Origin of the sequence: Cognatundibacterium rivi, from assembly GCF_018139565.1 — a bacterium.
GTDB lineage: Bacteria > Pseudomonadota > Gammaproteobacteria > Burkholderiales > Burkholderiaceae_D > Undibacterium > Undibacterium rivi.
This window is the reverse complement of the sequence record NZ_JAGSPK010000002.1, coordinates 688,382-803,096: the sequence shown is the minus strand read 5'-3', so window position 1 is coordinate 803,096 and position 114,715 is coordinate 688,382. Positions and strand designations below refer to the sequence as shown.

At 50.0% G+C, this 114,715-nt stretch carries 111 protein-coding genes, 5 tRNA genes and 1 pseudogene (2 of these 117 cut by a window edge); 73 read left to right on the top strand and 44 right to left on the bottom strand.

The window, feature by feature from the left end; genetic code table 11:
• Window positions 1-9, bottom strand: the 5' portion of a protein-coding gene (locus KDM87_RS08110; RefSeq protein WP_230407632.1) for a bifunctional diguanylate cyclase/phosphodiesterase. It extends 2,241 nt beyond the left edge of the window; the window shows 9 of its 2,250 coding nt (coding positions 1-9); the start codon lies at window positions 7-9; its stop codon lies beyond the left edge, outside the window.
• A 265-nt stretch (window positions 10-274) separates the two neighbouring features.
• Between KDM87_RS08110 and aroC the strand changes: the two genes are divergently transcribed.
• The 24 genes from aroC to KDM87_RS07990 all read left to right on the top strand — a co-directional run bounded on the left by aroC (window position 275) and on the right by KDM87_RS07990 (window position 22,081).
• A complete protein-coding gene (gene aroC / locus KDM87_RS08105; RefSeq protein ID WP_212678575.1) occupies window positions 275-1,369 on the top strand; it encodes a chorismate synthase in 1,095 nt (364 codons plus the stop codon).
• A 405-nt stretch (window positions 1,370-1,774) separates the two neighbouring features.
• Window positions 1,775-3,178: a 3-isopropylmalate dehydratase large subunit gene (leuC, locus tag KDM87_RS08100; RefSeq protein ID WP_212678574.1), complete on the top strand. Its 1,404-nt coding sequence runs from the start codon at window positions 1,775-1,777 to the stop codon at window positions 3,176-3,178.
• A gap of 21 nt (window positions 3,179-3,199) precedes the next feature.
• The gene (locus KDM87_RS08095) at window positions 3,200-3,331 is read left to right on the top strand and encodes an entericidin A/B family lipoprotein (protein WP_212678573.1); all 132 of its coding nucleotides are present in this window, start codon (window positions 3,200-3,202) and stop codon (window positions 3,329-3,331) included.
• A gap of 8 nt (window positions 3,332-3,339) precedes the next feature.
• Entirely contained in the window at window positions 3,340-3,987 is a 648-nt protein-coding gene (gene leuD, locus KDM87_RS08090; protein ID WP_212678572.1) for a 3-isopropylmalate dehydratase small subunit, read from the top strand.
• 15 nt (window positions 3,988-4,002) lie between these two features.
• Window positions 4,003-5,076 carry a 3-isopropylmalate dehydrogenase gene (leuB, locus tag KDM87_RS08085; RefSeq protein WP_212678571.1) on the top strand — a complete coding sequence of 358 codons (1,074 nt, stop codon included), beginning with the start codon at window positions 4,003-4,005 and terminating at the stop codon, window positions 5,074-5,076.
• Between the two features lie 152 nt (window positions 5,077-5,228).
• Complete coding sequence (gene asd, locus KDM87_RS08080; RefSeq protein ID WP_212678570.1) at window positions 5,229-6,356, top strand: aspartate-semialdehyde dehydrogenase; 1,128 nt, start codon at window positions 5,229-5,231, stop codon at window positions 6,354-6,356.
• Between the two features lie 313 nt (window positions 6,357-6,669).
• A complete protein-coding gene (locus tag KDM87_RS08075) occupies window positions 6,670-9,435 on the top strand; it encodes a motility hub landmark protein FimV (protein ID WP_329604910.1) in 2,766 nt (921 codons plus the stop codon).
• Window positions 9,436-9,505: 70 nt separating this feature from the next.
• Window positions 9,506-10,321: a tRNA pseudouridine(38-40) synthase TruA gene (gene truA / locus KDM87_RS08070; protein WP_212678568.1), complete on the top strand. Its 816-nt coding sequence runs from the start codon at window positions 9,506-9,508 to the stop codon at window positions 10,319-10,321.
• Window positions 10,322-10,487: 166 nt separating this feature from the next.
• Window positions 10,488-12,281 (top strand): translation elongation factor 4, encoded by a 1,794-nt coding sequence (lepA, locus tag KDM87_RS08065; protein ID WP_212678567.1) that lies wholly within the window; start codon window positions 10,488-10,490, stop codon window positions 12,279-12,281.
• On the top strand, window positions 12,278-13,189 hold the full coding sequence (gene lepB, locus KDM87_RS08060) for a signal peptidase I (RefSeq protein WP_212678566.1): 912 nt from the start codon (window positions 12,278-12,280) through the stop codon (window positions 13,187-13,189). Before lepA ends, lepB begins: the two co-directional genes overlap by 4 nt.
• A 29-nt stretch (window positions 13,190-13,218) precedes the next feature.
• Window positions 13,219-13,614, top strand: coding sequence for a DUF4845 domain-containing protein (locus tag KDM87_RS08055; protein ID WP_212678565.1), 396 nt, complete (start codon window positions 13,219-13,221; stop codon window positions 13,612-13,614).
• 11 nt (window positions 13,615-13,625) lie between these two features.
• Window positions 13,626-14,492 carry a ribonuclease III gene (gene rnc / locus KDM87_RS08050; RefSeq protein ID WP_212678564.1) on the top strand — a complete coding sequence of 289 codons (867 nt, stop codon included), beginning with the start codon at window positions 13,626-13,628 and terminating at the stop codon, window positions 14,490-14,492.
• A gap of 7 nt (window positions 14,493-14,499) precedes the next feature.
• Entirely contained in the window at window positions 14,500-15,402 is a 903-nt protein-coding gene (gene era / locus KDM87_RS08045; RefSeq protein ID WP_212678563.1) for a GTPase Era, read from the top strand.
• Between the two features lie 8 nt (window positions 15,403-15,410).
• Window positions 15,411-16,253 carry a DNA repair protein RecO gene (gene recO, locus KDM87_RS08040; protein ID WP_212678562.1) on the top strand — a complete coding sequence of 281 codons (843 nt, stop codon included), beginning with the start codon at window positions 15,411-15,413 and terminating at the stop codon, window positions 16,251-16,253.
• A complete protein-coding gene (locus KDM87_RS08035; protein ID WP_212678561.1) occupies window positions 16,250-17,011 on the top strand; it encodes a pyridoxine 5'-phosphate synthase in 762 nt (253 codons plus the stop codon). Before recO ends, KDM87_RS08035 begins: the two co-directional genes overlap by 4 nt.
• A 1-nt stretch (window position 17,012) precedes the next feature.
• Entirely contained in the window at window positions 17,013-17,420 is a 408-nt protein-coding gene (gene acpS, locus KDM87_RS08030; protein ID WP_212678560.1) for a holo-ACP synthase, read from the top strand.
• Window positions 17,420-19,294 (top strand): excinuclease ABC subunit UvrC, encoded by a 1,875-nt coding sequence (gene uvrC, locus KDM87_RS08025; protein WP_212678559.1) that lies wholly within the window; start codon window positions 17,420-17,422, stop codon window positions 19,292-19,294. The genes acpS and uvrC overlap by 1 nt, the downstream gene beginning before the upstream one ends.
• A gap of 38 nt (window positions 19,295-19,332) precedes the next feature.
• Entirely contained in the window at window positions 19,333-19,920 is a 588-nt protein-coding gene (pgsA, locus tag KDM87_RS08020) for a CDP-diacylglycerol--glycerol-3-phosphate 3-phosphatidyltransferase (protein WP_186883657.1), read from the top strand.
• Window positions 19,921-19,970: 50 nt separating this feature from the next.
• Window positions 19,971-20,046 (top strand) — tRNA-Gly (locus tag KDM87_RS08015).
• Between the two features lie 34 nt (window positions 20,047-20,080).
• Window positions 20,081-20,156: transfer RNA gene (locus tag KDM87_RS08010), tRNA-Gly, on the top strand.
• 37 nt (window positions 20,157-20,193) lie between these two features.
• Window positions 20,194-20,269, top strand: a tRNA-Gly gene (locus KDM87_RS08005).
• A gap of 83 nt (window positions 20,270-20,352) precedes the next feature.
• Window positions 20,353-20,426, top strand: a tRNA-Cys gene (locus KDM87_RS08000).
• 70 nt (window positions 20,427-20,496) lie between these two features.
• A tRNA-Leu gene (locus KDM87_RS07995) sits at window positions 20,497-20,589 on the top strand.
• A 223-nt stretch (window positions 20,590-20,812) separates the two neighbouring features.
• On the top strand, window positions 20,813-22,081 hold the full coding sequence (locus KDM87_RS07990; RefSeq protein WP_212678558.1) for a tyrosine-type recombinase/integrase: 1,269 nt from the start codon (window positions 20,813-20,815) through the stop codon (window positions 22,079-22,081).
• Window positions 22,082-22,110: 29 nt separating this feature from the next.
• Here the strand turns inward: KDM87_RS07990 and KDM87_RS07985 are convergent, their stop codons facing one another.
• The gene (locus tag KDM87_RS07985) at window positions 22,111-22,350 is read right to left on the bottom strand and encodes a hypothetical protein (protein ID WP_212678557.1); all 240 of its coding nucleotides are present in this window, start codon (window positions 22,348-22,350) and stop codon (window positions 22,111-22,113) included.
• Window positions 22,351-22,548: 198 nt separating this feature from the next.
• On the opposite strand from KDM87_RS07985, the gene KDM87_RS07980 reads away from it, so the two are divergent.
• The 10 genes from KDM87_RS07980 (at window position 22,549) to KDM87_RS07935 (ending at window position 30,668) form a co-directional block, all read left to right on the top strand.
• Complete coding sequence (locus tag KDM87_RS07980; protein ID WP_212678556.1) at window positions 22,549-22,806, top strand: type II toxin-antitoxin system Phd/YefM family antitoxin; 258 nt, start codon at window positions 22,549-22,551, stop codon at window positions 22,804-22,806.
• A complete protein-coding gene (locus KDM87_RS07975) occupies window positions 22,803-23,069 on the top strand; it encodes a Txe/YoeB family addiction module toxin (RefSeq protein WP_212678555.1) in 267 nt (88 codons plus the stop codon). Before KDM87_RS07980 ends, KDM87_RS07975 begins: the two co-directional genes overlap by 4 nt.
• Before the next feature lie 27 nt (window positions 23,070-23,096).
• A complete protein-coding gene (locus KDM87_RS07970; RefSeq protein WP_212678554.1) occupies window positions 23,097-23,861 on the top strand; it encodes a hypothetical protein in 765 nt (254 codons plus the stop codon).
• 133 nt (window positions 23,862-23,994) lie between these two features.
• Window positions 23,995-24,195 (top strand): helix-turn-helix transcriptional regulator, encoded by a 201-nt coding sequence (locus tag KDM87_RS07965; RefSeq protein WP_212678553.1) that lies wholly within the window; start codon window positions 23,995-23,997, stop codon window positions 24,193-24,195.
• Window positions 24,192-24,620, top strand: coding sequence for a hypothetical protein (locus KDM87_RS07960; RefSeq protein ID WP_212678552.1), 429 nt, complete (start codon window positions 24,192-24,194; stop codon window positions 24,618-24,620). The genes KDM87_RS07965 and KDM87_RS07960 overlap by 4 nt, the downstream gene beginning before the upstream one ends.
• Window positions 24,613-24,915 (top strand): hypothetical protein, encoded by a 303-nt coding sequence (locus KDM87_RS07955; protein WP_212678551.1) that lies wholly within the window; start codon window positions 24,613-24,615, stop codon window positions 24,913-24,915. Before KDM87_RS07960 ends, KDM87_RS07955 begins: the two co-directional genes overlap by 8 nt.
• Window positions 24,912-25,379, top strand: coding sequence for a hypothetical protein (locus tag KDM87_RS07950; protein ID WP_212678550.1), 468 nt, complete (start codon window positions 24,912-24,914; stop codon window positions 25,377-25,379). Before KDM87_RS07955 ends, KDM87_RS07950 begins: the two co-directional genes overlap by 4 nt.
• Window positions 25,372-25,740, top strand: a complete 369-nt coding sequence (locus tag KDM87_RS07945) for a hypothetical protein (protein ID WP_212678549.1) — start codon at window positions 25,372-25,374, stop codon at window positions 25,738-25,740. Before KDM87_RS07950 ends, KDM87_RS07945 begins: the two co-directional genes overlap by 8 nt.
• Before the next feature lie 142 nt (window positions 25,741-25,882).
• The gene (locus KDM87_RS07940; RefSeq protein ID WP_212678548.1) at window positions 25,883-28,849 is read left to right on the top strand and encodes a DUF927 domain-containing protein; all 2,967 of its coding nucleotides are present in this window, start codon (window positions 25,883-25,885) and stop codon (window positions 28,847-28,849) included.
• A 1,183-nt stretch (window positions 28,850-30,032) separates the two neighbouring features.
• Window positions 30,033-30,668 (top strand): ABC transporter ATP-binding protein, encoded by a 636-nt coding sequence (locus tag KDM87_RS07935; RefSeq protein ID WP_230407631.1) that lies wholly within the window; start codon window positions 30,033-30,035, stop codon window positions 30,666-30,668.
• 100 nt (window positions 30,669-30,768) lie between these two features.
• Here the strand turns inward: KDM87_RS07935 and KDM87_RS07930 are convergent, their stop codons facing one another.
• The 3 genes and pseudogenes from KDM87_RS07930 to KDM87_RS07920 form a co-directional block, all read right to left on the bottom strand.
• Window positions 30,769-32,331, bottom strand: coding sequence for a cryptochrome/photolyase family protein (locus KDM87_RS07930; protein ID WP_212678547.1), 1,563 nt, complete (start codon window positions 32,329-32,331; stop codon window positions 30,769-30,771).
• A gap of 24 nt (window positions 32,332-32,355) precedes the next feature.
• A pseudogene (locus KDM87_RS07925) lies at window positions 32,356-32,511 on the bottom strand (FAD-binding domain-containing protein); the annotation flags it as partial.
• A gap of 8 nt (window positions 32,512-32,519) precedes the next feature.
• Window positions 32,520-32,663, bottom strand: coding sequence for a DUF2256 domain-containing protein (locus KDM87_RS07920; RefSeq protein ID WP_408058708.1), 144 nt, complete (start codon window positions 32,661-32,663; stop codon window positions 32,520-32,522).
• 630 nt (window positions 32,664-33,293) lie between these two features.
• On the opposite strand from KDM87_RS07920, the gene katG reads away from it, so the two are divergent.
• Complete coding sequence (gene katG / locus KDM87_RS07915; protein ID WP_212678545.1) at window positions 33,294-35,525, top strand: catalase/peroxidase HPI; 2,232 nt, start codon at window positions 33,294-33,296, stop codon at window positions 35,523-35,525.
• A 146-nt stretch (window positions 35,526-35,671) separates the two neighbouring features.
• Here katG and KDM87_RS07910 read toward each other — a convergent pair whose 3' ends face one another.
• Both KDM87_RS07910 and KDM87_RS07905 read right to left on the bottom strand, forming a co-directional pair.
• Window positions 35,672-36,349 (bottom strand): type 1 glutamine amidotransferase domain-containing protein, encoded by a 678-nt coding sequence (locus tag KDM87_RS07910; RefSeq protein WP_212678544.1) that lies wholly within the window; start codon window positions 36,347-36,349, stop codon window positions 35,672-35,674.
• Between the two features lie 31 nt (window positions 36,350-36,380).
• A complete protein-coding gene (locus tag KDM87_RS07905) occupies window positions 36,381-37,805 on the bottom strand; it encodes a coniferyl aldehyde dehydrogenase (protein ID WP_212678543.1) in 1,425 nt (474 codons plus the stop codon).
• Between the two features lie 176 nt (window positions 37,806-37,981).
• Here KDM87_RS07905 and KDM87_RS07900 point away from each other — a divergent pair, with 176 nt between their 5' ends.
• Window positions 37,982-38,869, top strand: coding sequence for a LysR family transcriptional regulator (locus KDM87_RS07900; RefSeq protein WP_230407630.1), 888 nt, complete (start codon window positions 37,982-37,984; stop codon window positions 38,867-38,869).
• 36 nt (window positions 38,870-38,905) lie between these two features.
• On the opposite strand, the gene KDM87_RS07895 is transcribed toward KDM87_RS07900, so the two are convergent.
• Genes KDM87_RS07895 through KDM87_RS07875 form a run of 5 tightly spaced genes read right to left on the bottom strand, consistent with a single transcriptional unit; the run spans window position 38,906 to window position 43,936 of the window.
• The gene (locus tag KDM87_RS07895; protein WP_212678541.1) at window positions 38,906-40,351 is read right to left on the bottom strand and encodes an efflux transporter outer membrane subunit; all 1,446 of its coding nucleotides are present in this window, start codon (window positions 40,349-40,351) and stop codon (window positions 38,906-38,908) included.
• Window positions 40,352-40,364: 13 nt separating this feature from the next.
• Window positions 40,365-41,252 (bottom strand): efflux RND transporter periplasmic adaptor subunit, encoded by an 888-nt coding sequence (locus KDM87_RS07890; protein WP_212678540.1) that lies wholly within the window; start codon window positions 41,250-41,252, stop codon window positions 40,365-40,367.
• Window positions 41,253-41,255: 3 nt separating this feature from the next.
• On the bottom strand, window positions 41,256-41,465 hold the full coding sequence (locus tag KDM87_RS07885; protein ID WP_186898301.1) for a DUF1656 domain-containing protein: 210 nt from the start codon (window positions 41,463-41,465) through the stop codon (window positions 41,256-41,258).
• Window positions 41,462-43,495 (bottom strand): FUSC family protein, encoded by a 2,034-nt coding sequence (locus KDM87_RS07880; protein WP_212678539.1) that lies wholly within the window; start codon window positions 43,493-43,495, stop codon window positions 41,462-41,464. The genes KDM87_RS07885 and KDM87_RS07880 overlap by 4 nt, the downstream gene beginning before the upstream one ends.
• Window positions 43,496-43,510: 15 nt before the next feature.
• Window positions 43,511-43,936 carry a MarR family winged helix-turn-helix transcriptional regulator gene (locus KDM87_RS07875; protein ID WP_230407629.1) on the bottom strand — a complete coding sequence of 142 codons (426 nt, stop codon included), beginning with the start codon at window positions 43,934-43,936 and terminating at the stop codon, window positions 43,511-43,513.
• A 303-nt stretch (window positions 43,937-44,239) separates the two neighbouring features.
• Between KDM87_RS07875 and flhB the strand changes: the two genes are divergently transcribed.
• From flhB to motD, 7 genes are read left to right on the top strand one after another with little or no spacing between them, the layout of a single operon-like run.
• Window positions 44,240-45,391 carry a flagellar biosynthesis protein FlhB gene (gene flhB, locus KDM87_RS07870; RefSeq protein WP_212678537.1) on the top strand — a complete coding sequence of 384 codons (1,152 nt, stop codon included), beginning with the start codon at window positions 44,240-44,242 and terminating at the stop codon, window positions 45,389-45,391.
• A complete protein-coding gene (flhA, locus tag KDM87_RS07865; protein ID WP_212678536.1) occupies window positions 45,388-47,490 on the top strand; it encodes a flagellar biosynthesis protein FlhA in 2,103 nt (700 codons plus the stop codon). The genes flhB and flhA overlap by 4 nt, the downstream gene beginning before the upstream one ends.
• On the top strand, window positions 47,487-48,758 hold the full coding sequence (gene flhF, locus KDM87_RS07860; RefSeq protein ID WP_212678535.1) for a flagellar biosynthesis protein FlhF: 1,272 nt from the start codon (window positions 47,487-47,489) through the stop codon (window positions 48,756-48,758). Before flhA ends, flhF begins: the two co-directional genes overlap by 4 nt.
• Complete coding sequence (locus KDM87_RS07855) at window positions 48,751-49,596, top strand: MinD/ParA family ATP-binding protein (protein WP_230407628.1); 846 nt, start codon at window positions 48,751-48,753, stop codon at window positions 49,594-49,596. The genes flhF and KDM87_RS07855 overlap by 8 nt, the downstream gene beginning before the upstream one ends.
• A gap of 7 nt (window positions 49,597-49,603) precedes the next feature.
• A complete protein-coding gene (locus tag KDM87_RS07850; RefSeq protein WP_186883781.1) occupies window positions 49,604-50,335 on the top strand; it encodes an RNA polymerase sigma factor FliA in 732 nt (243 codons plus the stop codon).
• A complete protein-coding gene (locus KDM87_RS07845) occupies window positions 50,317-51,063 on the top strand; it encodes a flagellar motor protein (RefSeq protein WP_212678534.1) in 747 nt (248 codons plus the stop codon). Before KDM87_RS07850 ends, KDM87_RS07845 begins: the two co-directional genes overlap by 19 nt.
• A gap of 2 nt (window positions 51,064-51,065) precedes the next feature.
• Window positions 51,066-51,845: a flagellar motor protein MotD gene (gene motD / locus KDM87_RS07840; RefSeq protein ID WP_186883631.1), complete on the top strand. Its 780-nt coding sequence runs from the start codon at window positions 51,066-51,068 to the stop codon at window positions 51,843-51,845.
• Between the two features lie 61 nt (window positions 51,846-51,906).
• Here the strand turns inward: motD and KDM87_RS07835 are convergent, their stop codons facing one another.
• The 3 genes from KDM87_RS07835 to flgA all read right to left on the bottom strand — a co-directional run bounded on the left by KDM87_RS07835 (window position 51,907) and on the right by flgA (window position 53,425).
• On the bottom strand, window positions 51,907-52,386 hold the full coding sequence (locus tag KDM87_RS07835; protein WP_212678533.1) for a flagella synthesis protein FlgN: 480 nt from the start codon (window positions 52,384-52,386) through the stop codon (window positions 51,907-51,909).
• A 2-nt stretch (window positions 52,387-52,388) separates the two neighbouring features.
• Window positions 52,389-52,694, bottom strand: a complete 306-nt coding sequence (flgM, locus tag KDM87_RS07830; RefSeq protein ID WP_212678532.1) for a flagellar biosynthesis anti-sigma factor FlgM — start codon at window positions 52,692-52,694, stop codon at window positions 52,389-52,391.
• Between the two features lie 107 nt (window positions 52,695-52,801).
• Complete coding sequence (gene flgA, locus KDM87_RS07825; protein ID WP_268977580.1) at window positions 52,802-53,425, bottom strand: flagellar basal body P-ring formation chaperone FlgA; 624 nt, start codon at window positions 53,423-53,425, stop codon at window positions 52,802-52,804.
• Between the two features lie 279 nt (window positions 53,426-53,704).
• On the opposite strand from flgA, the gene flgB reads away from it, so the two are divergent.
• The 11 genes from flgB (at window position 53,705) to flgL (ending at window position 64,616) form a co-directional block, all read left to right on the top strand.
• Window positions 53,705-54,106: a flagellar basal body rod protein FlgB gene (flgB, locus tag KDM87_RS07820; RefSeq protein ID WP_186883627.1), complete on the top strand. Its 402-nt coding sequence runs from the start codon at window positions 53,705-53,707 to the stop codon at window positions 54,104-54,106.
• Window positions 54,107-54,111: 5 nt separating this feature from the next.
• A complete protein-coding gene (flgC, locus tag KDM87_RS07815; RefSeq protein WP_212678530.1) occupies window positions 54,112-54,516 on the top strand; it encodes a flagellar basal body rod protein FlgC in 405 nt (134 codons plus the stop codon).
• A gap of 21 nt (window positions 54,517-54,537) precedes the next feature.
• Entirely contained in the window at window positions 54,538-55,206 is a 669-nt protein-coding gene (locus KDM87_RS07810) for a flagellar hook assembly protein FlgD (protein WP_212678529.1), read from the top strand.
• A 51-nt stretch (window positions 55,207-55,257) separates the two neighbouring features.
• Window positions 55,258-56,610: a flagellar hook protein FlgE gene (flgE, locus tag KDM87_RS07805; RefSeq protein WP_212678528.1), complete on the top strand. Its 1,353-nt coding sequence runs from the start codon at window positions 55,258-55,260 to the stop codon at window positions 56,608-56,610.
• A gap of 54 nt (window positions 56,611-56,664) precedes the next feature.
• Window positions 56,665-57,405, top strand: a complete 741-nt coding sequence (flgF, locus tag KDM87_RS07800; RefSeq protein WP_212678527.1) for a flagellar basal-body rod protein FlgF — start codon at window positions 56,665-56,667, stop codon at window positions 57,403-57,405.
• A gap of 72 nt (window positions 57,406-57,477) precedes the next feature.
• Window positions 57,478-58,260 (top strand): flagellar basal-body rod protein FlgG, encoded by a 783-nt coding sequence (gene flgG / locus KDM87_RS07795; RefSeq protein ID WP_186883622.1) that lies wholly within the window; start codon window positions 57,478-57,480, stop codon window positions 58,258-58,260.
• 24 nt (window positions 58,261-58,284) lie between these two features.
• Entirely contained in the window at window positions 58,285-58,947 is a 663-nt protein-coding gene (locus KDM87_RS07790; RefSeq protein ID WP_212678526.1) for a flagellar basal body L-ring protein FlgH, read from the top strand.
• 84 nt (window positions 58,948-59,031) lie between these two features.
• A complete protein-coding gene (locus KDM87_RS07785; RefSeq protein WP_329604909.1) occupies window positions 59,032-60,096 on the top strand; it encodes a flagellar basal body P-ring protein FlgI in 1,065 nt (354 codons plus the stop codon).
• Between the two features lie 9 nt (window positions 60,097-60,105).
• Entirely contained in the window at window positions 60,106-61,029 is a 924-nt protein-coding gene (gene flgJ / locus KDM87_RS07780) for a flagellar assembly peptidoglycan hydrolase FlgJ (RefSeq protein ID WP_212678524.1), read from the top strand.
• Between the two features lie 118 nt (window positions 61,030-61,147).
• Window positions 61,148-63,394, top strand: coding sequence for a flagellar hook-associated protein FlgK (flgK, locus tag KDM87_RS07775; RefSeq protein ID WP_212678523.1), 2,247 nt, complete (start codon window positions 61,148-61,150; stop codon window positions 63,392-63,394).
• A 7-nt stretch (window positions 63,395-63,401) separates the two neighbouring features.
• Window positions 63,402-64,616 (top strand): flagellar hook-associated protein FlgL, encoded by a 1,215-nt coding sequence (gene flgL, locus KDM87_RS07770; protein WP_212678522.1) that lies wholly within the window; start codon window positions 63,402-63,404, stop codon window positions 64,614-64,616.
• A gap of 52 nt (window positions 64,617-64,668) precedes the next feature.
• Here flgL and KDM87_RS07765 read toward each other — a convergent pair whose 3' ends face one another.
• The 3 genes from KDM87_RS07765 to KDM87_RS07755 form a co-directional block, all read right to left on the bottom strand.
• Window positions 64,669-64,932: a hypothetical protein gene (locus KDM87_RS07765; RefSeq protein WP_212678521.1), complete on the bottom strand. Its 264-nt coding sequence runs from the start codon at window positions 64,930-64,932 to the stop codon at window positions 64,669-64,671.
• 160 nt (window positions 64,933-65,092) lie between these two features.
• Complete coding sequence (locus tag KDM87_RS07760; protein ID WP_212678520.1) at window positions 65,093-67,351, bottom strand: OPT family oligopeptide transporter; 2,259 nt, start codon at window positions 67,349-67,351, stop codon at window positions 65,093-65,095.
• A gap of 264 nt (window positions 67,352-67,615) precedes the next feature.
• Entirely contained in the window at window positions 67,616-68,908 is a 1,293-nt protein-coding gene (locus KDM87_RS07755) for an MFS transporter (protein WP_212678519.1), read from the bottom strand.
• A gap of 265 nt (window positions 68,909-69,173) precedes the next feature.
• Here KDM87_RS07755 and KDM87_RS07750 point away from each other — a divergent pair, with 265 nt between their 5' ends.
• The 5 genes from KDM87_RS07750 (at window position 69,174) to dcd (ending at window position 73,053) form a co-directional block, all read left to right on the top strand.
• The gene (locus tag KDM87_RS07750) at window positions 69,174-69,797 is read left to right on the top strand and encodes a 3'-5' exonuclease (RefSeq protein WP_212678518.1); all 624 of its coding nucleotides are present in this window, start codon (window positions 69,174-69,176) and stop codon (window positions 69,795-69,797) included.
• 82 nt (window positions 69,798-69,879) lie between these two features.
• The gene (locus KDM87_RS07745) at window positions 69,880-70,104 is read left to right on the top strand and encodes a DUF1653 domain-containing protein (protein ID WP_212678517.1); all 225 of its coding nucleotides are present in this window, start codon (window positions 69,880-69,882) and stop codon (window positions 70,102-70,104) included.
• Window positions 70,105-70,405: 301 nt separating this feature from the next.
• Window positions 70,406-71,209, top strand: a complete 804-nt coding sequence (locus KDM87_RS07740; RefSeq protein WP_212678516.1) for an ABC transporter substrate-binding protein — start codon at window positions 70,406-70,408, stop codon at window positions 71,207-71,209.
• 139 nt (window positions 71,210-71,348) lie between these two features.
• Entirely contained in the window at window positions 71,349-72,368 is a 1,020-nt protein-coding gene (locus KDM87_RS07735) for an XdhC family protein (RefSeq protein WP_212678515.1), read from the top strand.
• Between the two features lie 118 nt (window positions 72,369-72,486).
• Window positions 72,487-73,053 carry a dCTP deaminase gene (dcd, locus tag KDM87_RS07730; protein ID WP_212678514.1) on the top strand — a complete coding sequence of 189 codons (567 nt, stop codon included), beginning with the start codon at window positions 72,487-72,489 and terminating at the stop codon, window positions 73,051-73,053.
• Between the two features lie 91 nt (window positions 73,054-73,144).
• Here dcd and KDM87_RS07725 read toward each other — a convergent pair whose 3' ends face one another.
• From KDM87_RS07725 to KDM87_RS07640, 18 genes are all read right to left on the bottom strand, one after another.
• Window positions 73,145-74,068: a flagellar brake protein gene (locus KDM87_RS07725; protein WP_212678513.1), complete on the bottom strand. Its 924-nt coding sequence runs from the start codon at window positions 74,066-74,068 to the stop codon at window positions 73,145-73,147.
• A gap of 182 nt (window positions 74,069-74,250) precedes the next feature.
• Entirely contained in the window at window positions 74,251-76,521 is a 2,271-nt protein-coding gene (locus tag KDM87_RS07720) for an arginine/lysine/ornithine decarboxylase (protein WP_212678512.1), read from the bottom strand.
• 304 nt (window positions 76,522-76,825) lie between these two features.
• Window positions 76,826-77,614 (bottom strand): MipA/OmpV family protein, encoded by a 789-nt coding sequence (locus KDM87_RS07715; protein WP_212678511.1) that lies wholly within the window; start codon window positions 77,612-77,614, stop codon window positions 76,826-76,828.
• 15 nt (window positions 77,615-77,629) lie between these two features.
• On the bottom strand, window positions 77,630-78,199 hold the full coding sequence (locus KDM87_RS07710; RefSeq protein WP_186883607.1) for a DUF4337 domain-containing protein: 570 nt from the start codon (window positions 78,197-78,199) through the stop codon (window positions 77,630-77,632).
• An 11-nt stretch (window positions 78,200-78,210) separates the two neighbouring features.
• The gene (locus KDM87_RS07705; RefSeq protein WP_212678510.1) at window positions 78,211-78,693 is read right to left on the bottom strand and encodes a dihydrofolate reductase; all 483 of its coding nucleotides are present in this window, start codon (window positions 78,691-78,693) and stop codon (window positions 78,211-78,213) included.
• A 25-nt stretch (window positions 78,694-78,718) separates the two neighbouring features.
• On the bottom strand, window positions 78,719-79,513 hold the full coding sequence (locus tag KDM87_RS07700; protein WP_212678509.1) for a thymidylate synthase: 795 nt from the start codon (window positions 79,511-79,513) through the stop codon (window positions 78,719-78,721).
• A gap of 238 nt (window positions 79,514-79,751) precedes the next feature.
• A complete protein-coding gene (locus tag KDM87_RS07695; protein ID WP_212678508.1) occupies window positions 79,752-81,365 on the bottom strand; it encodes a sensor histidine kinase in 1,614 nt (537 codons plus the stop codon).
• A 238-nt stretch (window positions 81,366-81,603) separates the two neighbouring features.
• A complete protein-coding gene (iscX, locus tag KDM87_RS07690) occupies window positions 81,604-81,798 on the bottom strand; it encodes a Fe-S cluster assembly protein IscX (protein ID WP_212678507.1) in 195 nt (64 codons plus the stop codon).
• Window positions 81,799-81,827: 29 nt separating this feature from the next.
• Complete coding sequence (gene fdx / locus KDM87_RS07685) at window positions 81,828-82,166, bottom strand: ISC system 2Fe-2S type ferredoxin (RefSeq protein WP_186883602.1); 339 nt, start codon at window positions 82,164-82,166, stop codon at window positions 81,828-81,830.
• A 48-nt stretch (window positions 82,167-82,214) separates the two neighbouring features.
• Window positions 82,215-84,080 (bottom strand): Fe-S protein assembly chaperone HscA, encoded by a 1,866-nt coding sequence (gene hscA, locus KDM87_RS07680; RefSeq protein WP_212678506.1) that lies wholly within the window; start codon window positions 84,078-84,080, stop codon window positions 82,215-82,217.
• 62 nt (window positions 84,081-84,142) lie between these two features.
• Window positions 84,143-84,646, bottom strand: coding sequence for a Fe-S protein assembly co-chaperone HscB (gene hscB / locus KDM87_RS07675; protein ID WP_212678505.1), 504 nt, complete (start codon window positions 84,644-84,646; stop codon window positions 84,143-84,145).
• Between the two features lie 8 nt (window positions 84,647-84,654).
• Window positions 84,655-84,978 (bottom strand): iron-sulfur cluster assembly protein IscA, encoded by a 324-nt coding sequence (gene iscA, locus KDM87_RS07670; RefSeq protein ID WP_186883599.1) that lies wholly within the window; start codon window positions 84,976-84,978, stop codon window positions 84,655-84,657.
• Window positions 84,979-85,064: 86 nt separating this feature from the next.
• The gene (gene iscU, locus KDM87_RS07665) at window positions 85,065-85,451 is read right to left on the bottom strand and encodes a Fe-S cluster assembly scaffold IscU (protein WP_186883598.1); all 387 of its coding nucleotides are present in this window, start codon (window positions 85,449-85,451) and stop codon (window positions 85,065-85,067) included.
• 83 nt (window positions 85,452-85,534) lie between these two features.
• Entirely contained in the window at window positions 85,535-86,788 is a 1,254-nt protein-coding gene (locus tag KDM87_RS07660) for an IscS subfamily cysteine desulfurase (RefSeq protein ID WP_212678504.1), read from the bottom strand.
• Window positions 86,789-86,804: 16 nt separating this feature from the next.
• Window positions 86,805-87,287 carry a Fe-S cluster assembly transcriptional regulator IscR gene (iscR, locus tag KDM87_RS07655; protein WP_186883596.1) on the bottom strand — a complete coding sequence of 161 codons (483 nt, stop codon included), beginning with the start codon at window positions 87,285-87,287 and terminating at the stop codon, window positions 86,805-86,807.
• Window positions 87,288-87,452: 165 nt separating this feature from the next.
• On the bottom strand, window positions 87,453-87,653 hold the full coding sequence (locus KDM87_RS07650) for a VF530 family protein (protein ID WP_186883595.1): 201 nt from the start codon (window positions 87,651-87,653) through the stop codon (window positions 87,453-87,455).
• A 258-nt stretch (window positions 87,654-87,911) separates the two neighbouring features.
• Window positions 87,912-89,423, bottom strand: coding sequence for an L-piperidine-6-carboxylate dehydrogenase (gene amaB, locus KDM87_RS07645; RefSeq protein WP_212678705.1), 1,512 nt, complete (start codon window positions 89,421-89,423; stop codon window positions 87,912-87,914).
• A gap of 103 nt (window positions 89,424-89,526) precedes the next feature.
• Complete coding sequence (locus tag KDM87_RS07640) at window positions 89,527-90,618, bottom strand: saccharopine dehydrogenase family protein (RefSeq protein WP_200181485.1); 1,092 nt, start codon at window positions 90,616-90,618, stop codon at window positions 89,527-89,529.
• A 144-nt stretch (window positions 90,619-90,762) separates the two neighbouring features.
• On the opposite strand from KDM87_RS07640, the gene KDM87_RS07635 reads away from it, so the two are divergent.
• Window positions 90,763-91,209, top strand: coding sequence for an Lrp/AsnC family transcriptional regulator (locus KDM87_RS07635; protein WP_212678503.1), 447 nt, complete (start codon window positions 90,763-90,765; stop codon window positions 91,207-91,209).
• 118 nt (window positions 91,210-91,327) lie between these two features.
• Here KDM87_RS07635 and KDM87_RS07630 read toward each other — a convergent pair whose 3' ends face one another.
• Both KDM87_RS07630 and KDM87_RS07625 read right to left on the bottom strand, forming a co-directional pair.
• Window positions 91,328-91,654 (bottom strand): hypothetical protein, encoded by a 327-nt coding sequence (locus tag KDM87_RS07630; protein WP_212678502.1) that lies wholly within the window; start codon window positions 91,652-91,654, stop codon window positions 91,328-91,330.
• A 120-nt stretch (window positions 91,655-91,774) separates the two neighbouring features.
• Complete coding sequence (locus KDM87_RS07625) at window positions 91,775-92,089, bottom strand: hypothetical protein (RefSeq protein ID WP_212678501.1); 315 nt, start codon at window positions 92,087-92,089, stop codon at window positions 91,775-91,777.
• A 190-nt stretch (window positions 92,090-92,279) separates the two neighbouring features.
• Between KDM87_RS07625 and KDM87_RS07620 the strand changes: the two genes are divergently transcribed.
• Entirely contained in the window at window positions 92,280-94,448 is a 2,169-nt protein-coding gene (locus KDM87_RS07620) for a prolyl oligopeptidase family protein (RefSeq protein WP_212678500.1), read from the top strand.
• A 50-nt stretch (window positions 94,449-94,498) separates the two neighbouring features.
• Here the strand turns inward: KDM87_RS07620 and KDM87_RS07615 are convergent, their stop codons facing one another.
• The 3 genes from KDM87_RS07615 to kbl are packed head-to-tail and all read right to left on the bottom strand — an operon-like array spanning window position 94,499 to window position 98,095.
• Window positions 94,499-95,881 (bottom strand): L-serine ammonia-lyase, encoded by a 1,383-nt coding sequence (locus KDM87_RS07615; RefSeq protein WP_212678499.1) that lies wholly within the window; start codon window positions 95,879-95,881, stop codon window positions 94,499-94,501.
• Window positions 95,882-95,908: 27 nt separating this feature from the next.
• Window positions 95,909-96,880, bottom strand: coding sequence for an NAD-dependent epimerase/dehydratase family protein (locus KDM87_RS07610; RefSeq protein WP_212678498.1), 972 nt, complete (start codon window positions 96,878-96,880; stop codon window positions 95,909-95,911).
• A 9-nt stretch (window positions 96,881-96,889) separates the two neighbouring features.
• The gene (gene kbl, locus KDM87_RS07605; protein ID WP_212678497.1) at window positions 96,890-98,095 is read right to left on the bottom strand and encodes a glycine C-acetyltransferase; all 1,206 of its coding nucleotides are present in this window, start codon (window positions 98,093-98,095) and stop codon (window positions 96,890-96,892) included.
• A 160-nt stretch (window positions 98,096-98,255) separates the two neighbouring features.
• On the opposite strand from kbl, the gene KDM87_RS07600 reads away from it, so the two are divergent.
• The 6 genes from KDM87_RS07600 to thrC all read left to right on the top strand — a co-directional run bounded on the left by KDM87_RS07600 (window position 98,256) and on the right by thrC (window position 105,755).
• Window positions 98,256-98,828: a helix-turn-helix domain-containing protein gene (locus KDM87_RS07600; protein WP_212678496.1), complete on the top strand. Its 573-nt coding sequence runs from the start codon at window positions 98,256-98,258 to the stop codon at window positions 98,826-98,828.
• A 146-nt stretch (window positions 98,829-98,974) separates the two neighbouring features.
• Window positions 98,975-100,618 carry an OFA family MFS transporter gene (locus KDM87_RS07595; protein ID WP_212678495.1) on the top strand — a complete coding sequence of 548 codons (1,644 nt, stop codon included), beginning with the start codon at window positions 98,975-98,977 and terminating at the stop codon, window positions 100,616-100,618.
• A gap of 21 nt (window positions 100,619-100,639) precedes the next feature.
• Entirely contained in the window at window positions 100,640-102,946 is a 2,307-nt protein-coding gene (locus KDM87_RS07590; RefSeq protein WP_212678494.1) for an FdhF/YdeP family oxidoreductase, read from the top strand.
• The gene (locus KDM87_RS07585) at window positions 102,939-103,232 is read left to right on the top strand and encodes a hypothetical protein (RefSeq protein WP_212678493.1); all 294 of its coding nucleotides are present in this window, start codon (window positions 102,939-102,941) and stop codon (window positions 103,230-103,232) included. The genes KDM87_RS07590 and KDM87_RS07585 overlap by 8 nt, the downstream gene beginning before the upstream one ends.
• Window positions 103,214-104,101 carry a formate dehydrogenase accessory sulfurtransferase FdhD gene (fdhD, locus tag KDM87_RS07580; RefSeq protein ID WP_212678492.1) on the top strand — a complete coding sequence of 296 codons (888 nt, stop codon included), beginning with the start codon at window positions 103,214-103,216 and terminating at the stop codon, window positions 104,099-104,101. The genes KDM87_RS07585 and fdhD overlap by 19 nt, the downstream gene beginning before the upstream one ends.
• 193 nt (window positions 104,102-104,294) lie before the next feature.
• Complete coding sequence (gene thrC / locus KDM87_RS07575) at window positions 104,295-105,755, top strand: threonine synthase (RefSeq protein ID WP_212678491.1); 1,461 nt, start codon at window positions 104,295-104,297, stop codon at window positions 105,753-105,755.
• A gap of 113 nt (window positions 105,756-105,868) precedes the next feature.
• On the opposite strand, the gene KDM87_RS07570 is transcribed toward thrC, so the two are convergent.
• Together KDM87_RS07570 and KDM87_RS07565 are read right to left on the bottom strand one after the other, a co-directional pair.
• Window positions 105,869-106,750 (bottom strand): EamA family transporter, encoded by an 882-nt coding sequence (locus tag KDM87_RS07570; protein ID WP_230407627.1) that lies wholly within the window; start codon window positions 106,748-106,750, stop codon window positions 105,869-105,871.
• Window positions 106,751-106,850: 100 nt separating this feature from the next.
• Window positions 106,851-107,159: a DUF1272 domain-containing protein gene (locus KDM87_RS07565; RefSeq protein WP_212678489.1), complete on the bottom strand. Its 309-nt coding sequence runs from the start codon at window positions 107,157-107,159 to the stop codon at window positions 106,851-106,853.
• A gap of 374 nt (window positions 107,160-107,533) precedes the next feature.
• On the opposite strand from KDM87_RS07565, the gene KDM87_RS07560 reads away from it, so the two are divergent.
• The 5 genes from KDM87_RS07560 (at window position 107,534) to KDM87_RS07540 (ending at window position 112,071) form a co-directional block, all read left to right on the top strand.
• Window positions 107,534-108,412, top strand: a complete 879-nt coding sequence (locus tag KDM87_RS07560) for a PhzF family phenazine biosynthesis protein (protein WP_212678704.1) — start codon at window positions 107,534-107,536, stop codon at window positions 108,410-108,412.
• Between the two features lie 132 nt (window positions 108,413-108,544).
• Entirely contained in the window at window positions 108,545-109,666 is a 1,122-nt protein-coding gene (gene ribBA / locus KDM87_RS07555) for a bifunctional 3,4-dihydroxy-2-butanone-4-phosphate synthase/GTP cyclohydrolase II (protein WP_212678488.1), read from the top strand.
• A gap of 84 nt (window positions 109,667-109,750) precedes the next feature.
• Window positions 109,751-110,248, top strand: coding sequence for a 6,7-dimethyl-8-ribityllumazine synthase (ribH, locus tag KDM87_RS07550; RefSeq protein WP_212678487.1), 498 nt, complete (start codon window positions 109,751-109,753; stop codon window positions 110,246-110,248).
• Between the two features lie 100 nt (window positions 110,249-110,348).
• The gene (gene nusB, locus KDM87_RS07545; RefSeq protein ID WP_212678486.1) at window positions 110,349-110,810 is read left to right on the top strand and encodes a transcription antitermination factor NusB; all 462 of its coding nucleotides are present in this window, start codon (window positions 110,349-110,351) and stop codon (window positions 110,808-110,810) included.
• 82 nt (window positions 110,811-110,892) lie between these two features.
• Window positions 110,893-112,071, top strand: a complete 1,179-nt coding sequence (locus KDM87_RS07540; RefSeq protein ID WP_212678485.1) for a pyridoxal phosphate-dependent aminotransferase — start codon at window positions 110,893-110,895, stop codon at window positions 112,069-112,071.
• Between the two features lie 51 nt (window positions 112,072-112,122).
• Here KDM87_RS07540 and KDM87_RS07535 read toward each other — a convergent pair whose 3' ends face one another.
• Entirely contained in the window at window positions 112,123-113,061 is a 939-nt protein-coding gene (locus KDM87_RS07535; protein WP_212678484.1) for a transglycosylase SLT domain-containing protein, read from the bottom strand.
• A gap of 486 nt (window positions 113,062-113,547) precedes the next feature.
• On the opposite strand from KDM87_RS07535, the gene ubiD reads away from it, so the two are divergent.
• Window positions 113,548-114,715: the 5' portion of a 4-hydroxy-3-polyprenylbenzoate decarboxylase gene (gene ubiD / locus KDM87_RS07530; protein WP_212678703.1), read on the top strand. It continues 317 nt past the right edge of the window; 1,168 of the gene's 1,485 nt are visible here — the first part of the coding sequence; the start codon lies at window positions 113,548-113,550; its stop codon lies off the right edge, out of view.

Sequence of the window (114,715 nt, the reverse complement as noted above, 5' to 3'; positions counted from 1 at the left end):
TGAAATCATCGGAAATGCGGCTCCATGCGTTGCATATCTTTATACTCAGATTGCGTGATTTTGTCTTCTGCTCGAACTATGACATTAAAAATCACCTAAGCCAAGCCTCCGGCCTTTTCTTTATCAATAAAAAAGCATTATTGGTGTGGAAAACATCAAATGCCTGCTTTTCAGCGCAAAGCGAGTACGGATGTGGTGCGTACACGGGCGGCAAGCCCGCATTAAGCTGTTAGAATGATTTAAATTCTGTTTTTAACTTCTCTCGCAAAATATTATGTCTGGCAACACTTTTGGAACGCTGTTTACTGTTACTACGTTTGGTGAATCTCATGGTCCTGCGATCGGTTGTGTGATTGACGGATGCCCGCCCGGTATGGATTTGTCTGAGGCCGATATTCAGCCTGAACTGGATCGTCGTAAACCCGGAACATCCCGCCACGTTACTCAGCGCCAGGAGCCAGACACGGTAGAGATACTGTCCGGTGTCTATCAGGGTAAAACCACTGGAACGCCGATTGCATTGCTGATTCGCAATCAGGATCAACGCAGTAAAGATTACGGCAATATCACTGAAACCTTTCGCCCTGGTCACGCCGATTTTACCTACTGGAGCAAATATGGCATTCGTGATCCGCGCGGTGGTGGGCGTTCGTCGGCACGTCTGACCGCGCCGGTGGTTGGTGCGGCAGCGATTGCGAAAAAGTGGCTGAAGCAAAAATTCGGTACGGAATTTAAAGGTGGTATGAGCCAGCTGGGCGAGATTGCGATTCCGTTTCAGGCCTGGGAGTTCGCGGCGGAAAATCCTTTTTTCGCGCCGACTGCCGATGCCGCCTTGATTACGCAATTGGAAAATTACATGGATGACTTGCGGAAAGACGGCGACTCCATTGGGGCGAAAATCGACGTGGTGGCGACCAATGTGCCGGTGGGGCTGGGGGAGCCGATTTACGACAAACTCGATGCCGATATTGCCTTTGCCATGATGGGCATCAATGCGGTCAAAGGCGTGGAAATCGGCGCCGGTTTTCTATCGGTTGCGCAGCGTGGCTCTGTGCATGGCGATGAAATCACACCGCAAGGTTTTGTTGGCAATAATGCGGGTGGAATTCTGGGTGGTATTTCTACCGGGCAGGATATTACGGTGTCAATTGCGATTAAGCCGACCTCATCAATTCGTACCCCGCGCCAGTCGATTGATAAAGACGGCAAACCTGTGATGGTGGAAACTTTTGGCCGGCATGATCCTTGTGTCGGCATCCGTGCAACGCCGATTGCAGAAGCGATGCTGGCATTGGTCCTGATGGATCATGCACTGCGTCACCGGGCGCAATGTGGCGATGTCGTCAGTCCGGACTTTTTTGCACGCTAAAACAGGCAGGTACTTCCTCAGCCTGCCCTCAAAGTTACCGCTCATTTAGTATTTTTTTGGGAGTATCCGGTCTTTTTGCCTTTATCTCGGCATAAAGACTGGGTCTCTGAATATACTGGGGGGAGTATATTTTGACTTTCCACGAGTACTGTCTCTCCCATTTCCATTCCCTTACCGTTTTATTTGTGACGGAATAAATATTGGTTATTCTGTGAAAATTCCTTTTCATGCAGATGAAAATTCGGTAATTTTTTTAAATTTCAGACTTTTCTACTGATTTGGAATCCCATTTTTGGCTTTCAGCGTGGTTTTGCATAGCACAATTGTGGCATAATCAAATGCAAAAAACAGACCCAATGCGGTTTCGCGGTTCAAATTCATCACGACTTCTTCAGGCTTCAGATTATGCTCAAAACGCTTTACGACAAATTGTGGGAATCTCATGTAGTTCACTCCGAAGACGACGGCACAGCCATTCTGTATATCGACCGTCATTTGCTACACGAAGTCACGAGCCCGCAGGCGTTTGAAGGTTTAAAGATTGCCGGACGCCAGCCTTGGCGTAATGCAGCAAATCTGGTGGTCGCCGATCACAATGTGCCAACCACGAACCGTATCAATGGCATTGATGACCCTACGTCTCGTTTGCAGGTCGAAACGCTGGATAAGAACGCGAAACAATATGATCTGACGTATTTCAGCATGGCGGATAAGCGTCAGGGCATCGTCCACGTTATCGGCCCTGAACAAGGTGCAACCTTGCCAGGTATGACGGTTGTGTGTGGAGATTCACATACATCGACGCATGGCGCATTTGCCTGCTTGGCGCACGGTATCGGCACCTCTGAGGTGGAACATGTACTCGCAACGCAAACCCTGATTGCGAAAAAATCCAAAGCCATGTTGGTACAGGTAGACGGCGCATTATCTGCTGGTGTGACTGCAAAAGATGTCGTGCTGGCGATTATCGGCAAAATCGGCACCGCTGGCGGTACTGGCTACGCCATTGAATTTGCCGGCTCGACAATACGCAGCTTATCGATGGAAGGGCGGATGACCATCTGCAATATGGCGATTGAGGCTGGTGCCCGCGCCGGTATGGTGGCTGTCGATCAGACGACGATAGATTATGTGAAAGGTCGTCCATTCTCACCGGTTGGCCCGCACTGGGATCGTGCCGTTGAATACTGGAAAACCCTGCATTCAGATGCTGGTGCCAAGTTTGATCTGGTGGTGACCTTGAATGCGGCAGAAATCAAACCGCAGGTCACTTGGGGTACGTCACCGGAAATGGTGGTGGCGATTGATAGCCGCGTTCCTGATCCGGATCAGGAAAGAGATGCAGTCAAGCGTGACGCGATTGAAAAAGCGCTGGCCTACATGGAATTGAAACCAAATACGGCCATTGCTGACATTCGTATTGACAAGGTTTTTATCGGTTCGTGTACTAATTCACGGATCGAGGATTTGCGTGCTGCCGCCGCTGTTGTGCGTGGCAAATTCCGCGCCTCAAACGTAAAACTGGCGCTGGTGGTGCCGGGCTCTGGTCTGGTGAAAGAGCAGGCGGAGCGCGAGGGCTTGGATAAAATTTTCCGTGACGCCGGTTTTGAATGGCGTGAGCCGGGTTGCTCTATGTGTCTGGCCATGAACGCAGATCGTCTGGAGCCGGGGGAACGTTGCGCATCCACATCTAATCGTAATTTTGAAGGACGTCAGGGGCAGGGTGGGCGCACTCATCTTGTGTCTCCGGCGATGGCTGCTGCTGCAGGAATTGAAGGTCATTTTGTTGACGTACGTCGCTTGTCATAAATATTTTCAAAAGGAATTATCATGAAAAAAATCTTCGTCATTTTGTCTTGTGTGGCTTGTGTATTCACTTTGTCTGCTTGCAATACCGTGCAGGGCATCGGTAAGGATGTCAAAAAAGCCGGTGAGGTGGTTGAGGGCGCGGGGAAAAAATAAGTCGCTATATGGAAAAGTTTACTTTACTCGATGGCGTCGTAGCGCCGATGGACAGGGCGAATGTGGATACCGATGCCATCATCCCCAAGCAGTTTCTGAAATCGATACAACGTACTGGTTTCGGTCCGAACTTGTTTGACGAATGGCGTTATCTGGATCACGGCGAGCCGGGCATGGATAACAGCACCCGCCCGCTGAATCCGGATTTCGTGTTGAATCAGGCGCGTTATCAAGGCGCTTCAATCTTGCTGGCACGCAAAAATTTTGGTTGCGGCTCGTCGCGGGAACATGCGCCGTGGGCGTTGGAGCAATACGGTTTCCGCGCGATTATCGCGCCGAGTTTTGCCGACATTTTCTTCAATAACTGCTATAAAAATGGGCTGCTGCCTATCGTTCTGAGTGAGACGCAAGTCGATCATTTATTTAACGAGGTTAAAGCTTTTCCAGGTTTTCGTCTGGTGATAGATCTTGAAAAACAAATGGTCACGACATCGAACGGCAGTGTCAGTTATCCGTTTGAAATTGATGCGTTCCGTAAATATTGCCTGTTGAATGGCTTGGATGATATTGGTCTGACCTTACGTCAGGCAGACAAAATCCGTGCGTTTGAAGAGCGTCACATTGCCGCCCAACCGTGGCTGGCTAATACGATTTAATAAAGAACAGAGAAAATGAAGATAGCAATTTTGCCAGGTGATGGTATCGGTCCTGAAATCGTTGAACAGGCAGTACAAGTGCTGAATGCGCTGGGTGAGTCATTTGAAATGGAAACCGCACCAGTTGGCGGTGCTGGTTATGAAGCCTCGGGTCATCCGCTGCCGGATGCGACCCTGAAGCTGGCACAAGAAGCTGACGCAGTATTGTTTGGTTCTGTCGGTGATTGGAAATACGACACGCTGGAACGCGCTTTGCGTCCTGAGCAAGCGATTCTGGGCTTGCGTAAAAATCTGAAATTATTTGCTAATTTGCGCCCGGCGATTTTATATCCTGAGCTGGCGGGCGCATCGACGCTGAAGCCGGAAGTTGTGTCGGGTCTGGATATTCTGATTATCCGTGAATTGACTGGCGACATTTATTTCGGTCAGCCGCGCGGCGTGCGTGAATGTCCTGACGGTCCATTCAAAGGCGAGCGCGAGGGTTTCGATACCATGCGCTATGCTGAAACTGAAATCCGTCGTATTGCGCACGTTGCTTTCCAGACTGCGCAAAAGCGTGACAAGCGTCTGACTAGCGTTGACAAGGCGAACGTGCTTGAGACTTTTCAGTTCTGGAAAGACATCGTAACCGACGTGCATAAAGAATATCCGGATGTCGCGTTAGATCACATGTATGTCGATAACGCAGCGATGCAATTAGTACGTGCGCCTAAAAAGTTCGACGTGATCGTGACCGGCAATATGTTCGGCGATATTTTGTCCGATGCTGCGGCGATGCTGACCGGTTCTATCGGTATGCTGCCATCGGCTTCGCTGGATGCGAATAACAAGGGTTTGTATGAGCCTTCGCACGGTTCTGCGCCAGATATCGCTGGTAAAGGCGTGGCAAATCCGCTGGCAACTATTCTGTCTGCAGCAATGATGCTGCGCTACTCTCTGAATAAAGCAGAGCAGGCAGATCGTATCGAAAATGCGGTGAAGAAGGTACTGGCTCAAGGCTTGCGCACACCGGATATTTACGAAGCGGGTACAACCAAGGTCGGTACGGCGGAGATGGGGCGCGCGGTGGTGAATGCGTTGGCGAATTAAGGTTTTTATTTAGGACTTACGCAAAACCGCCCCAGCGGTGTTATGGCTCCTTGTCGTACTATTCGTACTGTCTTCGTCGCCATGCCTTGCGGGGACAATTTTGCGTAAGTCCTATTGTTGATGCAGGGATGTCCTGCAATTTTTAGGGAAAAATGATGAAACTGGTGGGTTTGGTAGGTTGGCGTGGGATGGTGGGATCGGTTCTGATGCAGCGTATGCAGGAAGAAGGCGATTTTGCTCATATAGAACCAGTATTCTTTTCAACATCGAATACGGGCGGCACAGCGCCTGCGATGGCAAAAAATGAGAAGACGCTGAAAGACGCAAATGATATTGATGCATTGAAAAAATGCGAAATTATTATTACCTGCCAGGGCGGTGATTACACGAACGAAGTTTTCCCGAAATTGCGTGCCGCCGGTTGGAACGGTCATTGGATTGACGCTGCGTCGAGCTTGCGTATGAACGATGATGCCGTGATCGTGCTGGATCCTGTCAATTTGCCAGTGATTAAAGATGCGCTAGCCAAAGGCCAGAAAAACTGGATCGGCGGCAACTGTACCGTCAGTTGTATGTTGATGGGTGTCGGTGCTTTGTATAAAGCGGGTCTGGTTGACTGGATGAGTACGCAGACGTATCAGGCCGCGTCTGGTGGCGGTGCTCAGCATATGCGTGAATTACTGACACAATACGGGACACTGAATGCCGAAGTAAGAGATTTGCTGGATGATCCTACGAGCGCGATTCTGGAAATTGATCGCAAGGTCATTGCAAAACAACGTTCGCTGTCTGCTGCTGAGACTGCCAATTTCGGTGTGCCATTGGGCGGTTCCCTGATTCCATGGATAGACAAAGATCTCGGTGATGGTATGTCTAAGGAAGAATGGAAGGGCATGGCTGAGACGAATAAAATTCTTGGTCAGGGTGAAGGTTTCGGCACTGCTGCAGTTCCGGTGGATGGCTTCTGCATCCGTATTGGTGCAATGCGCTGCCATAGTCAGGCGCTGACTTTTAAGCTGAAAAAAGATGTTCCGGTTGCGGACATTGAGGCCATGATCGCCGCCGATAACGAATGGGTGAAAGTGGTACCAAATACACGCGAAGCCAGTGTTCGTGACCTGACACCGATTGCTGTAACAGGCACAATGACAATTCCTGTCGGACGTATTCGTAAGCTGGCAATGGGGCCAGAATATGTGGGTGCATTTACGGTCGGCGACCAGCTGTTGTGGGGTGCTGCTGAGCCTCTGCGCCGCATGCTGCGTATTCTGATTGACTGATATTGGTCTGATGTTGCAAAAAGGGGAGGGTAAATGCCTTCCCCTTTTTTTCTTACAAATAATTACAAAATACCCCCCTAAGTTACTTGCATTGTTAAATGACAGCAACGATATTGACAAATCGTGCCCGCATTCTCTTCTTCTTGTATTTACCATGCTTGCAAATCGGGTTAAGCTTGCACCGCTAAGTTGGTAATGTTATCGTGAAATAATATGACGCTTAGCCCGGCAATTTATTAAGCCTATCCCAGCGGACTTTGTTCGCCAAATTCCCAATATGTCTGACAAAATGCATAAACAAAAAAGAACATCTGTGACTTCCCTGGGACGCAAAGTCTTGAGCATTGCGGTAACTTCGAGCTTGCTGTTAATGTCGCAGGCAAATGCGACAGGTATGGGGCGTCTGACAGTGTTGTCTTCTCTGGGGCAACCACTCCGCGCAGAAATTGAACTTACCTCGCCTAGTAAGGACGAAATTGGCTCGCTGGTGCCTAAATTGGCTTCCGCTGAAGCGTTTCGTCAGGCAAATATCGATTTTAATGCGGCACTTCTGTCGTTGCGTTTTGCCGTGGAGCAGCGTGGCTCGGGCTATGTGATCAAGGTGACGTCGTCGCAAGCGATGAATGAGCCGTTTGTTGATATGTTGCTGGAAATGAATTCCTCAAACGGGAAGTTGCTTCGTGAGTACACATTCCTGCTTGATCCTGCAGAATTGAGAAACAGTCAGTCCCCTCAGTTGGCAAATCCGACGGTTGTGGCAAATAAGCGACAGGTTGGAACGACTTCTGAAGTCGCAACCCGTGCTCCGGCGCAGATGACCGCTGCGGTGAATCCGAAATCATCTGTGCAGGCAAAAGAGGGTGGCGCTCCAGCTCAAGCGCAAACCAAGGCGGGTGATTATGCGGTAAAAAAAGGCGATACCCTGATGAAGGTCGCTGCAGCCTATCGCTCTGAAGGTGTGTCTCTGGATCAGATGTTGGTGAGTTTGTACAAGGCAAATCCGCAGGCGTTCGTTGGTCAGAATATGAATCGCCTGAAAGCTGGTCAGATTTTATCGATACCAGATAGTGATGCCATACAGGCGAGTGCCGGAAATGCCTCTGGCGCGCATTCTGTCGTATTGGCTCACGCTGCTGACTTCAATGCGTATCGCAATAAACTTGCGGATCATGTTGATCGTGCTCCTGCAGAAAAAGGACAGGTCGCAAAGCAAACGGCAAGCGGAACAATCACGGCAAAGGTTAAAGAGACTCCCACTGCTACCAGCGAGTCTGCTGATAAGTTAAAACTGTCAAAATCAGCAAATGCTGCGACCAAAACCAATGAAGGCAAAGGTTTGTCTGAAGAGGATAAGCTGGCAAAAAATAAGGCTGCGGCAGAGGCTGCTGGTCGCTTGAAAGAATTGGAAAAGAATGTCAGCGATCTGCAGCGATTGCTTGATGTAAAGAACAAAGATCTTGCTGCAAAAGAGCTTGAGTTAAATGCGAAGGCAAAAGCTGAGCAGAAATCCGTGCCCGCAAGTGCAACTGTTGCTGCGGCTGAGAAAACGGAAGTAGCATCAAATGCGGTGTCGTCACCTGGGCGCACTGATGTTGCCCCAGCTCCGGCGTCGGTAGTTGACGCTTCTTCCGCGAGCTCACCAGCTGCGGTGAACAAGCCAGCTAAACGTAAACCTGTTGCGCCTCCGCCACCTCCGCCAGAACCTAGCTTCTTTGAAAGTATTTCTGATTTCTTGCTTCCAGGTGGCGCTGTAGCTTTGGCACTTCTTGCTGGTGCTGGTTTGTGGTTTAACAATAAGAAGAAAAAAGCACAACAGTTTGAAGATAGTATTCTGACCGGCTCCAGCATGAAGGCAAACTCTATGTTTGGTTCGACTGGTGGTCAGAGCGTCGATACAAATAATAGTGTCTTTAATTCAAATTTTGCTCCATCCGCCAGCCAGTTGGATGCGAATGAGGTTGACCCTGTTGCCGAGGCTGATGTCTACATTGCTTACGGACGTGATTCTCAGGCAGAAGAAATCTTAAAAGAAGCACTGCGAACTCAGCCTGAACGTCATGCGGTCAGGGTTAAGCTACTGGAGATTTATTCTTCCAGAAAAGACACTAAGTTGTTTGAACGACTGGCGAGTGAGCTGTACGGCATGACTGGTGGCGAAGGTGAGGAATGGGCGCAGGCAGCGTCAATGGGTATTGCTTTGGAACCAAGTAATCCTTTGTATGCTGGCGGTAAAGCTATACCAGAAGCCAGTGTGCAAGGTGGTTTGGGGGCCACAACGCAACCTTTAGAGGATCTTGATCCAGATGCTTTGCTGGCAAATTCCTTATCCAGAGATATGCTGGACGCCATTAGTATTATAGACACGGCATCGCACGGGCAGGCTGCAGCGCCAGAGGCTGGGAAAGAGGTTGTCTCGGACATTGACGCTGATCATGCAGCTAGTCTTGATTTTGATCTGGGCTTGAGTGAGGCTGATGTGCCTCAGATTCCCGAGGCTCAACCAGTTGCGTCTGCAGCCGCTGCTGATGAGCAAGTGCCTGACGTGGACTTTGGTAGTATTGATTTTGATTTTGGCGACAATAAGCCTGTCGTGGAAGAAGTCGCTGCGGTAGCTGAGTCTGCAGCGGATCAAGAGATTACCAGTGATGCAGTTGCAGATCTTGACTTTGCTTCGCTGGACTTTGATGTGCCTGCGATTGAAGCTGCTCCGATTGAGCATAGCTTACTTGATGCGCCAGTCGCAGATGAGCATGTAGCACCAGTTGTGGAGGTTGTTGCTGAGTCTTCTGAGGCTAGTGAGCAGGACCTTGGGTCTGCATTTGAGTTTGATTTGTCGGGAATCGATCTTGATTTGCCGTCAGACGATGCGCATAAATCTGCTGAGGTTGAATCGGCGCCCGCTGTTGTTGAGGAGCAGATTGAGGAAAATGCTGAAATGTCTACCAAGCTTGATTTGGCGGTTGCCTATCATGAGATTGGAGATAAGGATGGTGCTAGAGAACTACTTGATGAGGTCTTGAAAGGTGGGACTGCATCTCAGAAAGAGCGTGCAAGCGCGATGTTGGCTCAAATGGCATAATCTTCTCTTGAGTTTTTTTGCGGGCGCAGCGATTGCTTGCGCCCGTTTTTATTTTGAATGGTGATTTGTTGTGAAACGTCTTGTGTTGGGAGTGCAGTACGACGGAAGTAGTTGGCATGGTTGGCAGACGCAACCGTCTGGTGAGACCATACAGGATGTCTTAGAAGGGGCGTTGTTTCAATTTTGCGGGGTAACGGTTGATACCGTCTGTGCCGGGCGAACTGACGCGGGAGTGCATGGCCTTGAGCAGATTGTGCACTTTGATACTAACCTTGAGCGCGCGCCTTATTCCTGGGTCAATGGCGTGAATGCTTTCTTGCCGGAAACCATAGCGATACAGTGGGCGAAAGAGTTGGTTTTGGATGAGGACTCTCAAGATAATTTTCACGCCAGATTCAGTGCCAGAGCCAGAACCTATCACTATGTATTAAGTAATAGTAAAATACGGTCTCCCATGTGGTTTGGTCGAGCCGGATGGGTGTTTCGCCCACTCGATGTTACGAGAATGCGCGAGGCGGTTGTGTATTTGCTTGGAGAACATGACTTTTCTGCTTTTCGTGCGTCTGGTTGTCAGGCGAAGACTCCGGTCAAGCAAATGTATGACATCAGGATCAGGCAGCAAGGTGAGTTGATTGTTTTTACTTTGAAAGCAAGTGCTTTTTTGCATCATATGGTGCGTAATATCGTTGGTTCTCTCATTTTTGTTGGAACTGGTAAGCGTGAACCGTCCTGGATTGCAGATGTCCTTGCAAGCAAAGATCGAAGCATCGCTGCACCTACGTTTATGCCGGATGGTTTATATCTGGCAAAAATTGATTATGAAGAGAGGTGGGGATTGCCTCAGCAGGAGAGTTCAGATCTTCCCGGTTTCTTATCTCTTTTATAGTATTTAGTCGTGCGCTTTATGTGAATTCTCAGTTACCCATCTTGAAATCCGGTAAAATGGCGGTTTGCAAAACCAGAACTGAAGGCGCTCGCCTGGGGACTGTTGCCCAGACTGGAGCGCTTTTTTTTAGCCCTTTGCCTCACCTCAGTAAATATTAGTAATTTCAATGAACAATATCCGGAATTTCTCTATTATCGCCCATATCGATCACGGTAAGTCCACGCTTGCGGATCGGATTATTCAAATTTGTGGTGGCTTGTCAGATCGCGAAATGGAAGCGCAAGTCCTTGATTCTATGGATATTGAGCGCGAGCGCGGAATTACAATTAAGGCGCAGACTGCAGCGTTGCACTATAAGTCCCGTGACGGCCAGATCTATAACCTGAACTTAATTGATACCCCTGGACACGTTGACTTTAGCTATGAAGTCAGTCGTTCATTGTCTGCTTGCGAAGGTGCGTTGCTGGTGGTGGACGCATCTCAAGGTGTTGAAGCGCAAACCGTTGCAAACTGTTATACCGCGATTGAGTTGGGTGTCGAAGTTGTTCCTGTGTTGAATAAAATTGACTTGCCATCTGCCGATCCAGACAATGCTTGTGCTGAAATCGAGGAAGTCATTGGTATTGACGCTTCTGATGCAGTTCATTGTTCAGCTAAGACAGGGCTGGGCGTTGTCGATGTGCTCGAGTCTCTGATCTCCAAAGTTCCGCCGCCAAAAGGTGATCCTGCTGCGCCATTGCAAGCGTTGATCGTCGATTCCTGGTTTGATAATTACGTTGGCGTTGTCATGCTGGTACGAATTGTGAATGGTACCTTGCGACCAAAAGACAAAATTCTGTTTATGGCGACGGAAGCGCAGCACTTGGTGGAAAGCGTTGGTGTCTTTACGCCGAAGTCATTGTCGCGGGACCAATTGTCGGCGGGGCAGGTGGGCTTTGTTATCGCAGGGATTAAAGAGCTGAAAGCAGCAAAGGTCGGCGATACAATTACGATTGCGAATAAACCGGCAACCGAGCCGTTGCCAGGCTTTAAGGAAGTTCAGCCGCAAGTTTTTGCCGGACTGTTTCCTGTTGAGGCAAATCAGTACGATGCTTTACGTGATTCACTGGAAAAATTAAAGCTCAATGATGCGGCCCTGATGTATGAGCCAGAAGTATCGCAGGCGCTCGGGTTTGGTTTCCGTTGTGGTTTCCTGGGCTTGCTGCATATGGAGATCGTTCAGGAGCGTCTCGAACGCGAATTTGACATGGATCTCATCACGACAGCGCCAACCGTCGTCTATGAAGTGGTGATGGCGGATGGCTCAATCCAAATGGTTGATAATCCATCCAAAATGCCAGACCCGTCTAAGATCGGGGAAATTCGGGAACCGATCGTCACTGTCAATTTGTATATGCCGCAGGAGTATGTCGGTGCGGTCATCACCTTGTGTACGCAAAAGCGTGGTGTTCAACTGGATATGAGCTATCACGGTCGTCAGGTTAAATTGACATACGAAATGCCGATGGCAGAAATCGTACTGGATTTTTTTGATCGTTTGAAATCGACGTCGCGGGGATACGCGTCCATGGATTATGAATTCAAAGAAAACCGTGCTGCTGATGTTGTTAAAGTGGATATGCTGATTAACAGCGAAAAAGTAGATGCTTTGGCGATTATCGTTCATCGATCAAACAGTCACTTCCGGGGTCGTGCTGTGGCCGCTAAAATGCGCGAACTGATTCCAAGGCAAATGTTTGATGTGGCGATTCAGGCTGCGATCGGTTCTAATATTATTTCCCGTGAGAATGTAAAAGCACTGCGCAAAAATGTGTTGGCGAAGTGCTACGGTGGAGATATCAGTCGTAAACGAAAATTGCTTGAAAAGCAAAAAGCGGGTAAAAAACGAATGAAACAGGTCGGTTCTGTAGAAATTCCTCAAGAAGCATTTTTGGCAATTTTACAAGTGGATGAAAAATGAGTTTTCAGTCAATTTTAGGGAATTTTGCCCTGATTCTGTTTGTGTTGACGGTGGGCACTGGAATAGTCTGGTTCCTTGATGTGTTTTTTTTATCCAAGCAAAGGCGTCTTGCCGCAGATAAAGCGCTGGCTGAGTTTGATGCGAGAACAGCAAAGCTGGAAGCAGATGGCATCCGCGTTGAGCAAGGGAAACGTGCTGAAATAGAGGCAAGCATATTACGCCAACCTGTATGGATCGAATACTCGGGAAGTTTCTTTCCTGTGATCGCACTGGTTTTTTTTCTCCGCTCTTTTCTTTACGAACCATTCAAAATTCCATCGAGTTCTATGCTGCCAACCTTATTTGTCGGCGACTTGATTTTGGTAAATAAGTTTGAATATGGTATTCGCTTACCTATCATTAATAAAAAAGTTGTTGAGGTAAGCAACCCACAGCGTGGCGATGTGATGGTCTTTAAATACCCCGTGGATCCGACGGTCGACTATATTAAACGTGTGGTTGGTGTACCGGGAGATAAAGTTACCTATAGAAATAAGCGGCTTTTGATTAATGGTAAAACTCTCTCTTATCAGGCGATGCCAGATTTCCTCGATGAAGAGCATTTGAATTATTCAAAACAATATACAGAAAATCTTACTGGCGTATCACACCGGATTTTGAACGATGAGCAAGCACCTGCGTTTGTCCGGGATCCTTTCAATTTTCCCAAAAGAGAAAATTGCACATATGATACTGAAGGGTTTTCCTGCGTGGTTCCCGAAGGGCATTATTTCATGATGGGCGACAATCGCGACAATAGTCTCGATAGCAGGTACTGGGGTTTCGTTCCTGATCAAAATATCGTTGGTAAGGCATTTTTCATCTGGATGAATTTGGGAAATATCAAGCGCATCGGTAGTTTTAATTAAAATAACTGAATAATAAAGAAAGAGAAATTATGCAAACAGCTCAACGTTTTTCTTTAAAGTCGCAGCATGGTATTTCTTTGATCGGGCTCATTTTATCTTTGGGCGTGATTGTATTGATTGCGATGCTGGCAATGAAAGTAGTGCCAACCGTGATTGAGTACACATCGATAAAGAAAGCGATCAGTGTTGCTAAAACAGGTGGAACGACTGTTAATGAGATCCAAAATGTTTTTGATAAACAAGCAGATGTTGGTTACATTACTTCAATCACAGGTAAGGATCTGGTAATTACCCGGGATAATGGGAATATAGAAGTGAGTTTCTCCTATCAGAAAAAAATCCCTTTGTTTGGTCCAGCAACATTGTTGCTGGAATATGAAGGTACAACGGCAAAAAATGGCGTCTCCGCTAAAAAGCCAGAATAAGCAGAACACGTATGAATCTTCAACTATTGCAAAAAAGGCTGGGACACCAGTTTTGTAATCCGGCTTTATTGCAGCAGGCTTTGACGCATCGCAGTCACAGCGTTTTACATAATGAGCGATTGGAATTTCTGGGCGACTCCATTTTGAATTGTGTTGTTGCATCGCTGTTGTTTGAAAGTTTCTCGGATATTGATGAGGGTGACTTATCTCGGGTTCGTGCCAACTTGGTCAAGCAGCAGTCGCTTTATGAAATCGCGCAAAGAATAGAGTTGTCCCAATTTTTAAGGTTGGGTGAGGGTGAACTAAAGTCTGGTGGTTTTCGCCGCCCATCCATTCTTGCGGATGCCTTGGAGGCTTTGTTCGGAGCAATCTTTCTTGATTCTGGTTTTGATGCCGCGAAAGAGGTGATTCGTGCCCTCTATGCGCCGGTTATGGTTGCGATTGATCCGACAACCTTAGGTAAGGATGCCAAGACTTTGCTGCAGGAATTTTTGCAGAGTAAAAAAATCGCTTTACCTCAGTACAATGTTGTTGCCACTCACGGCGCCGCGCACAATCAGGAGTTTGAGATTGCGTGTCTGGTTCCTAAACTGGATATTCAGGTTTTTGGTACTGGCGGTAGTCGCCGTGCTGGTGAGCAGGCTGCTGCTAAACTCGCCCTTGAGGCGGCAATATTGGCGTTAGCGAAAACACCCGGCGCGCGTAAATCTAAACCGAGAGCGGCGCAATTGAAATTGGCAGGAATAGCGACGGCGCAAATTGACAGTGCACCTCCGCTTACAGATTTGCCAGAGACTCAACGAGATATAGCTGACTCTGCTTCGACGAGCTCGCCTGATACAGGCGGAGATTCTAATCAACACCCAAAAACAGCATGAGCACTCTATGAATGAATTAATTGATAACCCTGATTTTCGCTGTGGGTATATTGCTATTGTCGGCCGTCCTAACGTAGGTAAATCGACCTTGATGAATGCATTGATCGGAGCAAAAGTCAGCATTACTTCTCGTAAGGCCCAGACTACCCGTCATCGTATTACCGGAATTCAAACTAAAGACAATACACAGTTTGTATACGTTGATACGCCGGGTTTTCAGACGCGTCATTCCAATGCTTTAAACCGCACACTGAACAGAACCGTGACGACAACGCTGACAGCGGCGGACGTCATTCTGTTTCTGGTCGAGGCTGGTACTTTTGGCCCTGCCGATCAGCAAGTAATCGATTTATTGCCAAAAAATGTGCCTTGCATTCTGGTGATTAATAAATCTGATCGCATTAAAGATAAAGCAGTAATGATGCCGTTTGCACAGAAGCTTGCTGCACTGTTTCCATTTGCCGCAATTGTTCCGGTTTCGGCGACTTTGCGTTTCCAGCTTGAAAATCTGGAAGGCGAAACGAGAAAATATTTACCACTTAATCCGCCTATGTTTGCGGAAGATGATATTACTGACCGCAGTGAAAAATTTCTCGCCACGGAAATTGTTCGCGAAAAATTATTCCGTTTTGTCGGCGATGAGCTGCCGTATACAAGTACCGTGCTGATTGAGAAATTTGAGCAGGAAGGAAATTTGCGCCGGATTTTTGTCGCTATACTGGTTGATCGTGACGGGCATAAATCGATGGTGATTGGTAATAAAGGTGCGCGTCTGAAAGATATCTCCACGCAATCTCGCGTGGATATGGAGAAGCTTTTCGGCGGTCCTGTTTATCTTGAAATCTGGGTCAAAGTAAAATCCGGATGGGCAGATAACGAAGCAGGTTTAAGAGCCTACGGTTACGAATAGTTCGCCGCATGACTGATGTTCATACAGTCGTTCTAACTCAGCATGGCGATGCTTTCAATAAGGTCGCCACTGCTAATGATCCGGTTCCTGCTCATTCAAAAAAAAAATCTCAGACGATTGCTGGCAGTGTTTTGCCACGCGATCGAAAAATACTTCACCAGCCTGGTTTTGTATTGCACTCTTGGCCGTATAAAGAAACCAGCCTGATCGTAGAGATATTCACGCGTGATTTTGGTCGCATTGCTCTTGTAGCCAAGGGGGCCAAGCGACCTCATTCTCAGTTGCGCAGCGTGTTACAAACCTTCCAGCCTTTGCAGTTAGGATGGACTGGAAAGTCCGAAATTAGAATACTCACCGGGGCTGACTGGGTCGGCGGCATGTTGCCGCTCGAACGATCAGCATTACTGTGCGGGTTTTATCTCAACGAGTTGTTGGTTAAGTTTCTGGTGCGTGATGAGCCCCATACAGCACTGTTTGAACACTATATAAACACACTGAATTTATTGGCTCATGATGAGCCCGCACCGACCGTTTTGCGTCAGTTTGAACTGGCGTTGTTGCGGGAATCAGGCTTATTGGGCGATCTGACGTTTTGCACGGTTTCCAGAAGCAAAGTGAATGCAGCGTTGAATTATGTTGTCGATCCTGAGGTCGGTACACGGATTGCAACGACATCAGATCATATTCCCATTGTCAGTGGTAAAACTTTATTGGATATGGCGCAAGCAGATTACGCTGATACGGTCACGCAATTTCAAAGTAAGATGTTGATGCGTTTTTTGCTCGGCCACCACTTGCATGGCACATCTCTCAATACCCGGCAGATTCTGATCGATTTGCAAAATTTATGAACGTTCATTCACATCAGCAATCCACCTTGTTTGAAGTCAGCCTTGATCCACTGCTCAGCTTTCTGGATGACCGCAAAGACAATGTTCTTGATCCTCTCGCATTTGCAATTGCTGCGGAGGAAGCTGGTGCAGATGGATTATCTATTTATTTGTCAGAGAAAAATGCAAATGTCCGGCAAGCATTGATGCAAACCATGTCGCAGCAATTTGTTGGACGTTTGAAAATCAACGCAGCGGCAAATGCGCGAACACTGGCTATCGTGTCTGAAATTCGTCCTGCGAATGTATGTCTGGTTGTGCCTGATGGCATGGCCGATGAGAGATTCGCACCAGTGGATGTTGTAGCGGACTTTTCGCTATTACAGTCGTTTGTCAGTCAGTTACATCGTTCCGGACATCGCTCATCTCTCTTTGTAAATCCAAAAGCAGAACAAGTTCAGGCATGTGCTGAATCGGGTGCGAATGCGATCGTGCTGAGTGCTGAGCGATATGTTCAGGCTGATAATGATGCGACGCGCAATCAGGCGCAGGGGGAGTTGGAGGCGATGGCTATTGAGAGTATTCGGCAAGGCTTATCAGTGCAAATCAGTGGCAACCTGAATTACCAAAATATTGCAGCTCTTGCCTCATTATCGGACGTGACGCAAATCAATATCGGCGATGCGATTTTTTCCCGGGCTCTGTTCGTGGGATGGAATGTCGCGCTGAAAGAGATGAAAGCGATTTTAGTCCGTTCAGGACTAATGCAGAGGGCTTGAGATGATTTATGGTATCGGCACTGATATCGTTCAACTTACCCGAATTGAACGCGCGCTAGCCAGAAGTGGCGAGCAGTTCGCCAGAAAAATTCTGGGTGAAGATGAGCTGCGTATTTTTTTTCAGCGACGAGAGCAAAATCTGCTACGTGGCACGCGCTATCTGGCGACCAGATTTGCCGCGAAGGAGGCGTTCTCAAAGGCGATTGGTACGGGCATTACAGCACCTATGACCTTACATAACATGCAAACGCTGAATGACGATCAAGGAAAGCCTGTTGTGACGCTGACCGGCACCTTGCATGAATGGATGGCATCGCGTTGCCTGACGACTCATATTTCCCTCAGCGACGAAACCGATCACGTTTTGGCATTTGTGATTGTTGAAAAAAAATCCGGTGCGGCTATCTGATGGATACAAATCAAACTCCGGCAAGTGATGCTCGTCAGTCTGTTTTAGATACGGTATCGAAACTTCCTCATTTACCCGGTGTGTATCGCTACTTTGATGAGCAGGGACAGGTCTTGTATGTGGGTAAGGCGCGTGATCTGAAGAAGCGTGTCAACAGCTATTTTCAAAAAACGCTGTCGAGTCCGCGCATTGCCATGATGGTGGCAAAAATCGTCAGGTTGGAAACGACAGTGACACGCAGTGAAGCCGAAGCCCTGATTCTGGAAAATAACCTGATCAAAGCTTTGCGGCCTCGCTACAATATTTTATTTCGGGATGATAAGTCTTATCCTTACCTGAAAATCACGTCAGAAAAGACGCCGCGAATGACCTACTATCGTGGTGCTATCGATAAAAAACACCAGTATTTTGGCCCCTTTCCATCCGGGTGGGCGGTCAAGGAATCGATGCAAATTCTGCAGAAAGTGTTCTTGTTGCGTAGCTGCGAGGATAGCGTATTTGCGAATCGCACCAGACCCTGTCTCTTACATCAGATCCAGCGTTGCAGCGCGCCTTGTGTCGATTTTATTGCGCCTGAAGATTACTTGTTAGACGTTAAAAATGCTGCCGATTTTTTACGTGGACGGCAATTAGAAGTCATGCAGACGTTGGAGAAAAAAATGCTGACTTTTTCCTCCGAGCTGAAATTCGAGCAGGCAGCATTCGTCCGCAATCAAATGTCTGCCTTGTCTAAGGTATTGCATCAGCAAAGCATGGAAACCACTGGCAATGCGGATGTCGATATCATCGCTGTGATAGTCGAGGGGGGGCGTGCTTGCGTCAATCTCGCGATGGTGCGGGGTGGACGGCATCTTGGCGACCGCGCGTATTTTCCTAGTCATGTTGATGATGTCAGATCGACTGCAGAAGAGTCGATTGAGCAGGAAATCGTCGCCGCTTTTCTCGCACAGCATTATGTTGATCAGTTCATTCCATCAACGATAGTGATGAATGTCGAGTTGGATGAGCCAGATTTGATGTTGGCACTTGCCGAACAGTGCGGACACAAAATCCATTTATCTTTTCAACCTCAGGAGCAGCGACGTATCTGGCTTGAAATGGCAGTGAAGGGCGCTGCTTTAGCCTTGACCAGATTACTATCGGAACAAGGCTCGCAGCAAGCGCGTACGCTGGCGCTGGCGGCGGTTCTTGATCTGGATGCTGACAATCCTGAACAGTTGCGAATCGAGTGTTTTGACATCAGTCATACGCAAGGTGAAGCGACTCAGGCTTCATGCGTGGTATTCCACCATCATGCAATGCAAAGTGGAGAATACCGACGCTACAACATCAAAGATATTACCCCAGGCGATGATTACGCGGCTATGCGGCAGGTGTTGTTCCGTCGTTATGAAAAAATTGTCAGTGATCAGGACGAAAACGTACGAACTTTGCCAGATGTTGTTTTGATTGATGGCGGCAAGGGGCAGGTGGAGATGGCGCGCCAGGTATTCGTCGAACTTGGCTTGGATACCAGCAGAATTGTGGGTGTCGCCAAAGGCGAGGGGCGTAAGGTTGGTCTCGAAACTTTGGTTTTTGTTGATGGGCGAGAACCAAAAGAATTGGGAAAAGAGTCCGCCGCATTAATGCTGATTGCGCAGATTCGCGATGAGGCGCATCGCTTTGCCATTACTGGAATGCGGGCAAAGCGCGATAAATCCAGACAGGCATCGCAATTAGAAGAGATTGAGGGAGTGGGGCCGAAGCGTAGGCAAAAATTACTGGTGCGCTTTGGTGGTTTGAAGGGAGTCAGTGATGCCAGTGTTGAAGAGCTGGCCAGCGTTGACGGCATATCCCGTCAGTTGGCAGAAGAAATTTACAAGCGATTGCGTTAGCCCAATATAATTACCGGAAATAATCTGAATAAAAACTTATGCCATTTAATTTTCCTATTTTGTTGACGTGGTTACGTGTCGCCCTGATTCCGTTGGTAGTCGGTGTATTTTATTTACCTGATACATGGTTGAGTCCTTTTGAAAAAGGGGTTGCCTCTAGCCTTGTCTTTATTATTGCAGCGGTGACAGATTGGTTTGATGGCTTTCTTGCGCGTCGCTGGAATCAGACTTCTTCGTTCGGTGCCTTCCTTGATCCGGTCGCAGATAAGTTAATGGTCGCCGGTGCATTGCTTGTGCTGGTGGAGTTTGACCGGGTCAACGCCGTTGTCGCATTCGTGATTATTGGTCGCGAAATTACCATCTCTGCCTTACGTGAATGGATGGCGCTGATTGGCGCCTCAAAGTCGGTTGCCGTCAGCTCGATAGGCAAAATTAAAACGGCGGCTCAAATGATGGCAATACCATTGCTTCTGAGTCCAAATTTTGTTTTATTTAATTATATTGACAGCGGTTTGACTGGTTCCTGGTTGTTGCTTATTGCCGCCGTGTTGACGGTATGGTCTATGTTTTATTATTTACGAAAAGCATGGCCTCTGATTAAAGAATCAACTGAAAAACTCAGTTAGCTCGCTTGACAGAATTTACGGATACTATATAATTCTGGTCTTTCGTTGATGCGGGAATAGCTCAGTTGGTAGAGCGCAACCTTGCCAAGGTTGAGGTCGAGAGTTCGAGACTCTTTTCCCGCTCCAAGTTCTTTTGAAACGAAAAAATAGCAGTAAAAATGCGGGAATAGCTCAGTTGGTAGAGCGCAACCTTGCCAAGGTTGAGGTCGAGAGTTCGAGACTCTTTTCCCGCTCCAGTTTTTAGTAGTGCCTGATTTATTTGTAGTGCAAAATGCGGGAATAGCTCAGTTGGTAGAGCGCAACCTTGCCAAGGTTGAGGTCGAGAGTTCGAGACTCTTTTCCCGCTCCAGATTCTGAAGGGAAGCAGCGCTTCCCTTTTTTCTTAAAGTTGTTTTGCCGCGTTTCAGTTTTCATGATTGAAACAGCACCCTTGGCGGGGTAGCAAAGTGGTTATGCAGCGGCCTGCAAAGCCGTAGACGCCGGTTCGATCCCGACCCCCGCCTCCAGTTTTAAGAAAGCGCTGTTAAGCGCTTTTTTTTCAGAGCATGCAGCTTCGGCTGCATGTTGTAGTGATGGGCCCGAGTGGTGAAATAGGTAGACACATCGGACTTAAAATCCGCCGCTTCGTTAATAGCGGGCGTGCCGGTTCGATTCCGGCCTCGGGCACCAAAACTACGTTTCAAGCAGTACCAAGAAATACAATAACCCGCCTTCTTCATAGAGAGAATGCGGGTTTTTTGTTCCCTGACGTTCCATGAAGTTCTTTGACAGCCCAGATTTTTGACGGTATATATGACGGTATTCAGCGAAAATCAGATACCGCCAAAAATCAAATACCGTCAAAACAGCGCTTCCCTGACGGTATTCGGTATCGCACCATAGGGGAACCGACATGCCAAAGAAAATTATTCCGCTTACCGATATCAAGGCAAAGAGTGCAGCGGCCAAAGATGCGCCCTATAAATTGGCAGACGGTGGTGGCCTCTATCTGATGGTGGGTAAGGATGGCTCAAAGCTATGGCGCATGGATTACCGATTTAATGAAAAACGCCTTACGCTGTCTTTCGGTAAATATCCTGATGTTTCGCTGGCAGTGGCGCGGGCAAAGCGTGCCGAAGCGAAAGAGCAAATTGCTTCTGGCATTGACCCCAGCGACCTGCGCAGATCAGAGCGGGTGCAAGTCAGTCAACAAAAGGTAGCGGCTAAACGCGATGCAGAGGGCTTGCCGGTGATTGACTCTTTTGAAGCAGTAGCATGGGAGTGGTTTGAGGCAAAAATTAAGCCGTTGTCAGATAGTCACCGTTCACGGACTACCGCTTATCTGAAAAACGACTTGATACCGTATCTCGGTAAGTTACCTATGGCCGAAATCAAGGCACCTGTTTTACTGGAATGCTTACGCCGTATCGCTGTCAGAAAAAACAATCAGGGCAAAACCATTACGGAAACTGCAAACCGTGTGCGCGAGCAAATGGGGCAGTTATGGCGCTTTGCCATTGCCACCGGTAGGGCAGAGCGTGACATAGCTGCTGACTTGCGCGGTGCGTTAGAGGCGCATGTACAGAAAAACTTTTCACATATCACCGACCCGAAATTGTTAGGTCAGCTTATGCGCGATGTTGAGGGCTACGGTGGCGCGCCGGTGACGGTAGCGGCGTTGCGCCTGCTGCCTTTGGTGTTTGTGCGACCTGGCGAATTCAGGGCGGCACGTTGGCAGGATATTGATTTAGAGGCGAAAGAGTGGCGCTACTTCAGCCCTAAAACAAAGATAGATCACATCGTACCGTTATCTGAGCAAGTGCTGACACAGTTACGCGCATTGCAGCCGTTGACCGGCATGGGGGAATATGTGTTCGGCGTCAGATCAGGCCAGCGGCCATTGTCAGAAGGCACGATTAACCAAGCCCTCAAGGCTTTGGGCTATTCCAGTGACATCATTCACCCGCACGGCTTCAGGCATACCGCCGCGACGATGCTGGCCGAAATGGGATGGGATGAAAACACCATAGACCGGCAATTGTCGCACGTGGTGCAAGGTGTAAAAGGCGTGTACCAGAAAGCCAAATACATAGAAGACCGGCGCAAAATGATGCAGGCATGGGCGAATTACGTTGACCAGTTAAAGCGAGGTGCAACGATTATCCCGCTACGCACGGCCTGATAAACAGTAAGCCTGATTGCTGGCGCAGCTTACCAGCATTTTTGCCTTGCAAACCCGCATGAAATATAGCCGCCTTGTGCGGCTTTTTTTATGCCCACCACCAAAGCCACAAAAAATAGAAGCCTTATCTCAGTAAAAACAGGTGTACCGGTGTACCAAACAGCGGAAACCAGCGCCAGCCTTAGCTTTCCATGGAACACAATATATATAAATAGGTGTACCAAAGGTGTACCAAATGTGTACCAGCTAAAAACGGCCTTCCATTTCATGCGGGTTTGCAAGGCAAAAGCGGTGAAAGGCTGCACCGGCTATGAGTTTTGATTGAAATGGTCTTGTTTTGAAACCAGCCTGCACCTTCTGGAATGCCGCGCAAGGGGAATTTTCTTGCGCAACACCCAGCGGCGAGCAATCAAACAAAATGTTTGCGCTATACTTGAACAGTTATTTGTACATATAGAGAGGCCGCCATGCGCGTTATCAGCTATTCAGAAGCCCGTAATTCCTTGAAATCCGTCATTGATAGCGTCATTGACGATGCTGACATCACTGTGATTAACAGGCGCGATGGTGGCGATGCAGTTGTTATGTCGCTAGATCATTACCAGCAAATGGCAGAGACCTTGTATCTGCTATCAGCGCCAGCGAATGCGCAACGACTGGCCGAATCTATTAAGCAATATCGTGCAGGCAAGACAGCAAAGCGCACATTGGTGACGTCGGAATGAGTCGGTTAATTTGCTTTACCCCGCATGGATGGGAAGATTATCTCTACTGGCAAGGGCAAGACAAAAAGACCTTGAAGCGTATTAATACCCTGATCGAAGCATCCAGCCGTGACCCGTTCACAGGCATAGGCAAGCCAGAGGCGCTATTAGGGGATATGTCCGGCTTCTGGTCTAGGCGTATTGATGAGCGTCACCGGTTAGTCTATGCGGTGGATGATGACGCATTTACGGTGCTGGCTTGCCGGTATCACTATGGGGATTAAATCAGAAAGAACTTAACAGGTGAATACATGGATTTAAAAAAATCTGCGATTGCCATGGATTATAGATTCGTTCTTAAAAAGCGACTTGAGGCACAGGATATGAATCTTGAACCTATTCCAGATTGGGGGCTTGAAAGTATTCGAGGTGGCCTTGTTGAGGATGTTCTCACTCAGGAACAAATTGCTGGATTAATTAGCAGCAGCGAGTCTATTTGGCCTGAGGGTGCAAGTGAAGATCAAAAGAGAGTTTTTTTAGATGAAATCGACGGTTTTCTTTTTGATCGAAATGAAACAAAAGAACACTTTCAGACAGGTTTAACGCCAGCCCAACAAAAAGAGCGGTTACTTGATGCTGTGAAATTAATCAAAGAAACAAAAAAGAACTTAGAGGGCATACGAGATATGCCTTTAATACACGCTGAAATGGCTTTTCTGTGGGCGCGGAATTCAGATAATGCAGCTTTTAAGTTACGTTTAAAAGATGACTATGGCGGTTTCGTCAGCTCAATGTTTGCCAGAACATGGCTGCATTTAGATGATGTGCAAAGCACGCTCCAATATGCGGCCAAACGAATCACTATCTCAAAGAAAAATAAACCATCGACGTATTTTAACGAAGGATTTTTGAAAAGATCAGCTAAAAGCTGGCATTTGATTTTCGGGAAATGGCCACCGCATTCAAAAGAGGGGTGTTTTTTTCGCTTCTTCCAAGCATTAGGGCTGGAAATGAATGAACAATTTACAGCTCACGAAGTTTCTAAAGCAGTTCGTGAAGCGAAAGAAGGTAAGTGACCTACTGTTTGATACCTCGGTTTTTGCTATCAAACAGTAGGTACAAATAGACACCATAAAAATAAACTTCGTCCTGAAGTGATCGGGTTCCCGCTAATTCCTAATGGGACTCATGAAACCAGAAAGGACGAACATGCAAACATCATCCCCCGCAAGATTATTGCGACTCCCCAGCGTCTTAGGGCGCGTTCCATTCAGTAAATCTGAGACGTATCGCCGCATTAAAGCCGGTACATTCCCTGCCCCCGTTCGGCTGGGTTCGCGCGCTGTCGCTTGGCTGGAATCGGACATTGAACAGTACATTCAAAAGCTGGCGCAGGAGTCCGCAAAATGAGCGCCACAATTGAAAAAATGAACAAGGTCATTGCGATAACAGCCTCTGACAAACTCGCCGCAAAGATCAATGCAGAGGATAAGCAGCGTCGCAATTTTATGGCGGAATATGACCGCTACAAGACCAACAAAAAGATTTATCCAGAATTGCAGATGACGCCTGATGCTTACCCGCTCATGCTGGAATTATTTGAAGCCTGTAAAAAGCATCTGCGTGGCTTGACTTTGGATGAAATACAGCGCCAGCAAGATAAGGTCAGTTTTCGTTACTTTGGCCGGTCATTGTTGATATGTCTGCGTGGCGGGGATTGCTGGTTACGAAATCAAGTGTACCTGGCAATTTGTTTCGATGAGCCTAACCCTTCGCCTATTGTAGTGATTGGGGGTTTTAGAATTCCTGAGCATTGGGGGCATAAACATGCCTAACTATTTTTCTTATTTCAAGGCGCTTGCAATTCGCATAGACAGGGCTTATTCTGTGCGTGTCCCTAAGAAAAAAGGGAACGAGTTTGGCGACTCGAATTTCACAAAGGCGCACAGGCCGCGCAATGCGGCTTTTTTACGTGCGTATGTCATTGCATCCTCTTTGCGGGCGGCAGTGGCGGGGATACCTTCGGGTATGCCGGGTTCCTTTGTGTCCGGTTCGCCAACCCCGTCATTTGCTGCCCACCCGTTTGGCGACGGGCGCAGTGCAACCACTACACAAAGGAGTCTGCCATGACTGAACCACGCACATCCAAACAAAGCCGCAAAGAAGAACTACTCCCATTATCTGAGGCAGAAAAAGAACTGCTAAAAGCCCTTCGCGGGATGAATAGTGATTCGCAAGCACATGTGCTGCGAATAGCTAAAACATTCGCTTTAAAATTTCCAGCAGCGCCAGCATCTGCATCATCGATAGCAGAAAAACCGGCATTCGTTTCTATTGATGTCGTTAAAAAAACTCAATCTTTAGGGTTCGAGATTGAGTGCACCTTATTTGATCTGGTGGTGTTTGTGGAGTCGATACTCGACAAGATAGATGCAATTGGAATAGACAGCTTAGATAGAGAGGGCGCGGCGGCAGTGAATGCAATTTGCTGTTTTGCCGGATACGCTGACAAGAAGGTGAAAGAAATTCAGCATACCAATAACCGGATATTAGATGTAGTCGGTCAGGCCATGAGAGGGGGTCAACATGTCTAACTCATCTTTTCAGTATGCTACGTTGCCAGACCCTGCTGGCGCTGGTTTGCCAGTAATGACTTTGCCAGTGGATGCCCGTTATCAGCAAGCCGTTGATTGCGGTGTACGGGCTGCACAGGCGTTTTTCTGTGAAGACGATGCAATCAGCCTTCACGCTCATTTGCCAGCCTGTCTGCATCACTATCTGCAAATGGTACGGCAAGCCTGTGCTTTGCTGGCACCAGCAGAAACGGTCTGGCAGCAACATGAACAGGCCAGCCGTGATGCTTTTTGCGCTGGTTATCTTGGCCGCATTCAGCAGGAATTACGCCTGATACGACCGTCTCCACCACGCCAGCGCCACGCTGCCGCGATGCACTAAGAGGCAGACATGACCCCGAAACAGTTAAAGAGTCGCATTGATTCGTCAATGCGCTGGGTGTGCATACGTCTGTACATTTTGCATCTCAATGTGTGTTCCCGCCTGTTGATGAAAACAAAGGCGCAAAGGATAAGGAATAGCAATGACCAGAAAACCTATTGAACGGCCTACGCCAGAGGCCATACAAGCCGCCCTGAGCTTTATTCCGTCCGATGACCGGCAGTTATGGTTAAAGATCGGCATGGGGATTAAACATGAATTTGATGAAGCCGGTTTTGACCTGTTTGACTCTTGGAGTCAGAGCGGCAGCAACTATGATGCGGCGGCTGTAAAAACAAGCTGGCGCAGTTTTAAAGCGGGCGGCAAGATCGGTATCGGCACGGTGTTGTATGAGGCAAAACAACGCGGCTTTCATATCAAAGACCATGCACCGGCAGCGCCTGTCAGTGCGGAACAGGCGGCCAGCATGGCGCAGGAAAGAGCCACCAAGTTAGCAGCAGAACAAGCAGAGATAGAACGCAAACAGGCAGCCGCTGCCAGCATGGCACAAAAGCAGTGGGACAGCGCCAGCGAACAAGGCCATTCAGACTATCTGCAAAGAAAAGGCATTACTGGGCATGGTGTGCGGTTTGCCCGTCATAGCAAAGGCGATACGTTGCTGATTCCTGTCATGGATACCAGCGGCCAGCTTTGCAACATTCAGCGGGTGTTTGCTAATGGCGATAAACGTTTTTATACCGGTGGCAAAGTGTCGGGCGGCTTTCATTTAATTGGCGGTGTTGATGCTGCTGGCGCTGCTGGCTGGCTACTGATTGCAGAGGGATACGCCACCGGCGCGGCCTTATATGAAGCGACCGGCTACCCTGTGGCGATTGCCTTCAGCGCCAGCAATCTGAAGCATATCGCCGCCCTGATGCGGCAGCGTTACCCAGATAAGCGCCTGTTGCTATGTGCTGACGATGACAGAGAGACGGAACAGAACACCGGCAAGAATACGGGCGTGATCGCTGCCAAAGAAGCCGCCGCCGCGATTGGCGGCCTGTGGTGCAAACCGCTGAATTTACCAGCGGGCGGTAATGATTTTAATGATCTTGCGGTGGCGCGTGGGCTGGCCGAAGTTAAAAGCCAGATCGAGGCCGCAATGAACGGAACAGCGCCAGCCAGTGCAGCAGTCAATGCAATGCCAATAAACGGGCAGGAAGTGAGCCAGATCACGGCACAGGCGCACGACGTTGACGCGGTAAAGACTGATAAGGGCAGCGTACAAAAAACGCCTCAAAAGCCAGCTAATGCGCCGCGCCAGAATCGAGGCAGCAAACCTGCTGGCGCTGGTCAATCGAGTAAGCCATTTTTTACTGTGAGTGGTGAGGGTGTGTTTTATCATGCCTTCCATGAAGGCGAAGCCTTACCCGCCCTTAAAATCTGTTCACCCTTGTATGTGATCGCCAGAACGCGAGACGCGGCCAGCAGTGAATGGGGTTATCTATTGGAATTAAACGACCCTGACGACAATATCAAACGCTGGCCGATGTCGTCCCGCATGTTGTCTGGCGATGGTACGCAATATCGTGCTGATTTACTTTCGCTGGGCTTGATGATTGAACCTGGCCTGAAGGTTAAAAACCTGCTGACGACCTACATACAAACGGCGGACGTGCCAGATCGTGTGCGGTGTGTTGAGCGCACAGGCTGGCATGATGACGTGTATGTGCTGCCAGATCGCAGCATAGGGCAAGGGGCAGAGACGGTGCTGTTTCAGGCGAATGGCAGTACCACTTCGCAATTTAAACAAAAGGGTACGCTGGCAGAGTGGCAAACCCATGTATCGGCCTATTGTCGGGGTAATTCGCGGCTATTGTTTTTTGTATCGGCTGGTTTTGCGTCAGTATTACTGCATCACGCGAAAGTGCAGAGTTTTGGCTTGCATCTGATGGGCAGTAGTTCCACCGGCAAAAGTACCGCCATGAAAGTGGCTGCCTCGGTGTTTGGTGGTGCTGATTATGCGCAAAGCTGGCACGTCACTGACAATTCGTTAGAAGCGACTGCGCAAAAGCATTCTGATGCCTTACTGGTATTAGATGAACTCGGGCAGGCTGACCCTAAGATGGTGGGCAATATCGCCTACATGCTCAGTAATGAAAAAGGCAAAGGCCGCGCCACACAGAACGCGACTGCCAAGAAGATCGCTACATGGCGGCTGATCTTTATCAGTGATGGCGAATTGTCTTTAGAGGCCAAAATGGCCGAAGCAGGCAAAGCCACCAAAGGTGGCCAAGATGTACGCATGGCACATATTCATGCGGACGCGGGCAAAGGCTTAGGCGTGTTTGATACCGTGCACAGCTTTACTGATGGCGCTGCACTGTCCCGTCACTTGGTCAGTATGGCGCAGCAATATCACGGCACTGCGGGTTTATCGTTCATTGAATGGCTGGTGGGCAATGTGGCGCTATTGCCAGAGATGTTGCGGCAAGCGATAGGCAGCACGGCTGGCAAACTTTGTCCGGCCAATGCGCACGGCCAAGTAAAGCGCGTGTCTGAGTTCTTTTCGTTGGTGGCGGCTGGCGGTGAATTAGCGACCGCTGCGGGTGTGACAGGATGGGCAGATGGTGAAGCCACCGAAGCGGCCACGACCTGCTTTAATGACTGGCTATCGAGTCGCGGCACGGCGGGGGATATTGAGCATGATCGTATGCTGGCGCTGCTGCCTGACTTCATTCAGGTCAATGGCAGTTCCCGCTTTGAATGGGCGCACAGAGCGATGGATGACCACGCACCTAAAACTATTAATCAGGCGGGCTTTAAACGCATGGTCAGCAAGGCAGGAAACCCCATTAGGAATAATACAGACTGGCACAAGGAATACGGCGACAAGGTGCATCCAGAAGAAGCCGAAGGTGCAAGCATTGAATACTTCCTGCTGCCAAAAGTGTTTAAAGAGGAAGTTTGTAAAGGCTATGATGCCAGACTGGTAGCAGCCAAGATGACAGAAATGGGGGTCTTTGAAAAAGACAAGGAAGGCAAGAGCAGCATCCTTGAACGATTCGCTGGAACCAAAGCCAGATACTACAAAATACCGAGCGATAAACTTGATTCACTGACTGCCTGACCAGCGTAGCGAACCGGCGGCGCGGCCTGTGGTGGTGGGGTGAGAATCCCCTTCGCGCTGCAAAAACGCTGCTGTTTTGCATTTCTATTCCAGAACAGTCCAATCAAACGGCACTGAAACCCCGCATTGCCTTAAATGCACATATTCATGCTGAAAAGCAATGATTCTGGTACACCGGTACACCTCAAAAGTGACGTGGTACACCTCAGATGTGTACCACGTAAACACAATGCCCATGCGGGTTTGCGGCCTGTTTGTATGCCGTGGTACACCGGTACACCGGTTTAAAGGTACATTCCTACTTCATTTCGATAATACCCCTGTTTTCTGGAATTTTAATGAGGCTGCACCAGATATAGGTTTCAAGGCAAAAACGGCTTGCAGGCTGCGCCAGTGCTACGTTTGACGTATAACTACTATCCATGAGGGTTATCAGAGAGAATGCCTTGTGAGGCTTCACCCACCTTAGTTCTTACACCCCCTATCAAGGTACTTCCTCACTTCAACAGATCAAGGGTAATTCAAACCCCGACCAGACTCTAGTCAATGACTTACGCTAAGGGGGTTGTGCTGTGTGACACAGGGGGGGATGAAATGTCTGTAAGACTAGGAGCCTAGACCGTCCGTTTCCTCTATCTTTCCGTGGGCAGTATTTTTCAATAGGGGGGGGAGTCAAAAATAGAGGCATTGACCTGCTGGGGATTGGTTTAGTCCAGATTGTTTGTTTGGCGGCGTATCGCTTGAAATAGACGGTGTGTTTCTTAATTTTGTGGGGGGGCAAAAGTCTAAAAAAGCACAGGCGGAAACCGTTAGCTTAACTGTGAATTTATGGAGAGAGAAAACTACCCCCTAGGGGTTTAAATTTAATTGTCATTAAGTTACAAAAACAGAGACGCAAATTTTTTTGACGGTATATTTGACGGTATTGCTTTAAGTTGAAAAATATAAGTATTTGATTTAAATGGAAATTTCAATAAAGTTAGATTCCGGCCTCGGCACCATATCGACATCTTAGCAAGTATAAAAAACCGCAAATTCTTTGGAGTTTGCGGTTTTTTTGTTGTCTGTTTCAAATGCCAGATATCATTACTTCCAGATTGTCGCGTGCTTAGTTTGCCAACTTAACGTTTGTCTGACTGGCCAGCCACGGGGCTTGCTTTTCTCTACTTAACAAGGATTATTGATGTCTGCTATATCTCCTGAAAACACGGCAATTTTACAGATTGATGGTTTGCATATTGCGCATCGGCGCCTCGTCTTGCGAGACTGGTCGACAGCGATTTATGCTGGCGTGACACTGGTGTGTGATGAGGAAGGGGAGTGCAAGACGGATTTTCTGCGTTTGCTGGCGGCTGAGTTGCCGTACGCTGCGGGCAGTCTGAGTTTACAAGGTGTGGCGCAGCATGCTGATATGTCTGCTTACAGGCAGCAGGTATTCTGGATCGAGCCATTAGCTGCAGAGTATGATGAATTCACCGTAGAAGGATTTTTTTCCTTGCAGGCAAGTCGCTATGCTGGTTTTGATCAGGCTGCGCTGTTGCACTTGATAGACGGGCTGGCGCTGGAGCCGCATTTGTTCAAGCAGATACTGATGTTATCGGCCGGTACCCGGCGCAAGGTGTGGATTGCCGCAGCGTTTGCGAGTGGTGCTGCGCTGACTTTGCTGGATGACCCGCTAGCGGCACTCGATAAAAGTTCTGCGACGTTTGTGTTATCTCAGATGGCAGCTTTGGCGCAGGCTGGGCAGCGTGCACTGGTGTTGGGGGACTATCAGGCACCAGCGAATGTACCGCTGGCGGCGAGGATAGACTTGGGGTAATGAGCGCCGTTTGACCTTTGTTACATGCTTGTCGGTTTAAACGCGGCCCCATTTTTAGGCTATTACAGCGAGGTTACTGTACTCAGTGCAACGTGGTTCGTCACAGCTTATCGATATTCTCTAACATAATTTTCGCCTGTTTCTGGAACTCTGCAATTGTGGCAGCATCCATTTTTTCTAATTGGCGATAGGCCATGCCGATACGTGGATTCTTGGCCAGGGCATCTGTGTTGCGCTGAAAAAAATCCCAGTACAGGGCATTGAATGGGCATGCGTTCTCGCCGACGCGTAATTTTTTATCGTAACGGCAGCCTTTACAATAATCACTCATGCGGTCAATGTAGGCGGCGCTCGAGACATAAGGTTTGGTTGCTAACAATCCGCCGTCGGCAAATTGACTCATACCTACCGTGTTCGGCAGTTCCGCCCACTCAAATGCATCGATGTAAATGCCGAGGTACCAGCGATGTACCTCCGCCGGGTTCAGACCCGCCAGCAGCGCAAAATTACCGATGACCATCAGGCGCTGGATATGGTGCGCATGTGCGTGCTCCAGCGATTGTGTAATGGCATGCGACAGACAATTCATTCTGGTTTCGCCATTCCAGAACCAGCCCGGTAACTGATGGTTGTGTCCGAAGAAATTTTTCTCTGCATACCCCGGCATGTTTGCCCAATACACCCCGCGTACGTATTCGCGCCAGCCTAATATTTGTCGAATGAAGCCCTCTGTTGCAGCGAGAGACGCATGTCCGGCGCGATATGCCGCCTCTGCTTTTGCGACCACTTCGCGCGGATTCAGCATTTTTACATTTAAGGCAAACGACAACAGCGAATGAAATAAGCGCCATGATTTAACACTCATCGCGTCTTGAAAATCACCAAACTGCGGCAGCGCATTATCGATGAAAGCGTCCAAGTGTCGTAATGCTTCCTGACGGTTAAGTGACCATGCCAATTGCCTGGCCTGAGGATTACCAAAACTTTTTACACCTGCATCGACAATGGTTTGCCACAAATCAGAGTGATCATGCAAAGTTCGCGTATCTCGTGGTTCAGGCGGATCGCCGCGCCACGGCTTGCGATTGTCGTGATCGTAGTTCCATTGTCCGCCCAGGGGCTTTTTCGTGTCTTCCATTAATACGTGATGAGTCACACGCATCTGGCGATAAAAAAATTCCATTAACCATTGTTTGCGTCCGGTAAAGAGGTCAGATACTTCATTGCGCGTTGTATAGAAATGTTCACTATCAACCATGATCCACGGAATATTTGCACGGCGACCATGCTGATATAACTGCTGATCCAAGCGCCACTCATCAGGCGCCTGATACTCAAATACCGTCGCCTGATATTGCCCGATCAGCGCGTCAATATTGGCTGTCAGAGATTGCAGATTATCGGGATCGTTAATCGCGATGTAATGCATGTGATGTCCCGCCTCGCGTAACTGCTGCGCCAGATCTCGCATCGCCGCAAAAATCGCCAGAATTTTTTGTGCGTGATGCAAAACATAATCGGTCTCTTGCCGGACTTCCATCAAGACATAAGTTGTTGCCTCATCGACTTCTCGGAACCAGCGATGCTGAGGGTTGAGCTGGTCACCCAGAATCAGTCTGAGCGTTCTGTGTGGCAGGGGCGTCTGGGTGATAGTGTGTTTCATCGTTTGTGTGCTTACCATCTATTTTTATTGAGTGTTCCAGAGTCGCTGATATGTACCATCGCGATCGTAATCATGGATTTGTTTTTGTATGTTGAATCTTCTGCCGTTGCGAGGATCGGTACCGCGCCCGGAGATGTATAGCCAATTGCCCTGATTGCTATAGACGTCATAATCGATTATCGGTCGCGTCATGTCTTTCGCTTGCTATCTTGGCGGCATCGGTCGGAGCAGTATTTCACTTCGCTCCACACTTTTTCCCATTTCTTGCGCCATGCAAATGGTCTGTCGCATTGAAGGCAGAGTTTGGTCGGCAACTCTGATTTTTTCCGCATACGCATTTCAGTCATCCTAATAAACTGCGTTAAAAAATCTGTTTGGTCTCAATAAGTAAAATGAGTCACTGAAGTCGGTACTGATGTGTTTACCTTGAGGTCGGCCTGAATGCATAACTCATCGATTTTTTTGTGTGTGGCAATTGATGCGTATTTTTGTAGCGGGGCTAAATAGTAGCGTGGAAAAAGTGACTTCGCATTTTGTCGTCAACATCGCGCACTAAGGATGTGCTCATTCAGGATTTGCGATGGCTTGATGGTTCAGGGCAACAAATTAAAAGTTGAAAACTGTAAAAGGTTTTGTGGCTGAGTTAAAGCGGAGTGACGCGCTGAGTTCTGGAATGCAGATATCTGATGTTATTTAAGTTAATTAAGAGGAATAATTTAAAGGTTTACGTGCAACGAATGCTATATAACTATCAATTTCATTAGTTAAATTAAATCGAATTCATAAATTTAATTAAGTTGATTAATCGATTTGTGGTCTCTAGAATGAGTTCCGTAGCAGATGTAAAACAAATGATGCAGTGATTGAATAACAGATCGCTGAATTGATGCACTAACTATTGATTCGTGCTGAATTTTTACCTAATCCTGCCTTACCCGCGTCTGAATTCTGAGGAGAAATCTATGTCAAATGAAGCGAAATGCCCTTTCAACCATGGCGCTGCCAAACACACTGTTGCTGCAGGCGCACCGAATAACGCCACGTGGTGGCCGAATCAACTGAAATTAAATATCTTGCATCAGCATTCCCCTAAGTCGAATCCTATGGGGGAAGATTTTGATTACGCCAAAGAATTCAAGTCGCTCGATCTGCATGCTGTTGTTGCTGACTTAAAAGCTTTGATGACCGATTCACAAGATTGGTGGCCTGCCGATTGGGGGCACTATGGCGGTTTGATGATACGCATGGCATGGCATGCGGCGGGCACTTATCGTGTATCGGATGGTCGCGGCGGCGCAGGCACAGGCAATCAACGCTTTGCGCCTTTGAATAGCTGGCCAGATAACGGTAATCTGGATAAAGCACGTCGTTTGCTATGGCCGATCAAACAAAAATATGGTCGCAAAATTTCTTGGGCCGATTTGTTCATCTTAGCGGGCAATGTCGCTTTGGAATCGATGGGCTTCAAGACCTTTGGCTTTGCTGGCGGTCGCGAAGACATCTATCAACCAGAGGAAGATATCTACTGGGGTTCAGAAACGGAATGGCTGGCGACTAGCGATAAAGCGAATAGCCGCTACGCAGGCTCCAGCGCGGGCAAACGCGATTTGGAAAATCCTTTGGCCGCTGTGCAAATGGGCTTGATCTATGTGAACCCAGAAGGCCCAGATGGTAACCCTGATCCGGTCGCCTCTGGCCGTGATGTACGCGAAACCTTTGCCCGCATGGCGATGAATGATGAGGAAACTGTAGCCTTGGTTGCGGGCGGTCATACTTTCGGTAAAGCGCACGGCGCGGGTGATCCAAGCTTGGTAGGACCAGAACCAGAAGCAGCGGGTATTGAAGAGCAAGGCTTGGGCTGGATCAACAAGTTCGGTTCTGGCAAAGGCGTGCATACGACGACCAGTGGTATCGAAGGTGCATGGAAACCAAATCCAACTACTTGGGATAACGGCTATTTCGACATGCTATTCGGTTACGAATGGGAATTGACTAAGAGCCCAGCGGGCGCGAAACAATGGGTAGCGAAAGATTGCAAACCTGAGCACCTCATTCCCGATGCGCATGATCCAGCGAAGAAACATCCACCGATGATGACCACTGCCGATTTGTCTCTGCGTTTTGATCCTGCTTACGAAAAAATTGCACGTCGCCTCCATCAAAATCCTGCAGAATTTGCCGATGCCTTTGCCCGTGCTTGGTTCAAATTAACCCATCGCGATATGGGACCGGTAGCGCGTTATTTAGGGCCCTTGGTGCCTAGCGAAACTTTGATTTGGCAGGATCCGATTCCCGCAGTAAATCACGCTTTAGTCGATGCACAAGACATCGCGGCATTGAAAGCCAAAGTGTTGGCATCTGGTTTGAGTATTGCGCAATTGGTCAACACCGCATGGTCATCCGCATCGACTTTCCGTGGCAGTGATAAGCGCGGTGGTGCAAATGGTGCACGCATCCGTTTGTCACCGCAGCGCGACTGGGAAGCGAATCAGCCTGCCGAATTGCATAAAGTATTGGCGACCTTAGAAACCATCCAACAAGAATTCAATGCGGCGCAAACTGGCGGCAAGAAAATTTCTTTGGCTGATCTCATCGTGTTAGCTGGCGCAGCGGCGATAGAAGCCGCTGCGAAAAAAGCCGGACAAGAGGTGCAAGTGCCTTTCGTACCGGGACGCATGGATGCGTCGCAAGCGCAAACCGATGTTGAGTCATTTGCGGTGTTGGAACCAGCAGCAGACGGCTTCCGCAATTATGTGCGTGCCGGTCTAGAAAAACACGCAGCTGAACTCCTGCTCGACAAAGCGCAATTGCTGAATTTAAGCGCACCAGAAATGACGGTCTTGGTCGGCGGCTTGCGGGCTTTGAACGCTTTGAACGCGAATACTGGCAAAACGCAGCACGGTGTTTTCACCAAACGTCCAGAAACTTTGAGCAACGACTTCTTCGTTAATCTGCTCGACATGCGCACTAAGTGGCAGCCGTCCAGTACAGCTGGCGTACTCGAAGGTCGTGATCGTCAGAGCGGTGAAGTGAAGTGGACGGGTACTACGGTTGATTTGGTATTTGGTTCGAATTCACAATTACGCGCTTTGGCGGAAGTGTATGCCAGCAGCGATGCGCAGCAAAAATTTGTGCATGATTTCATTACTGCCTGGAACAAAGTAATGAATGCAGATCGCTTTGATTTGGTGTGATCCAGATTGATTCTCTAACGCTAGTCCTTCAGTAGCAGAAGCGTACCCACTTTTCCCCTTTTAACTGGGCAAGAGTGGGTACGCTTTTATTTATCTGAACCACGATAAATACGGGCTTAGCAGGGGTCGTTTATTTTGCCCAGATATCAGCGCAACTGAGCCAACACCGTTTTTGCGACTTCTTCAGAGCTTGCCGGATTCTGACCAGTAATCAGATTACCATCGGCAATCACAAATACTTGCCAGTCGGGTCCTTTTTCATAGCGCGCACCAAGCGCTTTAAACTCGTCTTCGATCAAAAAGGGAACGACATCCGTCAGTTGAACAGCATCTTCTTCACCGTTGGTAAAACCGGTGACTCTGCGACCATGAATCAATGCTTGTCCGTCAGCGGCTTTAACGTGGCGCAATGCGCCGGGCGCGTGGCAAACAAAGCTGATCGGTTTTCCTGCGCGGTCAAATGCTTCGATCAATGCAATAGATGTCTGTGATTCGGCCAGATCCCACAATGGACCATGTCCACCCGGATAGAATACGGCATCAAAGTCTTTCTCATTGACGGACGAGAGCACGACTGTATTTGCCAACGCAAGCTGAGCCTTTGCATCGCTTTTGAAACGGTGGGTTAAGTCGGTCTGAAATTCCGGCAGATCACTTTTTGGATCTAATGGTGGTTGTCCGCCAGCAGGTGATGCCAGAACGATGTCTGCGCCCGCATCGGCAAACGTATAGTACGGTGCGGCAAATTCTTCCAGCCAGAAACCGGTTTTTTTGCCAGTGTCGCCGAGTTGATCGTGGGATGTCAGTACCATTAAGATTTTCATTTTATTTTCCAGTTCTGTAAAAAGAGGGGTGTTATTTGTTACCATTCAGTAGCGCAGCTGCAGCGCCGAGTTTTTCTTCATAAGGCGCTCTTAAACGCAGGTTGGATGCACCATCTTCACTCTGCCGCACCACTGCTTTGGCGTGTGTGAATTGTCGGAAGCCGTGTATGCCATGATATGCGCCGATACCTGATGCACCGACACCGCCGAACGGCAATGTCTCTACTGAGGCATGCGTCATTACATCATTGATCACCAATGCGCCGGACGTTGTTTTCTCTGCGAAGTGGTTTTGTTTTTCCGTGTCGTTGCCGAAGTAATAAGCGGCCAGCGGACGCGGACGTGCATTGATAAAGCGGATGGCATCAGTGACTGAGTCAACCGCAACCAGCGGCAGGAGTGGTCCGAAAATTTCTTCCTGCATAACCGCCATGCTGTCATTCGCGTTCAGAATCAGATGAGGCGCAATTTTCCCTGTGATAATGTCGTAATCTGGTTCACCTTCTGGCGCCAGACTCACGATGCGGGCGCCTTTGTCTTTGGCGTCCTGGATCAGACTGATAAGGCGCTGAAAATGTCGTTCGTTAATGATGGATGTATAGTCTTTATTCGCCTGTATTTCCGGATAGCTGTTTGCAATCAGGGATTTGGCCGCAGCAACAAATGCATCGGCTTTATCGTTTCTGATCAGGACATAGTCAGGCGCAAGGCAAATCTGCCCGGCATTGAAGGTTTTTACTGTCATTACCCGTTCTGCAGCTAAGCTGATATCGGCATTTTCCTCGATGACCACGGGGGATTTACCACCTAACTCGAGTGTGACGGGTACAAGATTTTCTGCGGCAGCTTTCATCACATGACGTCCGACGGTGGTGCTGCCGGTGAAGACCAGATGATCAAATGGCAGTGCACTGAATGCAGCACCGACAGATGCGTCTCCTAATACAACGCCGAGCTCCATCGGGTCGAAATACCGGGCGATGAGTTCCGCCAGGACTTCTGATGTTCGTGGTGTCAGTTCGGAAGGTTTAATCAGTGCGCTATTGCCTGCAGCAAATACGCCGGCAAGTGGGCCAAACGCCAGATTAACCGGAAAGTTCCAAGGACTGATGATACCAACCACTCCCAGAGCCTGATATTGAATCCAGCTTTGCATTCCCGGATAAGGGGATGCCACCGGTTCTGCTTGCATCCAGCCTTCCAGTTGTTCCGCGGAGTGGCGCAGCATATTTGTTGTCGTCAGTATGTCAGCGGCTAAGGACTGATAGTGGCTGCGGTTACCAAAATCGGTGCTTATGGCCTTAACTAACTGATCGTGATTGTCCGTGATTAATTTTGCGGCACGCAGCAGACGGTCTTTGCGTGTCGCTGCGTTCACATGCCCGTGCGCGAGATGTGCTTTTTTCATCGCGCCGAGTATCGTCATTAAGTCTTGGTTCGTCTGAGGATTAAGCATGATGTCAGATATTCTTTTAAAAAAATGATGTCAGGGGTGCTGCATTTGTCTCATGAAGGTGAGCGTCATTCGTGCTACGCACACCTCGTCGGCATGGGAAACATCTTACTGGGTGGTGACAGTGCTGGCTAATTAGACTATCTTAGTGGTGCCATAAATAAATTTATACCTCACTCATGTCTCTACAGCGTCTTCGGACTTTTATTGAAGTGTACAGACAGCGTTCTGTTACGAATGCGGCGCGTAGCCTGAATCTGACCCAGCCAGCGGTGTCTCAGCACATCGCCGGACTGGAAGTAGCGATCGGTCGTAAATTGTTTGAGCGGGAGGTGCGTGGTGTCGTGCCGACGGCAGCCGCGGACGAGCTGGCTGCCGATCTTGGCAATAAACTGGATGATGCAGAAGCGGCCTTATCCTCCGCCAGAGCCAGGTCGATTGAACTTACCGGTGCGCTGCGTATTATTGGGCACGGCGACTTTCTGGCCGAAGTGGTGACAGCACATTTGCAACCTTTGCTTGAAGCGGGCATGAAAGTCCGGCTGCATACGGGAGATAGTGACCTGATTACCCATATGCTGACGGAGGGGCATTGTGATCTGGGGATTTCCGCTTACCCGGCAAACGATAAGCGCCTGCATTGTGAGTTGATCCGAAATGAGCGGGTGCTTGCGGTCGCTTCGCCTCAGGTTGCCGATAGGATTATCCGCGCACCGGATTTTCGCCAGGCATTACTGGCTGAGCCTTTACTTGCGTACAACCTTGAATTGTCGATGATAGATCGTTGGCTGGGGAAAAATAAAATTGATCATGGACAGATCAATCCGGCGATGACGGGTCAGGATTTACGGTCACTTCGTAATCTCTTATGCAAGCATTTCGGTTGGACTGCGCTGCCCGAATATTTGTGTGTGCCGTATCTGGAGAATGGTCAATTAATAGAAATCCCGGCTCCCGTCGGCTCCACCTTTCTTGATTACTATCTGGTGTGGACACCGTCAGTGTTAAGGCAGCCGAGGGTGGCGCATGCACGTCAGTCCTTACTGTGGAATTTAAAGAAAACCTGATTGCTGTAGGCTCGCATAGTTGTGCCGACATTGCATTCACTGATGCGTGGTAACTGGCTGAGTATTGCCGCCGCCAAGTGCCAGAAATAAGCTGATCTGATCGTTCGTCAGTTGTGCATCTGATGCCGCTAATGCCGCTTCTGATGAAGTGGCGCTGCGATCTGCATCCAGTACAGACAGAAAATCTGTGCGGCCACTTTCAAACAAATGACGAATCTGCTGTGCCGCCCTGACGCTTTCGTCGCGGGCGGTCTGCAGTGCGGTATTTCTGTCTTTTTCTCTGGCGTAGATAATCAGCGCGCTTTCTGCTTCTTTCAGTGCATTCAGAACGACTGCGTCAAAGTGAGCCAGTGCGCCCTCTGCGCCGGCCTCTGCTGCTGAGACGCGACTACGGGCGCCAGCAGATGGGAAACTCCATGAGATCAGTGGGCCGAGATTCCAGTGAAAGGCATTTCCTGCGCCAAAGTGATCTAACAAGCCGCTGCTTCCGGCGGATATGCCAAACGAAACGTGAGGATAGAGATCAGCGATTGAAACGCCGATGCGGGCGGTTGCTGCCGCCAGATTACGTTCTGCCTGACGGATATCTGGGCGGCGGCGCAGAAGGGCGGCACCGTCGCCTACGGGCAGCGGTGACGTTAATCTGGGTACGTCGTGACACTGAAGCAGGTTCAGATTCATTTCTTGCGGAGTTTTTCCGGTTAATACTGCCAGCTTGTAATAAGCCACGCGCTGTTGCGACTGATATTGCGGCAGTGCCGATTGCAACAGTGCAAGTTGCGCAAGTGAACGCGTATGCTCGGTTTCGGTTCCCCGCCCGAGCTGAATGCGTTTTGCAATGAGATCGGTGGATTTTTTCTGTAAATCGATCGACTGCTGGTCGATGGTAATTTGCCGTATTGCCGAGCAGGCTTCGGTATAGGCCCGGGCTGTATCGGCGACAACGCTGATTCTGACCAGATCGTAACCTGCCTGCGCCGCCTGAGTATCTGCATTGGCAGCTTCAGTTGCGCGGGCAATTTTGCCGAACAAATCTGTCTGGTAAGAAACGCTGACAGTGCTATCGTAACTCCAGCTATCCGGCAGAGCATTTGGCAAACCTCTTGCCGCTGCGGAAGCTCGCCCGGCAGATGGTGCTGCGCTGAGACCGATAGTGGGCGATGTCGCATCCGCAGTTTCTTTTTCTACTGCACGGGTTCGTGCAAGGTTTGCGGCAGCAACTTTCAGATCTGCATTTGCGTTCAGCGCCTCTTGTATTAACGCGTTGAGTACCGGTTCATCATAAAGTTGCCACCAGTTGTCTGGCAATGGCGCGGAGCGATAGACAGTTTCGCCCGCGGCCAGAAAAGGTGCGGCAGCAGCAGGCCGTTGTGCCACGGACTGCGATGGTAGTGAATACTGCGGCCCGGAAGTCGTGCAGCCGGACAGCAGAAGAATGGCTGCGTAGCAGGTCGCCTGTGTGTAAGCAAGGACGGATTTCATTTTAAAAATCTACTCAGGTGCGGCTGTTGCGGACATCGACAGTCACGGTTTGCCCAGCGACCAGTGTGGTTCCCCGCGGCAGTTTGTCGAATGTAATACGGACTGGAATACGTTGTGCGAGCCGAACCCAGTTAAATGTCGGATTAATGCTGGTTAATAAATTGGGCGAGGTAAGACGATCGCGTTCGGCAATCCCGCTGGCAATACTATCGACGTGCCCGGGCAGCTTGGTTGTTCCGCCCATAGGAATAATCGTGACGGCATCACCAGCAGCAATGCGGGGCAGTTTCGTTTCTTCGAAATAGCCTTCGACATAGTAAGAATCGGTATCGATCAGTGCCAGAACCGCGTGACTGGCAGTAACGTAGGAGCCAGTTCGTAAATCAAGATTGGCAATGCGGCCATTCACGGGTGACAGTACATGAGTCCGTTTCAGATTCAGTTTTGCCAGATCCCGGTTAATCGTTGCCTGAGTCAGTGCTGCACGCAGTTGTTCGACATGGGCACTGCCTTGTTCCTTGTTTTCATCTGAAACCAGTTCGCGTAACGCGTTGTTGCGGCGTGCTTCTTTGATTGCCTGCTCAAGTGCGATCCGCTGAGATAACTCAGCTGCTTCGGCCTGCCGTAAAGCCAGCTCAAAGCGTGCCGTGTCAACGTCGAACAGCACATCACCGATGCTGACTTGCTGGTTGTCGTGAACCAGGACCTTGGTGACTTGGCCAGAAACATCCGGTGCAACCTGAATCACGTTTGCCTTGATGCGTCCGTCCCGTGTCCAGGGATCCATTTCATAGTGCGACCAAAGACGCCAGGCCAGAAAGCTCGCGATGACGACAAAAATGCAGGTCAATGCGACGCGAGAGTAAATTGCGAGAGTTTTTTTTAAATTATTCAGTTGCATAAATCAATAACCTGAGTTTGTCAGAACAAGTGAAAAACTGCCTAAGAAAATGAAAAACAAGGCCAGTTCAAATAGAGCCGGATGCCATAGAAAGCGGTAAAAGCCGGTGCGCATCAGGAAACGTCCGGTCAGCATCGTGCACAGAAAAGCGACGATGGCGAGTAGTAAAAGGACGGGAACGTACAGCCCGAAAATACTTATTTCTGCTGTCACGCTATCTTTTCCTTTGCAAACGGGTTGTATGTACGGGCATCGGGAAACAGATCACGACGCATGCTGGTTAACGCTGAAATTGCTGCCAGATGAGTGGGTTTGCTATCGCTAGCACAGATCATACGCAGCGTTTGATCGATCTGATTATTCAACGCGCTGGCGGTGGCGTTGTCCGGATTAGTAAAGTGATTGCCGATACTGGTGAATAGCGGCGACAACAAAATGCCGTTCATTTTTAATTCCGTATTCATCTCACGTAATTGCGTAATATGAATTCCTGCACGCAGTTCACGTAAATGATGAATGGTGTGATTGCGTTCATCGGGGTTGGGGTGACGTTTCGATAATCGCGGCATCAGCAAACCGATACGATCGACAGTGCGGATTGCGATGTCACGTAATGGTGGCGCTGATAAGTGGCTCATTTCTACAAATTCGCGATGGACGGTTTGCATCATCCGGGCAATCATCCAGTCATTGCTGACCGTGCGAATCAGGCTGGTGACAACACCTGCTGTTACAAATCCGAAAAGCTGTGCAAGCAAACCATTAAGAAAACTGGTGATTTCCAGCGTGCCTGTGTCTTGCAGTGACAACGCACCGGCAACTCCAATAACAAATGCGAGTGCTTTGCCCCCGGTTGCAGGATTGGGGATATAGCTGCCAGCGACGATAAATAAAGGGGCCATGCAAAGCAGCAGCATTTCAAAACTGTGAATCGCCGGAATAATGCTGATGATGTAAAACATCGCAACAGGCACCGACAGCAAGGTGTATTTGATAAACATCTTAATCGCCGGAACCGGATCATCCTGCGTTGCAAAAAATGAGCAGAACACGCCAGCCATCATGGGCGCGGCGGCACCGGCAGGCCATGCGGTGAGTATCCAGAATGCGCTGCAGACGGAGATGGCGACGACCGCAGCAAAAGCAGAACGGAATGCCATGCCATGATCGCGGTGCAAAACGGATGTATGGGCATGTTCCTGAGCGGTAGTGACGCCTCCTTCCATCGCGAGCGTAATCTGCCTTCTTAACTCCAACACTTCTGCATAGATGGCAATCAGTTTGCTGAGGCGCCTGATCAGATTCAAGCACAGAATATCGCTCCAACTTGAGGCTGCGCTGAACTTCGGCGTCAGGTGTTCAAGTTCCTCTTGGAGTGCGGTTAAGCGTTCAGGCGTCTCGTTATTTTCCTCTTGCAGCCAGGCCGCGACGTCATTTAGCAGCTTTTGCCAGCGCGGCGTTAAGCTCGCCGGACTCAGGTGTTGCAATGTGTTTAGCCGGTCTTCTACTGCCAGTAGCAGGGCAAGCATTTTGGTGATGTTGTCGGCTAATCTGTGAACCAGCCCCGAGGTCAGTCGCAAATTAGAAGTGTCAAATGGCAGGTGCGTTGACATAACACGCAGATCGGTAATTTCAGCGGCGAGGGAGAGTCGCGCAGTTCCGAATGCGGATGCGCTGTCGGGCGTCTGTTGCAGCACGTCGTACATCCAGCTCCGCACATCACGGATCGCCGCATCCAGTCTGTTTAAAATGCCGGGACCTATCGCTTGCGGAAATACAACGGAGTGGATGAAGCTGGCGGAAAGAATACCAATACAGATTTCCTCAACGCGGGACAGGCCAGTATCGAAGATTGATGTCGGATCTGAGACCGCGGGAAAACCGATCAGACCGGCGGTATAACCGGCCAGCATAAAAACATAGGAGCGGGGTGTGCGGTCTAGTAAGGAAATATACAGACATAGTCCCACCCACAAGGCGATCGCAGAGGATAGTAGTTCAGGCGCGTTCGCTAACTGCGGCACGATCAAAATGGTGAACAGCGAGCCCAGAATCGTACCAAAAACCCGGTAAACCGCTTTGGAACGAACGGCTCCGGCAAACGGATTGGCGACGATATACGCGGTCATCATCGCCCAGAATGGTCGGGGTAAACCGGAGGCCATTGCGATATATAACGCCAGCATGGCCGCAACAAAGCATTTTGCAGAAAACAGCAGGTGAGAAGGCAAGGGGAGTTTCACGATAATGCTGCAGTCTTATTCTGCCGGTATCTCGGTCAGTTGCCCATTGAGTTTGTTGAGCACACGCAGGCAGGCTTCGACGTCGGCCTGTGGAATGTCGCTGAACAGTTCCCTGCGAAATGGTAAAAGTGCCTCTTCTAAACGTTCCGCCACTTGTTTTCCTTCTGCCGTCAGAAAGAGTGCCTTTGCTCGCCGGTCTGTAGGGTCATCCTGTTTTAAGACAAGACCACTATCGATTAGCTGATCGATCAGTCGCACCATCGACGGAGGCTCTATGCCAACTGCCTGAGCGACTTTGCCCGGGCGCACACCATCACCCAGGCGGGAAATCATCAGTACAGGCCAGGCGCTTGCATGCGAAAGATGAAAGTCAGCTGTCATTTGGTCTGCGGCAGCTTTATAAGCGCGACCAACCTGTATCAGTGTGTGTGTCAACGACATCAGGGTTTTATCGTAAGGAGTCATTTTGCGATTAATTTACTTAGTATGCTAAATATTAGCATGATATTTAAAAATTTGCCGAAGCCTGAAACCGTTCTGCAACTACGCCAGAGACCTTTGCTAAAGGGGTATTCAATTGATCGCATCTGAAATGAGGCGTCTTCTCGTGTTCTTTAAAGTGAATAAAAGGGTATTTACTCCTTTATTCCTCGCATCCAAGTTGAGCAGCGCGTTCAATAATCTCATCTGTAAATTTACGTAATCGAAGCATTACTTGCTTTGTGGAAATGACAGGAGTCGGCAATGGCCGAAGATAGCGATCTCGAAAAAACAGAACCGGCCTCAGAGAAGCGCCTTGAACAGGCGCGTGAGGAAGGGGATGTTCCGCGTTCGCGTGAGCTGTCAACCTGCACTATTTTGTTGGCGGCAGGTGGTGCACTCTGGGCAATGGGTGGCACTCTGGTTCAGCAATTGAATAAAAATCTGATTACAGGTCTGACTCTGGAGCGTGAAGCTGCCTTTGATTTTAATTTGTTAATCGGAAAAATCGGCGTCAATTTATTGGATGTTCTGTTGGCATTTTCCCCTGTCGTATTGGTGCTGTTGCTGGTGGCATTGGGCTCGCCGTTGTTGATTGGTGGCTGGCTATTTAGTGCTAAGGCGCTGCAACCTAATTTCGGACGCATGAATCCGATTTCCGGTTTGGGAAACATGATTTCTGCTCGTGCTGGTGTTGAATTGTTGAAGGCGATTGTAAAAACCCTGCTTGTCGGTAGCGTTGCCTGGGTTGTCATCATGGGACAAAAAGAGGCGATCTTTGGTTTGCCTCTGGAAAATCTGCATGCGGGGATCGCACACGTTGGCCACATGATGGCCGTGTGTTTTATGTCTATCGTTGCTGCTTTGGTTGCGATTGCGGCGATAGATGCGCCTTATCAGATGTGGCATTACGCGAACAAATTGAAGATGACGCATCAGGAAGTGGTGCAGGAATCGAAAGAATCGAATGGTAATCCGCAAATTAAAGCGAAGATTCGCCAGCAACAACGTGAAATGGCGCGTCGCCGGATGATGACCGAAATTCCGACTGCCGACGTTATTGTGACTAATCCGACCCACTTCGCCGTAGCGCTGAAATACACCGAAGGTGGTGGAGGCGCACCGAAAGTGGTCGCCAAAGGCGCGGATGAAGTTGCTGCAAAAATCCGTGAGCTTGGTGCCGAACACAATGTTCCTTTGCTTGAAGCGCCACCGCTGGCACGTGCGCTGTATAAGCACACCGAGTTAGGTGACGAAATTCCGGAAGCCTTATATGCCGCCGTCGCTGAAGTTCTTGCGTATGTATTCCAGCTTCGCAGTTACCGCGAACGTGGTGGCATCAGACCGGAAGAACCACGCGAATTAGAAGTTCCCGCAGAGTTGGACCCGAATAATCAAGTAGGAGTAGCAGTATGAACAGCCTGAAATTGCCTTTGTGGATGAACGGGCTCAATGGCAGGGCGCTGGCAGCGCCTATCTTGATTATTCTGATGCTGGCTATGATGGTGTTGCCATTGCCAGCATTTATTCTCGACGTTTTTTTTAGTTTCAATATCGCGATTGCGATCATTGTTTTGCTGACGAGTTTGTACACAGTGAAGCCGCTGGACTTCATGGTGTTCCCAACGGTGCTGCTGGTCAGCACTATGCTGCGTTTATCGCTTAACGTCGCGTCTACCCGCGTGGTGTTGACTGAGGGGCATACAGGCCCGGACGCTGCAGGTAAGGTGATTGAGGCTTTCGGTCACTTTCTGATTGGCGGCAACTATACCGTCGGTATCGTGGTGTTTGTGATTCTGACGATCATTAACTTTACCGTAGTGACAAAAGGTGCGGGTCGTATCGCTGAAGTCGGCGCGCGTTTTGCGTTGGATGCGATGCCTGGTAAGCAAATGGCGATTGATGCCGATCTGAATGCCGGTCTGATTGCCGAGCAAGAGGCGCGTCGTCGCCGTACCGAAGTGGCGCAGGAAGCTGAATTCTACGGTGCGATGGACGGTGCATCTAAATACGTGCGCGGTGATGCGGTTGCCGGGATCATGGTGACGGTGATTAATATCGTCGGCGGTCTGATTGTGGGTATGGTGCAGCATGATCTGGATTTTGGTTCTGCGCTGAAGAATTACACCTTGCTGGCCATCGGTGATGGTCTGGTTGCGCAGATTCCGTCACTGATTATTTCTACTGCAGCTGGTGTGGTGGTCTCACGTGTCGCCAGTGAGCAAGATATCAGCGGTCAGTTGATAGGACAGTTGTTTGCCAAACCACAGGTCATGTTTATCACCGCTGGCATTATCGGTGGCATGGGCATTATTCCAGGTATGCCGCATATTGCTTTCGTCTTGTTAGCTGGATTGCTGGCCGGTGCCGGTTATCTGGCACGTCAGAAGGCGCAACAGGCAGCGGGTATTTCTCCTGCCGAAGCGGCGGCACAAGCGGAAGCACAGAATGCACCGGCACCTGAAGTTGAAGAAGCTACCTGGCAGGATATTCTGCCTGTCGATACGCTGGGGCTGGAGGTTGGCTATCGCCTGATTCCTCTGGTCGATAAAACGCAGGGCGGCGAGTTGCTGCGTCGTATTAAAGGAATACGTAAAAAATTCGCGCAAGAGGTGGGGTTTCTATCGCCGCCGGTGCACATTCGCGACAATCTTGAGCTGAAGCCATCTGCTTATCGCATCGCGTTGAAAGGCGTTGAGGTTGGCGCTGGTGAAGCGATGAACGGCCAATATCTGGCGATTAATCCCGGCATGGTGTCCGGGCCTTTGCCGGGTGTGGAAACGACTGATCCCGCGTTTGGCTTACCTGCGATTTGGATCGATGCCAGTGCACGCGAACAAGCACAGGCGATGGGTTACACCGTGGTTGATGCCGGTACAGTAATCGCCACCCACCTGAATCATCTGATCACGACCCATGCCGCTGAATTATTAGGTCGTCAGGAAGTGCAGCAGCTGTTGGATCATCTGGCAAAAGAAATGCCAAAAATGGTTGAAGATCTGGTACCTAAACTGATTCCTTTATCGGTACTGCAAAAAGTCTTGCAAAACCTGCTGCTGGAAGGCGTACACATCCGTGATATGCGCACCATTATCGAGACCTTGTCTGAGCAGGCGATGCATACTCAGGATGCCAATGAACTGACCGCGCAAGTACGTATCGCGCTTGGCCGTGCGATTGTTCAGCAAATTTTCCCGGCAACGAATGAGCTGACTGTCATGACTTTGGATAGTCGCCTTGAACGTTTGCTGATGCAGGCGATCCATGCCGGTGGTGGCGATGGCGCTGCGCTGGAGCCTGGTTTGGCTGAGGCACTGACAACACAAACTGAAACTGCGGCCAAACATCAGGAGGAAATGGGTATGACGCCAGTCTTGCTGGTGCCTGCGCCACTACGTGCTTTGCTGTCTAAATTCTTACGCCGTACATTGCCGCAACTCAAAGTGTTGTCGCATGCCGAATTACCTGAAACAAAAACCATTAGAGTTACCAGCCTTGTTGGAGGGCAATCATGAACGTCAGAAAATTTACTGCTAACACCTCGCGCGAGGCGCTTCGCTTATTAAGGGAAGCATTGGGTGCGGATGCGGTGATTTTGTCCAACCGGAATGTTGACGGTAAGGTCGAGATTATGGCGATGGCCGATGAAGCGATACAGTCGATCGCGCCGACCAGGGATGAACGCCAGATCGCATCCGATCACACCAGAGCGGCGCCATCGTTCCAACATGAAACACGGATATTTACACCGCGTGGCATAACCGTCGAGCCACAGGAATATGCTGCAGCACCGGCTTCTGTGACAGGTGAGTTAAGTGATGTGATGAACGAAATCCGTTCCATGCGCAATATGCTGGAGTCGCAACTGGCGGAGTTGTCATGGGCGAATACGCAAAAACGCGAGCCGCAGAAGGCACTGGTGTTGAAAGAGATGCTGGCAACAGGTCTGAGTGCGAGCTTGTCGCGATTCATGGTTGCAAAGTTACCGGAAAATGAAACAGGTGAGCAAGGTATTGAATGGATAAAGTCTATTCTGGCCCGCAATCTGACGACCATCGATAATGAAAATGAAATTTTAGAAAAGGGTGGTGTGTACGCTCTGGTCGGGCCGACCGGCGTTGGCAAAACGACGACAACTGCAAAACTGGCAGCGCGTTGTGTGATGCGTCATGGTCCGTCGAAACTGGCGTTGATTACCACCGATGGCTATCGTATCGGCGGCTATGAACAGTTACGAATCTATGGGAAAATTCTTGGAGTGATGGTTCATGCAGTCAAAGACGAAAGTGATTTGCGGATTGCTTTGTCCGAGCTCAAGAATAAACATACCGTTTTAATTGATACTGTCGGGGTCAGCCAGCGCGACAAAATGGTGACGGATCAGGTTGCGATGTTGTCTGGTTCTGGCACTGAAGTGAAGCGGTTGCTGTGCCTGAATGCGACATCGACTGGTGAAACGCTGAGTGAAGTGGTGCGTGCTTATCAGGGGACAGGCCTCGCTGGATGTATTCTGACTAAACTTGATGAGGCGGCGACGATAGGTGGTGCGCTGGATATCGTGATCCGCCAAAAATTAAGTCTGTATTACATTGCGAATGGGCAACGTGTACCGGAAGACTTGCATGTGGCAAACAAGCAGTATCTGATTGATCGCGCCTTTAAGTTAAAACGTGAAACGGCGCCGTTCCGTTACCTGGATGAAGAGCTACCTTTGCTGATGGCTGGTGTGGGAACTGCTGCGACTGGTGGACAAGCTGCTGCGCGGGAGGTGTCTCTTGGCTAATGTTGATCAGGCAGAGGGACTGCGTCGCATGCTGGCTGGACCAAAGCCGCGTGTATTTACTTTTCTATCAGCGTTGAAAGATAATGAAAAAAGCGAAATGCTGGTGAATCTGGGTGTTTCGGTGGCGCGGCAGGGGCAGCAAATCTTGATGATGGACGCGCGTTCGTCTTCTGATAGTGTAGGCGCGTGGCTCAATGCGAGTAGAGAGTGCACCTTGTTGGATGTCGCGCAACAACAGCGTACAATGCACGAGGCAGTAAAAATGGTGGCATCTGGCTTGTCAGTATCGATGTTATCGCGCCAAAGGACTTTGTCATCCAGCTTGTCTGCCGAGAATTCGAGACGATTGTCGAGAGTATTTGATCTGGCAGTACATCGTGCCGATATGGTCGTGGTTGATTGTGATATCGATGCGTGCGATGCGTTTCCACTGGCATCGCTGGATGATAGTGAAGTAGTGATTCAGGTTTCTTCAGAACCGTCAGCAATTAAATCTGCGTATGGGCTGATTAAGCGTATGAGTGCTCGTCTGGGACGACGCTCTTTTAGCATTTTGGTGTCCGGTGTATCTGAGAAAGAAGCAATGTTGATTTATACAAATATGGCTCAGGCGTCTCAACGATATCTTGCGGTACCCTTAAATTTCATTGGTTATGTGCCGGATGATGAATTCGTCAGAAGAGCTGCTCATCAGGGGCGGTCAGTGATTGATGCTTTTCCAAAAGCGCGCTCTTCCATGGCTTTTTTTCAACTGGCAGAGCGGCTTGCTGTCAGTGCGCGCTCTGCATTGTGTCTGGACAGTGTATCCGGACAACAGGGCATCGCTCTCGGAATCTAATTTGAATATGTACACGGCCAGCGGAAAATCAGATAAAAATTTTCTCCTCAGGGAGCATGCGCCTTTGGTTAAGCGACTGGCTTACCAATTAAAGGCGCGCTTGCCTCCCAGTGTTGAGGTGGATGATCTGGTGCAAGCTGGAATGATTGGTCTGCTTGATGCGATCAGTCGTTACGAAGACACGCATGGTGCACAATTCGAAACCTATGCTGTCCAGCGGATTCGTGGCGCGATGCTTGATGAGCTGCGCAACACGGACTGGTTGCCGCGCGGGGTTCGGCAGAATATGCGGAAAATCGAAAATGCGATGAACCAGATGCAGCAAAAACTGGGGCGGCCGCCGACAGAAACAGAAGTGGCCAAGTCGCTTAAGTTATCCCTTGGAGAGTATCAGGGACTTTTGGGGGATAGCGGCGGACATCAGTTGGTGTATTACGAAGACTTCCATGACGCAGAAACAAAAGAGCATTTCCTCGATCATTACTCTTCCGATAGTTCCGGTGATCCTTTACAGGATCTGCTGAATGACGATTTCCGCGATGCGGTTATTGGGGCGATCGACAGTTTGCCCGAACGCGAAAAATTGTTAATGGGGCTGTATTACGAACAGGAGTTAAATCTGAAAGAAATCGGCGCGGTCATGGGCGTTTCTGAGTCCCGCGTTTCGCAGTTGCATAGCCAGGCGGTTGCACGTATGCGTGCGCATTTAAGGGAGAAAGCGTGGACTGGGCTAGCTTAGTAGGATTTATTCTGGTCGTTGTCGGCATCAGTTCCGGTCAGTTGATGGAGGGAGGGCGTCTTTCTTCATTAGTGCAACCAGCGGCATTTGTGATTGTTGTGATCGGCACGCTGGGGGCAGTGCTCCTGCAGAGTCGTATGAGTACTTTTCGACGCGGTTTACGCATGTTGAAATGGATCATTTCTGAGCCGCAAGATAATAGCCGTAAAAATATTCAGGACGCATTGATCTGGAGTGCAGTTGCCCGGCGCGAGGGATTTTTAAGTCTAGAGCGTTATATGGATGCCTCTGACGATGCCTTTATCAGTAAGGGATTACGGTTGGTGATTGATGGTGTTGACCCCTCGCGACTGAAAGACATTCTGGATGTGGATATTTCGTTGTATGAAATTGAGCAACGTCAGGCCGCCAAAATCTGGGAGGCAGCGGGTGGTTACTCCCCGACCATCGGAATCTTAGGGGCGGTGCTTGGACTGATTCACGTTATGGAAAACCTGACCGACCCTGCGAAACTTGGTGGCGGTATTGCCGTGGCATTTGTGGCGACGATTTACGGCGTCGGTCTGGCTAATTTATTTTTTCTGCCTGTCAGCAATAAGTTGAAAGAAATTATTGGTAGAGAAATTACCCGACGCGAGATGTTGTCCGATATTTTTTATAGTATTGCTGTTGGAGATAGCCCTCGTATTGTGGAAGAGCGGGTTGATAACCACAGCAGTCAGGTTTAAATATGGCAAGAAAAAAATATCACGAAGAGCCAGAAAACCACGAGCGGTGGATGGTGTCTTATGCTGATTTTATTACCTTGCTGTTTGCTTTTTTTGTCGTTATGTATGCGATCTCTTCGCTGAATGAGGGAAAGTATCGCGTATTGTCCAGCTCCTTGACTGGCGCATTTAGTAACGACCCTACATCTCCTGTCGCTGCCGGAGTAACTCCGCAGGTGGTGAAGCTGGATCCTCTGCCAATAGTGAAGCGGAAATCAACTGAAAATATACGTAAAGAGCGGGAGGTAATGACAGGCTTAGCAAAAGATGTACTTGCCGCTCTGGAGCCTTTGGTCAAAGAGGGTAAAGTCAGAGTGACACAGACAGCCAGAGGTGTGACGATAGAAATCAATGCAAGTTTGTTGTTTCCACCTGGTGAAGCTAAGTTAAATGCAGACTCCGTACAGGCACTGACCGCGATTGCCTCTGTATTGAAATTAGATAATCATGCAATTCAGGTTGAAGGACACACGGATAATGTACCAATCAAAAATCCGGTTTTTCCTTCGAATTGGGAATTATCAGCGGTTCGGGCAAGTACGGTGGCGCGTCTTTTAACGGAAAACGGTGTTGATGATTTCAGGGTTACTGCCGTTGGGCAAGGAGCAAAATTACCGGTGGATTCAAATGATACGCCTGAAGGACGGTCGCGTAATCGCCGAGTGAGTGTCACTATCTTATCGGTATTGCCTGAGCCAGTAGTGGATATTCCTGTTGCGACTCAAGCGCCAATTACGCCCTGACAAAGAGCGTAAATAAAAAAGCCCCGAACAATCGGGGCTTTTTTCATGTGCTTGTGAGCGATCAGCGGACAATGAGTCCTTTGGCGGGAGTTGTTCTGATAGACGACTGCCCATTGGGGCCATATAAGGAGCCGGTTGTCGTTCCTTGCTGAAACGCACTGAGTGCAGCCTGATTTTGCGATAGTCTGCGCGTGATCATCAGACCATTGGTTTTATTGTCTTCTTTGGCTTGAGCCGATAATTCCAGCAAACCATCCCAAAGCGATTGCGCCTCAGGCGTCTGGCGTACAAATTTTAAAGTGCTTTCTGCATCGTCACCGAAACCCTGCTGTTTCAGATAAGAGTTCCGCAGCTTTTCTGCCTCAGACAGTTTGCGGACTAATTCACTTTTTTGCGTAGAAGTCTGAGCCAACAGGGACACGTCACCATCTACAAGCGCAGCTTGCTCTTCTTTGAGTAAGTCAGCCAGTGCTGCCATTGCTTCTTTTTCTTCTTTTAAGCAATGCAGAATAGAGTCACTATTTGCGCTTGTATTGGTCATCTTTAACGTTTTCTGGAGTTAAGTAAATCTTTCACGGTTTCCAGAAGTCCATCAGCAACTTTCTCAGAGTTCACTTGAAAGCGCCCCTCAGAAATGGCTAATTTGATTTCTTCAACCTTTTTTGCCTCAAATACGCCATTACTTGCTTGTGTACTTTGCAAAGCTTGCAATTGCGTAGACAGAGGGGAAATTTGTACGTTAATTGAAGGCGACGGAGTGGAGACTGCTCTCTCTGGCGCTTTTTCAGTCCGTACGGGCTGCTGGCTTGGTAAGCTTGCAGCTTTATTTAGTGTGTCATCAATTTTCACGGCGATACCCTCGAAAGTGGGAATGGTCTACTTCTACAATCCGGTTATCGGCCAGGTATTTTTAAACTTTAATTTTACGTACAAATATATTCCAACTGTTGTGCTTGTTAATATGTTATTTCGATGACGCCACCGGCTTTGGCAATGCCACTGACAGTTTGCCCTGAACTTGTTTTAGCCTTAGCTACCTGGCCTTCTGCCGCATTACTCAGCGCTTGCGCATCTGTCGCAACCTGAAATCCCGGACCATTGCTGACAACTCTGACAGATTGCCCTTGTTGCACTACTGCCGGGCTTCGGAGTAATTCCTGGCGTAAAGGTGTGCCAGATGAAATGGAGCTTTGCAAGGATTTGCCGATGACCTGTTCAGGGTTGGTAATAATGCCAGCAGGTAAATTTGATATATCGCCTTTAATTTTACTCATATCATCCACAGTGACGAGTTGCCTCTGACTCAAGGCGCGCGACGCGACGTAATATTCAGAAGTGATTTGTACGTTTGCCTGCAAATAAATAACCCAGTTGACAGGTGCTGTGCAACGTACGCCGACTGTGATCTTACCCCAGGCCTTACTTCCGTTTGGCAGAAATGCTGTGGGAGACTGGCACGCCGCCAGATTAAGCCGCTTATCTACTTGCCCCATTGTCACCGTACTCTCACCCGGTTGAGTTCTTGCCTGCTGATTTAAAAAGTCGGTCGCCAGTTTTCTGATGATTTCGTGATCTTGCATAGCAGCCGCGGTTTGAGTCTGCGCCTGAGCATAGGCCGACGTCAGCACTAACAAAAAAATAATTGACCTGAAAAGTTGTTTCATAGCTGGGTGGATACAGATAACTTTTAACGTGTTGCCATTGTAGATGTCAAGGTTGGTTTGTTAAGGCTTGAATAGAAGAGGTTTTTCGCCTTTACTCAATGAATTGAATTGTCTTTGATGGATATAAGATGCCAATAATGGAAAACCGTTATATGGCTGGCAGAAGGCTGGCTTTGGACTGGCGAGGGGCTTCGGATGACTAAATTAGATGATTTCATGCGTTTTCACGAAACAGCGTTATCTGTTCGTGGTCAGCGGCAGCAATTGCTTGCTTCTAACATCGCCAATGCGGATACGCCGAATTACAAAGCCAGAGATATTGATTTCACATCGGTTTTGAATAACGCGCTGCATCTCGATTCCAAGCAGGCGACGGCAAGTCTGAATAAAACGGATGCGCAGCATTTGGGTAGCGCATCAACCGTGGCGGGTGCTGAGCCCATGTATCGCACGGTTTCTCAAGGCAATATCGATGGCAATACTGTGGATATGGATGTTGAGCGCAATCAGTTTGCTGAAAACTCACTTCGATATGAAGCGAGTCTGACGATTATTAATATGCAAATTCGTAACATGCTTGCAGCAATTCAGGGGTAATTATCATGTCGCTTTTTAATGTTTTTAATGTGGCTGGTTCCGCCATGAGTGCTCAGGCTCAGCGTCTGAATGTGGTGTCCAGTAATCTGGCCAACGCAGACAGTGTGACCAGTTCTGATGGTAAGCCCTATAAGGCTAAGCAGGTTGTATTCAGTGCGGTGCCAGTTGCGGGTTCACCTTCTACCGGAGTGAAAGTAACGGAAGTGGTTGAGGATGCAACGCCAGCAAAAATGAAGTACGACCCTAAACATCCGCTCGCAGATGAAAAAGGTTATGTGGCAATGCCAAATGTCAACGTGGTGGAAGAGATGGTAAATATGATTTCGGCGTCTCGCTCTTATCAGACCAACGTTGAAACAATGAATGCGGCGAAAACAATGTTGCTGAAAACGCTGACTTTGGGTCAGTGACCTTCATAAAAAGGAAATGTAATGACAACGATACAAAGTAATACAGTTGATCAGAGCTTGCTCAATACCATGAATGGTACGACCAGCAGCACATCAGCCGCAAAAACTTCAGAGAGCACATTTTTGAATCTGTTGGTCACGCAAATGAAGAATCAGGATCCGTTGAATCCTATGGATAACGCTCAGGTGACAAGCCAGATGGCGCAATTGTCGACGGTATCCGGAATTGAGAAATTGAATGCATCGTTCGCGGCACTCAGCAGCAATATGCAGGCAAGCCAGAATTTGCAGGCGGCAAACATGATTGGTCATGGTGTGATGACCGCAGGGAATTCCCTGCCGCTCTCCAGCGCGAAGGGGATCTACGCTGTGGATTTGCCGCAGGGCGCAGATAAGGTCGAAGTGGTGATTAAAGACGCATCTGGTGCAACGGTGCGCAAGTTGAGTCTTGGTGCTTTGCCAGCGGGTGTGAACGATCTGACCTGGGATGGAAAAAATGACTCTGGAGCGGCGGTCGCAGATGGTACTTATACGTTTGATGTAGCAGCGAGCTCAGGCGAGAAAGCATTGGACGTGACCAAATTATGTTTTGGTATGGTGAATAGTGTGAGTTCGGGGTCGCAAGGCGTAAAGCTGACTGTCTCTGGTGTGGGTGAAATTTCAATGGCAGATGTGAAGCAAATTTTCTGAGATTGCTGATTACTCAGGTAATCGCAGTATTTAAAGTTAGGGAGAAAAATCATGGGTTTTCAGCAAGGTCTTAGTGGATTAAACGCGGCATCGAAATCACTGGATGTGATCGGTAACAATATTTCGAATGCAAATACAGTCGGCTTTAAGCAGGCGCAAGTACAGTTCGCGGATGTTTATGCGAACTCATTGAGTGGCGCGTCTGCGAATGCAGTTGGTATCGGTGTACGGGTATCGACGATTGCTCAGCAATTTACCCAAGGGAATATCAGCTCGACCAATAACCCACTCGATACGGCGATTAACGGTAACGGTTTTTTTCGCATGATTAAAAACGGCGCTGTCACTTATACTCGCAATGGTCAGTTTCAACTGGATAAAAACGGTGGTCTGGTCAATGCACAAGGTCAGCAACTGACCGGTTATATTGCGAATGCGGCGGGTGTGCTTTCAACCGGATCAGCGTCGCCAATCACGATTAATACTGCGGATATCGCACCGGCGCAAACAGCAAAGGTCAGCGGCGTGATGAATCTGGATTCACGCGAATACGTGCCAGGGACGCAAAAGCCAGTGACGATTCCACCTGTCATTACGCCGATTGCTTTTTCTCCGACTGATCCTACGTCCTACAATAAATCGACATCGGTAACTGTGTTCGATAGTCTGGGTAATTCTCACGTTTTACAAACTTACTATGTGCGCGTTGATCCGGTTACTACGCCTCCTGCAACAGCAGGCACCATAGAATGGAATGTCTTTGCAACCGTTGATGGCAATCCTTTCGATGCGACGGGTGCTTTGACACCGGCAGCGACGACACCAACACCGATTGGTAAGCTGGCATTTGACAATATGGGTAAGTTGACTGGTGCGATTCCCGCTTACGCTGCGACTGATCCGCGTGCATTGCAGATGATCGTGCCTGTTGCTTCAGGTGCTGTGACGCCGATTAATACGACAGCAAACATCAAATTTGATTACACGAATTCGACGCAGTTCGGCTCGGATTTCAGCGTCAGCAGCATGAAGCAGGATGGCTTTACCTCTGGCAAATTATCCAAGTTCAATACCGCGAAAGACGGCACGATTGTCGGCAGTTATACCAACGGCCAGACGAAGGTGTTAGGGCAAGTCGTACTTGCGTCATTTACCAATTCTAATGGTTTGCAATCGCTGGGTGATAACCAGTGGGCGGAGACTTCAGAATCTGGTCAGCCTCTGGTTGGTCCTCCAAATTCAGGTGGTCTCGGTGCGTTAACGGCGTCGGCAACCGAAGACTCGAATACTGATCTTACAGGTGAACTGGTCAACATGATTACGGCACAACGTGTGTATCAGGCAAATTCACAAACCATTAAAACGCAGGATCAGATTTTGCAAACAATCGTGAATCTGCGTTAATCAACTGAATAAAAATGGAAATTGAATTGAGTACGTGCTTTTCAGGAGGTGATCATGGATAGGTTGATTTATACAGCGATGACGGGCGCCAAGCACATCCTTGAGCAGCAGGCGACGAACGCGCATAACCTGGCCAATGCGACGACGACAGGGTTTCGTGCCCAATTAGATTCCTTCAGGGCAGTGCCGGTGCAGGGGGCGGAGCTGCCAACCCGTGCGTTTGTTGTTGACGCGACGGTAGGTACAGATTTCACTGCAGGTAGTTTGCAATTGACCGGGCGTGAACTCGACGTTGCGGTTCAGGGCAAGGGCTGGCTGGCGGTAGAAAAGCCGGATGGTTCTGAAGGCTACACCCGCAGTGGCAGCTTGAAATTAAGCGAAAACGGAGTTTTGCAAACGCAGAATGGCTTAAATCTGATTGGCGACGGCGGTCCGATTACGATTCCGCCGGACGTGTCGATTGCAATCGCCAAGGACGGTACTGTTTCAACTGTGCCGGTAGGCTCAAATCCAAATGCAGTGCAAGTGATCGGTCGCTTAAAGCTGGTAAATCCGCCAGAAGAAAATCTGGTACGCGGCGATGACGGTTTATTTAAAACGAAAGATGGCACTGTGGCTGATGCGGATGCTGCCGTTGGCGTTGCTGGCGGCATGCTGGAAAACAGTAATGTCAGTGTGGTGGAATCGATGGTGACCATGATTAACCTTGGTCGGCAATTTGAAATGCAAATGCGTCTTTTGCAGAATGCGGAGAATAACGCGACAAAAGCCAGTCAGATCCTCAGTTTGGGTTAGTCGTTTTAGGCGCAGAATAACCGGTAGCAAATTAAGCTGTTAATTACGCCGCAAGGCGTGCAGGAGAAATCAATGATACGTTCACTCTGGATCGCCAAGACTGGCCTGGATTCACAGCAAACACAAATGGATGTGATTACCAATAATCTGGCGAACGTCAGCACTACCGGATTTAAGCGTTCACGTGCCGTTTTCGAAGACTTGTTGTATCAGACAATACGTCAGCCAGGTGCGCAAAGTTCGCAGCAAACGCAACTGCCTTCAGGGCTGCAGTTAGGCACAGGTGTTCGTACAGTCGCAACCGAGAAAATTTTCACACAAGGCAATCTGCAACAAACTGGCAACGCGAAAGATGTGGCGATTCAAGGTCAGGGCTTTTTTCAGGTGTTGATGCCTGATGGCTCGACTGCTTACACCCGCGATGGTTCTTTTCAGATGGATAGTCAGGGGCAATTAGTCACGTCGAGCGGCTTTGTGATTCAGCCCGCAATCACGATTCCTGCTAACGCGCAGTCGATTACGGTGGGACGCGATGGCACAGTTTCTGTAACACAGCCAGGCTCCAGCGCGCCGGTGCAGGTTGGCTCCATTCAGCTCGCGACGTTTATTAACCCGACAGGTTTGTTGGCTCTGGGCGAAAATTTATACTCAGAGACGGCGGCGTCAGGCAATCCCGGAACGAATACACCAGGCACAAACGGCGCAGGGTTACTGATGCAAAATTTTGTCGAGACCTCGAACGTGAATGTTGCTGAAGAATTGGTCAACATGATACAGACGCAGCGTGCATATGAAATTAACAGTAAGGCGATTACGACCTCTGATCAGATGCTGCAAAAATTAACGCAACTCTGATTTTGGTAACTAGTTGAGGACATCATGAAGGCTTTAATCTTATCCGGTAGTGTCGCGTTGTTGCTGTCCGGTTGTGCGGTAACTCCACCTGCCATCGTGCATCAGCCAACATCGTTGCCGGCGCAGTCTGCCAAACCGCACAAAGAAATTAATGGTGCGATTTTTCAGTCGGCAAGTTATCGCCCTTTATATGAAGATGCGAAGCCCAGAATGGTGGGCGATGTATTGACAATCTCTATCAGTGAAAGAACGTCAGCCGCAAAAGGCAGCGCGAGTTCTTCCAGTAAATCTTCTGGTTTATCGCTGGCTGCTCCGACCGTATTTGGTTTGAAGTCTTCAACCACGGCACAGCTGGGACTGAGTACCAACGGTTCTTCAAAATTTGATGAAAAAGGTGCGGAAACGGCGAGCAACAGTTTTACCGGGACGATTGCTGTCACTGTCATTGATGTTTTGCCTAATGGTAATTTGCTGGTCAGTGGTGAAAAGCAACTTGCCTTTGATAAGGGTGCTGAATTCGTCCGGTTTTCCGGCGTGATCAATCCTCAGACCATCGCAGCGGGCAATGTCGTACCTTCCACGCAGGTGGCCGATGCCAGATTTGAATATCGCTCAACGACGAGAATCGATAAGGCCGAGGCGAATTCCATGCTGACGCGTTTCTTCCTCAGTTTTCTTCCTATGTAAGAAACTGAAAAGAGGTTAGATATGAAAAAAATTACACAGTTGAGGTCGTCACTTTGCACTCTGCTCATTACTCTGACAATGGGTATGACGCTGACTGCAGAATGTCATGCAGAAAGGTTGAAAGATCTTGCCGGTATTCAGGGCGTTCGTCAGAATCAGCTGCTGGGTTATGGTTTGGTTGTTGGCCTTGATGGCAGTGGTGATCAGACCACGCAGACGCCGTTTACGGTGCAAAGTATCGTCAGTATGTTGCAGCAGATGGGGGTTACTTTGCCGGTTGGTACGAGTTTGCAGTTGAAAAATGTCGCGGCAGTTATGGTCACTACTTCGCTTCCACCGTTCGCACAACCGGGGCAAGCTTTGGATGTGACCGTGTCTTCTATGGGGAATGCGAAGAGCCTTCGCGGCGGTACTTTGTTGATGACGCCGCTCAAAGGCGCGGATAACCAGATTTATGCGATGGCGCAAGGCAACGTATTGGTCGGTGGCGTCGGCGCTTCTGCGAATGGTAGTAAAGCGCAAGTCAACCACCTGAGCGTAGGACGTATTTCTTCAGGTGCGACGGTGGAACGGGCGGTTCCCAGTTCTGTCGGTCAGGGAAATACGATACAACTGGAATTGAATACATCAGATTTTTCTACCGCAAGCAGAGTCGTTGATGCGATTAACCGGCGTTTTGGCCCTGAAACCGCTGCCGCACTGGATGGCCGTGCGATTCAGGTGAAAGCACCAGTCAGTGCAGATCAGCGGGTCTCATTTTTAGGCGCTCTCGAGAGTCTGGACGTGACTCCGGCGCAAACGGTGGCAAAAGTGATTCTGAACGCACGCACAGGTTCTATTGTGATGAATCAGGCCGTGACGCTGGATTCCTGTGCTGTTGCACACGGCAATCTTTCCGTTGTCATTAATACGGATAACGCGATCACTCAGCCAAATGCTTTGGCGGGTGGGCAAACCGCAGCGACAGCAAACTCCGGTATCAGTATCACGAAAGATGCTGGGCAATTAATGATGCTGAAGGCGGGCACATCGTTAGCCGATGTTGTGAAAGCCTTGAATGCAATCGGTGCAACGCCACAGGATTTACTGGCGATTTTGCAGGCGATTAAAGCTTCTGGCGCTTTGCGTGCAGAGCTTGAAATTATTTAAGGATGCCTCATGATCGGTCGTGCTGATCTTTCGGATAATAAATTAGCTTTCGATAGCAAGAGCCTGGATGGGCTCAAGCAATCGGCGAAAGATAATTCCCCCGAATCTATCAAGGCAGCAGCCAAGCAGTTTGAGGCCTTGTTCATGAACATGATGCTGAAGTCCATGCGTCAGGCAGGTGGACAGGACGGCCCATTTGACAGCGAACAAACCCGAACCTATACGTCCATGCTTGACCAGCAGTTGTCGCAATCGATGGCAAACCGCGGTATTGGCCTTGCAGATGCATTAGTGAGACAACTGACCAATAACGCGGTGAGCCAGGCCTTGCAAACGGATGATGCTACTGCTGGCAATGGTGTTGGGATTAGCGGGAGCATCGCGGGTAATGCCAGAGGCATCAGTTCGTATCTGGATAATCTGAAATTTGAGCAGCAACCCGCCGCAGCAGCGAAGACGAGTTTTTCAGGGCCGGCGCATGTTCGTGAATTTCAGGAAAAGTTAAGTGCTGATGCTGAGGCGGCGAGTAAGGCGACGGGGATTCCGGCTAAATTCATGCTCGGACAAGCGGCGCTGGAAAGTGGTTGGGGACGCCGTGAAATCAAAACGATCGATGGCAGCACCAGTCACAATATTTTTGGTATGAAGGCGACCAGTAAATGGAAGGGTAAAACTGTTGATGCGGTGACAACGGAATATGTCAACGGCGTCGCCTATCGTAAAGTTGAAAAATTTAAAGCCTATGATTCCTATGCGGATGCATTCAAAGACTACGCGAAGCTTCTGACAAAAAATCCTCGCTATGAAAATGTCATTGCAAATGCCAAAGATGCGACCAGTTTTGCTGTTGGTCTGCAAAAGGCGGGGTATGCAACTGACCCGCAATACGCCAATAAACTGACTAAAATAATAAAACAAACATTGTCGACGTAATGTCGCGGTCGTTGCTAACTGCTAGTTATTATTTTTACTACATTAAAGTTTTTGTGTTTTTCTCCGAAAACCTTAAGGTGATAGCTCAACAAAGCTCAAATAATCAATAGGTTAAATTATGGGTACAAATATTCTGAACATCGGGCAAACCGCATTGGCCGCTGCCCAAGTGGGAATTAGTACCACTGGACATAATATTGCCAACGCTGGCACGGTAGGTTACAACCGTCAGGTCGTGTTGCAATCGGCAAATGCGCCGCAATTGCTGGGTGGTTCTTTTGTTGGGCAGGGTGTCTCCATCAGCCAGATACAGCGACAATACGATGCATTTATCAGCCAGCAAGTAAATGCGACGCAGACCACCAAGAACCAGGCCGACGCTTATTACTCGCAAATTCAACAAATCAATAATCTGGTGGCCGATCCGACCGCAGGGGTGACGCCGGCATTACAAGAGTTTTTCACATCAATACAAAACCTTTCTGCGAGTCCGAACGGGACTGCCGGAGCTGCTGCACGTCAAGCCGTTTTATCCAGTGCGCAGTCATTGGCTGGTCGTTTTAATAGTTTACAGACACGTCTGGACGAGATCAGACAGAACGTCAATGGCCAGATCGGCGGTGCCATCACCGCAATCAACACGTATGCGTCGCAAGTTGCCAATTTAAATGAGACGATTGCCAAGTCGGTCAGTACAACGGGTTCACCACCAAATGACTTACTTGATCAGCGCGACCAGTTAATTACGGAAATGTCGAAGTACACCAAAGTCACGGTGATACCTCAGGATAATAAATTCAATGTGTTTATCGGGAATGGGCAACCGCTTGTTCTGGGCGGGGTCGTTAATCAGCTTGAATTAAGTGTCTCTAAAACAGATTCGACAAGAGCGGAAGTTTCGTATTCGGCTAACGGTACGTCGGTGCAAATTGCCGAAAATGGTTTGCCAGGCGGTGTTTTGGGTGGACTCTTTGATTTTCGGGCCAATACCCTGGATCCTGCGCAGAATGCGATCGGGCGTGTGGCGATTGGTATTGCGACGGCATTCAATGAGCAACATGCATTGGGGCAGGATCTGAACGGTGCGACAGGTGCGAAGTTTTTTAATATTCCCCAACCAATTACAACGCCAAGCACATCAAATACAACGAATGCCGACGTAACAGCGAATATCTCCGATGTCAGCGCGCTGACTACCAGTGATTATCGTTTGCAGGTAACCAGCCCCGGAAATTACCGTGTCATCCGCGTTTCGGATGGTCAGACCCAGACCGCGACATCGCAGCCGATTAAAATTGATGGCATTACGATGGAATTTCCGCAGCCGCCTGCGGCTCAGCCTGCGACTGGTGATGAGTTTTTGATTCGTCCTACGCTGGCTGCGGCAGCAGGGTTTTCCGTTGATGTGATTGATCCTTCTAAAATTGCGGTTGCAGCGGCGATCAAAACGGCAGTACCGACAACGAACATCGGTAATGGAAAAATTTCAGCTGGCACAGTAGATTCTGCTGTCGCGAGTGCGTCAACTTCAGCAACTGCAACCATTAGTGCCGTTAAAACAGATAGTTCATTCGCCAGTTCTGCCGTCGCACCGCCAGTCACGCTGACTTATTCCGGTGGTTCATTCACAGGTTTTCCAGCCGGAGTTAATGTGTCTGTGACTGTGGGCGCAACCACGACAAATTATGCTCCGCCGGCAACCGTGCCTTATACGACAGGCGCAAAGATCAGTTTTTCCGGTATGAGTTTTACGGTCCAGAACAGTTCTGGCGCACCGGCAAATGGTGATACTTTTACTGTGTCGCCATCCGTTCCTGTGGCCGCATCCAAATTAACATTTAATTCCGCGGGAAATACTCTGACTGGTTTTCCTGCAAACGCGAATGTGACCGTGACTAAGGGGGCGACATCGACCACTTATCCTGCAGGCACTGCAGTCCCTTATTCTGACGGTGCTACGTACAGTTATTCGGGGACCAGTTTCACTCTTTCTGGTACGCCTTCGAACAGTGATGTGTTTAATATCTCAGCCAATGTGACTGGTTCCGGCGATAACCGGAATGCCTTATTGTTGGCAGGTATACAGACAAAAAACAGTATGGTTGGCAGTACGACGACGATACAAGGTGCATACGCACAATTTGTCAGTCAGGTAGGTAATAAAACACATGAATTGGGTATCACGACCGCATCTGAAGCGACCTTGTTAAAGAATGCGACGGATAATCAACAATCCATCTCTGGCGTGAATCTGGATGAAGAAGCCGCCAATTTACTTAAATACCAGCAGGCATATCAGGCTGCCGGCAAATTGATGCAGATTGCCAGTACGTTATTTGACACAATACTGGCCATCGGAAGGTAGGTAATTTATGCGTATCAGCACAAGTATGATCTATGAGGGCGGTGGTTCCCGCATCAGCGATCTGCAATCCACTCTGAACCGTACGCAACAACAGATTGCTTCCGGACGCAAGATACTCACGCCAGCGGATGATCCGATAGGCTCGGCGCGTGCTTTGGTGATCACACAGGCCGATGCGATTAATGAGCAGTATGCGGTGAATCGGGCGAATGCCAAAGATAATCTGAGTATGGCTGAAAGCACTCTCGGCAACGTCACAACGACGCTGCACAACCTTAAAACGCTTATCGTCAGCGCTGGCAACGGAACGCTGAATGATAAAGATCGCAGTTACATTGCGGTTGAAATGCAGAGTAATCTTGATCAGTTGTTAGGTCTGGCGAATGCGACGGACGGAACTGGCGCTTATTTATTTTCCGGTTTTTCGACAACGACGGCGCCATATACAAAGACGATCAACGGAGCAACATATAACGGTGATCAGGGGCAGCGATATCTGCAGGTTGAAACATCGCGCCAGTTGCCGTTGAGTACTCCCGGAACACAGATTTTCGAGAATATCCGTACGTCGCCAGGGCAGTTCAACGTTGTTCCTAACCCTTCAAACAATGGGCAGGTCGTTGCCGCAGTCAGTATCAACGCACCGACAGCGAATGCATTAACTGGTCAGAACTACGATATTGCATTTGACTCTACGGGCTTGAATTTTACCGTAACGAATAAAACGACCGGTGCTGTCGTTGTGCCAAGTACCGCTTACACCAGCCCGGCAACAGTCACGGTAGATGGAATGGATATTACGCTGACCAATACACCGGGCGCGCCAGGGCCTGGAGATCATTTCAGTGTGCAGCCAGGCAATCAGAATATTTTTGAGACGCTGACTGACATTATTAATGCGCTTAATACACCGGCGACAACCAGTAGCGCGAAGAAAGACCTTTCTGCTGCGTTAGCACAGGGAAATAACAATCTGGATGCGTCCCTCAGTAATGTATTAACCGCACGCGCGCAATTAGGTTCAAGTCTGAAGGAAATTGATGATCTTGATAGTTTTGGCTCTGCAAACGCGCTGAACTATAAATCTGCGTTGTCAGATATTCAGGATCTGGATTATGTGAAAGCACTGACGTCGTTATCACAACAGCAAACTACTTTGCAGGCAGCGCAGCAATCATTTGTAAAAACTGCCGGGCTGTCCCTGTTTAACTATATTAATTAAATATTTTTTTGCTGGACACCCTTCAAGGTGTGAGTCTGTCAGAGATGCAGATTCACACCTTTTCCATTTCTTCGGAATCCAAAGCGATGACATGCGTTTGCAGTATGCCGCGCTCATCGTGCCATTCACGCATGACGCACGGATAACCGTCTTCATCCAGATCGATCACTTTAAAAAATTGCCCTATCATCGATTCAATTAAGATACGTTCGTCTTCGGGAAAATTATTAATAAATTTTTTACTGAGAGTGATGATACGGACAATATCGCCAATAGCGACGGCTTGATTTTTGCAATCGAGGATGGGTGTGGTCATGAATTTAATTTTAAATTGGTGTGGCTGCCATTGTACTGGCAAATTTCCGGACGCAGAAGCGTGCTGACCTTGCCAATGAAAAAGGACTTAAATCAATACTGATTTAAGTCCTTTTGATTTTTTCGCCACTCCGTTCAGAGCTGGCTCAGGTCTGACTATATCAGCTGGCTTTTACATTCTTTTCACGGGCAACCATATACAGAGTCAAAATGATGACGGCATACGGAATCAGCGTTAATCCATTCGCGTAAGCACCTTCAAAGAATGGATTGTGCGCAGTAGCCCAGTCACCAATTGCTTTGTCGAAGCCCGTCAGGATACCGGCAGTAAATGCAATCACGATGCCAGCCAATGCACCGCCTGCGATGTAGCCGGAAGACAGCAAGACACCAGAACTGCGATCGCCAGCGGCCTGCATTTCTTCCTCATTCAGCGATTTATACTGATCGAGTTTGTTGTTACGGCGGTCCACCAGCCAGCGTATCATGCCACCGATAAACAAAGGTGCAGACGAAGATAATGGCAGATAGACACCGACCGCGAATGCCAGCGACGGGATGCCCGCCATTTCCAGCACCAGTGCGATCATGACGCCAAACAAGACCAGAGTCCAAGGCAGTTGCTGATCAAGTATGCCCTTGATGATGTAAGACATCAGTACCGCTTTCGGCGCATCATATTTCTTGACTTCCGTACCATCAGGGCGCTTGTTGTAAGCACCGTTGATACCCGGATCAACCAGATACACAGCTTTGCCTGCGGTATCGACCAGATATTTACCTGCCGGGCCGCCAACGGTATCGGTTTTATGCCAGACTTTGTAACTCGCTTTATCCTGCTCTGCCTGCGGACCTTGCAAACTGGCGGTTTCCGTCAGTTTACTGGCGTCCGTGCTCAATGCCGGTGCGACCTGTGCGGCTGGCACATACACCGTGCCAGCATCGTTCAGTTTCAACAGAATCGGGCCGAGTATCAGCGCAGATGACAGAGCACCGGCCAGAATCGCGTATTGTTGCAGGCGTGGTGTTGATCCCACCAGATAGCCGGTTTTTAAGTCTTGCGAAGTCGTGCCACCGTTGCTCGAAGCGATACAGACAATCGCGCCGACCGACAAAGCAGTAACGTAATACTGACCACCAGTCCAACCCATCAGCAAGAAAATCAGGCAAGTGAATAACAGCGTGGCCACTGTCATGCCAGAAATCGGATTGGATGAGGAGCCGATTTCACCGGTCAGACGCGATGAGACGGTGACAAACAGAAAACCGAATACCAGGATCAGCAAAGCACCAAGAAAATTCATGTGCAATGGTGTGGCAAAGGTGATGATGGCAATGATGGCGAGTGCGCCGATCACAACCCATTTCATCGGAATATCCTGATCCGTGCGCAATGTCGCAGCAGCATCATTTTTACCATTGCGCATACCAGCCAGACCAGCCGAAAGGCTGCGCCAGATGGTTGGCATCGCGCGTACCAGACTGATCAAGCCACCTGCAGCAACGGCACCGGCACCGATATACAAAATGTAGGCGCTGCGAATATCATGCGGGCTCATTTCGCTAATGAGTTTGGTCGCCGGTGCCAGTGGTGTTAGCAGTGCATCGCCAAAAAATTTGATCATCGGTATCAGCAACAGGTAAGACATGACGCCACCAGCAGCCATCACGGCGGCGATGCGCGGGCCGATGATGTAGCCAACGCCAAGCAATTCTGGCGACACTTCCGCGCCGAGAGAACCAGCTTTGAGCGGCGCGCCGAACGTGACTTCCGGCGTGTCTTTCCAGCCTTTAAACGCAACGTTCGCAATTTTGTACAGCAAGCCTATACCGAAACCCGCAAAGATAATTTTGGCGCGGCGATTGGCGTCATCCTGTGCGTGCGGATTGCTGCTTTCTCCTGCAGCTTCGCGTGAGGTATCGGTCGCTGCGGCTTTCAACACTTCTGCACATGCGGTGCCTTCCGGATATTTCAGTTCACCATGCTTTTCGACGATCATCGTCCGGCGCATAGGAATCATCATCAGGATGCCCAGTAAGCCGCCGAGACAGCCGACCAGCATTACTCGCGAAATTTCCAGATCAAAACCCAGAATCAGTATTGCTGGCATGGTGACACCGAGACCAAACGCCAGCGACTCACCAGCTGAACCAGCGGTCTGTGTAATGCTGTTTTCAAGAATGGTTGAATCTTTGCCACCGAACTTATTAAACAGGCGGAACAGCGTGATCGCGATGACAGCGACCGGAATCGACGCGCTGACCGTTAAGCCGACTTTGAGCACCAGATACAGCGACGAAGCACCAAAGATCATACCGAGAATGACGCCCATGATTAAAGCGCGTGCTGTCATTTCCGGTAGTTGTGCCGATGCCGGTATGTACGGCTTGAATGAAGAAGCTGACGTTTCTTTTGGCATTGAATACCCTTTTTTATTGTCAATGAAGAGCCCGTATTGCGTATTCCCCCGGGCCCGCCTGATATTGCTTATCGTATTACCTTGTAACGAAACGTTAAGCAATTAACACCGATCGCGCATTATCACGCTTTTTTTCTTTTCTGCGCAATCGTATGCGCACTGTGCTGCGAAATATTTACTGGTCGTCACCGGATCACTCGCCTGCACGGAATGAGCATGCGTAAAGGATTCAGCGCAATGATGCTGAATCCTTTGCGCAACTGGTCACAACGACTGCCTTTCTTCCTGCGGACTTAACGTTGGTAAAACGCTGATGCCACGAATAATAGGATTGCGCCACGCGAATACTGCCAGCAGCAGTGCTGTAACGCCTGCGAACGCCAGTGAATAATGCAGACCGGCGTGTTCGCCCATCCAGCCACCGATCAGCGCACCGGGTCCTGCGGGTAACAGGATCAGCCAGCGCATGGTGCTGGTCATGCGTCCCAACATAGGCTCGGGGGTGACCGCCTGACGTAAAGCGAGGAAATTGATGAAAATCAGCACCGCCCCGACAGAAAAACACATCAGCATTAAAGCGAATGCCGCAATGCCCCAGTGATTGACTGGCGCGATGGCCAGCAAACTCCAGCCTGCGCCGCAGATCGTGATGCCCAGCACCATACAAGGCCCTGGGCCGATCGCGCGGCTGATGCGATAACCATAAACGCTGGCAAGGATGGTACCCAGGCCCATGCCCATATAACTCAGGCCGACGGTTTGTTCTGATAAACCGAGGATGCGGGTCGCATACAAAATCTGCACCACTAAAGCGGCGTTATAGCAAAGTTGCCAGCCGCCGACGGTTGCTGCCAGTGCCAGTAACAGCGGTTTTTTCGCGACGAAATGGACACCGGCTTTCAGGTCGCGCCAAAACGCCGCATCCTTCGCAACCGGGCGATGTTCGGTCACTTTGATACCGCGCAGTATCATCGCCGAGCTGATCAGCAAAGCGGCGTCAGCGATCAAGGCAAGTGGTGCGCCAAGCAGTTTGATCAAGGCGCCTGCAGTCGCCGGTCCGGCAACTTCAGCGCCGGAGGTTGCCAGCGCATTTTTTGCATGCGCTTCGACCAGACGTTCACGCGGCACGATTTGCGTCAAAACGATTTGTGCTGCGGTTCCGGCCATGGTATTTACCATGCCAATGATAAAGCCGACGACATACAGCCAGCGCATGCTCACCAACTCCAGCCACCATGCCACCGGTACGCTGATGACGGCCAATCCTATGATGGTTTCGCCCGCGATATAGACCGGCAGTTTGCGCATGCGGTCAAGCCAGACGCCTGTAGGCAGCGACAGTAATACAAACGGCAGTGTTTCCATCATCGTCAGTATGCCCATCTGGCTGGCGCTGGCATTCAGCATCACCGCGGCGGTTAGTGGCAAGGCCAGCATGGTGATCTGCGCACCGAACGAACTGATCAGTATCGACGTCCAGAGACGACGGTAAATCAGGCCCCGTAACAGATCGTTGGCTTGCAGCGAAAATCGCCGTTGTAAAAAATTCTTGCGCATGAATGACGTCTGGTTTTGTTTTTTGTTCACACGATCGCTGCGGCGTTGTCGTGCTGAATGAGATCATGATTGTTCATTATTGTTTTATGTACGCAGAGCCGCGCTGCATCAGCGATTACAATGTCGGCTGCCGTACATGAATGGGATGCTTGTTAAGTTTTATTTCTTACGGCGCTGCTGCCCGGTGTGTGCGTATGCATCAGGTCGCACAATAATGAGATTGATAGATACTCTGACACAGTTTTAGTTCCGGTGAATAAAAAATATGTTTGCACAAGCGATAGTCGTGATCGACTTTGAAACCTCGGGCATGAGTCCGGAGCAGGGTGGGCGGGTGACTGAAGTCGCGGCCTTACGCGTGGTCGGTGGAGAAGTCGTGGACCGTTATGTGTCCCTGATTAATTGTGGTGTACGGATTCCGTATTTCATTACCGAACTGACGGGTATTACGCAGACCATGGTGGATCGTGCCCCGGCCGTCAGTGAGGTGATGCCGGCGCTGGTGGAATTTATCGGCAACGATACTCTGGTTGCTCATAACGCCAGTTTCGATGAAAAATTTCTGAAGGCCGAGAGTGACCGCCAGGGCTTGTGGCCTGAGCATGATGGACTGGTATGCTCGGTCAAACTTGCGCGGCGGATTTTCCCCGGTATGGCAAGTTATTCGCTGGGGCGGCTGGCGGCGGCACTTGGTATCCGTTTTCAGGGCGCGGCGCACAGAGCCGAGGCGGATGCTGAAGTCACTGCAGCGTTAATGCTGCATGTTGCAGAAGAATTGCAGCGGCGTTATGCCGTTGCGGCGATTGATCCGCAATTACTGATTGCAGTGAATCAGCTCAGTGCTGCCAAGGTGCCGGCATTTTTGAAAAAGCAGTTTGCTGCGGCGTGAATGTGCAACGGGTCGTCGGCAGAGTTGCGGCGGACGAGGCATAATCGCGGCCTGATATTGAATTGACGAAAGAATTCTGACGATGAACCAGCCACAAAAATACCGGCACTACAAAGGTGGTGTGTACGAATTGGTTTGCGAAGCAATACAAGAATCGGATCTCAGCCCGGTGATCGTTTATCGTTCACACAATGGCAGTATCTGGACGCGCCCGAAGGCGGTATTTTTTGAGATGGTCGAGGTCGATGGTGTTCGCGTGCCACGTTTTGCCGCGATTGACGACGATGAGGTGCGAACCACCTCGTAACAGAAGACGGTTGTCAGCTTGCCTGATCTTGTTTTGTCACTGCCTGATCGCGCCGGATCATGCAGAACTGTGCCGAATGATGCCAAATAGTGCCAAAATATACTCCCCCCAGTATATTAAAAGCCCCTTTATTGATAAGGACATAAAGGCAAAATAGGCAGATACTCCCCCTAAAATCGTTGTAACAGAAAATTTAACCGACGAAATCAGCCCATTGTTAATGTGTTTTTGCCCGATACCGCTCCCGCGAGGGAAACCGGGTTTCGTGAGAAAATACCCGCACTCATTTACAGGAGAAATCATGAAACGTCTTATCCTCGCTATATCACTGACTTTGCTGGGCGCACAGGCGCAGATCAGCGCGCAGGAAGTGTTGCGCTTGTCGACCACGACCAGTACCGAAAATTCCGGTTTGCTAAAAGCCATTTTGCCGGATTTTGAAGCGAAAACGCACATGAAAGTGCATGTGATTTCCGTCGGCACAGGCAAGGCACTGGAGCTGGCGAAAAACGGCGACGTCGATGTGACCTTAGTGCATGCGCGCGCAGCGGAAGATAAATTCGTTGCCGAAGGCCATGGCATTAATCGCCGCGACGTGATGTACAACGACTTCATTATTGTCGGCCCGGTAGCGGATCCTGCTGGTCTGAAAGGTAGCAAAGATGTGATCAACGCTTTGCGCAAACTGGTAGCCAGCAAAGCGAAATTTATTTCCCGCGGCGATAATTCCGGTACAGATCAGATGGAGCAGGCGTACTGGAAAGAAGCGGGCGTGAAACCGACTGGCAGTACCTACGTTTCTGCTGGTCTGGGGATGGGCGAAGTGCTGACAATGGCAGCGCAGATGCAGGCGTATACGCTGACTGACCGCGCAACTTACGGCGCGTATAAAGCGAAGACCGGATTGGATGTACAGGTCGAGGGCGACGCCAAAATGTTTAATCCTTACGGCATCATTGCAGTCAATCCTGCGAAGTACAAAGACATCAATATCCGCGGCGCGAATAGCCTAATCGAATGGATGACTTCGGCAGAAGGCCAGAAGAAAATTGCCGACTATAAAGTCGATGGCCAGCAATTGTTTTTCCCTTCGTATAAAAAATAAGCTGCGTAAGTCCTATTAGTTTCTTTAGTTTTAATCGCAACAGTGATTATCAGACTATCAGACGATGTTCACTGTTGCACACATCATTTTCTCTGCATGAAAGTGTAGGGCTGATGTCTTACCATCATGAATAATCAATATGGATAGTGTCGATCTCGAAGTGCTCAAATCCTGCGATGTCTGGGTCAAAAGCGGGCGTCGTTGCGAGTTGGTGACGGTCATCAAGACCTGGGGCTCCAGCCCGCGTCCCGAGGGCTCGATGCTGGGCATTTGCGAAGATGGGCGGGTTGTTGGCTCGGTTTCCGGTGGCTGCATAGAGGATGATCTGATTGCCCGTGTTCAGGAACATGGGATTACCCGTATTGCCCCGGAAATTGTCACATACGGTATTTCTGCTGATGAAGCGCATCGTTTTGGCTTACCTTGCGGCGGTACGATACAACTGGCGATAGAACCCTTGACTGACAGCAGCAGGATAGGCGAATTGCTCGACAGACTCGCTGACCATGAACTGACAACGCGTGAGTTAGATCTTGTCTCGGGTGCGGTAACCTTGCGTAAAGCCGATGCGCATGCGCAACTGGCGCTGACATCAGAATACCTGATCACAGTGCACGGCCCACGCTGGCGCTTGCTGATTATCGGCGCTGGTCAGCTGTCACGTTTTTTGGCGAGCATTGCGGTGGGGATGGATTATCAAGTGATCGTGTGCGATCCACGCGAAGAATATCGCGTCGGCTGGCAGGTGGACGGTGTGCAGGTCGTCCATGCGATGCCGGATGATCTTGTGCTTGAGATGCAACTCGACAGCCGCAGCGCCGTGGTGGCTTTGACGCATGATCCTAAACTCGATGATCTGGCACTGATGGAAGCGTTAAAGACCGAGGCGTTTTATGTCGGTGCGATCGGCTCCCGCCTGAATAATGCGAAGCGGCGCGAGCGTCTGACACAGTTTGATGTCAGTGAAGCGCAACTCGCAAAATTGCATGGTCCGGTCGGTTTGTATATCGGCAGCAAGACGCCGGCTGAGATTGCGATTTCCATTCTGGCGGAAATGACCGCTGTCAAAAATAAAGTGCAACTTCCCGTTGGTATGCGTGTTGAAGAAGCAAAAACGCTGGCGGCACAGGCTGCCTCTGACGCGGTTTGCGGCATCTGATCGTCGCGACCGGTGTTTTCTGCAGTGCCGCAGATGTAATAAGCTGCGTAATAAGCTTAATTCACGGGGCGATTTCGCGTAAAATTCCACCCAATATTAATCGGGCAGGAGATTTTGCATGAGTATCAAATCAGATAAATGGATACGCCGGATGGCGGAGTCGTCGAACATGATAGAGCCGTTTGAGGCTGGTCAGGTGCGTGAGCGTGATGGTCAACGCATCGTCAGCTACGGTACTTCATCGTATGGCTACGATATCCGTTGCGCCGACGAATTCAAGATCTTCACCAACATCAACAGCACGATCGTTGACCCGAAAAATTTCGATGAAAAATCGTTTGTCGATTTCAAAGGCGATGTCTGCATTATTCCGCCGAATTCATTTGCGCTGGCACGAACCATGGAATATTTCCGTATTCCGCGCAATGTGCTGACGATTTGCCTCGGTAAGTCAACCTACGCGCGTTGCGGCATTATTGTCAACGTGACGCCGTTTGAACCTGAATGGGAAGGCTACGTAACGCTGGAATTCTCGAATACCACGCCGCTGCCAGCCAAGATTTATGCAGGCGAAGGTTGTGCGCAGGTCTTGTTTTTCGAAAGCGACGAAGTATGTGAAACCTCATACAAAGATCGTGGCGGAAAATATCAGGGGCAGCATGGCGTGACTTTGCCAAAAACCTGATGCAGTCGCCATTGTCTGGCGTTTCGGTAAACAAAAACGGACGGTGATTCAACGCGTCCGTTTTTGTTTTATGGCTGTGAAGATGCGTAACTTAATCCATCTCTGCCAGGGTCTGATGCACAAACGCAGACAAAATTAATCTGGATTGCGGCGTCAGATTAATAAACTCGAAACCGAGGCGGAATTCTTCGCCGGTTTCGGTGACGGCCACCGAACGCAAAATTACGTCCAGCACCAGATACTCATCGTTGCCGGCGGCATTGACTTTGAATTTGATGACGCCAACATCGCCTTTTTTTCCTATCGATTTTTTTACTACTCCGGAAGTGCCACCCATGCTGAGGTCTCCCAGTGTGGCGGCAGCAGTTTGCTCCGGATTACCGATCGTGACAGAAGCGATGATTTTGACGGTTGCGCGCGCGCCCTGGCGGATGGTGGTGGAGCGCACCTGTCTCGGATAGCTGAGGTGCAGATACGAAAAGGGCATGTACACGTATTTGAGCAGATTCGCGGTAAACGCATAGGCTTTTTTACCGGGAAAAGCACGAATGATAAATGCCTGTCCTTCACGGATAGACGCAGATCGGCCATCGATTGTCGGCGCAGTGACGAGCAGCGATTTATTTTTCACATAGCCTATCAGTCTGACCGTGTAGCGAGTTGCTGCCTGATCATGCGTTTGCAGATGAAATACTTCGCCGACGGTCCAGCGCACACTGTCGAGCTCGACAATGGTTTCTTTATTCAGTTCTTCTGCTGGTTTTGATATCGTGTCGGGTACGGTTTTCGCGCCAAGTTGTTCCAGACTTGGCAGTTTTGAAGGGATGCTATCCCACAAATTATTCGCATCGCAGTAGCCGACTTCTAACAGATGATTCAGTTGCTGTTGATCTGCAATGTGAACGCCTGATTTAAATAATATCTGACCAGCCTGATTGTAAATGGGCCAGTTTATCGTCTGGCCGACGGCAACGTCGGCATGTTTCAGAGACATTAATCCTTGTACTTCACCCATCTGTCATTTCCATCAATTGTGCGCAGCGCATTGTTATTCTGTGATCGGCAGCAGACTGTACCTTTACTGCAGGCCGCCCAGTTATTCCGGTGTTACATGATTGCATGTAACAATAAAACAAGCACCTGAAAATTGAAAGATTTTCAGGTGCTTTTGATGTTTTATCAGGGCTTGCGTGAGGTTTATTTGCCGTTTTCTGCGCCGAGTTTCACACAGTCAACAAAGTAACCCAATTTGCCATTCAGCTCTGCTTTGACCAGTCCGTGACAGTCGGTTTCGAATCCGGGGAAACGATCATTGAAGTCGCGGACAAAACGCAGATAATCAACGATAGTGCGGTTAAAGCGTTCGCCTGGAATTAACAGCGGAATGCCCGGTGGATACGGAGTCAGCAGAATTGCGGTGACACGTCCTTCCAGATCATCAATCGAAACACGCTCAATCTCGCGGTGCGCCATCATTGCAAATGCGTCGGATGGTTTCATCGCCGGCTGCATATCAGACAGATACATTTCTGTGGTCAGACGGGCGACATCGTGACCTTTGTAGGCTTCATGAATGCCTTGGCAAAGGTCTTTCAGTCCGGCACCTTCATAACGTGGATTGGCAGCGGCAAACTCCGGCAAAATGCGCCAGATAGGCTGATTTTTGTCGTAATCATCTTTGAATTGCTGCAACGCTGTCAGCAATGTGTTCCAGCGGCCTTTGGTAATGCCGATGGTAAACATGATGAAGAAGGAATACAGACCGCACTTTTCAACGATCACGCCGTGTTCTGCCAGATACTTGGTCACGATGGACGCCGGAATACCTGTATCGCCAAATTTGCCTTCCAGTGATAAACCCGGGGTGACGATGGTCGCCTTGATCGGGTCCAGCATGTTGAAGCCAGAAGCGAGGTTGCCGAAACCGTGCCAGTTATCTTCAGCGCGTATCACCCAGTCTTCGCGTGAGCCTATGCCGTCATCTGAAAATTCTTCCGGTCCCCAAACCTGGAACCACCAGTCTTTACCCCATTCCTGATCGACTTTACGCATCGCACGGCGGAAATCCAGTGCTTCCAGAATCGACTCTTCCACCAGCGCGGTGCCGCCCGGCGCTTCCATCATCGCGGCAGCCACATCGCATGATGCGATGATGGAGTATTGCGGCGAGGTTGAGGTATGCATCAGGTAAGCTTCATTGAAGCTGTCGCGATCCAGTTTAACGGTCTGTGATTCACGCACCAGAATTTGCGATGCCTGAGAAATTCCTGCCAGCAATTTATGTGTCGATTGCGTCGAGAAAATCATCGATTGCTTGGCGCGCGGCCTATCCTTACCTATCGCATGCATGTCTTTGTAGAACTCATGGAAGGTCGCATGTGGTAACCACGCTTCGTCGAAATGCAGCGTGTCGATTTCGCCATCCAGCAAGTCTTTCAGCACTTCGACGTTGTACAGCACGCCATCGTAAGTCGATTGTGTGATGGTCAGAATGCGTGGTTTCTTATTTTTAGCTTCGCGTGCAAACGGATTTGCTTCAATCTTGCGGCGTATGCTTTCCATGCTGAATTCTTCCAGCGGAATCGGGCCGATAATGCCGAGATGATTACGGGTCGGCATCAGGAAAACCGGGATCGCGCCGCACATAATTATCGAATGCAAAATCGATTTGTGGCAGTTGCGGTCAACCACCACGATGTCGCCGGGCGCTACAGTGGAATGCCATACCATTTTGTTCGAGGTCGACGTGCCGTTGGTGACGAAGTAGCAGTGATCCGCATTGAAAATGCGTGCGGCATTGCGTTCTGAAGCAGCTACCGGGCCGGTATGATCGAGCAATTGGCCGAGTTCTTCAACGGCGTTACAGACGTCGGCACGCAGCATGTTTTCACCAAAAAATTGATGGAACATCTGACCTATCGGTGACTTCAGAAACGCCACGCCGCCGGAGTGACCCGGGCAGTGCCACGAATATGAACCATCATTCGCATAATGCACCAGCGCGCGGAAGAATGGTGGTGCCAGGCTGTCCAGATAAGACTTGGCTTCGCGGATGATATGGCGTGCGACGAATTCAGGCGTATCTTCAAACATGTGAATGAAGCCATGTAATTCGCGCAGGATATCATTTGGAATGTGGCGCGACGTGCGTGTTTCACCGTACAGATAAATCGGGATATCCGCATTTTTGTAACGGATTTCTTCTACGAAGGCGCGCAGCGATTTCAGCGCATAATCAGTTTCTTCGTCGGTGCCGCCGCCAAACTCTTCGTCATCAATCGAGAGAATGAAAGCAGAGGCGCGCGATTGCTGTTGCGCAAACTGGGACAAGTCGCCATAGCTGGTTACACCCAGCACTTCCATGCCCTCAGTTTCGATCGCGTCAGCGAGTGCGCGGATGCCAAGACCTGAGGTGTTTTCAGAACGGAAGTCTTCGTCAATGATGACGATGGGGAAGCGGAATTTCATTGAGGTCTCCAAAAAAGCCTGGTACGGGGGAGACGCCTGGGCAAGTTAAATCAACCGCTTGCGCGCCGAAAAATTCAAAGAAGCGAATTCTCTCAGATATGTGGTCTGTCATGTGAAAAAAAACAGTGATTTTAAGCAATCAGAGTGTAATTTCACGGGATTGTCATTTACTGCGGAATATCGCTATTTTTTGATGTTAAAAAAGCTAATTGAGGCGAGTTTTTCTGATTAAAAACGCTTCATAAAAAGAAAAAAAGTGAGTACCGCTGCCGATACTCACTTTCGCGGTCAGTATGCGTACAACTCAGAAGCGATAACTTGCCGCAGAGAAGACGGTGACCGGTGTTTTGTCAAAGACGAACGGGCTTTTCGCCGCATCACCAGACAAGCGGCTGATGGAGGCGCCGGTCGTCAGCGACCAGTTGGTATCGATGGTCCAGTGCCAGCTGGCGCCAACACGGATATCGGTGATGCCAGCGGAAGGCGTGAATGGTGCATAACCACTGGCAGCCGACTGACGTGCATTTACGCCGAAATAAGATTGTGCATAATGACTATTCGCCCAGTTCGCACCGATGCTGGCTGAGATACGGTGATCTTTGTTGAGCGCCGTTGTCGCGCGCGCACCGAGACTGACTTGCAAGCCATTATGATCGACGCCGGAACCATAGCGTAACGACGACATCAGAGAATAATTCGGATTGAACGAGTAATTCAGGAATGCGCCAGGCTCCAGCGCAGTGCTGACATCGCCGAGTCCACGCAATTTGCCGGAACGGGATTCGTCGCGCGCAGCTTCCAGCGACATGCGCAGGCCGTATTGTAAGCTGGCGTTTTTCGAGAAGTTATAGCCCAGGCCGTTGAAAGCGCTGAAAAACGCACCATTTTTCCATTGCGCGTCGAACAGGGGATAAGCGGCAACGCGGTGTTCATCGGAACCTTTGTATTTAGGGATGAACAGTACTGCGCCACCAAGCGAGAAGTTAACGTCTTTAGGTAAATACGCTTCCGGCACCAGATTGACGAATTCTGCTGTCTGCGCCTGCGCTGAACAGGCACTGACCAGTAAAATTAGGCTAATAAGTTTTTTCATTCTGATCTCTCAATATTAAATATGAAACCAGGCGAGCCCGGCAAGCGCTACACCAATCCCGGCCACACCATAAGATGCATATTGCAACCATTTCTTTTTAGTCAGTAATGTGATGGCGGCCAGCGAAATTGCAATCTGCACTGCCGTCATTGCCTGCGCCCAGCGATGGTGCTGATGCAAGGCATTTTCTGATTTTTCTTCCCACTCTTTCGATTCTGCTTCGAGTTTTTCAGCGTCTTTCTTGATCGCTTCTTTCTCGCTTTCGTAACGGGCTACTTTTGCTTTGTATTTTTCTGCATCGGCACCGGGTAATACCATGGCAAGTTCAGCCAGATTTTGCTTACTCGATTTTGACTGATAAAAATTCCATTGGTTCGCTGCTTCGGTTTTTTTGATCGCTGCTTCGTTTTTAAACATGGCTGCGTCATTCTGTGTCGCGCCACCTTCGTAGCCAAACAAGGCGCCGACGGTCGCCATAATCGCGGTCATGACCGCGATACGGCTGGCAAAATCATCATTGCCATGCGCCGCATGCTCTAATTCATGGTCATGTGGGCCGTGTACGTGAAAGCCGTGTCCTGACATCGTGTTTCCCTTTAAATTTTTTCGTATGTAACGAATGCGTAATGTAATTGTTTTTGTTCTGAAAAATGCTCTTCGCGTTGCGTTTCTCTCCATGCCTCTGGCGCTATCGCCGGAAAGAAGGCGTCGCACGCAAATGCCTGGGCGATTTCTGTGACGATTAATTTATCGGCGAGCGGCAATGCCTGCTGATAAATTTGCGCACCACCGATGATGAAGGCGTCTTGTCCATCCAATGCGGCTTGCGCTGCCGTTATTGACGGATACGTTTCCACACCTTCATGCTGCCAAGCCAAATTGCGGCTGATGACGATATTACGCCGGTTCGGCAGTGGTCGCCCGATGGACTCAAAAGTCTTGCGTCCCATAATAATCGGATGACCGCTGGTTGTCCGTTTGAAATGCGCCAGATCTTCCGGCAAATGCCAGGGCAGGGTGTTGTTGATGCCTATGCCTGATTGGCTATCCGTGGCAACGATAATGGTCATGGATGACATGCTGATGACTCTCTGTTCTTTTTCTTTACACCGCGACCGGAGCTTTAATATGTGGATGAAATTCGTAGTTGCGGAATTCGAAATCCTCAAATTTGTATTCGAAAATCGATGCGGGCTGGCGCTGAATTACCAGCTGCGGCAACGGTAACGGCGCACGCGACAGTTGCAAATCAACCTGTTCCATGTGATTCGAATACAAGTGGCAATCGCCGCCGGTCCAGATAAAGTCGCCAACACCAAGCCCCGTTTGCTGTGCAATCATGTGCGTCAGCAGGGCATACGAGGCGATATTAAACGGCACCCCGAGGAAAATATCGGCGCTGCGCTGATACAACTGGCAAGACAGTTTGCCGTCGGCCACATAAAACTGAAACAGCGCATGGCAGGGCGGCAGTTTCATCTGCGGAATATCGGCGACATTCCATGCTGAAACGATTAAACGACGTGAGTCAGGATTGTTTTTAATCTGTTCAATTAACTGTTGAATCTGATCGATATGCTGACCATCCGGCGTTGGCCAGTTGCGCCATTGTGAACCATAGACCGGCCCGAGATCACCATTCTCATCGGCCCAGTCGTCCCAGATGGAGACGCCATTATCCTTGAGATACTTGATATTGGTGGATCCGGCCAGGAACCAGATCAGCTCATGCACGATGGATTTCAGATGCAGTTTTTTGGTCGTGACCAGCGGAAAACCCTCATTCAGGTCAAAACGCATCTGATAGCCGAAAACGGACACCGTGCCGGTGCCGGTACGGTCAGTTTTTTTTGTTCCGTGATCGCGCACGTGACGCATGAATTCCAGATATTGACGCATAAAGATGAGGTGAAAGCGGAATGAAATGAGGCAGCAGTATACATCAGCCAGACACTTGCCTGCGCGTATCTGTTCTATGAACAACGCTATTTGTTGCGCCGCACACAATCAAGCGTCTGTTGTACTACGGGAAATGCTGGTATTTCAGATACTCCCCCGGTAAATCGCTAAAAACTACTGAATGTCGGTGTCAACATTGGGGCTTTTTATATACTGGGGGGAGTATATTTAGGGCGGATTAATGCTCTGTCAGCAATGGATCATTCGAATCGGGGTCGCCTGGTGCGACAAGTGGCAATCTGATTTCGAAGCGGGAACCCTGATCTGGTTTGCTGGTGACATGGATCGTGCCGCCAAGCACATTGGTAATAATGTTAAATGTGATACTCAGACCGAGACCACTGCCGCCCTGACCAAACTTGGTGGTGAAAAATGGTTCAAAAATACGGTTGATGATTTCTGGCGGTATCCCTTTGCCGTCATCGGTAAAGATGATGAGGACGAATTCCCCTTGTTTTACCGCGGTGCAGTGCATAACGCCGTGGTTGCGACCTTCCAGCCCGTGAATCACAGAGTTGTTAACGAGATTGGTGAACACTTGTCCCAGCAGGCCGGGATAGCTGTTGAGCTGAATGTCGTCGGGAATATCGAGTTCCAGCGTGAATGGTGTCTTGCGCAGACTGGAATGCAGCAGTGCTGATAATTCCTGCAGCGTGACCTTCAGGCCAAACGTGCGCCGTTGCGCACTCGACTGATCGACCGCCACTTGTTTGAAATCACCAACCAGATGTGCCGATTGCTGCAAGCCGCGTAATAACAGTTTGGACGAGTCCAGCGCGGTGGTCGCATAACGGGTCAGATCAGAACGTCTGATCTGGTTGTCTTCCACCATTTTCAACAGCTGGCGGGTTTCTTCTTCAAGTGTGCTGGCGACGAGCAAACAGTTGCCCAGCGGTGTATTCAGTTCATGCGCAACCCCGGCGACCATAGATCCCAGTGCCGCCATGCGTTCTACCCGCGCCAGCTCGGATTGCGCCGTGTTGACATTGTGCAGCGCGGCTTCAAGATTGCGGTTAACCGATTCCAGTTCTTGCGTTCTTTGCCGTACTTTGGATTCCAGCGTGCCAGAGTATTCCAGTAATTGCTGATTTTTTATTTCAAGTTCGCCAAATGAACGTTTGAGTGCCTGACGGGTGACTTCCAGACTGGTGGCGAGGTGACCGAGTTCATCTTCACGATTAAGCGTAATTGGTGCATTCAGTTCACCATTGGCGAGACGATCAGATTCATCCATCAGCAGACGCACCGGCTTCACCAGACGCCATTGCAATACCATCAGAATAAAGACGATTGCCAGAAATAATGAGAGCACAGCGGTGGTCACATAACGGCGGAAGTCGGAACGCAGGCTTTCGCGCAGTAAATCTTCAGCAAGTGTCAGTTTGACTTCGCCGATGACCTGGCCGCCGTGCTTGATTTCACGAACCATGCTGGTGAATGGCCCGACCTGGTTTTGCATGTGCACATCATTTTTAATAAATTCTTTGCGGTCTGGCAGGGTGATGACTTCGATCTTCGCAACGCGCGGATCGGAATAAACAACTTCGCTGGAAATATTGGCGATTTCCGGTGTGATTTGCCATAACGGTTCACTCAGAATCACAGACAAAATATCGACCAGACGATTGTGATCTTCGTTGTTACGAATCCGCGCGGCACTTTCTATTGTGCTCAGATGGTAGGGAACCAGAATGGCGGAAGGAACTGCGACACCGAAAACGACCGCTAAGATAATGGCAAGGCGAAGTGTGATGCGGCTGCGGATGGAAGAAAGAAAGTTTCGAAACCGCATTACTATGTCCTTGAACGTCACAGTTGTGTGGAATGCCGGGGTCAGTTGCACTTGCTGCGAATTGATCCTGAGCACAATGTCAGACGAGTCAACCGGGTGACCGGAGGCACACGATTTTGCATCGGCAAATCGCTAGACAATCAGGAAATATTAAGAGGTTTTTTGTTTTTGAGCAAGACATGCATGTGATTGTTTGGACAATTCACATGCATTGCGTTGTGATAGCAACAAAGAGCTTTTATTTGGCTTCTTCTATCCAGGCAGCCTGGATGGCTTCGAGAACTTTTTCGCCGCCACGGGCGTGGTCATCGTCAAACTCGGCAAGATCGACGATCAGATTGTGCAAATCGGTGAAACGCAAGCTAAGTGGATCAATATCCGGAAATTGATCGTATAAAGCTTCAGCAATACGATGTGTCTCAGACCATTTCATAGCGTTCACCTGATGTTTTTATCTGACGTTTAATGATTTTCGCGAGCGTGATTGATCGTGTATTTCGGAATCTCTATCGTGATGTCCTGTTTGCCCAGTTTGACCTGGCAAGACAGGCGCGAGGTTGCTTCGAGTCCCCAGGCGGCGTCGAGTAAGTCTTCTTCATCGTCAGACGATGCGTTCAGTGACTGGAAGCCTTCACGAATGACGACGTGGCATGTGGTGCAGGCGCATGACATTTCACACGCATGTTCGATTTCAACATCGCTTTCAACTAATGCCTCACACAGTGATTTGCCTTCCGGCGCGTCGATCACGGTGCCTTCCGGGCAAAGTTGAGGGTGGGGCAGAACGATAATTTGTGGCATGTCAGTCTCAGTATTAGTCAGTGTTAGCCTATGGCGATGCGGCGAAAATCAGGCGATCTCGTCAAGTTTTTTTCCAGCCAGCGCTGAACGTACGCTCTGATCCATGCGGCGGGCAGCGAATTCTTCGGTTCCATGTGCCAGAGCAGTAATCGCGTTATGTAAAGCCTGATGATTGTCTTGTTGCGCCAGTTTTTTTACTTGTTGCATCAGTTGCGAGATGGCATCGTATTCTGCGTCTGAAATCAGGTGGCGATCTGCTTCCAACGCGGATTGGGTTGCCAGCAAAATTCTTTCTGCTTCCACTTGTTCTTCGCGCAATGCTCTTTGTTGCATATCCTGATCTGCGGAACTGAACGAATCTTGCAACATGCGTGTGATGTCGTCGTCGGCAAGACCGTACGAAGGCTTGACGGTGATCGTCGCTTCGACGCCGGAGCGTAGTTCACGTGCTGAAACCGACAGCAGCCCATCGGCATCAACCTGATACGTTATCCGGATTCGCGCGGCACCCGCAGCCATTGGTGGAATACCGCGTAATTCGAAACGCGCCAGTGAGCGGCAGTCGCTGACCAGTTCACGTTCGCCTTGTACGATATGAATCGCCATTGCCGTCTGGCCATCTTTGAATGTCGTGAATTCCTGTGCGCGGGCGCAAGGAATGGTGGAGTTGCGCGGAATAACTTTTTCCGCCAGTCCGCCCATGGTTTCCACGCCCAGCGACAGGGGAATCACGTCCAGCAGCAACCAGTCGTCGCCAGCAGCGCGATTACCCGCCAGCAGATTGGCCTGTATGGCCGCGCCGAGAGCGACCACTTTATCCGGATCGATATTGGCCAGCGGCGTTGTATGGAAAAATTCACCGACCGCTTTGCGTACATGTGGCATACGTGTCGCACCACCGACCAGCACGACGCCATCGATGTCGTCTGCCGACAAACCTGCATCGCGCAAGGCTTTGCGGCAAGGTGTGATGGTTTTTAATACCAGATTCTGCGTCATTTCTGCGAATTGCGCGGCGCTGATCTGCAGATGCACACTTTCACCTGAATTCAGTTTGGCATCAATGTAAGTGCTGGTTTTACTGGATAAAATTTCTTTGGCTTCGCGCGCCTTGATCATCAGCGTGCTGGTATCTTCGTCAGATAACGGGGCCAGTTGCGATTCCTGCAAAATCCAGCAAAACAGCCTATGGTCAAAGTCGTCGCCGCCGAGCGCAGAGTCGCCGCCAGTCGATAACACTTCAAATACGCCTTTGCTCATTTTCAGTATCGAAATGTCGAAAGTGCCACCGCCGAGATCATAGACGGCGTAAGTGCCTTCCGACGCATTATCCAGACCGTAAGCAATCGCCGCTGCAGTCGGCTCATTGAGTAGCCGTAATACATTCAGCCCAGCGAGTTTTGCTGCGTCTTTAGTTGCCTGCCTTTGTGCATCATCAAAGTAAGCCGGAACCGTAATCACGGCACCGACCAGATCGTCGCCCAGGGCATCTTCGGCTTGCTGGCGCAACGTTGCGAGTACCTGTGCCGACACTTCGACCGGGCTTTTTATCCCGGCGATCGTGTTGATCTGCACCATGCCTGGAGCATCGTAAAAATCGTAAGGCAGGTTTTCAGCGTGGGCGATATCTTTCAGGCCGCGACCCATAAAACGTTTGACGGAAACGATGGTGTTTTTTGGGTCGTTACTTTGTTCTGCCTGCGCTTTAAAGCCAATGTGCGCATGTCCATTCGGAAGGTAGCGGACGACAGAAGGAAGCAAAGGGCGTCCCTCTTCATCATTTAATACTTCGGGGATACTGTTGCGTACAGTCGCGACCAGAGAGTTAGTCGTACCAAGATCAATTCCGACGGCCAGACGGTGCTGGTGTGGAGCGGTGGACATGCCAGGTTCGGAAATCTGCAATAAAGCCATGGTGTTATATGCGTGGATGGCAAGCCATCAGATGGGCGCAATCAAGCGCGGGTTATTCGGATTTACTCTTCCAGCGCTGCAATGTCGGCGATGAATTTTTCCAGAAACATACAGGTGCGGATATGTAGTGTCGCAGCCTTGTAGTCCTGCGCGTCAAGCGCTGAGCCAACTTGTTGTAATTCTGATTTCAGTGCGTCGTGCAATTCATTTTCGAGTGCAAGCAGAGCGCTGATGTCATTGGCATGCCGCGCGTCTTCGAACGTTTCGCGCCATTCCATTTGCTGCATCAGAAAGGCGGCGGGCATGCTCGTGTTTGATTCCGTCTGTAAATCAACGCCCTGCAACTGACAGAGGTAAGTTGCTCGTTTTAACGGCTTTTTCAGTGTCTGGTAAGCTTCATTGGCATGCGTCGCCCATTGCATTGCAACGCGTTTTTCTGCTTCGCTGGCCTGCACAAATTTGTCCGGATGCACGGTGTTCTGGACTTCGCGATAAGCGCGGTCGAGTTGTGCGCTATCTACGGCGAACTGTTGTGGCAATTGGAACAGCTCAAAATGATTTTGCATGCTGAACCTTAAATCCGGAAGCTTTCACCACAACCGCATTCATCCTTGACATTCGGGTTGTAAAATTTAAAGCCTTCGTTCAGTCCTTCGCGCGCGAAATCGAGTTCAGTGCCGTCTATGTAAGGCAGACTTTTCGGATCGACAAACACCTTGACGCCGTGCGACTCAAACACCTGATCATCACTGCCGACTTCATCAACGTATTCGAGTTTATACGCCATGCCTGAGCAACCAGTCGTGCGTACGCCAAAGCGCAGGCCTATGCCTTTGCCGCGTCGCTCCATATAGCGGGAAACGTGTTTTGCTGCTTTTTCTGTCAGTGTGATTGCCATGGTATTTCCAATCTCTACGGCAGCATCGCTGTCGTATGTATAGTCAAGCCTGATGCTGCCTTGTTGATGCTTCGCTACTGGTTTACTTATTGTGCGCCGTGCTTGTTTTTGTAATCCAGCACTGCTGCTTTGATCGCATCTTCCGCCAGAATTGAGCAGTGGATCTTGACCGGCGGCAAAGCAAGTTCTTCCGCAATCGCGGTATTTTTGATTTCCAGCGCCTGATCCAGCGTTTTGCCTTTCACCCATTCAGTGACGAGAGAAGAAGAAGCAATCGCAGAGCCACAGCCATAGGTTTTGAATTTCGCATCTTCAATCACGCCATTCGCGCCGACTTTAATTTGCAGTTTCATTACGTCGCCGCAGGCAGGTGCGCCTACCATGCCGGTGCCAACCGTTTCGTCGCCTTTTTCAAAAGCGCCGACGTTACGTGGATGTTCGTAATGATCTAAAACTTTATCTGAGTATGCCATGATGATGCTCCTGAATTTTTACTGTTCGTTCTCTCTGGCAAACAATATTGCCAGAATCCAAATGTGTTAATGAACTTGCTGCCTTAGTGTGCTGCCCACTGAATTGTCGAGATATCGATACCTTCTTTATACATATCCCACAGCGGTGATAATTCGCGCAGTTTTTCTACTTTGGTTTTCAGCAGATTGATCGCGAAATCAATGTCTTCTTCCGTAGTGAAGCGACCAATGGTGAAGCGTATCGAGCTGTGCGCAAGTTCATCGCTGCGACCCAGTGCGCGCAAGACATACGATGGCTCCAGGCTGGCGGAAGTACATGCGGAACCGGATGAAACAGCGATGTCTTTGACCGCCATGATCAGGGATTCGCCTTCAACATAATTGAAGCTGACGTTCAGGTTATGCGGAACGCGGTGCGCCATATCGCCATTGACATAAGTTTCTTCAATTTCATTCAAGCCTTTGGCCAGACGGTCGCGCATGGCACGCACATGTGCCAGTTCGCTTTGCATTTCTTCTTTCGCGATACGGAAAGCTTCGCCCATGCCTACGCATTGATGCGGTGCGAGCGTGCCGGAACGGAAGCCGCGTTCATGACCGCCACCATGCATTTGCGCTTCAAGACGCACGCGTGGTTTGCGGCGGATGTACAGCGCGCCTATGCCTTTCGGGCCGTAAGTTTTATGGGCAGAAAAAGAGACCAGATCGACTTTTACTTTTTCCAGATCGATTTCAACTTTGCCGGTTGCCTGGGCTGCATCTGAATGAAAAACGATGCCTTTTTCGCGGCACAGTTCACCAATTTCAGCGATAGGCTGAACCACACCGATTTCATTATTCACCCACATCACCGAGATCAGAATCGTGTCGGGACGGATCGCTGCTTTTAATTGCTCGACTGTGATCAGACCATTGTCCTGCGGTTGCAGATAGGTCGCTTCAAAACCCTGGCGTTCCAGTTCACGCACCGTATCGAGCACGGCTTTGTGCTCGGTTTTCACCGTGATGATGTGCTTGCCTTTGGCTTTATAGAAATGCGCTGCACCTTTTAACGCGAGGTTATTGCTTTCTGTAGCGCCGGACGTCCAGATGATTTCGCGTGGATCAGCATTGACCAGTGCGGCGACATTGCCGCGCGCTTCTTCAACCGCCGCTTCCGCGTCCCAGCCGTACATGTGGCTGCGCGATGCAGGATTGCCATACTGGGCACGCAGAAATGGGATCATTTTGTCGGCAACACGCGGATCAACCGGTGTTGTTGCAGAGTAATCCATGTAAATCGGAAAATGCGGTGTTTTCAGCGTATCGATCAGGCTTTGTTCCAGAGGTGCATTCATTCAAGACTCCAAATATTCAAGTGGCAGTGTGATTGGCATGCGGCTGACGCACGACAACGACCTGGTTTTCCGAGATTTTCTGTTTTTGCTGATTGACCAGATCCTGCAGGGAAACTGAGTCAAGGTAATCGACCATTTTAGCGTTCAGCGTCGCCCATAAATCATGCGTCATACAGTGCAGACCATTTTCATGATCGCTGCCGTGACAACTGCCTTTACCGCCGCATTGCGTGGCATCAAGTGGCTCGTCAACGGCAATGATAATGTCAGCGACCGTAACCTGTTGTGCTTTGCGGGCAAGATTGTAGCCGCCGCCAGGGCCGCGTACCGACTCGACGATTTCATGCCGGCGCAGTTTGCCAAACAGCTGTTCGAGATAGGACAGGGAAATATCCTGACGTTGGCTGATACCGGCGAGCGTGACAGGACCCTTGTCCTGACGCAATGCCAGATCAATCATTGCCGTGACGGCAAAACGTCCTTTAGTAGTGAGGCGCATACGCTAGCTCCTGGTGCCTGAGACAGAAATTCCTGAATGCCCTGAGTTGTTGAGCATTTTGATCAAGTATAGCAAACTTGAGTAATCCTGTCAGGCAAGGGCTTTTTGTGCGATGGCGGGGAAGGTGCGGCGTTTGTCGCTGCTTGGTGCGAATGTCTCCGCAGATCAGGATTGCAGAAACAACTGTTCGACTTTTTCGCGTGCCCACGGCGTTTTGCGTAAAAATTTCAGGCTCGATTTTACACTCGGATCAGAAATGAAGCAGCGCACAGGGATTTTTTGCCCTAATACTTCCCAGCCATACTGGTCGACCAGATGGTGGAGAATTTGCTCTAAGGTAATGCCGTCGAGGCTGCGTTTTTCCATGATATATGCCAATATTTATGCCAATAAGGGGGAGTATGCGTGATTTTATGGCGTATGTCCGCGTAAAGTCTGGGCTTTTAAATATACTCACCCCAGTATGTTTAGCGGACTTGAGTTGCCTGTGACTGCCTGTGACTGCCTGTGACATCATAGCGCTTGTCGTTGAGCGGTGTTACGGTGCCGCCATCTTGTCTGCTGAACTGAATAAAAAAGCCCCGGAAAAATAGCCGGGGCTGAAGGCTGGAGGCAAACCTTGATTCAGATATCGAAGCTGATTCCTTGCGCCAGCGGCAGCGAGTTGCTGTAATTAAAGGTATTGGTGGCGCGGCGCATATAGGCTTTCCATGCATCTGAACCGGATTCGCGACCACCGCCGGTATCTTTTTCGCCGCCAAACGCCCCGCCAATTTCCGCACCGGATGGGCCGATATTCACGTTCGCGATACCACAATCGCTGCCTGTCGCCGAGACGAAGGTTTCGGCTTCGCGCATGTCTGTAGTGAAAATTGCGGAGGATAAGCCTTGCGGAACCGCGTTATTCCACTCGATCGCCTGTGCCAGATCGTGATAGCGGACGACGTACAGAATAGGCGCGAACGTTTCATGATGCATGGAAGTCGTCTGCGTCGGCATTTCAATGATCGCCGGGCGCACGTAATAGCCGGCTTCGCAGCCCGACACAGTAACGCGTTCGCCGCCATACACTTTGCCATGTTCAGACGAGGCAGTTGCCAGCGCAGTTTGCATTGCGTCGAATGCCGCCTGGTCAATCAGCGGGCCGACCAGCGTGCTTTTTTCCAGAGGTGAGCCGACAGGCAGACCGGCATAAATTTTCTGCAGGCGTGGCACCAGTGTGTCATAGATACTGTCATGCACGCATAAGCGGCGCAGGGTGGTGCAGCGTTGCCCGGCTGTGCCGACAGCGGAAAACGTGATCGCACGGACTGCCATTTCCAGATCGGCGCTGGGGGCGACGATCATGGCGTTGTTACCGCCGAGCTCCAGTATGCTGCGCGCAAGTCGCTGTGCGCAAACGGCGGCGACCTGTTTTCCCATGCGCGTGCTGCCTGTAGCGCTGACGAGTTTGATGCGTGGATCGGCAACCATGCTGGCTCCGGCATCGCGACCACCGATAATCAGTTCGGCTAAACCTTCCGGCGCATCGCTGCCGAATCTGGCGACTGCCTTCATGAATAAAGCATGGGTAGCGATGGCGGTCAGCGGTGTTTTTTCTGATGGTTTCCAGATCACGCTGTCGCCGCAAACGAAGGCCAGCGCCGCATTCCAGGCCCAGACGGCGACCGGGAAATTAAATGCAGAGATCACGCCGACCACGCCGAGTGGCAGCCACTGTTCCATCATCCTGTGCCCCGGACGTTCGGAGGCGATGGTCAGACCGTACAACTGGCGCGAAAGCCCGACGGCGAAATCACAGATATCGATCATTTCCTGCACTTCGCCCAGACCTTCCTGCAGAATTTTTCCGGCTTCAAGCGTGACGATTTTGCCGAGCGCTTCTTTATGTGTGCGCAACTCTTCACCAAACAGGCGCACCAGCTCGCCGCGGCGCGGTGCCGGCACTTGTCGCCATTGCTGGAATGCCGCTTGTGCACGGCTGATGCGGACATCGATCTGCGCAGCGGAGTTGGCCGCCAGACTGGCGAGCGGCGTGCCATCGACTGGGGAAATGCTGTGCAGTTCTGTTCCCTGATAGTGGCGGAGATCAACCCCCATGCTGTTGAGTAAGGTGTGAAGTGTCGCGTTATTCATGATCATGATTGCTCATTTGGGTGGAAGCAGGTCTTCTTGTGGATGACCGGCTTCGATTAAAAATAATGACGTCGCAGCAGAGTGTCAGCCTATCTGCTAGCTATCAGACAGCGTAATACTGACCGAAACGGTTACTGAGGAAATCAGATAACTTCGTTTGCTCTTGTCGCACCAGTCCGCGCTGTGGCAGCTTGCCGCTGACCACCAGATCCACCATCGCGCAGATGCCGGAAGCGGTTGTTAATTGTATGGCAGACAGCAACTGACCATTCACATTCTGAGCATAGATTTTTTTCGCATACGATTCTTGTTCCAGTCGGCCAGCGCGAGTACCGACGACGCTGACGAATACCAGTACAACATCTTGCTTGGTCATAGGAATAGAGGTTTCCAGTACGTCTTTCAGGATGGGGCGGCGTTCGATTTTGCCGAGCTCCAGATCACGGATCAGCATTTTGACGATATCGCGGTGTCCCGGGTAGCGCACGGTTTTGTAATTCAGATTCTGTACCTTGCCTTCCAGACTTTCACACAATGTGCCGAGGCCGCCGGAAGTGTTAAAGGCTTCGTAGTCGATGCCATCGAGTGAAAAGTGTTCTATCTCTTCAAGTGCCGCGGTTTCGCGCAACTGACCATCGACGATTGCTTCACAAGGATTGCAGTATTCATTGATCAGACCATCGGTGCTCCAGGTCAGATTGTATTTCAGGGCATTGTTCGGAAACGTCGGCAGGGCGCCGACGCGCATGCTGACGTCCCGCAGGGTGTCGAAACGCTGGGCGACATCGTTGGCAACGATAGAGATAAAGCCAGGTGCCAGGCCGCATTGCGGCACAAAGGCGGAATGCGCTCCTTCGGCCAGTTGTTTGACGATGCGTGTGCTTTCCACATCCTCGGTCAGATCGAAATAATGCGAATTGGCCTCGCGCGCAGCACCGGCAATAATGGGAGTCAGGAAATAAGGACAAGCCGACAGCGTTACCTGATGACCGCGTATCAGTTCGGTGACAGCAGCTTTGTCGCTCAGATCAGCCTGCACGATGCGGGTGTGTGGAAATGCGGCCTGTTCGACATACTTCAGGCGTTGCGGGTCGCGGTCCGCGACCGTAATTTCGTAGTCACCGGTGTGCGACAACAGGTTCAGAATTGCGTCGCCGATTTTACCTGCGCCGAGCAGGATGAGTTTGCTTGTCATGATGTTCTCCAAAACCTGATGAATGTTGTAAAAAGGTGCTGGAGCAAGTGTAGATGTAAATTTTGTCAGATAATAGTAGGTAAAATATCGTCAAAATGTAGCAAAATAATTCAATATGACGATATATAAATTCAAAATGACGATATGAAACCTGCGCTCGATGAGATTGATCAGAAAATACTGGCCTTGCTGATGGATGATGCACGCACGCCGGTGACGACGATTGCGAGGCAGGTGGCGATTGCACGTACGACCGTGATTGCCAGAATTGCGGCATTGGAAAAGCGCGGCATCATCGAGGGTTACGGCGTCAGGCTCAGTCATACGATGCGCCAGCCTGCAGTCAGGGCGTATGTGGGGATGTCGGTCGAGGCCAAATGCGCACCGTTACTGATTCGTCATTTGCAGCAATTGCCGGAAACCGAAACTCTGTGCGCGGTTAGCGGAGCAATTGACTATATGCTGACCTTGCGCTGCGATACGACAGAAACACTGGATCGTTTGCTGGATCAGATCGGTGCGATGGATGGGGTACGGCAGACTTCCACCTCAGTCATCCTGAGTAAAAGAATAGATCGTGCCGCGTTGTAATGAATTGTGTGACGGAGGGCGGAAGAAGATACTCCCGGTGAGTATGCTTAAAGAGTCAGCGCCGGTACTTGAGTCCGGCGCGATAGCATGGGGAGTAACTTAGGAAATCAGGTGTTGCTCAGGAGTTGCTGGACGCTTTAATCTGGGCTTTTTTATCGTAAGCACCGGTTTTTTTCGCGACGTTATTGTCAGAAAAATGGGTATTCGACTGCTGCAGGATTTGCAAATGTACCGATGCACGATCAACACCGCCACGATCAAGCTGAGTCTGAACCTGTGCGCTTGCGCTGGCAGAGGCAGATTCCTGAGCGACATCAACGGTGTTTCTGTCTTGCGGATTCGGCGGAATCGTCATGGATGTCATGGCAAACACGTTGCTGCAAAAGACAGTACCAGCCAGCATGGTGGCTGAAAGCAAACTCAGGAGTAGCGGTTTTTTTAACATGATTACCTGCTGATATGTGAATGCTGCAAACGGAAGTACATGCAACTATAAGGTAAGTGTTGTGACTTGCCAAACAATTTAGTGTAAATTTTTTTTCAGATCGTCAGTATAGTTGCTGACTTATACCAGCAATGCTGGCTTTTTATGCAATTTTGTTTTGGCTTGCTGAATGCTTTGATCTTGCTGGTCGAATGCCAGTTTTTCTTCGGCTGTCAGGCGTTTTCCTGTAATTTCCACAGTGTGTATCGTGGATGCAGATTGTGCAAGGTCGAAGGCGATCTTCTGTTGCTCCGTCATTCTCTGGGCTGTTATTGTAACGACAGGAATCAGTGGATCGCTGATGGCTGTTTGCTGAAATGCGGTTGTCAGTGCGATGGCGGCGGCAAATCCAGCGACGCTGAAAATGCTTAATTGGGATGTTGTCAGTGATTTCATGGTTGATCTCCGGTTGATTGATTGGTGTTGCGATGGTTGTACTGTAATTAACGCCTCAACATATCGCCAGCGAGATGCGATGAAATGCAGAAAGTCAGGGTTAAAGCTAAAAAAACAACGACTGAAATGCGATAGCCTGACTGCGATTTTTGTGAACAGAGACTGGGAATGACGTTTTACTGGAGGCGATATGCCTGAATTCAGAAGTAGTTGTCTGTGGTTGTTATTGAGTGCATTTCTGTCTGGGATGGTGCAAGCGCAGACGTGGGGAGCGTATCCACAGATGCCGCCAGCAGTGGTGCAGGCGGTTCAGTCGGTCAGAGATAATGCTTCCAGCGCAACGCCAGATCCTTTTCGCCTGTTCGAGCAGACAGACCATGTGCAGATAAAGGATTGGCTGCAACGACAAAATGCCTTAACTGATAGTGTGATAGCACGGCTTGATGGGCGCGATGCTTTACTGGCACGTTTGCGCGGCGGGATGTTATCTGATGTGCCGCCGGCACAGCCAACAGGGGCATCCCCTATGATTGAAAATATTGAGACCACTGACAGCCTCATTTATGTACAGACAGGTGCTGATCAGCATAGGCGCGTCATTATTCAGGGCAAGACAGTTGGTGCTGAACGGGTTTTGTTTCTGACTGCAGATAATCAGAAAATTCGACGACTATTGCCCGCGCCCGATATGAGCAAACTGGGCGTGCTGACCCAAACTGATAGCAACGGGCGTACAGAATTGCATCTCAGCGTCGTCGATATCAGCGAAGGGCGGTTATTGGATGAGTGCATCACGTTGGCTGATGCAGCTGAAAGCAATGCATTCTGGAAAATAGATAGCAAAGCAGTTTTTTATACCCGCTATGCTGATGCTTACAACAGTGATACCAAGCAGAGAAAAACCGAGATTGCGCAGCACATCATCGGCGAGCCGGTACGCGTTGATAAAGTGATAGTTGGTGCCGGTATGGCAAAACCTGTCCGCTTGTCGTCTGACGACACAGTGCGCATGAGAATCGTAACGAACGCCTCGCTGGTGTTCGTTGAAGTGACGCACGCGAATAGCAAAGCAAAAAGCTATTTTTACGCAAAACAAAGTGACGTGAATGGTGTTGCCACAGCCTGGAAATTATTTGCGGCACCTGCGGATAAAATCGACAGCATGGAGTTTTCAGGTGACGCAATCTATCTGTTGTCGCGTAAGAAAACCGCCAACGGCAGTCTGTTAAAAGTCGATTTGAAAACGCTGAAGCTCAGTCAGGCCAAACCGTTGGTGAACGATGGGGCTGCGATCTTGCATGAATTATTCGCAGTAAAAGACGCGGTGTACTGGCATGCAAGCGAAGCGGGCGTGAGTCAATTGCTGAAGGCTGATACGAAGAGCGGGAACATTAGCGCCATCGTTTTGCCTTTGCAGGGGCAAGTCAGTGAAATATCGCTGGAGCCTGCTTCCGGTCAGCTTGCTTTTGTCCTGCAGTCTGCCAGTGTTGCGCCAGCCAGATATCGTCTTGGTAAAGACGGGCAGCTTGTTCCCGTCATGCCCGCAGGTACTGCGGTGCAGTCAACTTCCGGTGTTCTGAGTAAAACTTTTTATTTACCCGCCGCCAATCGTGAGCGTATTCCTTTAACCCTGATTTATCACGCAGGTCTGGAGATGGATGGCAGTCATCCGGTTTTGCTGGTGACCGACTATATGACGCCGCCACTCTTTGCCCCCGGGTTTGATGCAAGCAGGATGGCGTGGCTGGAGCAGGGGGGAATTGTGGCGATTGCACAAATGCGTTCTGCAACAAGTGAACTTGATAGAAAAGCTGCCAGACTGGTGAAATACAATGCAGCGGACAGTAAAAACGACCCAAGTGCGAAGGTGATTCTGGCGGCAGAGTATCTGATCAAGGAAGCTTATACGTCACCCGAAAAACTCGCCGCAGAGGAGTTGGACTCAGCTAAGGATGCAGTGATTAAAGCGGCATTGCGCCGTCCGGATTTGTTCGCAGCGGTGCATGTGCATAATGTGCGTAGTGAGGCTTTGCCTGCTGCCGATGAAAACAACACGCCGAAAAAAAATCGCGCGACTGCTGCTGACGCTGTGTTCGCGTTTGATGAATTGCGTTCTGGCGTAGCTTATCCTGCGATGCTGATATCGGCCGATGCCACTGATACTACTGCGCCGCTGTGGATGTCTGCCAAATTAGCCGCTGGTATGCAAATACTGAGTGCCAATAAAAATCGCCCGGTTTTACTGCGAACATCGGCGAAGAGGTCTGATGCTGAAACGCAGTCTGAACGCGCTGATGCATGGGCGTTTCTGTTATGGCAGGCCGGAGTTAAGAAGTTCTCTTTGACCGGTGCGAAATAATCGGATAGCGAAAACTTCGCAATCCGATTGTGGGCGCAACTTATACCTTGTCAGCAAGCCGCATAATTCACAGTCACGACGTGAATGGCAAGGCCACCTAATGAGGTTTCTTTGTATTTTGCCTGCATGTCAGCACCGGTCTGACGCATCGTTTCTATCGCGTCGTCTAAAGTCACTTTGTGCTGACCGTCGCCACGTAAGGCAAGTGATGCGGCGGTGATGGCTTTGACTGCTCCCATGCCGTTACGTTCTATGCAGGGAATCTGTACCAGCCCGCCGATAGGGTCGCAAGTCATTCCCAGATGATGTTCTATGCCGATTTCAGCTGCAGCCTCGATCTGTGCATTGCTGCCACCGAGTGCGGCTGTCAGACCGGCGGCGGCCATTGCGCAGGCGACGCCGACCTCGCCCTGACAGCCTATTTCAGCGCCGGAAATGGAGGCATTTTTTTTGCACAACATACCAATCGCGGATGCGGCCAGCAAAAAGTTACGTATACCTTGCTCCGGGTTTGATGGCTTACAGTCCTCAGCGTAATAGCGCAACACCGCAGGAATAATGCCCGCGGCTCCGTTGGTTGGTGCGGTTACAACCCGACCGCCGGCAGCATTTTCTTCATTGACGGCCATTGCGTATAAACTGACGCGATGCAAGCCATCATGTGGCAGCACATCAGCGCTGGAATTGGCGGCACGCCAGAGATTTGCGGCACGCCTCTGCACTTGCAGGCCACCAGGCAATTCACCGCTCATCTGCAAGCCGCGGGCGATGCAGGCTTTCATCACCGCCCAGATGTTATCAATACCCGCGTTCAATTCTTCGTTACTGCAATGGCAGTTTTCATTCGCGCGCAACATCGTCGTAATCGACAAGCCGGTGCGTTGGCCATGAGCGAGTAAATCTGCCATGGTGTTGAATGGAAATGGCACTGGCTTTACTACGTTTTTGCTCTCTTTTGGAGTGGCAGTTAATTCCTCTTCAGAGTAAATAAAACCGCCGCCGGTGGAGTAATAAGTTTTTTCAGAAATGCTGCCGTCGCTGCGCATCAGAGAGAATCTGAGGCCGTTAGGATGGCCGGGTAAGACTTCCTGTTTGAACCAAAGCAGATCGGTTTGCGGATCGAATGCGATGGTGTGCTGCCCGAGTAAATTCAGTTGTCGGGTCTGCTTCAGAATGGCGAGTTTTTCTTCGACGCTTTCTGGCGCAACATCTTGCGGAGTTTCTCCCATCAGACCAAGCAGCACCGCTTTGTCAGTGGCGTGACCGACGCCGGTCAACGCCAGCGAGCCATATAGCGCCACCTGCACTTTTGTTGCCAGATGCAGATCAGGTGTTTCCAATAAAAAACGCCTGCCTGCCAGCATGGGACCAACGGTATGAGAGCTGGAGGGACCGACGCCAATTTTAAATAAATCAAATACACGCATGTCCATCGTCGTCACTCCAGTCTCAAATTTTATTTATGCAGCCTTGTCTAATCCTTTGGCTGCTACGGTGATATTTTTCAGCATGTCAGCGACCAATGCACCAAGGCCGATGTTCGCCTGCCATTTCCAGTCCTTCTGTGCCTGACTATCGTCCAGACTTTGTGGCCAGGAAGCGGCAATTGCTTGTCTGCTGTCCGGGGCGTAGTGTATTTCAAATGCGGGCAAATTTTGTTTGATTGCAGCGGCCAATTCACGCGGATTGAAACTTAAACCCGCGACATTATAGGAAGAACGTACAGAAAGTTTGGTCGGGTCTGCATCCATCAGCGAAATTGTGGCGCGGATCGCATCTGGCATGTAGATCATTGGCAGCGTGGTTTCTGATTCCAGAAAACATTCATAAGATTCGCCACGCAGTGCAGAATGGAATATCGCAATCGCATAATCAGTGGTGCCGCCGCCTGGAGGCGACTTGTAACTGATGATGCCGGGATAGCGAATGCTGCGGACATCAACCCCATATTTTTCGAAATAATATTCGCACAGCCGTTCACCGGCGAGTTTGCTGATGCCGTAGATTGTGCTTGGGTCCATCACCGTGTATTGCGGCGTATTGACGGGCGGTGTGTTTGGCCCGAATGCGGCGATGGAGGAAGGCCAGAATACTTTCAGTGGTTTTCCCGCTTCACCACGGATGCGGGCGATTTCCAGAATATTCAGCAAGCCGTCCATGTTCAGTTCCCAGGCTTTCAGCGGTGCCTTTTCACCGGTTGCCGATAACAGTGCTGCCAGCTGATAAACCTGAGTGATGTTGTACTGTTCTATGACTTCGCTGATGCGGGCGGAATTCAGTACGTCGATGATTTCATAAATTTTTGCGCCGTACAGACTGGCAGGGCTGATGTCGGCCGCCACCACGTTGTCTGCGCCATGTTGTCGTGCGAGTGCTTCAACCAGCTCACTGCCGATCTGACCATTCGCGCCAATAACTAATATTTTTTCCATGTTGATTCCTTATTTAATCAGACCCAGTTCGCGGCCAGCTTGGGCAAAAGCAGCGAGTGCGGTGTTAAGTTGTTCTGTTGTATGTGCGGCAGACAGCTGAACGCGAACCCGCGCTTGTCCCATCGGCACGACTGGATAGAAGAAGCCGGTGACAAATACGCCGAGCTCATACAGGCGCGCGGCAAATTTTTGCGCAATTGGCGCATCGAACAGCATGACTGGAACGACCGGATGTGTACCCGGTTTAATCGTGAATCCCAGCGCGACGATCTCACGGCGGAAGTGCTCGGTATTGGCATGCAGACGATCCCGCAATTCGGTTGAAGACGACAGGCGCTGCAATACCGATAAAGATGCACCGGCGATCGATGGTGCCAGCGTATTCGAGAACAGGTAAGGGCGTGATTTCTGACGCAGGGTGTTGATCACTTCTTTGCGTCCCGCAGTAAAGCCGCCCATCGCGCCACCCAGTGCTTTGCCCAGCGTGCCGGTGATGATGTCGATGCGCCCGATGACATTGTGATGCTCATGCGTGCCACGCCCGGTTTTACCCATGAAGCCGGAGGCGTGACATTCGTCTATCATCACCAACGCGTCATATTTATCTGCCAGTTCGCAGATTTTATCGAGCTGGGCAATCGTGCCGTCCATCGAGAATACGCCATCGGTCACGATGATGCGGTGGCGTTTATCTGCAGCAGCTTGCAGTTGTGTTTCCAGATCAGCCATGTCGTTGTGTGCATAGCGATAGCGTGCAGCTTTACAGAGGCGGATGCCGTCGATAATTGATGCGTGATTCAGTGCATCGGAAATGATGGCGTCATTTTCATCAAACAGAGGTTCAAATACACCACCGTTAGCGTCGAATGCGGCAGCATACAAAATGCAATCCTCGGTACCGAGAAATTCTGCGATCGCTTTTTCCAGCTGCTTGTGTACCGTTTGCGTGCCGCAGATGAAACGTACCGATGACAAGCCATAGCCAAACTGCTCGGTCGCAGCAATGGATGCCTGCACCATCGCTTCATCGCCGGACAATCCCAGGTAGTTATTCGCGCACAGGTTGATTAGCTGGCGACCATCGTCGCAAGTCACAACCGCACCCTGACGCGAGGCGATTACGCGTTCGGTTTTATATAAACCTTGCTCGCGTAAATTGTTCAGATTTCCCGCTAAATTGCTGATGAAGTGTTGTCTGGATGTAGTCTGGCTCATGATAGTCTCGGTAATTGCTGCGGCTGACGGGTTTCTGCTGTTAGACTGGAAAAAGGAAATTTTTTAACTTGTTTTAAATAAATTAAAAAATTCAATATCTGGAACATAAATTCGATATATCGAATATTAAGCATTAATTTTTAATGATGCAAGAGCCTTTATGAAAAAAGTTTTATCAAATACGCCGCCAGAAGTTGGCGCAACCTTGCAGAAATTGCGTCTCGACCGCGGCCTGACGCTGGAAGACTTGTCGCGCACCGCGGGTGTTTCCAAATCGATGTTGTCGCAAATTGAACGCGAAAAAGCGAATCCCACCATTGCTGTCGCATGGCGACTGGCAAATGCGCTGGGCGTGACGATGGCTGAGCTGTTGTCCTCAGAAGTGCCGCAGCAGGACGTGATCCGTTTGCTGGAATCACACGAAACACCGACACTCTCTGGCGAACACGCTGGCTATGTTTTACGGATTCTCGGCCCTATGGATCTGGCCGGTAAGTATGAATGGTACGAGTTAATGCTGGCACCCGGCGGGTCATTGGTATCGAATCCGCATGATCCTGGCACGTCTGAACATCTGACGGTGCTGCAGGGCAGTGTCGAAATTGAAGTGGACAATACACGCAAGAAGGTGAAAGTCGGTGCTACGGCTCGTTACGAAGCTGATAAAAGTCATGCCATCAGAAACACGGGTAAGACTGAAGCAAAAGCGTTAATGGTGGTGATACATCGCTGAGATTGCAGTCTATAACAGTGGCGCAGCGCAGGTAGTCAAAAAATTAAATTTTAGTAACAAAATGCAATATTGATCTGGATCAAAGCACTGACTTTGATAAGCTCAGGCCACATTATTGAAAAAGCATTTTTAAACAGGAGTGGTGTATGTCGCAAACGCAACCGGGGTGGCTTGCTAAAGAGCGCACGATCGCAGGCGAGGGTTTTAACCGCTGGCTGGTGCCGCCAGCCGCATTAGCGATCCATTTGTGTATCGGCATGGCGTATGGCTTTTCGGTATTCTGGTTGCCTTTGTCGCGTGCCATCGGGATTAAGAATCCGGTCGCCTGCCCTCAGGATATGAGTTTGCTGGCTGAGTTGTTCACCAGCGATTGCGACTGGCGTATTTCTACTCTGGCATGGATGTACACCTTGTTTTTTGTGTTTCTCGGCAGTTCTGCCGCCTTATTTGGTAAGTGGCTGGAGCATGCCGGGCCGCGCAAGGCAGGCGTCGTGTCTGCGCTCTGCTGGTGTGGTGGTCTGGTCATTTCCGCCTTTGGTATTTATATCCATCAAATGTGGCTGATGTGGCTGGGGGCAGGTGTGATCGGCGGTATCGGGCTGGGTCTTGGTTATATTTCGCCGGTTTCTACTTTGATTAAATGGTTTCCTGATCGTCGTGGTATGGCAACGGGCATGGCGATTATGGGTTTTGGTGGCGGTGCGATGGTGGGCGCGCCGCTGGCCGACTGGCTGATGCGTCTCTATGCGACGCCGGTATCCGTCGGTGTCTGGGAAACCTTCCTGACGATGGCGGCGATTTATTTTGTCTTTATGCTGGCCGGTGCTTTTGCTTATCGTGTACCGGCTTCCGGTTGGGTACCTGTTGGCTGGGCGCCAGCCGCGACCCAGATCAGTAATGTCATGATCACCAGTCGCCATGTTCATCTGGAAAAAGCATGGAAGACGCCACAGTTCTGGCTGATATGGAGCGTGCTGTGCCTCAATGTTTCTGCGGGGATTGGCATCCTGGGCATGGCGTCGCCATTGCTACAGGAAGTGTTTGGCGGCAAGTTGATTGGTGTTGATGTTGCTTTCAATGATCTGACCTCGGCACAAAAAACGCAGATCGCAACGATTGCGGCAGGCTTTACTGGTTTGCTGTCTTTATTCAATATCGGCGGGCGGTTTTTCTGGGCTTCGTGTTCCGATTACCTTGGCCGTAAAGCGACTTATTTCATTTTCTTTGTTCTTGGCTTCGTTTTGTATGCGTCCATCCCCAGCGCAGGTAAGGCAGGCAGCATGGCGCTGTTCGTGCTGGCGTTTTGCATAATTTTATCGATGTACGGCGGCGGCTTTGCCACTGTACCTGCATATCTGGCGGATATGTTTGGCTCGCAAATGGTGGGCGCAATTCATGGTCGCTTGCTGACTGCCTGGGCAACCGCTGGTGTGCTGGGGCCTTTGCTGATTACGTATATCCGCGAATACCAGATCGCGCAGGGCGTGCCAAAAGCACATGCTTACGATGTCACGATGTATGTTCTCGCCGGATTGTTAGTGCTTGGTTTTGTCTGTAACTCAATGATCAATCCCGTGGAGCCGGAGAATTTCATGAGTGACGACGAGCTGGCATTGGAGCGTAAGCTTGCACATGATCGCAGTCTTGCCGTTATTGATAACGGAGCTGCCCCGGTTGCCAGCGTATCTAGCCATCCTGTCTTGCTGATTGCCGGCTGGGCGGCGGTTGGTATTCCTATGCTGGCCGGAATCTGGATCACCTTTCAGAAAGCCATTGTGCTGTTTAAATAACGGATAGCCACAGAGGTTCTGATGGATAAAAAAGTCATACAAGTCTATACCCAGCCTGCTGGTGGCTGGGGGGCGCTGAAAAGCGTGGCGCAGCAAATTCTTGAGCACGGAAATCCTGCCAAGGGCGCACGCACGCTGTTATCGGCGAATCAGCCTGATGGATTCGATTGTCCCGGCTGCGCCTGGCCGGATGCCGATCACACATCGACGTTTGAATTTTGTGAAAATGGTGCCAAAGCGGTTGCTGCGGAGTCAACCGCGCGACGTGCCACGCCGGACTTGTTTGCCGACTACACCGTTACTCAGCTCGCTGAAAAAACGGATCACTGGCTGGAAGCGCAGGGGCGTCTGACGCATCCACTGGCTTATGACAGGGTGAGCGATAAGTATCTGCCGGTGTCATGGGATACCGCGTTTGAATTAATTGCCATGCATTTGCGTGCGCTGCCGACGCCAGACGACGCGATTTTTTATACCTCAGGTCGCACCAGTAATGAGGCCGCATTTTTGTATCAGCTGTTTGTGCGTGAATTCGGTACAAATAATTTTCCTGACTGTTCAAACATGTGTCACGAACCTTCCGGATATGCGATGCGTGAGGCCATCGGAACTGGCAAGGGGACGGTGCTGTTAGCTGATTTCCAGAAAGCGGATGCGATTCTGATTTTTGGACAGAATCCCGGTACGAATCATCCGCGCATGCTCGGTGAGTTACGCGCAGCAGCAAAGCGCGGTGCTGCGATCATGTCATTCAATCCTTTGCGTGAACGCGGCCTGGAAAAATTTCAGAATCCGCAGGATATGTCTGAGATGCTGGGCGGCAAAGTGACGAGCATTTCGTCGGATTATTTTCAGCTCAACATCGGTGGCGACCTTGCCGCCGTTAAAGGCATGATCAAATGTGTGCTGGAGGCCGATATCGTTGCACAGGCCAACGCGCAGCCACGTGTGATTGATGTTGCGTTTATTGCGGAGCATACGGCAAATTTTGATGCTTTTGCGGCGGATGTGCTGGCCGAGTCCTGGGATGTGATCATCAATGAGTCCGGACTGGATCGCGCGCAGATACAAGGTGCTGCTGACAGTTATATGGCGGCAGGCAAAGTGATTGCGTGCTGGGGCATGGGCATCACGCAGCACAAACATTCGGTGGCAACGATACAGATGATATTGAATCTGCTGCTGTTGCGCGGCAATATCGGCAGACCGGGCGCAGGCCCATGTCCGGTGCGCGGGCACAGCAATGTGCAGGGTGATCGCACAATGGGCATTAATGAAAGACCGAAGCGGGCTTTTCTCGAACGTCTCGGTAAAGCATTTGATTTTACGCCGCCGCTGGCGCACGGTCACGACACTGTCAGTGCAATACAAGCGATGCTCGACAGTCCAGATAAAGTGTTTTTTGCCATGGGTGGTAACTTTGCCACGGCGACGCCGGATACGCCGCTGACCCACCGTGCTTTACAAAACTGCGCGCTGACCGTGCATGTCACCACCAAACTGAATCGCAGCCATCTCGTTTGTGGTCGTGAGGCATTGATTTTGCCTTGTCTTGGTCGCACCGAAATCGATATTCAGGCCAGCGGCCCACAAGCGGTGACGGTGGAAGATTCGATGAGCATGGTGCATTTATCGTCAGGCATCAACCCACCGGCATCTGCTGATTTATTATCGGAGCCTATGATCGTCGCGCGTTTGGCGATGGCGACCTTAGGTGAAAAAAGTAAGACCGATTGGATGGGGATGGTTGCTGATTACGACCGCATCCGCGACAAAATCGCGCTGGTATTTGATGAGTTTGCCGACTTCAATGCGCGCGTCAAAGTGCCGGGTGGCTTTCATCTGCGTAATTCTGCCGGTGAGCGGGAATGGCTGACCGCATCGGGAAAAGCCAATTTCTATGCGCATCCGGTACCGACTGATCTGCCGATTCATCAGGCGCGTGAGCTGCGTGATTCGCCGGTGTTTAACCTCGCAACGATGCGCTCTCACGACCAGTACAACACGACCATTTACGGTTTAAATGATCGCTATCGCGGTGTGTTCGGTGAACGTCGCGTGCTATTTATTCATGCGGAAGATATCGCCGCCATCGGTATGCAGGTGGGTGACTGGGTGGACATCGAAAGCCTATCTGATGATGGCCTCCGGCGTCAGGTAAAGCGGTTTATGCTGGTGGAATACAATATTCCGCGCGGTTGCCTGGCGGCGTATTTCCCTGAAACAAATGGGCTCGTTCCGCTCTCGAGTTTTGCAGATTACGCCCGCACGCCGACCTCAAAATCGATCCCAGTGATCTTGCATCCGCATCAGGCTGCGCATGAATAATGAAGCGGTATTGATCAATCCGGCATCGTCAGCGTTGACTGATGTTTTACTGGATGAATTAGCATTGAGCAGTGCTCCCGTTTCTGTTTTGCGTCTGACCAAGCGCTTACGTGTGCGCCTGAGCAGTTTGCTGCGCTGCGTCGCCTATCTGGGTGAGGACATTATCGCTGACAACCCCGGTCCCGGTTGGGTGCTGTTACATCAGGATGGCGACAGAGTCTTGTTAAGCCTGACACAAAAAGGTCGTGATCAATGGCAACAGAAAAAATGGCAACAGAAACACTGACTACGCCGGATATATTTGCGCGCGGCAGTCGTGAAATGACTGTTGATCAGCATAAGTTTGCCGATGGATGGTTCTTGCAAACGAGCGACAGTATTGCTGAAGAAGTACCCGTTGCACTGGTCTTCAATGGAATTTCGCATGCGGTGATGATGGCGACGCCGCTGGATCTGGAGGATTTTGCAATCGGCTTCAGTCTCGCAGAGCGCATCATCGATCAGCCTTCGCAGATTTACGATATTACGGTGGTCAGTAATACCGCGATACTTGGTATTGAACTGCAGATACAGATCGCTTCCGAATGTTTTGTCCAACTCAAAAATAAACGTCGCAGCCTGTCGGGCAAAACCGGCTGCGGCCTGTGCGGTCTTGAAAGCTTGCAGTCATTGGATCTTGCTACACCGCGTCTGAATGCCGATCATCATGTGAGTAAAGCAGCGCTGGCCAAAGCGTTCGGAGAACTCAGCAGCAAGCAGGTGCTGAATGCGGCTACGGGTGCTATGCATGCTGCCGCATGGGCTGATCTGGGTGGTAACATCCTTTGCGTACGGGAAGACGTTGGCCGTCACAATGCGCTGGATAAACTGATTGGGGCATTGCGTTGCGAGCGCAGTGAAGTTGCCGATATTCGTGACTCCGTCGCGGGACGTGCATTGGCTGCGGGTTTCGCGATCATGAGTAGTCGCGCCAGTTATGAGCTGTTGCAGAAATCTGCGCGGGCGGGCATCAGTATATTGGCGACGATTTCTGCACCGACCAGCTTAGCCATCAGCATGGCGGAATCTGCCGGTATCTGTCTGATCGGTTTTGTGCGCGAACATGGCTTTGTTGTGTACACCCATCCGCAACGTCTGCAAGCTGAATCTGCTTGAGACTGTCGGATTGTAACGCTGGCTAAAACTGGCCTCAGCTGTTACGGCAGTTCATCATCTGATTCGCTTTGCTGACTGCCGCGCGGCAACAACGCCAGATTGACTTTCTTCGTTTTGCCTCGGTTTTGAGGGGGTAAGGGCGATATAATAGATGGAAAATTCATCTAACCTCTTAATATACTTCAGTCATCTTATGCAATACGCTTCAACCCGCGGACATGCCGCAGCACAAAATTTCTCGGAAATTCTCTTAGGTGGTCTTGCGCCGGATGGCGGATTGTATTTACCCACCAGCTACCCGCAGGTCAGTGGCGCAGAACTGGATGCTTGGCGCGGTCTGTCATATGCTGGTCTGGCATTTGAGGTGTTGAAAAAATTTGCGACCGATATTCCAGCAGAAGACCTGAGAGCGATTGTTGAAAAAACCTACACGGCAGATGTCTATCGCAATGCACGTCTTGGCGAAGATGCAGCGCAGATCACCCCCTTACGTGTGCTCGAAGACAAAGATGGTCGCAAGCTGATCCTGCAAGCTTTATCGAATGGCCCGACGCTGGCATTCAAGGATATGGCGATGCAATTGCTTGGCAATCTGTTTGAATATGCGCTGGCAAAAAAACAGGCCGAACTGAATATTTTTGGTGCCACTTCCGGTGATACCGGCAGCGCTGCGGAATACGCGATGCGCGGCAAAAAAGGCATACGCGTTTTCATGCTGTCGCCACATAAAAAAATGAGCGCATTCCAGACCGCGCAAATGTTCAGCCTGCAAGATCCGAATATTTTTAATATCGCAGTCGAAGGCGTGTTTGATGATTGCCAGGATATGGTCAAGGCAGTTTCCAATGATCTGGCGTATAAAGAACGTCAGAAAATCGGCACAGTTAATTCGATTAACTGGGCACGTGTGGTCGCGCAAGTGGTGTACTACTTCCGTGGCTACCTGAGTGCGACGACCAGCAATGCGCAAAAAGTGTCGTTCACCGTGCCTTCGGGTAATTTCGGCAATATCTGCGCCGGACACATCGCACGCATGATGGGTTTGCCGATTGATAAGCTGGTGGTGGCAACCAATGAAAATGATGTGCTTGACGAGTTTTTTCGCACCGGTGTGTATCGCGTGCGTAAGTCGGCAGAAACCTGGCATACCACCAGCCCGTCGATGGATATTTCCAAAGCCTCGAACTTTGAACGCTTCATTTACGATCTGCTCGATGGCGATGCGGCGCGGGTCAAAGCCTTGTTTGGCAAAGTGGAAACGGTAGGCGGTTTTGATTTGTCCGGCCAGCCCGGCAGCGATGGCGATGAATTTAAAAAGGTGGCTCGTTTCGGTTTTCAATCAGGCAAATCGGTACATGCAGATCGTTTGAATACCATACGTCAGGTTGAAAAAAATTATGGCATCACGATTGATACGCATACCGCCGATGGCATCAAGGTCGCGCTGGAACATATAGAAACCGGTGTGCCTATGATCGTGCTGGAAACGGCCTTGCCAGCCAAATTTAATGAAACCATCCGTGAAGCATTGGGGCGTGATGCGGAGCGTCCGGCTGGCTTTGAAAATATCGAAGCGTTGCCGCAACGCTTTGAAGTGATGACCGCTGATGTGGAAAAGATGAAAGCCTATATTGCGGCAAACACCGGTTTGTAATCAGAACTGCCTTCCTTTTTATTGATGCGCCTTTTCGCAGGTTTTTGCCTGCGAAGGCGCATTTTTATTGAGGGTGTATTTTTTGATTGCGATGTTATTGTGTCGGGTCAGCTTCAGCGTGGATGAAAAATGTCCCGCACGTGGTTCAGTAATCTCGGCCCGAACACATTGATCAGCAAACCTACCATCACGATCAGCGCGCCAGTAATCTGCAGAGCACTGAGTGCCTCACCGAGTAATACCCACGCGGCTGTCAGACCGATGACCGGCACCATTAAAGTCAGTGGCGCGACCATGTGTGTCGGCAGACTAGCCAGCAAGCGCCCCCATAAAGTGTAGCCAATCAGGGTCGCGGCGAACGCCAGATAAACGATGGTCAGCGCCGATGGCAAGCTCATATTCTTCAGGCTATGGCTAATCTGTTCGCTGCCTTCAAACCAGAGTGACAGCAGGAAAAATGGAATCACCGGCACCAGTGCGCTCCAGGAGACCAGACTCAGCACCGCCGTCGGGCCGATTTTCTTGCTGATCACATTCCCACTTGCCCACGAAATGGCAGCGCAAATGGTCAGCGCAAAACCGGCTAAGGTAACCTGACTAGCCGAACTTGCGATGCTGGCGCTGCCGAGCAAGACCAGCCCACTGCTGGCAATCAGCATGCCCAACAGATTGCTGGGGCGCAGTTTGTCGCCAAAAACAAGTGCCGATAAACCCACTGTAAAAAAAGCTTGCGCCTGCAGCACCAGTGATGCCAGACCCGCCGGCATGCCGATGGCCATTGCGGAGAACAGAAAGGCGAATTGCCCGAGGCTGATGGTCATCGCGTACGCCACTAAGAGTTTTAGCGGCACTTTGGGACGTGGTAAAAACAAAATCGCGGGAAACGCGACCAGCATGAAACGCAGGGTTCCCATCAGAAGCGGTGGAATGCCGCGCAGCCCGATTTTGATGACGACGAAATTCATCCCCCACAAAAAGACCACGATCAATGCCATCAGAAGGTGGCGGGGGCTTAGGCTGTTCTGCGACATATCGTCCGTCAAAAAAGTGGGAAAAAGGCGGTATTCTGTTTCTCTTACTCTTACAAATCTAAGGTCAGCGCTGATCTGCTGAGCGTCCTTGTAAACTTTGCAGCAATGTCTGATGCGCGACCAGATCAGCAGGTCGGTATTTTCTGACGGTGCTTGCAGGGTAATTGCTCAGGTCATTGCCACCTTTCCAATTCTGTCCCGGACGCACCGGGCGCGGGCTGAAACCGCCGCCGCAATTCGGGCAAACGTTGTGCAATATCGTCTCTGCACAGTCGGCGCAAAACGTACATTCAAAACTGCAAATCCGCGCATTACTTGCGGCTGGCGGTAAATCGGTATCGCAATGTTCACAGCCGGGACGAAGTTCTAACATGATGATCAAAATGGTCGTGGAGAAAGTATGCCTTCAGCATAACAGCCTCTGCCAGCGATCAACATATTTTTAGCGGGCTTTTGCTGCTCATGTCGTACGGTGTGCTACATTTTTGTTGTTGCGCGTTGATGTCGCGTCACTCCAGAGGTGCTATACATATGCTCTGTAGCGCCTGTAGATACTCCCCGGAGTATGTTTTAAGCGCCTTATTTTATGCTGACAATAAGGTGAAAATTGCACATACTCCCTTCTTTTCTCATTTTTTGAAGTTTCCTGAGGTGCGTGCAACATGCTTTGCGCCAGTCAGATGTGAGGCCATGCCGACCATCCATAGTCGTATGTATCGTATGTAGTATGTAATAAGGTGAATGATGATGCGTAGTTACCCATACCGAATCCTGAACGTGTTTGCCGAGTCTGACTTTGGCGGAAATCCCCTGTGTGTGTTTGAACATGCGGAAGGCTTGTCGGATACAGAAATGCAGGCGCTGGCGTTGCAGTTTAATTTGTCGGAAACCACATTCATTCTGCCGTCCGACAAGGCGACTGCGCGCATGCGGATTTTTACACCGGGCACAGAGATGGCGTTTGCAGGTCATCCCAGCATCGGTACGGCGCACGTGGTGTCTGCGCTTTTCGGGGCAAGCGATGCGCTGACACTGGAATGTAAAGCGGGGATCGTGCCGTTGAATCTGCACGATCAGATCTGGACGTTTGCCGCACCACAGGCGGTGCAGACGAGGGCGTGTGAGGCGACTCCGACAGAGATTGCCCGCTTGCTAGGCTTACACGAGGATGATTTATTGTCCGCGCCGCTGTGGGTGAGCACCGGTTCTGATCAATTATTAGTTGCGCTGAAAACACCGGATGCCGTGCGTCGCGCGCAGCCGGATGCCGCCTTGCTGCAAACCTGGCCCGTGAGCAGTCTGGGGCGGCGTACTGTGTATGTGTTCGCATTTGGTCGTGCTGATACCGGTACAGGCGCAGCGGGTCGCCAGCCTGTCACTGCGCGCTATTTCTTTGTTCGCCCCGAGGGAGGTGTCGGCGAAGATCCGGCGACTGGCTCTGCCTGCGCGAATCTGGGTGGCTGGTGGCAGATGTCAGGAGGCGATTTACCTGCCAGTTTCGTGGTAGAGCAGCGGGTGCAGATGCGACGGCCGAGTCAGTTGTATCTGGATGTGGCAGCTGATAAAACGATCAGGGTCGGTGGCAAAGTTGTCGAAATCGGCCGAGGCATGATTCAAATCAGTTAAAAAGACAGCGGAATCCGCAGAAAGCACGGGAAGTGTTTCGGGAAATCCTTTAAAATAGCGACTTCATTCAAATGCAGTCAGTGGAGCGCCGCCACAAGCGCCGGTGCTGAGCCCACTACAGGATATTCCCCTATGAACATGTCAAATACATTAGAAATCGTCGCAGAATTGCGCGCTGGACGCATGGTGATTCTGGTTGACGAAGAAGACCGCGAAAATGAAGGCGATCTGGTGATGGCGGCGGAATTCGTCACGCCGGAAGCGATTAATTTCATGGCGAAATATGGTCGTGGTCTGATTTGCCTGACATTGACAGAGGAACGTTGCGACGAACTGAATCTGGCCATGATGACGAGCCGTAACGGCACCTCGTTCGGCACCAATTTTACGGTGTCCATTGAAGCTGCTGAGGGCGTGACTACCGGTATTTCTGCCGCTGACCGCGCCCGTACTGTGCAAGTGGCCGTTAATAAGAAATCGACCGCGCATGACATCGTGCAGCCAGGTCACGTATTTCCGTTGAAAGCGCAAAAAGGTGGTGTTCTGATGCGCGCCGGTCATACGGAAGCCGGTTGTGATCTGACGGAAATGGCCGGACTGACTCCTGCCTCTGTGATCTGCGAGATCATGAAAGACGATGGTACGATGGCGCGTTTGCCGGATCTGATCGAATTCGCTAAAGAGCATGGTCTTAAAATCGGTACGATTGCTGATCTGATTCATTACCGCAGCCAGACTGAAAGCATCGTCGATCGCGTTGCTGAACGTAAGATGGACACCGTGCATGGCAGCTTTCAGGCGGTGGTTTATCGCGACAAACCAAGCGGATCAGCGCATCTGGCGTTGATTCACGGTGACATTTCGGCAGAAAAAGAAACGCTGGTACGTGTTCATCAGCCAGTATCGATTCTGGATTTGTTGGAAAGCAAAGCGACCACGCATTCGTGGAATATTGCAGCGGCCATGCAGACGGTACAGGCGGCGGATTCCGGCGTCATTGTGTTGTTAAATTGCGAAGAAACTGCCGAGCAGATGTTTGACCAGTTTAAAGCGCTGCAAACGCCAGACAGCCGCCCGGCGACTGGTCGTGCTGCCCGTATGGATTTGCGCAATTACGGTATCGGCGCACAAATTTTAAAAGATGTTGGTGTACGTAAGATGAAGCTGTTAGCCAGTCCGCGTAAAATGCCTTCAATGACAGGATTTAATCTGGAAGTAGTCGGTTACATGGAAAAGCCGGAAGCAGCGCAATAATATTGCCGTCGTGCTTAGTTGTTTCTGGTTTCTAGTTTTTGTTAACCCATCCCATTCAGGCGCATCAGCGCGAGAGAGAATATTATGACAGTAGGACATTACGAATCAAATCTGGACGGCGCTGGTGTACGCGTCGGTATCGTGCAGGCACGTTTTAACGAAGTCGTTGGCAATGGTTTGCTGACTGCTTGCCTGGCAGAACTCGCACGCCTTGGTGTGATGAATGAAGATATTTTGCATGTAACGGTGCCGGGCGCGCTGGAAGTGCCGCTGGCATTGCAAAAGCTGGCAGAAACTAATCAATTCGATGCGCTGATCGCTTTAGGTGCTGTGATTCGCGGCGAAACCTACCATTTTGAGTTGGTATCGAATGAATCCGGTGCCGGTATTACCCGCGTCGGTCTGGATTCCGGCATTCCTATCGCGAATGCGATTCTGACGACAGAAAACGATGCGCAGGCAGAAGTACGCATGTTTGAAAAAGGCACAGATGCGGCGCGCGTCGCCGTTGAAATGGCAAATCTGACGCTGGCACTGGAAGAATTGGCAGAAGCCACAGAAGAAGTCGATTACGACGCTTAAGTTATGTTCACGCCGGCCTGCATCTGGATTGATGTAAGTCGGCGTTGTCACCGCAGTTGAAGAACAAGTAAGATCAAGCAAGAATTCAGCAAGAGAAAATATGAATAATAATTCCATACACGCCAATCCAAGTAAAAGCCGTTCACCACGTCACCGCGCGCGCGAATTTGCGTTGCAGGGGCTGTATCAATGGTTGTTGAACAATGAAGATTCAGGCGTGATTGATGCGCACATCCGTCAGGCACATGGCTTTGATAAAGCGGATCGTGAGCATTTTGATGCCTTGTTGCATGGTGCGATCAATAATTCCATCGCCTTGCGCGAAGATTTCGCGCCCTTAATCGACCGTACGATTGCGGAGTTGTCACCGATAGAACATGCGGTATTGTTGATCGGTGCGTATGAACTCAAAAATCACATAGAAATTCCTTACCGTGTCGTGATTAATGAAGCGGTAGAGCTGACCAAATCTTTTGGTGGCCTTGACGGTCATAAATACGTCAATGGTGTTTTGGATAAGCTAGCCGCTAAATTGCGTCCGAATGAGGTCGCTGCAAAGTAATTCTTATATTCCTGTAACACAGATCACACCGCCTCTTTTCTACCAAAGAAAACAGGCGGTTTTTTTTCAGGGTTTCATTTGTATGCATAATAATCTCGCCTCCCGTCTCGATCAAATTGCCCCGTTTCATGTCATGGAACTGATGAAGATGGCTTCGGCGCTGGAAGATCAGGGGCGTCACCTGATTCATATGGGAATCGGTGAGCCGGATTTCACGGCGCCGCAGGCAGTGCTTGATGCTGCCGCTAAAGCAATGGCGGATGGACGTTTGCAATATACGTCCGCACTTGGTCTGCCTGCTTTGCGTGAAGCCATTGCGACGTATTACCTACAGCAGTACGGTCTGACGATTCCGGCTTCACGCATTATCGTGACTGCCGGTGCCTCGGCAGCGCTGTTACTGGCATGTGCAGCTTTAGTTGAGCCAGGTAAAGAAGTCTTGATGCCAGATCCTTGTTATCCGTGTAACCGCCACTTCGTGGCTGCATTTAATGGTCAGGCGAGACTGGTCGCCAGTGGTGCCGAGGATCGCTTTCAGCTTTCCGACCAGATGGTGTGCCAGCATTGGAGTGATAAAACCAGTGGTGTTTTACTGGCGTCGCCTTCGAATCCTACTGGTACTTCGATCAGCACATCTGAACTGACCGCGATCATTGCCAGCGTGAAGCAGCGCGGCGGCTTTACGATTGTGGATGAGATTTATCAGGGCTTAAGCTATGATGCCGCGCCATTTTCGGCACTGTCACTGGATGATGATGTGATTGTGATCAACAGCTTCAGCAAGTATTTCAATATGACGGGCTGGCGTCTGGGCTGGATTGTTGTACCGGAACGCATCGTGCCGGAAATTGAAAAACTGGCACAAAACCTGTTTATCTGCGCGTCGTCTGTCGCCCAGCATGCGGCGCTTGCCTGTTTTGAACCTGAAACGATGGCGATTTACGAAAGCCGTAAAGCCGAATTTAAACGTCGTCGTGATTACATTGTGCCTGCTTTGCGGGAACTGGGTTTCGGGATTACTGTGATGCCTGATGGCGCGTTTTATGTCTACGCCGATTGCTCGCGTTTTACCAGTGACGCCGATGCGTTCGCGAGGGAAGTCCTGACGGAAGCGGGAGTTGTAATTGTTCCCGGTCTTGACTTTGGACCGGCGACAGCTGACACCTACGTGCGGTTGTCATATGCGAATTCATTTGAGAACCTGCAAGAGGCCGTGGCGCGGCTCAGCCGTTTTTTGCAGTCTAGAGCGACATTCAAATAAAAAAACAGCCTGATTTGACGTCAGGCTGTTTTTTTAGCGGGGGGCTTAAGCTTACAGCGCGGCAACCTGTTCGGTATGCGTTGTTTTTGCTTTGGCTTCCGTTGGTTCGGTTTTTATTGCCGGTGCCGCTTCCAGTGGTCGTGGTGACGGTGCCACGGTCGCTGGTGCGGTAAATGTTGTTGGTACTTTCTTGCCGGCAGAAACGTCTTTCAGGCGTTTATATTCGGTCAGAACGCGTGCGCCGTAGCCAGAATCGGAGTCAAAAGCACCTGCGCCAACGTACATTTTCAGGCCAGCTTCGACAGAGCCCGTACGGGAAACATAGTCTTTCAGAATCAAAGCGCCGACTTTAATATTAGCGACCGGATTCAATGCTGCTTTGACGCCGCCCATATCCTCAAATTTTTCATGATGAACTTTGGACATTACCTGCATCAGGCCTTGTGCGCCGACAGGGCTTTCCGCGAACGGATTCAGACCAGATTCAATTGCCATCACTGACAGAATCAGCAAAGGGTCAAGCTTGATTTCTTTGGCTGTCAGATATGCCGCTGACACCAGCATATTAGTTGCATCACTGGCGACGCGGTAACGTTTTGACAACCAGTTAGTCACCCATTCCTGCTGACGTTGATTGCCGAGCATTTTTGCATCTTCTTCCGCGAATCCTGCGGTATGTACGTTGGTACTGGTATTGACCTTGCCAGGTGCTTGCATCAGCATCGCAAGGCTTGGTGGTGGTACTTCTGCTTCGGCTGTGGTTTCGGTTTCAGCGAAGGGGGACAGATTTTTAAATTTGTCAGCCAGTTCAGGTTTGATAAACATCATCGCCAGCATAGCGATGGAGGTGATACCGAAAGCCATGAACAGATGGCGCATGGAAGTGATAAAACCGCTGGTAGTATCTCGTGCGACTGATTGCAGCGCAGCGCGCTTTTCTTGCTTAGTTAAACTACTTTGTTGTACAGCTAAAATAAAACGTTGAAACATATTACCTCCTGAATATACGCGTCGCAAAAAAGCCGAACGACAAGCCGTTTGCAAATTTATACTTTCGCGAATCAGAAACATCGTTTTCGTCGCAAGTTGCGATCGGAAAACGCCGGAGCTGTTTATCAAATTAAGTCCGTCAGACTTGGTACTGGAGTGTCCAGTGATAAACAACTATTTTCGGGGGAAGGCAGACGCCTTTTGAAAACAATCCTTACAATGTTGTGTGGGGCCCGATCCCCGTGAATGATGTTACCGATATTGGCGAAACTTTCCTTGTATCGAAAGTGGCGGAAGTTTTGACTTCTGCATCAAGTTGGGCGAATTGTAGGGGCGGTTTTATATCGAGTCAATACTATCAAAGTTGTTTTATATAACTTATAGGTATAATAAAATCTACCGCAATGCAGCAAAAATCAATAAAATCAAGCACTTGGCGAATTAAGCTTGATCATCTGATTCAGACATGTAAAAAAGCGAAAAATGATTAAATATTCTGATTTGAGAGATTTTATTTCTCAGCTGCAACGAATCGACGAGTTAAAGCAGATCGATATCGAAGTTTCACCTCATCTGGAGATGACTGAAGTCTGTGACCGCACCTTGCGTGCCGAAGGCCCAGCGCTTTTATTCAATAAACCAAGCGGCCACAGTATTCCTGTATTAGCAAATTTATTCGGCACGCCGCGTCGTGTTGCGCTCGGTATGGGAGCGGACGATGTCAGCGAATTGCGCCAGATCGGCCATGTGCTGTCTGCGCTAAAAGAACCGGAGCCGCCAAAAGGCTTCAAAGATCTGATGGGTATGGGCTCTCTGGTCAAGGCGGTGTGGGATATGGCGCCGAAAGAAGTTCGCGGCGCTAAATGTCAGGAGATTGTATGGGAGGGAAATGATGTTGATCTTTCCCGACTGCCGATCCAGCATTGCTGGCCGGGCGACGTTGCGCCGCTGATTACATGGGGATTGGTGATTACCAAGGGGCCGAATAAGAAGCGCCAGAATCTGGGTATTTATCGTCAGCAGGTGTTGGGGCGGAATAAGGTGATTATGCGCTGGCTTGCTCATCGTGGTGGCGCGCTGGATTTTCGTGAGCACTGCATCGTTAACAAAGGAAGGCCTTATCCCATTGCGGTGGCGCTCGGTGCTGATCCTGCGACGATTTTGGGTGCAGTCACGCCGGTGCCGGACAGCCTGTCGGAATACCAGTTTGCCGGTTTGCTGCGTGGCAGTCGCACCGAGCTGGTGAAGGCAATCGGCAGTGAATTGCGGGTGCCGGCTTCGGCAGAAATTGTGCTGGAAGGGCATATCTATCCGGATGAAAACCATTCATCGGGTTACGAGCATGCACTGGAAGGGCCGTATGGCGACCATACCGGCTATTACAATGAGCAGGATTGGTTCCCAGTATTTACGATAGACAGAATCACCATGCGTCGTGATCCTATCTATCACTCGACCTATACCGGTAAACCACCGGATGAGCCCGCGATACTTGGCGTCGCTTTGAATGAAGTGTTTATCCCGTTGCTGCAAAAGCAGTTTAGCGAGATCACGGATTTTTATCTGCCACCGGAAGGTTGCAGCTATCGTATGGCGGTCGTGCAAATGAAAAAATCGTATGCAGGCCATGCCAAGCGTGTCATGTTCGGTGTCT

What these genes read in the sequence shown, in the direction of transcription:
- KDM87_RS07980 (WP_212678556.1), top strand. Translation starts at nt 22,549, where the DNA reads ATGCGCGTTATCAGCTATTCAGAAGCCCGTAATTCCTTGAAATCCGTC.
- KDM87_RS07705 (WP_212678510.1), bottom strand. Translation starts at nt 78,693, where the DNA reads ATGTCATCCATGACCATTATCGTTGCCACGGATAGCCAATCAGGCATA.
- pgsA (WP_186883657.1), top strand. Translation starts at nt 19,333, where the DNA reads ATGCCATTTAATTTTCCTATTTTGTTGACGTGGTTACGTGTCGCCCTG.
- KDM87_RS07920 (WP_408058708.1), bottom strand. Translation starts at nt 32,663, where the DNA reads ATGCGGAAAAAATCAGAGTTGCCGACCAAACTCTGCCTTCAATGCGAC.
- KDM87_RS07945 (WP_212678549.1), top strand. Translation starts at nt 25,372, where the DNA reads ATGTCTAACTCATCTTTTCAGTATGCTACGTTGCCAGACCCTGCTGGC.
- KDM87_RS07790 (WP_212678526.1), top strand. Translation starts at nt 58,285, where the DNA reads ATGAAGGCTTTAATCTTATCCGGTAGTGTCGCGTTGTTGCTGTCCGGT.
- KDM87_RS08055 (WP_212678565.1), top strand. Translation starts at nt 13,219, where the DNA reads ATGCAAACAGCTCAACGTTTTTCTTTAAAGTCGCAGCATGGTATTTCT.
- KDM87_RS07810 (WP_212678529.1), top strand. Translation starts at nt 54,538, where the DNA reads ATGACAACGATACAAAGTAATACAGTTGATCAGAGCTTGCTCAATACC.
- hscB (WP_212678505.1), bottom strand. Translation starts at nt 84,646, where the DNA reads ATGCAAAATCATTTTGAGCTGTTCCAATTGCCACAACAGTTCGCCGTA.
- KDM87_RS07620 (WP_212678500.1), top strand. Translation starts at nt 92,280, where the DNA reads ATGCCTGAATTCAGAAGTAGTTGTCTGTGGTTGTTATTGAGTGCATTT.
- KDM87_RS07560 (WP_212678704.1), top strand. Translation starts at nt 107,534, where the DNA reads ATGCGTAGTTACCCATACCGAATCCTGAACGTGTTTGCCGAGTCTGAC.
- hscA (WP_212678506.1), bottom strand. Translation starts at nt 84,080, where the DNA reads ATGGCTTTATTGCAGATTTCCGAACCTGGCATGTCCACCGCTCCACAC.
- flgA (WP_268977580.1), bottom strand. Translation starts at nt 53,425, where the DNA reads ATGCAAGATCACGAAATCATCAGAAAACTGGCGACCGACTTTTTAAAT.
- motD (WP_186883631.1), top strand. Translation starts at nt 51,066, where the DNA reads ATGGCAAGAAAAAAATATCACGAAGAGCCAGAAAACCACGAGCGGTGG.
- KDM87_RS08035 (WP_212678561.1), top strand. Translation starts at nt 16,250, where the DNA reads ATGAACGTTCATTCACATCAGCAATCCACCTTGTTTGAAGTCAGCCTT.
- KDM87_RS07715 (WP_212678511.1), bottom strand. Translation starts at nt 77,614, where the DNA reads ATGAAAAAACTTATTAGCCTAATTTTACTGGTCAGTGCCTGTTCAGCG.
- KDM87_RS07985 (WP_212678557.1), bottom strand. Translation starts at nt 22,350, where the DNA reads ATGAAATGGAAGGCCGTTTTTAGCTGGTACACATTTGGTACACCTTTG.
- KDM87_RS07935 (WP_230407631.1), top strand. Translation starts at nt 30,033, where the DNA reads ATGTCTGCTATATCTCCTGAAAACACGGCAATTTTACAGATTGATGGT.
- thrC (WP_212678491.1), top strand. Translation starts at nt 104,295, where the DNA reads ATGCAATACGCTTCAACCCGCGGACATGCCGCAGCACAAAATTTCTCG.
- rnc (WP_212678564.1), top strand. Translation starts at nt 13,626, where the DNA reads ATGAATCTTCAACTATTGCAAAAAAGGCTGGGACACCAGTTTTGTAAT.
- asd (WP_212678570.1), top strand. Translation starts at nt 5,229, where the DNA reads ATGATGAAACTGGTGGGTTTGGTAGGTTGGCGTGGGATGGTGGGATCG.
- KDM87_RS07540 (WP_212678485.1), top strand. Translation starts at nt 110,893, where the DNA reads ATGCATAATAATCTCGCCTCCCGTCTCGATCAAATTGCCCCGTTTCAT.
- iscR (WP_186883596.1), bottom strand. Translation starts at nt 87,287, where the DNA reads ATGCGCCTCACTACTAAAGGACGTTTTGCCGTCACGGCAATGATTGAT.
- KDM87_RS07635 (WP_212678503.1), top strand. Translation starts at nt 90,763, where the DNA reads ATGAAACCTGCGCTCGATGAGATTGATCAGAAAATACTGGCCTTGCTG.
- KDM87_RS07725 (WP_212678513.1), bottom strand. Translation starts at nt 74,068, where the DNA reads ATGGGTGAAGTACAAGGATTAATGTCTCTGAAACATGCCGACGTTGCC.
- lepB (WP_212678566.1), top strand. Translation starts at nt 12,278, where the DNA reads ATGAGTTTTCAGTCAATTTTAGGGAATTTTGCCCTGATTCTGTTTGTG.
- KDM87_RS07905 (WP_212678543.1), bottom strand. Translation starts at nt 37,805, where the DNA reads ATGCTTAATCCTCAGACGAACCAAGACTTAATGACGATACTCGGCGCG.
- flgJ (WP_212678524.1), top strand. Translation starts at nt 60,106, where the DNA reads ATGATCGGTCGTGCTGATCTTTCGGATAATAAATTAGCTTTCGATAGC.
- fdhD (WP_212678492.1), top strand. Translation starts at nt 103,214, where the DNA reads ATGGCAACAGAAACACTGACTACGCCGGATATATTTGCGCGCGGCAGT.
- KDM87_RS07850 (WP_186883781.1), top strand. Translation starts at nt 49,604, where the DNA reads ATGTACACGGCCAGCGGAAAATCAGATAAAAATTTTCTCCTCAGGGAG.
- KDM87_RS07710 (WP_186883607.1), bottom strand. Translation starts at nt 78,199, where the DNA reads ATGTCAGGACACGGCTTTCACGTACACGGCCCACATGACCATGAATTA.
- KDM87_RS07970 (WP_212678554.1), top strand. Translation starts at nt 23,097, where the DNA reads ATGGATTTAAAAAAATCTGCGATTGCCATGGATTATAGATTCGTTCTT.
- KDM87_RS07940 (WP_212678548.1), top strand. Translation starts at nt 25,883, where the DNA reads ATGACCAGAAAACCTATTGAACGGCCTACGCCAGAGGCCATACAAGCC.
- leuB (WP_212678571.1), top strand. Translation starts at nt 4,003, where the DNA reads ATGAAGATAGCAATTTTGCCAGGTGATGGTATCGGTCCTGAAATCGTT.
- KDM87_RS07535 (WP_212678484.1), bottom strand. Translation starts at nt 113,061, where the DNA reads ATGTTTCAACGTTTTATTTTAGCTGTACAACAAAGTAGTTTAACTAAG.
- lepA (WP_212678567.1), top strand. Translation starts at nt 10,488, where the DNA reads ATGAACAATATCCGGAATTTCTCTATTATCGCCCATATCGATCACGGT.
- flgL (WP_212678522.1), top strand. Translation starts at nt 63,402, where the DNA reads ATGCGTATCAGCACAAGTATGATCTATGAGGGCGGTGGTTCCCGCATC.
- ribH (WP_212678487.1), top strand. Translation starts at nt 109,751, where the DNA reads ATGACAGTAGGACATTACGAATCAAATCTGGACGGCGCTGGTGTACGC.
- KDM87_RS07615 (WP_212678499.1), bottom strand. Translation starts at nt 95,881, where the DNA reads ATGGACATGCGTGTATTTGATTTATTTAAAATTGGCGTCGGTCCCTCC.
- KDM87_RS07975 (WP_212678555.1), top strand. Translation starts at nt 22,803, where the DNA reads ATGAGTCGGTTAATTTGCTTTACCCCGCATGGATGGGAAGATTATCTC.
- KDM87_RS07565 (WP_212678489.1), bottom strand. Translation starts at nt 107,159, where the DNA reads ATGTTAGAACTTCGTCCCGGCTGTGAACATTGCGATACCGATTTACCG.
- katG (WP_212678545.1), top strand. Translation starts at nt 33,294, where the DNA reads ATGTCAAATGAAGCGAAATGCCCTTTCAACCATGGCGCTGCCAAACAC.
- KDM87_RS07735 (WP_212678515.1), top strand. Translation starts at nt 71,349, where the DNA reads ATGGATAGTGTCGATCTCGAAGTGCTCAAATCCTGCGATGTCTGGGTC.
- amaB (WP_212678705.1), bottom strand. Translation starts at nt 89,423, where the DNA reads ATGAATAACGCGACACTTCACACCTTACTCAACAGCATGGGGGTTGAT.
- KDM87_RS07760 (WP_212678520.1), bottom strand. Translation starts at nt 67,351, where the DNA reads ATGCCAAAAGAAACGTCAGCTTCTTCATTCAAGCCGTACATACCGGCA.
- acpS (WP_212678560.1), top strand. Translation starts at nt 17,013, where the DNA reads ATGATTTATGGTATCGGCACTGATATCGTTCAACTTACCCGAATTGAA.
- KDM87_RS07640 (WP_200181485.1), bottom strand. Translation starts at nt 90,618, where the DNA reads ATGACAAGCAAACTCATCCTGCTCGGCGCAGGTAAAATCGGCGACGCA.
- KDM87_RS07590 (WP_212678494.1), top strand. Translation starts at nt 100,640, where the DNA reads ATGGATAAAAAAGTCATACAAGTCTATACCCAGCCTGCTGGTGGCTGG.
- KDM87_RS07930 (WP_212678547.1), bottom strand. Translation starts at nt 32,331, where the DNA reads ATGAAACACACTATCACCCAGACGCCCCTGCCACACAGAACGCTCAGA.
- KDM87_RS07835 (WP_212678533.1), bottom strand. Translation starts at nt 52,386, where the DNA reads ATGACCAATACAAGCGCAAATAGTGACTCTATTCTGCATTGCTTAAAA.
- KDM87_RS07570 (WP_230407627.1), bottom strand. Translation starts at nt 106,750, where the DNA reads ATGGCATTGATCGTGGTCTTTTTGTGGGGGATGAATTTCGTCGTCATC.
- flhF (WP_212678535.1), top strand. Translation starts at nt 47,487, where the DNA reads ATGAACGTCAGAAAATTTACTGCTAACACCTCGCGCGAGGCGCTTCGC.
- KDM87_RS07625 (WP_212678501.1), bottom strand. Translation starts at nt 92,089, where the DNA reads ATGAAATCACTGACAACATCCCAATTAAGCATTTTCAGCGTCGCTGGA.
- KDM87_RS07990 (WP_212678558.1), top strand. Translation starts at nt 20,813, where the DNA reads ATGCCAAAGAAAATTATTCCGCTTACCGATATCAAGGCAAAGAGTGCA.
- flgG (WP_186883622.1), top strand. Translation starts at nt 57,478, where the DNA reads ATGATACGTTCACTCTGGATCGCCAAGACTGGCCTGGATTCACAGCAA.
- KDM87_RS07745 (WP_212678517.1), top strand. Translation starts at nt 69,880, where the DNA reads ATGAACCAGCCACAAAAATACCGGCACTACAAAGGTGGTGTGTACGAA.
- iscX (WP_212678507.1), bottom strand. Translation starts at nt 81,798, where the DNA reads ATGAAATGGTCTGAGACACATCGTATTGCTGAAGCTTTATACGATCAA.
- KDM87_RS07755 (WP_212678519.1), bottom strand. Translation starts at nt 68,908, where the DNA reads ATGCGCAAGAATTTTTTACAACGGCGATTTTCGCTGCAAGCCAACGAT.
- aroC (WP_212678575.1), top strand. Translation starts at nt 275, where the DNA reads ATGTCTGGCAACACTTTTGGAACGCTGTTTACTGTTACTACGTTTGGT.
- KDM87_RS07750 (WP_212678518.1), top strand. Translation starts at nt 69,174, where the DNA reads ATGTTTGCACAAGCGATAGTCGTGATCGACTTTGAAACCTCGGGCATG.
- kbl (WP_212678497.1), bottom strand. Translation starts at nt 98,095, where the DNA reads ATGAGCCAGACTACATCCAGACAACACTTCATCAGCAATTTAGCGGGA.
- KDM87_RS07890 (WP_212678540.1), bottom strand. Translation starts at nt 41,252, where the DNA reads ATGCAACTGAATAATTTAAAAAAAACTCTCGCAATTTACTCTCGCGTC.
- nusB (WP_212678486.1), top strand. Translation starts at nt 110,349, where the DNA reads ATGAATAATAATTCCATACACGCCAATCCAAGTAAAAGCCGTTCACCA.
- recO (WP_212678562.1), top strand. Translation starts at nt 15,411, where the DNA reads ATGACTGATGTTCATACAGTCGTTCTAACTCAGCATGGCGATGCTTTC.
- iscU (WP_186883598.1), bottom strand. Translation starts at nt 85,451, where the DNA reads ATGGCATACTCAGATAAAGTTTTAGATCATTACGAACATCCACGTAAC.
- flhA (WP_212678536.1), top strand. Translation starts at nt 45,388, where the DNA reads ATGAACAGCCTGAAATTGCCTTTGTGGATGAACGGGCTCAATGGCAGG.
- dcd (WP_212678514.1), top strand. Translation starts at nt 72,487, where the DNA reads ATGAGTATCAAATCAGATAAATGGATACGCCGGATGGCGGAGTCGTCG.
- KDM87_RS07875 (WP_230407629.1), bottom strand. Translation starts at nt 43,936, where the DNA reads ATGTCGTTGACACACACACTGATACAGGTTGGTCGCGCTTATAAAGCT.
- era (WP_212678563.1), top strand. Translation starts at nt 14,500, where the DNA reads ATGAATGAATTAATTGATAACCCTGATTTTCGCTGTGGGTATATTGCT.
- KDM87_RS07610 (WP_212678498.1), bottom strand. Translation starts at nt 96,880, where the DNA reads ATGGAAAAAATATTAGTTATTGGCGCGAATGGTCAGATCGGCAGTGAG.
- KDM87_RS07695 (WP_212678508.1), bottom strand. Translation starts at nt 81,365, where the DNA reads ATGCGGTTTCGAAACTTTCTTTCTTCCATCCGCAGCCGCATCACACTT.
- leuC (WP_212678574.1), top strand. Translation starts at nt 1,775, where the DNA reads ATGCTCAAAACGCTTTACGACAAATTGTGGGAATCTCATGTAGTTCAC.
- KDM87_RS07950 (WP_212678550.1), top strand. Translation starts at nt 24,912, where the DNA reads ATGACTGAACCACGCACATCCAAACAAAGCCGCAAAGAAGAACTACTC.
- flhB (WP_212678537.1), top strand. Translation starts at nt 44,240, where the DNA reads ATGGCCGAAGATAGCGATCTCGAAAAAACAGAACCGGCCTCAGAGAAG.
- KDM87_RS07910 (WP_212678544.1), bottom strand. Translation starts at nt 36,349, where the DNA reads ATGAAAATCTTAATGGTACTGACATCCCACGATCAACTCGGCGACACT.
- KDM87_RS07630 (WP_212678502.1), bottom strand. Translation starts at nt 91,654, where the DNA reads ATGTTAAAAAAACCGCTACTCCTGAGTTTGCTTTCAGCCACCATGCTG.
- flgE (WP_212678528.1), top strand. Translation starts at nt 55,258, where the DNA reads ATGGGTTTTCAGCAAGGTCTTAGTGGATTAAACGCGGCATCGAAATCA.
- KDM87_RS07600 (WP_212678496.1), top strand. Translation starts at nt 98,256, where the DNA reads ATGAAAAAAGTTTTATCAAATACGCCGCCAGAAGTTGGCGCAACCTTG.
- leuD (WP_212678572.1), top strand. Translation starts at nt 3,340, where the DNA reads ATGGAAAAGTTTACTTTACTCGATGGCGTCGTAGCGCCGATGGACAGG.
- KDM87_RS07765 (WP_212678521.1), bottom strand. Translation starts at nt 64,932, where the DNA reads ATGACCACACCCATCCTCGATTGCAAAAATCAAGCCGTCGCTATTGGC.
- KDM87_RS07700 (WP_212678509.1), bottom strand. Translation starts at nt 79,513, where the DNA reads ATGCGTCAATATCTGGAATTCATGCGTCACGTGCGCGATCACGGAACA.
- fdx (WP_186883602.1), bottom strand. Translation starts at nt 82,166, where the DNA reads ATGCCACAAATTATCGTTCTGCCCCACCCTCAACTTTGCCCGGAAGGC.
- flgK (WP_212678523.1), top strand. Translation starts at nt 61,148, where the DNA reads ATGGGTACAAATATTCTGAACATCGGGCAAACCGCATTGGCCGCTGCC.
- KDM87_RS08095 (WP_212678573.1), top strand. Translation starts at nt 3,200, where the DNA reads ATGAAAAAAATCTTCGTCATTTTGTCTTGTGTGGCTTGTGTATTCACT.
- KDM87_RS07595 (WP_212678495.1), top strand. Translation starts at nt 98,975, where the DNA reads ATGTCGCAAACGCAACCGGGGTGGCTTGCTAAAGAGCGCACGATCGCA.
- flgF (WP_212678527.1), top strand. Translation starts at nt 56,665, where the DNA reads ATGGATAGGTTGATTTATACAGCGATGACGGGCGCCAAGCACATCCTT.
- KDM87_RS07785 (WP_329604909.1), top strand. Translation starts at nt 59,032, where the DNA reads ATGACGCTGACTGCAGAATGTCATGCAGAAAGGTTGAAAGATCTTGCC.
- KDM87_RS07650 (WP_186883595.1), bottom strand. Translation starts at nt 87,653, where the DNA reads ATGGAAAAACGCAGCCTCGACGGCATTACCTTAGAGCAAATTCTCCAC.
- KDM87_RS07960 (WP_212678552.1), top strand. Translation starts at nt 24,192, where the DNA reads ATGAGCGCCACAATTGAAAAAATGAACAAGGTCATTGCGATAACAGCC.
- KDM87_RS07900 (WP_230407630.1), top strand. Translation starts at nt 37,982, where the DNA reads ATGTCTCTACAGCGTCTTCGGACTTTTATTGAAGTGTACAGACAGCGT.
- flgC (WP_212678530.1), top strand. Translation starts at nt 54,112, where the DNA reads ATGTCGCTTTTTAATGTTTTTAATGTGGCTGGTTCCGCCATGAGTGCT.
- ribBA (WP_212678488.1), top strand. Translation starts at nt 108,545, where the DNA reads ATGAACATGTCAAATACATTAGAAATCGTCGCAGAATTGCGCGCTGGA.
- KDM87_RS07965 (WP_212678553.1), top strand. Translation starts at nt 23,995, where the DNA reads ATGCAAACATCATCCCCCGCAAGATTATTGCGACTCCCCAGCGTCTTA.
- iscA (WP_186883599.1), bottom strand. Translation starts at nt 84,978, where the DNA reads ATGGCAATCACACTGACAGAAAAAGCAGCAAAACACGTTTCCCGCTAT.
- KDM87_RS07585 (WP_212678493.1), top strand. Translation starts at nt 102,939, where the DNA reads ATGAATAATGAAGCGGTATTGATCAATCCGGCATCGTCAGCGTTGACT.
- KDM87_RS07660 (WP_212678504.1), bottom strand. Translation starts at nt 86,788, where the DNA reads ATGAATGCACCTCTGGAACAAAGCCTGATCGATACGCTGAAAACACCG.
- KDM87_RS07740 (WP_212678516.1), top strand. Translation starts at nt 70,406, where the DNA reads ATGAAACGTCTTATCCTCGCTATATCACTGACTTTGCTGGGCGCACAG.
- KDM87_RS07720 (WP_212678512.1), bottom strand. Translation starts at nt 76,521, where the DNA reads ATGAAATTCCGCTTCCCCATCGTCATCATTGACGAAGACTTCCGTTCT.
- flgB (WP_186883627.1), top strand. Translation starts at nt 53,705, where the DNA reads ATGACTAAATTAGATGATTTCATGCGTTTTCACGAAACAGCGTTATCT.
- KDM87_RS07895 (WP_212678541.1), bottom strand. Translation starts at nt 40,351, where the DNA reads ATGAAATCCGTCCTTGCTTACACACAGGCGACCTGCTACGCAGCCATT.
- uvrC (WP_212678559.1), top strand. Translation starts at nt 17,420, where the DNA reads ATGGATACAAATCAAACTCCGGCAAGTGATGCTCGTCAGTCTGTTTTA.
- KDM87_RS07955 (WP_212678551.1), top strand. Translation starts at nt 24,613, where the DNA reads ATGCCTAACTATTTTTCTTATTTCAAGGCGCTTGCAATTCGCATAGAC.